Origin of the sequence: Kribbella sp. DT2 (assembly GCF_049844575.1) — a bacterium.
Lineage (GTDB): Bacteria > Actinomycetota > Actinomycetes > Propionibacteriales > Kribbellaceae > Kribbella.
The window spans coordinates 1,381,475-1,495,535 of record NZ_JBNCLH010000001.1 but is presented as its reverse complement, the minus strand read 5'-3'; the positions used below and the strand labels follow the sequence as shown (position 1 = coordinate 1,495,535).

Annotated in this window: 100 protein-coding genes (2 of these 100 cut by a window edge); 45 read left to right on the top strand and 55 right to left on the bottom strand. The window is 69.6% G+C overall.

All coding sequences use genetic code 11. From position 1 onward, the window contains the following. A protein-coding gene (locus ACLQ2O_RS07070; RefSeq protein WP_425828422.1) for a GlxA family transcriptional regulator crosses the window boundary here: on the bottom strand, positions 1-370 show its 5' portion. The gene continues 551 nt to the left of window position 1, outside the view; 370 of the gene's 921 nt are visible here — the first part of the coding sequence; it begins with the start codon at positions 368-370; its stop codon lies beyond the left edge, outside the window. A gap of 7 nt (positions 371-377) precedes the next feature. After that, positions 378-977: an isochorismatase family protein gene (locus ACLQ2O_RS07065; protein WP_425828420.1), complete on the bottom strand. Its 600-nt coding sequence runs from the start codon at positions 975-977 to the stop codon at positions 378-380. 223 nt (positions 978-1,200) lie between these two features. On the opposite strand from ACLQ2O_RS07065, the gene ACLQ2O_RS07060 reads away from it, so the two are divergent. Next, the gene (locus ACLQ2O_RS07060) at positions 1,201-2,412 is read left to right on the top strand and encodes an aldose epimerase family protein (RefSeq protein WP_425828418.1); all 1,212 of its coding nucleotides are present in this window, start codon (positions 1,201-1,203) and stop codon (positions 2,410-2,412) included. A gap of 132 nt (positions 2,413-2,544) precedes the next feature. Next, entirely contained in the window at positions 2,545-4,044 is a 1,500-nt protein-coding gene (locus tag ACLQ2O_RS07055) for an alpha/beta hydrolase (protein ID WP_425828416.1), read from the top strand. Between the two features lie 4 nt (positions 4,045-4,048). On the opposite strand, the gene ACLQ2O_RS07050 is transcribed toward ACLQ2O_RS07055, so the two are convergent. Beyond that, entirely contained in the window at positions 4,049-5,224 is a 1,176-nt protein-coding gene (locus ACLQ2O_RS07050) for an FAD-dependent monooxygenase (protein ID WP_425828414.1), read from the bottom strand. A gap of 108 nt (positions 5,225-5,332) precedes the next feature. Between ACLQ2O_RS07050 and ACLQ2O_RS07045 the strand changes: the two genes are divergently transcribed. Further along, a complete protein-coding gene (locus tag ACLQ2O_RS07045; RefSeq protein WP_425828412.1) occupies positions 5,333-6,022 on the top strand; it encodes a TetR/AcrR family transcriptional regulator in 690 nt (229 codons plus the stop codon). Between the two features lie 24 nt (positions 6,023-6,046). Here the strand turns inward: ACLQ2O_RS07045 and ACLQ2O_RS07040 are convergent, their stop codons facing one another. Continuing rightward, positions 6,047-6,829 (bottom strand): SDR family NAD(P)-dependent oxidoreductase, encoded by a 783-nt coding sequence (locus ACLQ2O_RS07040; protein ID WP_425828410.1) that lies wholly within the window; start codon positions 6,827-6,829, stop codon positions 6,047-6,049. Between the two features lie 109 nt (positions 6,830-6,938). Between ACLQ2O_RS07040 and ACLQ2O_RS07035 the strand changes: the two genes are divergently transcribed. Together ACLQ2O_RS07035 and ACLQ2O_RS07030 are read left to right on the top strand one after the other, a co-directional pair. Next, positions 6,939-7,532, top strand: a complete 594-nt coding sequence (locus ACLQ2O_RS07035) for a TetR/AcrR family transcriptional regulator (RefSeq protein WP_425828408.1) — start codon at positions 6,939-6,941, stop codon at positions 7,530-7,532. 74 nt (positions 7,533-7,606) lie between these two features. Next, a complete protein-coding gene (locus ACLQ2O_RS07030; protein ID WP_425828406.1) occupies positions 7,607-8,818 on the top strand; it encodes a cytochrome P450 in 1,212 nt (403 codons plus the stop codon). Positions 8,819-8,926: 108 nt separating this feature from the next. On the opposite strand, the gene ACLQ2O_RS07025 is transcribed toward ACLQ2O_RS07030, so the two are convergent. Continuing rightward, on the bottom strand, positions 8,927-10,321 hold the full coding sequence (locus tag ACLQ2O_RS07025) for a hypothetical protein (RefSeq protein ID WP_425828404.1): 1,395 nt from the start codon (positions 10,319-10,321) through the stop codon (positions 8,927-8,929). Between the two features lie 286 nt (positions 10,322-10,607). Here ACLQ2O_RS07025 and ACLQ2O_RS07020 point away from each other — a divergent pair, with 286 nt between their 5' ends. Continuing rightward, positions 10,608-11,516 carry a phosphotransferase enzyme family protein gene (locus ACLQ2O_RS07020; RefSeq protein WP_425828402.1) on the top strand — a complete coding sequence of 303 codons (909 nt, stop codon included), beginning with the start codon at positions 10,608-10,610 and terminating at the stop codon, positions 11,514-11,516. Here the strand turns inward: ACLQ2O_RS07020 and ACLQ2O_RS07015 are convergent. The 4 genes from ACLQ2O_RS07015 to ACLQ2O_RS07000 are packed head-to-tail and all read right to left on the bottom strand — an operon-like array spanning position 11,508 to position 15,785. Further along, entirely contained in the window at positions 11,508-12,638 is a 1,131-nt protein-coding gene (locus ACLQ2O_RS07015; RefSeq protein WP_425828400.1) for a Gfo/Idh/MocA family protein, read from the bottom strand. The two genes, ACLQ2O_RS07020 and ACLQ2O_RS07015, sit on opposite strands and share 9 nt — an antisense overlap. Before the next feature lie 20 nt (positions 12,639-12,658). Continuing rightward, on the bottom strand, positions 12,659-13,993 hold the full coding sequence (locus tag ACLQ2O_RS07010) for an ABC transporter substrate-binding protein (RefSeq protein ID WP_425828398.1): 1,335 nt from the start codon (positions 13,991-13,993) through the stop codon (positions 12,659-12,661). Positions 13,994-14,029: 36 nt separating this feature from the next. Beyond that, entirely contained in the window at positions 14,030-14,914 is an 885-nt protein-coding gene (locus tag ACLQ2O_RS07005) for a carbohydrate ABC transporter permease (protein ID WP_425828396.1), read from the bottom strand. Further along, positions 14,904-15,785 (bottom strand): carbohydrate ABC transporter permease, encoded by an 882-nt coding sequence (locus ACLQ2O_RS07000; RefSeq protein ID WP_425828394.1) that lies wholly within the window; start codon positions 15,783-15,785, stop codon positions 14,904-14,906. Before ACLQ2O_RS07000 ends, ACLQ2O_RS07005 begins: the two co-directional genes overlap by 11 nt. 205 nt (positions 15,786-15,990) lie before the next feature. Here ACLQ2O_RS07000 and ACLQ2O_RS06995 point away from each other — a divergent pair, with 205 nt between their 5' ends. The 3 genes from ACLQ2O_RS06995 to ACLQ2O_RS06985 all read left to right on the top strand — a co-directional run bounded on the left by ACLQ2O_RS06995 (position 15,991) and on the right by ACLQ2O_RS06985 (position 18,503). Continuing rightward, positions 15,991-17,751, top strand: coding sequence for a hypothetical protein (locus ACLQ2O_RS06995; RefSeq protein WP_425828392.1), 1,761 nt, complete (start codon positions 15,991-15,993; stop codon positions 17,749-17,751). 205 nt (positions 17,752-17,956) lie between these two features. Next, positions 17,957-18,316 (top strand): STAS domain-containing protein, encoded by a 360-nt coding sequence (locus ACLQ2O_RS06990; RefSeq protein ID WP_425828390.1) that lies wholly within the window; start codon positions 17,957-17,959, stop codon positions 18,314-18,316. Between the two features lie 55 nt (positions 18,317-18,371). Next, complete coding sequence (locus ACLQ2O_RS06985) at positions 18,372-18,503, top strand: hypothetical protein (RefSeq protein WP_425828388.1); 132 nt, start codon at positions 18,372-18,374, stop codon at positions 18,501-18,503. On the opposite strand, the gene ACLQ2O_RS06980 is transcribed toward ACLQ2O_RS06985, so the two are convergent. After that, positions 18,500-19,324 (bottom strand): hypothetical protein, encoded by an 825-nt coding sequence (locus ACLQ2O_RS06980; protein WP_425828386.1) that lies wholly within the window; start codon positions 19,322-19,324, stop codon positions 18,500-18,502. The genes ACLQ2O_RS06985 and ACLQ2O_RS06980 overlap by 4 nt on opposite strands. Positions 19,325-19,486: 162 nt before the next feature. Between ACLQ2O_RS06980 and ACLQ2O_RS06975 the strand changes: the two genes are divergently transcribed. Next, on the top strand, positions 19,487-20,719 hold the full coding sequence (locus tag ACLQ2O_RS06975; RefSeq protein ID WP_425828384.1) for an MFS transporter: 1,233 nt from the start codon (positions 19,487-19,489) through the stop codon (positions 20,717-20,719). Between the two features lie 46 nt (positions 20,720-20,765). Here the strand turns inward: ACLQ2O_RS06975 and ACLQ2O_RS06970 are convergent, their stop codons facing one another. Next, complete coding sequence (locus ACLQ2O_RS06970) at positions 20,766-21,734, bottom strand: aldo/keto reductase (protein WP_425828382.1); 969 nt, start codon at positions 21,732-21,734, stop codon at positions 20,766-20,768. A 140-nt stretch (positions 21,735-21,874) separates the two neighbouring features. On the opposite strand from ACLQ2O_RS06970, the gene ACLQ2O_RS06965 reads away from it, so the two are divergent. Continuing rightward, on the top strand, positions 21,875-22,735 hold the full coding sequence (locus ACLQ2O_RS06965) for a helix-turn-helix transcriptional regulator (RefSeq protein WP_425828380.1): 861 nt from the start codon (positions 21,875-21,877) through the stop codon (positions 22,733-22,735). A 104-nt stretch (positions 22,736-22,839) separates the two neighbouring features. On the opposite strand, the gene ACLQ2O_RS06960 is transcribed toward ACLQ2O_RS06965, so the two are convergent. The 3 genes from ACLQ2O_RS06960 to ACLQ2O_RS06950 all read right to left on the bottom strand — a co-directional run bounded on the left by ACLQ2O_RS06960 (position 22,840) and on the right by ACLQ2O_RS06950 (position 24,762). Then, the gene (locus ACLQ2O_RS06960; RefSeq protein ID WP_425829088.1) at positions 22,840-23,877 is read right to left on the bottom strand and encodes an IS30 family transposase; all 1,038 of its coding nucleotides are present in this window, start codon (positions 23,875-23,877) and stop codon (positions 22,840-22,842) included. A 424-nt stretch (positions 23,878-24,301) separates the two neighbouring features. Beyond that, positions 24,302-24,595: a hypothetical protein gene (locus ACLQ2O_RS06955; protein WP_425828378.1), complete on the bottom strand. Its 294-nt coding sequence runs from the start codon at positions 24,593-24,595 to the stop codon at positions 24,302-24,304. Further along, positions 24,592-24,762, bottom strand: a complete 171-nt coding sequence (locus tag ACLQ2O_RS06950) for a hypothetical protein (protein WP_425828377.1) — start codon at positions 24,760-24,762, stop codon at positions 24,592-24,594. Before ACLQ2O_RS06950 ends, ACLQ2O_RS06955 begins: the two co-directional genes overlap by 4 nt. A gap of 85 nt (positions 24,763-24,847) precedes the next feature. On the opposite strand from ACLQ2O_RS06950, the gene ACLQ2O_RS06945 reads away from it, so the two are divergent. Then, positions 24,848-25,546: a DUF2625 family protein gene (locus ACLQ2O_RS06945; protein ID WP_425828375.1), complete on the top strand. Its 699-nt coding sequence runs from the start codon at positions 24,848-24,850 to the stop codon at positions 25,544-25,546. Positions 25,547-25,577: 31 nt separating this feature from the next. On the opposite strand, the gene ACLQ2O_RS06940 is transcribed toward ACLQ2O_RS06945, so the two are convergent. Then, positions 25,578-26,372 carry a phosphotransferase family protein gene (locus ACLQ2O_RS06940; protein WP_425828373.1) on the bottom strand — a complete coding sequence of 265 codons (795 nt, stop codon included), beginning with the start codon at positions 26,370-26,372 and terminating at the stop codon, positions 25,578-25,580. Between the two features lie 665 nt (positions 26,373-27,037). On the opposite strand from ACLQ2O_RS06940, the gene ACLQ2O_RS06935 reads away from it, so the two are divergent. Beyond that, a complete protein-coding gene (locus ACLQ2O_RS06935; protein ID WP_425828371.1) occupies positions 27,038-28,117 on the top strand; it encodes a hypothetical protein in 1,080 nt (359 codons plus the stop codon). Positions 28,118-28,216: 99 nt separating this feature from the next. On the opposite strand, the gene hemB is transcribed toward ACLQ2O_RS06935, so the two are convergent. The 7 genes from hemB to ACLQ2O_RS06900 form a co-directional block, all read right to left on the bottom strand. After that, positions 28,217-29,203 carry a porphobilinogen synthase gene (gene hemB, locus ACLQ2O_RS06930; protein WP_425828369.1) on the bottom strand — a complete coding sequence of 329 codons (987 nt, stop codon included), beginning with the start codon at positions 29,201-29,203 and terminating at the stop codon, positions 28,217-28,219. Between the two features lie 4 nt (positions 29,204-29,207). Beyond that, complete coding sequence (locus tag ACLQ2O_RS06925; protein ID WP_425828367.1) at positions 29,208-30,941, bottom strand: uroporphyrinogen-III synthase; 1,734 nt, start codon at positions 30,939-30,941, stop codon at positions 29,208-29,210. Next, on the bottom strand, positions 30,938-31,822 hold the full coding sequence (hemC, locus tag ACLQ2O_RS06920) for a hydroxymethylbilane synthase (RefSeq protein ID WP_425828365.1): 885 nt from the start codon (positions 31,820-31,822) through the stop codon (positions 30,938-30,940). Before hemC ends, ACLQ2O_RS06925 begins: the two co-directional genes overlap by 4 nt. Continuing rightward, a complete protein-coding gene (locus tag ACLQ2O_RS06915) occupies positions 31,819-33,105 on the bottom strand; it encodes a glutamyl-tRNA reductase (protein ID WP_425828363.1) in 1,287 nt (428 codons plus the stop codon). Before ACLQ2O_RS06915 ends, hemC begins: the two co-directional genes overlap by 4 nt. Next, entirely contained in the window at positions 33,102-33,857 is a 756-nt protein-coding gene (locus ACLQ2O_RS06910) for a redox-sensing transcriptional repressor Rex (RefSeq protein ID WP_184799268.1), read from the bottom strand. The genes ACLQ2O_RS06915 and ACLQ2O_RS06910 overlap by 4 nt, the downstream gene beginning before the upstream one ends. Positions 33,858-33,980: 123 nt before the next feature. Next, positions 33,981-34,226 carry a glutaredoxin family protein gene (locus tag ACLQ2O_RS06905; protein WP_425828361.1) on the bottom strand — a complete coding sequence of 82 codons (246 nt, stop codon included), beginning with the start codon at positions 34,224-34,226 and terminating at the stop codon, positions 33,981-33,983. Further along, positions 34,223-35,671 (bottom strand): class I adenylate-forming enzyme family protein, encoded by a 1,449-nt coding sequence (locus ACLQ2O_RS06900; RefSeq protein ID WP_425828359.1) that lies wholly within the window; start codon positions 35,669-35,671, stop codon positions 34,223-34,225. Before ACLQ2O_RS06900 ends, ACLQ2O_RS06905 begins: the two co-directional genes overlap by 4 nt. Positions 35,672-35,708: 37 nt before the next feature. Here ACLQ2O_RS06900 and ACLQ2O_RS06895 point away from each other — a divergent pair, with 37 nt between their 5' ends. From ACLQ2O_RS06895 to ACLQ2O_RS06885, 3 genes are all read left to right on the top strand, one after another. Further along, complete coding sequence (locus ACLQ2O_RS06895) at positions 35,709-36,596, top strand: HAD family hydrolase (protein ID WP_425828357.1); 888 nt, start codon at positions 35,709-35,711, stop codon at positions 36,594-36,596. Positions 36,597-36,640: 44 nt separating this feature from the next. Next, positions 36,641-37,183: a sigma-70 family RNA polymerase sigma factor gene (locus ACLQ2O_RS06890; RefSeq protein WP_041289570.1), complete on the top strand. Its 543-nt coding sequence runs from the start codon at positions 36,641-36,643 to the stop codon at positions 37,181-37,183. Positions 37,184-37,435: 252 nt separating this feature from the next. Next, positions 37,436-38,503, top strand: coding sequence for a DUF5667 domain-containing protein (locus tag ACLQ2O_RS06885; RefSeq protein ID WP_425828354.1), 1,068 nt, complete (start codon positions 37,436-37,438; stop codon positions 38,501-38,503). Positions 38,504-38,990: 487 nt separating this feature from the next. On the opposite strand, the gene ACLQ2O_RS06880 is transcribed toward ACLQ2O_RS06885, so the two are convergent. The 4 genes from ACLQ2O_RS06880 to ACLQ2O_RS06865 form a co-directional block, all read right to left on the bottom strand. Next, positions 38,991-39,782 (bottom strand): phosphotransferase enzyme family protein, encoded by a 792-nt coding sequence (locus ACLQ2O_RS06880; protein ID WP_425828352.1) that lies wholly within the window; start codon positions 39,780-39,782, stop codon positions 38,991-38,993. A 7-nt stretch (positions 39,783-39,789) separates the two neighbouring features. After that, positions 39,790-40,893 (bottom strand): lysophospholipid acyltransferase family protein, encoded by a 1,104-nt coding sequence (locus tag ACLQ2O_RS06875; RefSeq protein WP_425828350.1) that lies wholly within the window; start codon positions 40,891-40,893, stop codon positions 39,790-39,792. Next, a complete protein-coding gene (locus ACLQ2O_RS06870; protein WP_425829087.1) occupies positions 40,886-41,878 on the bottom strand; it encodes an NAD-dependent epimerase/dehydratase family protein in 993 nt (330 codons plus the stop codon). The genes ACLQ2O_RS06875 and ACLQ2O_RS06870 overlap by 8 nt, the downstream gene beginning before the upstream one ends. 82 nt (positions 41,879-41,960) lie before the next feature. Beyond that, positions 41,961-42,062: a 30S ribosomal protein bS22 gene (locus ACLQ2O_RS06865; protein ID WP_008356322.1), complete on the bottom strand. Its 102-nt coding sequence runs from the start codon at positions 42,060-42,062 to the stop codon at positions 41,961-41,963. Positions 42,063-42,160: 98 nt separating this feature from the next. Between ACLQ2O_RS06865 and ACLQ2O_RS06860 the strand changes: the two genes are divergently transcribed. Continuing rightward, positions 42,161-42,838 (top strand): class I SAM-dependent methyltransferase, encoded by a 678-nt coding sequence (locus ACLQ2O_RS06860; RefSeq protein WP_425828345.1) that lies wholly within the window; start codon positions 42,161-42,163, stop codon positions 42,836-42,838. On the opposite strand, the gene ACLQ2O_RS06855 is transcribed toward ACLQ2O_RS06860, so the two are convergent. Continuing rightward, positions 42,816-43,334, bottom strand: coding sequence for a GNAT family N-acetyltransferase (locus tag ACLQ2O_RS06855; protein ID WP_425828343.1), 519 nt, complete (start codon positions 43,332-43,334; stop codon positions 42,816-42,818). The genes ACLQ2O_RS06860 and ACLQ2O_RS06855 overlap by 23 nt on opposite strands. A 5-nt stretch (positions 43,335-43,339) precedes the next feature. Beyond that, positions 43,340-45,313 carry an AfsR/SARP family transcriptional regulator gene (locus tag ACLQ2O_RS06850; RefSeq protein WP_425828341.1) on the bottom strand — a complete coding sequence of 658 codons (1,974 nt, stop codon included), beginning with the start codon at positions 45,311-45,313 and terminating at the stop codon, positions 43,340-43,342. Between the two features lie 964 nt (positions 45,314-46,277). Between ACLQ2O_RS06850 and ACLQ2O_RS06845 the strand changes: the two genes are divergently transcribed. Beyond that, positions 46,278-47,153 (top strand): alpha/beta fold hydrolase, encoded by an 876-nt coding sequence (locus tag ACLQ2O_RS06845; protein WP_425828339.1) that lies wholly within the window; start codon positions 46,278-46,280, stop codon positions 47,151-47,153. Here ACLQ2O_RS06845 and ACLQ2O_RS06840 read toward each other — a convergent pair. The 3 genes from ACLQ2O_RS06840 to ACLQ2O_RS06830 form a co-directional block, all read right to left on the bottom strand. Beyond that, positions 47,119-47,739 (bottom strand): DUF4291 domain-containing protein, encoded by a 621-nt coding sequence (locus ACLQ2O_RS06840; RefSeq protein ID WP_425828337.1) that lies wholly within the window; start codon positions 47,737-47,739, stop codon positions 47,119-47,121. The genes ACLQ2O_RS06845 and ACLQ2O_RS06840 overlap by 35 nt on opposite strands. 208 nt (positions 47,740-47,947) lie before the next feature. Beyond that, positions 47,948-48,163 carry a helix-turn-helix domain-containing protein gene (locus tag ACLQ2O_RS06835; protein WP_012923942.1) on the bottom strand — a complete coding sequence of 72 codons (216 nt, stop codon included), beginning with the start codon at positions 48,161-48,163 and terminating at the stop codon, positions 47,948-47,950. Positions 48,164-48,320: 157 nt separating this feature from the next. Further along, positions 48,321-49,496 (bottom strand): acetoin utilization protein AcuC, encoded by a 1,176-nt coding sequence (locus tag ACLQ2O_RS06830; protein WP_425828334.1) that lies wholly within the window; start codon positions 49,494-49,496, stop codon positions 48,321-48,323. A 230-nt stretch (positions 49,497-49,726) separates the two neighbouring features. Here ACLQ2O_RS06830 and ACLQ2O_RS06825 point away from each other — a divergent pair, with 230 nt between their 5' ends. From ACLQ2O_RS06825 to ACLQ2O_RS06810, 4 genes are all read left to right on the top strand, one after another. Further along, positions 49,727-50,383 (top strand): DUF4097 family beta strand repeat-containing protein, encoded by a 657-nt coding sequence (locus ACLQ2O_RS06825; protein ID WP_425828332.1) that lies wholly within the window; start codon positions 49,727-49,729, stop codon positions 50,381-50,383. A 27-nt stretch (positions 50,384-50,410) separates the two neighbouring features. After that, positions 50,411-52,537: a DPP IV N-terminal domain-containing protein gene (locus tag ACLQ2O_RS06820; RefSeq protein WP_425828330.1), complete on the top strand. Its 2,127-nt coding sequence runs from the start codon at positions 50,411-50,413 to the stop codon at positions 52,535-52,537. Between the two features lie 179 nt (positions 52,538-52,716). Further along, positions 52,717-53,697: a tryptophan--tRNA ligase gene (gene trpS, locus ACLQ2O_RS06815; RefSeq protein ID WP_425828328.1), complete on the top strand. Its 981-nt coding sequence runs from the start codon at positions 52,717-52,719 to the stop codon at positions 53,695-53,697. A gap of 49 nt (positions 53,698-53,746) precedes the next feature. Further along, a complete protein-coding gene (locus ACLQ2O_RS06810; protein WP_425828326.1) occupies positions 53,747-54,487 on the top strand; it encodes an endonuclease/exonuclease/phosphatase family protein in 741 nt (246 codons plus the stop codon). On the opposite strand, the gene ACLQ2O_RS06805 is transcribed toward ACLQ2O_RS06810, so the two are convergent. The 8 genes from ACLQ2O_RS06805 to ACLQ2O_RS06770 form a co-directional block, all read right to left on the bottom strand. Then, positions 54,477-55,379 carry a TIGR03560 family F420-dependent LLM class oxidoreductase gene (locus ACLQ2O_RS06805; RefSeq protein ID WP_425828324.1) on the bottom strand — a complete coding sequence of 301 codons (903 nt, stop codon included), beginning with the start codon at positions 55,377-55,379 and terminating at the stop codon, positions 54,477-54,479. The genes ACLQ2O_RS06810 and ACLQ2O_RS06805 overlap by 11 nt on opposite strands. Positions 55,380-55,388: 9 nt before the next feature. Further along, on the bottom strand, positions 55,389-57,791 hold the full coding sequence (locus ACLQ2O_RS06800) for a glycoside hydrolase family 65 protein (RefSeq protein ID WP_425828322.1): 2,403 nt from the start codon (positions 57,789-57,791) through the stop codon (positions 55,389-55,391). Then, complete coding sequence (locus tag ACLQ2O_RS06795; protein WP_425828320.1) at positions 57,788-58,516, bottom strand: HAD family hydrolase; 729 nt, start codon at positions 58,514-58,516, stop codon at positions 57,788-57,790. The genes ACLQ2O_RS06800 and ACLQ2O_RS06795 overlap by 4 nt, the downstream gene beginning before the upstream one ends. Positions 58,517-58,584: 68 nt before the next feature. Further along, entirely contained in the window at positions 58,585-59,157 is a 573-nt protein-coding gene (locus ACLQ2O_RS06790) for a hypothetical protein (RefSeq protein WP_425828318.1), read from the bottom strand. 79 nt (positions 59,158-59,236) lie between these two features. Next, the gene (gene proC / locus ACLQ2O_RS06785) at positions 59,237-60,046 is read right to left on the bottom strand and encodes a pyrroline-5-carboxylate reductase (protein WP_425828316.1); all 810 of its coding nucleotides are present in this window, start codon (positions 60,044-60,046) and stop codon (positions 59,237-59,239) included. A 502-nt stretch (positions 60,047-60,548) separates the two neighbouring features. Then, complete coding sequence (locus ACLQ2O_RS06780) at positions 60,549-60,953, bottom strand: hypothetical protein (RefSeq protein ID WP_425828314.1); 405 nt, start codon at positions 60,951-60,953, stop codon at positions 60,549-60,551. A 16-nt stretch (positions 60,954-60,969) separates the two neighbouring features. Further along, positions 60,970-70,089, bottom strand: a complete 9,120-nt coding sequence (locus ACLQ2O_RS06775; RefSeq protein ID WP_425828312.1) for a LamG-like jellyroll fold domain-containing protein — start codon at positions 70,087-70,089, stop codon at positions 60,970-60,972. A 321-nt stretch (positions 70,090-70,410) separates the two neighbouring features. Continuing rightward, a complete protein-coding gene (locus tag ACLQ2O_RS06770; protein ID WP_425828310.1) occupies positions 70,411-72,930 on the bottom strand; it encodes a tetratricopeptide repeat protein in 2,520 nt (839 codons plus the stop codon). A 144-nt stretch (positions 72,931-73,074) separates the two neighbouring features. On the opposite strand from ACLQ2O_RS06770, the gene ACLQ2O_RS06765 reads away from it, so the two are divergent. Both ACLQ2O_RS06765 and ACLQ2O_RS06760 read left to right on the top strand, forming a co-directional pair. Next, entirely contained in the window at positions 73,075-73,440 is a 366-nt protein-coding gene (locus ACLQ2O_RS06765; protein WP_425828308.1) for a hypothetical protein, read from the top strand. 37 nt (positions 73,441-73,477) lie between these two features. Further along, entirely contained in the window at positions 73,478-73,855 is a 378-nt protein-coding gene (locus ACLQ2O_RS06760; protein WP_425828306.1) for a hypothetical protein, read from the top strand. Positions 73,856-73,939: 84 nt separating this feature from the next. On the opposite strand, the gene ACLQ2O_RS06755 is transcribed toward ACLQ2O_RS06760, so the two are convergent. From ACLQ2O_RS06755 to ACLQ2O_RS06730, 6 genes are all read right to left on the bottom strand, one after another. Further along, positions 73,940-74,869: a proline dehydrogenase family protein gene (locus tag ACLQ2O_RS06755; RefSeq protein WP_425828304.1), complete on the bottom strand. Its 930-nt coding sequence runs from the start codon at positions 74,867-74,869 to the stop codon at positions 73,940-73,942. 160 nt (positions 74,870-75,029) lie between these two features. Continuing rightward, positions 75,030-76,058, bottom strand: a complete 1,029-nt coding sequence (locus ACLQ2O_RS06750) for a DUF695 domain-containing protein (RefSeq protein ID WP_425828302.1) — start codon at positions 76,056-76,058, stop codon at positions 75,030-75,032. Positions 76,059-76,099: 41 nt separating this feature from the next. After that, entirely contained in the window at positions 76,100-76,837 is a 738-nt protein-coding gene (locus ACLQ2O_RS06745; protein ID WP_425828300.1) for an ABC transporter permease, read from the bottom strand. A gap of 6 nt (positions 76,838-76,843) precedes the next feature. Continuing rightward, entirely contained in the window at positions 76,844-77,308 is a 465-nt protein-coding gene (locus ACLQ2O_RS06740; RefSeq protein ID WP_425828298.1) for an ATP-binding cassette domain-containing protein, read from the bottom strand. A 170-nt stretch (positions 77,309-77,478) separates the two neighbouring features. Further along, complete coding sequence (locus ACLQ2O_RS06735; protein WP_425828296.1) at positions 77,479-78,336, bottom strand: sugar phosphate isomerase/epimerase family protein; 858 nt, start codon at positions 78,334-78,336, stop codon at positions 77,479-77,481. Positions 78,337-78,358: 22 nt separating this feature from the next. Beyond that, positions 78,359-79,291, bottom strand: coding sequence for a Ppx/GppA family phosphatase (locus ACLQ2O_RS06730; protein WP_425828295.1), 933 nt, complete (start codon positions 79,289-79,291; stop codon positions 78,359-78,361). A 157-nt stretch (positions 79,292-79,448) separates the two neighbouring features. Here ACLQ2O_RS06730 and ACLQ2O_RS06725 point away from each other — a divergent pair, with 157 nt between their 5' ends. Then, entirely contained in the window at positions 79,449-80,189 is a 741-nt protein-coding gene (locus ACLQ2O_RS06725) for a hypothetical protein (RefSeq protein ID WP_425828293.1), read from the top strand. Here the strand turns inward: ACLQ2O_RS06725 and ACLQ2O_RS06720 are convergent. Next, positions 80,104-81,132: an NAD-dependent epimerase/dehydratase family protein gene (locus tag ACLQ2O_RS06720; RefSeq protein ID WP_425828291.1), complete on the bottom strand. Its 1,029-nt coding sequence runs from the start codon at positions 81,130-81,132 to the stop codon at positions 80,104-80,106. The two genes, ACLQ2O_RS06725 and ACLQ2O_RS06720, sit on opposite strands and share 86 nt — an antisense overlap. Positions 81,133-81,236: 104 nt before the next feature. Between ACLQ2O_RS06720 and ACLQ2O_RS06715 the strand changes: the two genes are divergently transcribed. Next, entirely contained in the window at positions 81,237-81,869 is a 633-nt protein-coding gene (locus ACLQ2O_RS06715) for a VOC family protein (protein ID WP_425828289.1), read from the top strand. Between the two features lie 13 nt (positions 81,870-81,882). Here ACLQ2O_RS06715 and ACLQ2O_RS06710 read toward each other — a convergent pair whose 3' ends face one another. Beyond that, positions 81,883-83,259, bottom strand: a complete 1,377-nt coding sequence (locus ACLQ2O_RS06710; RefSeq protein ID WP_425828287.1) for a WS/DGAT/MGAT family O-acyltransferase — start codon at positions 83,257-83,259, stop codon at positions 81,883-81,885. Between the two features lie 229 nt (positions 83,260-83,488). Here ACLQ2O_RS06710 and ACLQ2O_RS06705 point away from each other — a divergent pair, with 229 nt between their 5' ends. Then, positions 83,489-84,574, top strand: coding sequence for a S1 family peptidase (locus ACLQ2O_RS06705; RefSeq protein ID WP_425828285.1), 1,086 nt, complete (start codon positions 83,489-83,491; stop codon positions 84,572-84,574). Positions 84,575-84,617: 43 nt separating this feature from the next. Here the strand turns inward: ACLQ2O_RS06705 and ACLQ2O_RS06700 are convergent, their stop codons facing one another. After that, positions 84,618-86,042, bottom strand: coding sequence for a beta-N-acetylhexosaminidase (locus tag ACLQ2O_RS06700; protein WP_425828283.1), 1,425 nt, complete (start codon positions 86,040-86,042; stop codon positions 84,618-84,620). 197 nt (positions 86,043-86,239) lie between these two features. Here ACLQ2O_RS06700 and ACLQ2O_RS06695 point away from each other — a divergent pair, with 197 nt between their 5' ends. Continuing rightward, positions 86,240-87,478, top strand: coding sequence for an MFS transporter (locus ACLQ2O_RS06695; RefSeq protein ID WP_425828281.1), 1,239 nt, complete (start codon positions 86,240-86,242; stop codon positions 87,476-87,478). Here the strand turns inward: ACLQ2O_RS06695 and ACLQ2O_RS06690 are convergent. Both ACLQ2O_RS06690 and ACLQ2O_RS06685 read right to left on the bottom strand, forming a co-directional pair. Beyond that, entirely contained in the window at positions 87,449-88,333 is an 885-nt protein-coding gene (locus tag ACLQ2O_RS06690; protein ID WP_425829085.1) for a GNAT family N-acetyltransferase, read from the bottom strand. The genes ACLQ2O_RS06695 and ACLQ2O_RS06690 overlap by 30 nt on opposite strands. 46 nt (positions 88,334-88,379) lie before the next feature. Continuing rightward, entirely contained in the window at positions 88,380-88,706 is a 327-nt protein-coding gene (locus ACLQ2O_RS06685) for a winged helix-turn-helix transcriptional regulator (protein WP_425828279.1), read from the bottom strand. An 83-nt stretch (positions 88,707-88,789) separates the two neighbouring features. Between ACLQ2O_RS06685 and ACLQ2O_RS06680 the strand changes: the two genes are divergently transcribed. The 11 genes from ACLQ2O_RS06680 (at position 88,790) to ACLQ2O_RS06630 (ending at position 101,354) form a co-directional block, all read left to right on the top strand. Then, positions 88,790-89,566, top strand: coding sequence for an MBL fold metallo-hydrolase (locus ACLQ2O_RS06680; protein ID WP_425828277.1), 777 nt, complete (start codon positions 88,790-88,792; stop codon positions 89,564-89,566). 9 nt (positions 89,567-89,575) lie between these two features. After that, positions 89,576-90,271, top strand: coding sequence for a class I SAM-dependent methyltransferase (locus ACLQ2O_RS06675; RefSeq protein WP_425828275.1), 696 nt, complete (start codon positions 89,576-89,578; stop codon positions 90,269-90,271). Between the two features lie 102 nt (positions 90,272-90,373). Further along, positions 90,374-90,922: a hypothetical protein gene (locus ACLQ2O_RS06670; protein ID WP_425828273.1), complete on the top strand. Its 549-nt coding sequence runs from the start codon at positions 90,374-90,376 to the stop codon at positions 90,920-90,922. Next, on the top strand, positions 90,919-92,178 hold the full coding sequence (locus ACLQ2O_RS06665) for an ABC transporter substrate-binding protein (protein WP_425828271.1): 1,260 nt from the start codon (positions 90,919-90,921) through the stop codon (positions 92,176-92,178). The genes ACLQ2O_RS06670 and ACLQ2O_RS06665 overlap by 4 nt, the downstream gene beginning before the upstream one ends. Continuing rightward, positions 92,178-93,953 carry a sugar ABC transporter permease gene (locus tag ACLQ2O_RS06660; RefSeq protein WP_425828269.1) on the top strand — a complete coding sequence of 592 codons (1,776 nt, stop codon included), beginning with the start codon at positions 92,178-92,180 and terminating at the stop codon, positions 93,951-93,953. Before ACLQ2O_RS06665 ends, ACLQ2O_RS06660 begins: the two co-directional genes overlap by 1 nt. Continuing rightward, complete coding sequence (locus ACLQ2O_RS06655; protein ID WP_425828267.1) at positions 93,950-95,248, top strand: hypothetical protein; 1,299 nt, start codon at positions 93,950-93,952, stop codon at positions 95,246-95,248. Before ACLQ2O_RS06660 ends, ACLQ2O_RS06655 begins: the two co-directional genes overlap by 4 nt. 77 nt (positions 95,249-95,325) lie before the next feature. Continuing rightward, positions 95,326-96,738, top strand: a complete 1,413-nt coding sequence (radA, locus tag ACLQ2O_RS06650) for a DNA repair protein RadA (protein ID WP_425828265.1) — start codon at positions 95,326-95,328, stop codon at positions 96,736-96,738. Positions 96,739-96,897: 159 nt separating this feature from the next. Beyond that, on the top strand, positions 96,898-97,833 hold the full coding sequence (locus tag ACLQ2O_RS06645; protein ID WP_425828263.1) for a beta-ketoacyl-ACP synthase III: 936 nt from the start codon (positions 96,898-96,900) through the stop codon (positions 97,831-97,833). 225 nt (positions 97,834-98,058) lie between these two features. Then, positions 98,059-99,153 (top strand): DNA integrity scanning diadenylate cyclase DisA, encoded by a 1,095-nt coding sequence (gene disA / locus ACLQ2O_RS06640; RefSeq protein WP_337925897.1) that lies wholly within the window; start codon positions 98,059-98,061, stop codon positions 99,151-99,153. Between the two features lie 141 nt (positions 99,154-99,294). Continuing rightward, positions 99,295-99,861 carry a PadR family transcriptional regulator gene (locus ACLQ2O_RS06635; RefSeq protein WP_425828260.1) on the top strand — a complete coding sequence of 189 codons (567 nt, stop codon included), beginning with the start codon at positions 99,295-99,297 and terminating at the stop codon, positions 99,859-99,861. Continuing rightward, a complete protein-coding gene (locus ACLQ2O_RS06630; protein ID WP_425828258.1) occupies positions 99,843-101,354 on the top strand; it encodes a DHA2 family efflux MFS transporter permease subunit in 1,512 nt (503 codons plus the stop codon). Before ACLQ2O_RS06635 ends, ACLQ2O_RS06630 begins: the two co-directional genes overlap by 19 nt. Positions 101,355-101,373: 19 nt before the next feature. Here the strand turns inward: ACLQ2O_RS06630 and ACLQ2O_RS06625 are convergent, their stop codons facing one another. After that, positions 101,374-102,093 (bottom strand): hypothetical protein, encoded by a 720-nt coding sequence (locus ACLQ2O_RS06625; RefSeq protein ID WP_425828256.1) that lies wholly within the window; start codon positions 102,091-102,093, stop codon positions 101,374-101,376. A 32-nt stretch (positions 102,094-102,125) separates the two neighbouring features. On the opposite strand from ACLQ2O_RS06625, the gene ACLQ2O_RS06620 reads away from it, so the two are divergent. Continuing rightward, entirely contained in the window at positions 102,126-103,019 is an 894-nt protein-coding gene (locus ACLQ2O_RS06620; RefSeq protein ID WP_425828254.1) for an A/G-specific adenine glycosylase, read from the top strand. Positions 103,020-103,106: 87 nt separating this feature from the next. Here ACLQ2O_RS06620 and ACLQ2O_RS06615 read toward each other — a convergent pair whose 3' ends face one another. Next, positions 103,107-104,057 carry a DivIVA domain-containing protein gene (locus tag ACLQ2O_RS06615; protein WP_425828252.1) on the bottom strand — a complete coding sequence of 317 codons (951 nt, stop codon included), beginning with the start codon at positions 104,055-104,057 and terminating at the stop codon, positions 103,107-103,109. A 72-nt stretch (positions 104,058-104,129) separates the two neighbouring features. Further along, positions 104,130-106,463 carry a kinetoplast-associated-like protein gene (locus ACLQ2O_RS06610; protein WP_425828250.1) on the bottom strand — a complete coding sequence of 778 codons (2,334 nt, stop codon included), beginning with the start codon at positions 106,461-106,463 and terminating at the stop codon, positions 104,130-104,132. A 338-nt stretch (positions 106,464-106,801) separates the two neighbouring features. Here ACLQ2O_RS06610 and ACLQ2O_RS06605 point away from each other — a divergent pair, with 338 nt between their 5' ends. The 3 genes from ACLQ2O_RS06605 (at position 106,802) to ACLQ2O_RS06595 (ending at position 110,493) form a co-directional block, all read left to right on the top strand. Beyond that, positions 106,802-108,682: a hypothetical protein gene (locus ACLQ2O_RS06605; RefSeq protein WP_425828248.1), complete on the top strand. Its 1,881-nt coding sequence runs from the start codon at positions 106,802-106,804 to the stop codon at positions 108,680-108,682. Positions 108,683-108,701: 19 nt separating this feature from the next. After that, entirely contained in the window at positions 108,702-109,223 is a 522-nt protein-coding gene (locus ACLQ2O_RS06600; protein WP_425828246.1) for a hypothetical protein, read from the top strand. A 100-nt stretch (positions 109,224-109,323) separates the two neighbouring features. Continuing rightward, positions 109,324-110,493 carry a hypothetical protein gene (locus tag ACLQ2O_RS06595; protein WP_425828244.1) on the top strand — a complete coding sequence of 390 codons (1,170 nt, stop codon included), beginning with the start codon at positions 109,324-109,326 and terminating at the stop codon, positions 110,491-110,493. On the opposite strand, the gene ACLQ2O_RS06590 is transcribed toward ACLQ2O_RS06595, so the two are convergent. Continuing rightward, complete coding sequence (locus ACLQ2O_RS06590) at positions 110,490-111,029, bottom strand: hypothetical protein (protein ID WP_425828242.1); 540 nt, start codon at positions 111,027-111,029, stop codon at positions 110,490-110,492. The genes ACLQ2O_RS06595 and ACLQ2O_RS06590 overlap by 4 nt on opposite strands. Before the next feature lie 273 nt (positions 111,030-111,302). Between ACLQ2O_RS06590 and ACLQ2O_RS06585 the strand changes: the two genes are divergently transcribed. Continuing rightward, complete coding sequence (locus tag ACLQ2O_RS06585; protein ID WP_425828240.1) at positions 111,303-111,935, top strand: hypothetical protein; 633 nt, start codon at positions 111,303-111,305, stop codon at positions 111,933-111,935. Then, a complete protein-coding gene (locus ACLQ2O_RS06580; protein WP_425828238.1) occupies positions 111,932-112,345 on the top strand; it encodes a hypothetical protein in 414 nt (137 codons plus the stop codon). Before ACLQ2O_RS06585 ends, ACLQ2O_RS06580 begins: the two co-directional genes overlap by 4 nt. Positions 112,346-112,497: 152 nt before the next feature. Here the strand turns inward: ACLQ2O_RS06580 and ACLQ2O_RS06575 are convergent, their stop codons facing one another. Then, positions 112,498-114,061 carry the 3' portion of an ATP-dependent Clp protease ATP-binding subunit gene (locus ACLQ2O_RS06575; protein WP_425828236.1) on the bottom strand. Its footprint extends 971 nt past the window's final position, so only the last 1,564 of its 2,535 coding nucleotides appear in the window; its start codon lies beyond the right edge, outside the window; it ends in the stop codon at positions 112,498-112,500.

The window sequence follows — 114,061 nt, the reverse complement described above, 5'->3', positions numbered from 1 at the left end:
TGTACCGCCGCCCGTCGAGCAGCCCAGCGGCACCCAGCGCGTCAGCACCCGAGCAAACACTCGCCACCGACCCGCCCGCAGCATGATGCGTCCGCAGCACCTGCTTGGTCCGGGCCGAGATCGGCGGCCACGGCGACAATCGCGGCGACCGCCACCCCGGTACGACGATCAGGTCGTCCCGCCCGAGCTCCGGCCACGCCAGACAGGCCTTGACCGGCACACCCTGCGCCGTCGACACCTCCTCGACCTCCGCGACGTAGTGCAACGCGTACGAGTAGCCGAGGTCGTTGGCCGTCGAGAACACCTGCGCCGGCCCGGCGAGATCGAGCAGGTGCAGCCGTGGAACGAGGAAGAACACGACCTTGCGCATGATCAGGTCAGGATCCCACAAGGGCCCCGGCCTGTTCGTCGAGCGTCCGGATCGTGGCGAACCGCCCGGCCAGCGCGTACTCGGTCCGCTCGGTCACCACCGCCGGCGACAGCGTCCGCGGATCCGCCAGCACCTCCTCGAGCGACGCGTCGACAGGCATCGTCCAGTGCGGCAGCGGCGTCGTCGCGGTCGCCTCGGTGACGAACACCACGTCGTACCCGAGATCCGACGCGACCCGCGTGGTCGTCTCGCAGCACTGCTCGGTCCGGATCCCGCTGATCACGACCTCATGGATCCCGTGCTGCGTGAACAGCTGCTGCAGATGCGTGGTGGTGAAGGCGTTGTGCGACGTCTTGCGGATCACCGGCTCGCCGTCGATCGGCTCGAGCCCCTCGATCAGCCGGACGTGCCCGTTCGCCGGGTCGAAGGCGCCGCCGGTCCCGGGCTCGGTGTGCAGCACCCAGACGACCAGGTCGCCACGGTCCCGCGCGGACGCGACCAGGCGGTTGACCCGGTCGGCGATGTCGGGGTGGTTCACGGCCTGCCAGTTGGGCCGGACGCGGAAGGACTCCTGGACGTCGATCACGATCAGCGCTGTCTGTGTCATGCCTCCAGCTTCGCCGTACGACGTACGCGGCGACAGGCACCATCCCGCCTCGCGGCGGACCGATCCGGTCAAAGCATCAGCCGAGCATCCAGTCAGCGACCAGTCATCGGACGAATCCGAACGGTTACGAACTGTTCCAAACATCCGACATCAGTGCTTACAGTGCCCGAGGCGGCATGAGAACGCTCTCGCCGTCCTCCGCCCACCCGACTGAGGGGACTCCATGACTGATCACCTGCCTCGTCGCCAGGTCCTGCGATCCGCCGGCGCGCTCGGCCTCGGCGCTGTCGCGGCCGGCGCGCTGACCAGCCCGGCCGGTGCCGCCCCGGCGGCTACTACAGTCGCGTCCATGGGTTCACACCACGGCCGCCTGTCCATCCGCAAGGACCCGTTCGGTACCACCCCGGAGGGGGTGGGCGTCGACGTGTACACCTTCAGCAACGGGCGGGTGACCGTGTCGATGCTGACCTGGGGTGCCACCATCCAGCGGGTCGAGACCCCGGACCGCCGGGGCCGCACCGAGAACATCAGCCTCGGCTTCGACAACCTGCCCGACTACGCCAAGCTCAGCCCGTACTTCGGTGCGACCATCGGCCGGTACGGCAACCGGATCGCGAAGGGCCGGTTCTCGATCGACGGGAACAGCTACCAGATCCCCGTCAACGACGGCGAGAACGCACTGCACGGTGGCACGCTCGGCTTTGACAAGAAGGTCTGGAAGGCGAAGGTCGTGCAGACCTCGTCGCAGGTCGGCGTCGCGTTCACCTACGTCAGCCCGGACGGCGAGATGGGTTTCCCCGGCACGCTGACCACCACCGTCACCTACACGCTCGACTTCGACGACGACCTGCGGATCGACTACCACGCGACCGTCGCCGGCAAGCCGACCGTGGTCAACCTGACCAACCACGTGTACTTCAACCTCGCCGGTGAGGGCAGCGGCTCGATCGAGGGCCACGTGCTGGAGCTGAACGCACCGTCGTACACGCCGGTGGACTCGGGCCTGATCCCGACCGGCGAGATCGCGCCGGTCGCCGGGACGCCGTTCGACTTCCGCCGGCCGACCGCGATCGGCAAGCGGCTGCGTGAGGACCACCCCCAACTGGTGATCGGGCGTGGCTACGACCACAACTTCGTGCTCGGCGGCAAGGCCGACCACGACGGGCTGCGCTTCGCCGGCCGGTTCACCGAGCCCGAGAGCGGCCGGACCGTGAGTGTCCGGACGGCGGAGCCGGGCGCGCAGTTCTACAGCGGCAACTTCCTCGACGGCACCTTCCAGGGCATTGGTGGCAAGACCTACCGGCAGGGTGACGCGTTCGCGTTCGAGACCCAGCACTTCCCCGACTCCCCCAACCAGCCGAACTTCCCGTCGACGGTGCTGCGCCCCGGCCAGACCTACTCGACCCGGACGATCTACTCCTTCGGCACCAAGTAGGCCGTTGTCCCCGGGGCGTCCGCGCCCCGGGGAACAACTTTCGGTGGATGGGGAAGCGTCGCCAGGGGGACGTGCCGGACGGGGTGGTTCGCGAAGAGTAGGTCGCGTCCACAGAACCGTCCGGAGGGACCCATGAAACGCACAGCCGTACCACTGATCGTCGTCGTCGCTTCGCTGGCGGTCGCTCTGGTCCCTGGAGTCTCGCCCTCGAGCTCCGCCACGACGCAGGCACCACCTGGTGGCATCCAGTGGGAGAAGTGTCCGCCTGAGATCGCGCCCGTGCCGATTCCGGAAGGGATGCAGTGCGGCACGCTGAAGGTCCCGCTGGATTACAGCAAGCCCGACGGCCGGAAGATCGACCTCGCCGTCTCGCGACTGCCCAGCACGAAACCCGACGCGCGCCGCGGGATCCTGCTGACCAACCCCGGCGGCCCCAGCGCCGGCCAGAACTACCCCGCCTTCCTCGTCGCGACCGGCCTCCCGCAAAGCGTGCGCGACAGCTACGACGTGATCGGGATGGACCCCCGTGGCATCGGCAAGAGCACCCCGGTGACCTGCGATCTCACACCGGAGCAGCAGGGGACCGGCAACATCCCGCCGTACGCGAAGAACGCCGCCGACGTGGCCAAGCACGCCGTCGTCATGCAGCAGGTCGCCAAACAGTGCGCCACTTCGAAGAGCGCGTGGATGCTGCCGCACATCAGCGCCGCCAACACCGCCCGCGACCTGGACAGCATCCGCATCGCGTTCGGCGAGTCCAAGATCTCTTACGCCGGCGCCTCCTGGGGCACCTACCTCGGCGCGGTCTACACCACGATGTTCCCCCAGCGCAGCGACCGGATCGTGCTGGACAGCAACCTCGGCCCCGGCGGCTGGGACTATCCCAGCGACAGGCTCTGGTCCCAAGGTGTCCAGGACCGCTTCCCGGACTTCGCGAAGTTCGTCGCGGCCAACCACCGCGAGTACGGCCTCGGCCGCACACCGGCGCAGGTGACCGCGAAGTTCCACGAACTCGCCGCGCGGCTGGAGAAGAACCCGGTCCAGACACCCGACGGCCCGTTCGACGCGATCGCGTTCCGGCTGCTCAACTTCGGGTTCCTCTACGGCCCCACCCAGGCCCCGCTCCTGGCCGGGATCTGGAAAGCCCTCGACGCGAACCAGCCGCCACCCCCGCTACCCGGCGACGCCACCGGCGCCGAAAGCCTCATCTCCGGGCGCTACTACATGATCTGCAACGATTCCCGCTGGCCACAATCAGTCAAGACCTACCAGCGCAATGTCGCCGTCGACCGGATCAAGTACCCGCTGTTCGGCGCAGCCGGCGCCAACATCACCCCCTGCGCCTACTGGCCCGACCCGGCCGAAAAGCCCGTCCGCATCGCCGACCACGGCCCGTCCACCGTCCTCATGGTCCAGAACCTCCGCGACCCCGCCACCCCGCTCGCCGGAGCCAAACAACTCCGCAAAGCCCTCGGCGACCGAGCCGTGATGGTCACCGCCGACCAAGGCGGCCACGGCGTCTACCCGGGCGGCAAGAACCAGTGCGCCAACCACGCGGTGACGCAGTTCCTCACCACGGGCGAGCGTCCCTCCAAGGACTACCACTGCACTGCCGACGCCGCACCCCGGTGATCCGTCAGGCGCTGACCTTGACCGGGTAGTCGCGCAGGTCGATGTCGTTGGCGGCCTTGTCGGCGTACTTGATCATCAGCTGGAACATCCGCGAGCCGACGAACCAGTTGCGCAGCTTGATGCCGGTCGCTGTCCTCGGAGCGAGGAAGCGGCCGGCGTTGCTGTTGCCGGCGATCTTGGCGTAGCGCTTCATGATCTCGTCGTACTGCGCGTAGGCCTCGACGTGGTTGCCTTGAGCAACAGCCAGCTCGCCGGCCAGCACGTAGCCGCCGACGATCGCGAGCCCGGTGCCGAATCCACCAAGGGTGTTCCCGTACGCCGAGTCGCCGACCAGTGCGACGCGACCCTTGCTGTACTTGCCGTTCAGCCGGACCTGGCTCAGCGAGTCGAGGTAGAAGTCGTCGAAGCTCTCCATCTCGTCGAGCATCCGCGGGACCTGCCACTGGACGTCGGCGTAGGCGTTGCGCAGGATGTCGCGCTGCGCCCGGGTGTCGTCGCGCCGGTAGTCGAGCTCCGGCGAGGCGAACATGTACAGCTGCTGGGCTTTCGAGCCGCCGGTCACCGCGAGCCGGCCGGGCACGTTGTGGCCGTAGGCAACCTGTCGCTCCCGCGATCCGTCTCCACTCCACGGGCTCGCGCCGGCGACGCAGTAGTAGTGGCCGAGGTGCTTCACGAAGTCCCGCTCGGGGCCGAAGGCCAGCTTGCGGACCCGCGAGTGGATGCCGTCGGCACCGATCACGAGGTCGAAGGTGCGCGCCGGGCCGTGCTCGAAGGCGACCTCGACGCCGTGCTCGGTGTCGACGAGTCCGCTGATCGAGTCGCCGAAGACGTACTCGCAGTCGGCGGCGGTGCGCTCGTACAGGATCTCCGAGAGGTCGCCGCGTTGGATCTCCAGGTCGCCGCCGGTGAACTCACCGGAGATGAGGGCCAGCTGCTTGCCGTTCTGGTCGACGTACACGGTATCGGTGGTGCCGGTCCGGCGCCGGCGGACCTCGTCGAGGATGCCCATCCGCTCGAGCACGGCGAAGTGGGTACGGCCCTTGAAGTCGACGGCCTGGCCGCCGCGGCGCAGCTCCGGAGCACGCTCGACCACGGTGACGTCGAACCCGTACCGGTTCAGCCAGTACGCGAGTGCGGGCCCGGCGATACTGGCGCCGGAGATCAGGACGGACTTGGTCATGACGGCCTCCCCTAGAACTGTGTCTGATGGAATCTGTTTCCGGTGGACACGAATTAGAGTATGGTAGACACAGTTCGACGTCAACACCGATTTCCGAGGAGGCCCGCGATGCCGGCACCGACAGCGGTCGAACTGCTCTGGGGCACTCAGCAGCGCGCCCGGCGAGGACCGAAGCCCGCGCTGTCGCTGGAGCGGATCGTCGGGGAGGCGATCGCGCTGGCCGACGCGGAGGGGCTGGCGAACCTCTCGATGCAGCGGCTGGCCGAGCGGCTCGGCTTCACCAAGATGTCGCTGTACCGGTACGTGCCCGGCAAGGCCGAGCTGACCGCGCTGATGCTCGACGCGGCGATCGGTACGCCGCCCGCGCCCACCGCCGACTGGCGCGCCGGGCTGCAGACCTGGGCCGACCTGATCTTCGCCCGCTACAGCGCCCACCCCTGGGCGATCGACCTCACCACCGGCCAGCGCCCGATCGGCCCCAACGAGCTGGGCTGGATGGAGACCGCGCTCACCGCCCTGGCCGGCACCGGGCTGACCGGGTCGGAGCGGCTGGACACCATCGTGCTGCTCAACGGGCACGTCCGCAGCCTGGTCGAGCAGCTCGCGCCGCCGAACGTGTCCGAGGACGACTACGCCACCCAGCTCGCCGAGACGATGGCCGCCGTCGGCGACGACTACCCCGCCGCGATGGCCGCTTTCGCCGAGGAAGCCGCGACCGCCCAGTCCGGCAACGCCCTCCAGTTCGGCATCGACCGCATCCTCGACGGCCTCGCCGTACTGATCGAGCGCCGTCCGTGACAGCCCGGTCCGGAAGAGCTGACGTCAGGCGCTCTTCGCGATGCCGGCGTCGATGAGGTAGTCGGCGCCGATGATGCTGGCGGCTCGGGGAGAACAGAGTTGGACGATCAGGTCGGCGACCTCGGTGGGTTCGATCAGGCGGCCGGTGAGCATGCCCTGCTGGTCGGGGAGGCCGGCGAGCAGGGCCTCGTGCGGTACGCCGAGCTGACGGGCGAGCTGGCCGCCGTAGCCCTCGGCGGACTCCCAGAGCGCGGTCCGCACCGGGCCCGGTGAGACGGTGTTGACGCGGACGCCCTGCGGCCCGAACTCGCCGGCCAGTGCCTTGCCGAAGGCGGTCAGTGCGGCCTTGGCCGTCGTGTAGGGGACGGGCCCGGCGATGGGCATCCGCGCGCCGTTCGACGAGACGTTCACGATCGCTCCGCGCCGGCGGACCAGGCTCGGCAGCGCCGCCCGGGTCGTGCGCACGGTCGCGAAGAAGTTCACCGCGAGGACCTGCTCCCACGTCGCGTCGTCGAACCCGAGGAACCCGGCCGTGATCTCGCCGTCGCCGCCGCCGACGTTGTTCACGAGCAGATCCAGCTCACCGAGCTCCCGCACCGCTTCCTCGACCAGGTGCGCCGGCCCGTCGGACTGCGCCAGGTCCACCTGTACGACGTACGCGCCGGTCTGCCGCAGCTCCGGCGTACTGGTCCGGGCCGTCGCGACCACCCGGACACCTTCCTCGACCAACTGCTCGACGACCGCCAGCCCGATCCCCCGGCTGGCTCCGGTGACGAGTGCGGTCTTGTCCTTCAACTGGAGATCCATCGCTGACACCCCTGTTAGTTGCATCTTTGCTGACACCTAAAACGTACTACTTGCAACATAGGTGTTGCAAGTAGGAAGCAAAGAGAGACTTCGGAGTACTGTTGGAACCATGAACGACGTCATCGCCCGTCCGCTGCGCGCCGATGCCGAGCGGACCGTGCGGACGATCCTGGAGGCCGCCGAGCGGACCCTCGGTCGCGACCCGGCCGCGACGATGGAGGAGATCGCCGCGGCCGCCGGGGTCGCGCGGACGACCGTGCACCGCCGCTTCGCCACCCGTGAGGCGCTGATCACCGCGCTCGCGACCTGGGCGAGCCGGCAGCTCGCGGCCGCCGTCGAGGAGGCCCGGCCGGAGACCACGCCCCCGCTGGTCGCGCTCTACCAGGCGACCGTGAACGTGCTCCGGGTGAAGATCTCCTGGGGCTTCTCGATGAACGTGAATCTTGCCCAGGGCAACGAAGCTGCCGCGATCCAGGCCGGTGTGGTGGACAGCTGCGACCGCCTCTTCGCCCGGCTGCGGGAGGCCGGCGAGCTGCGCGCCGACGTCGACCCGGTCTGGGCCCGCCGGGTCTACTACGCGCTCATCCACGAGGCCTGCCAGGACGTCAGCGCCGGCCGGCTCGACGAGGCCGACACCGACGCCATCGCCACCCGGCTGATCGAGACCCTGCTGCGCGGAGTCGGCCGGCCGGCGACCCGCTGAGCCCAGCGCACTCATCCGCGCGCGACCCGCTGAGACGTCGAGCGAAGGGTCACCTAAGTACATAGGGTCGAGCTATGACGGAGACCGTGCTGAACATCCCGTTCGACGACGCCTTCCGGTTCGACCCCTCGCCGACCTTTGCGGAGCTGCGGGAGAACCGGCCGGTGGCGCGGGTGCGGACGCTGGCGGGGGCCGAGGTCTGGCTCGTCACCCGGTACGACGACGTGAAGCTCGTGCTGGCCGATCCGCGGTTCTCGCGGGCCGCGGTGGTCAAGCAGGGCGCGCCGCGGGTCGCGCTGGCCAAGCCGATGCCGAACAGCCTCACCACGACCGACCCGCCCGAGCACAGCCGGCTGCGCAAGCTGGTGTCGACGACGTTCGCGCACCGGCGGATCGAGCGGACCCGGCCGTGGGTCGCGGAGCTGTCGGCGCAGCTCGCCGACGACGTCGCCAAGGCCGGTGACGGCGCCGACCTCCGGCAGCTGGTCGCGCTGCCGTTGCCGATCCAGGTGATCTGCCAGCTGCTCGGCGTACCGTACGAGGACCGCGAGCAGTTCCGGGAGTGGACCGAGCTCGGCTACAGCATGAAGATGGCCGAGAAGGACCTGGTCGAGAACGCGATGACCGAGCTGACGGCGTACATCGAAGCGCTGGTCGAGCGGAAGCTCGCGAACGCCGACAAGCCGGCCGAGGATCTGCTGGACGAGCTGGTGCGGGCGCGGGAGCAGGGTGATCGGCTCAGTCAGGAAGAGCTGATCGCGTTCGGAGTGAACCTGCTGGTCGCCGGGCACGAGACCTCGGCGAACCAGATCTCCAGCTGCGTGGCGACGTTGCTGCGCTGGCCGGAGAACTGGGCGCGGCTCGTCGACGACCACGCGCTGGTTCCGTCGGCGGTGGAGGAGCTACTGCGCTTCAACCGGTTCTCGGAGGTCGGTCAGCTGCGGGTGGCGGTCGAGGATCTCGAGCTGCACGGCGTACAGATCAAGGCGGGGGAAGGCGTGATGGCGGCGCTCAACTCGGCGAACCGGGATCCGCGGGCCTTCACGAACCCCGACGAGCTGCAGCTGGATCGCCAGGAGAACAAGCAACTCTCCTTCGGCTTCGGCCCGCACTTCTGCCTCGGCGCCCAACTCGCGCGCATCGAGCTGCAGGAGTCGTTGCTCGCCCTGCTCCGCCGCTTCCCGAAGATGTCGCTCGCCAAGCCCGCCGAGGATCTCGAGTGGCGCCGAGTCCTGGTCAGCGGCCTGGCCGAGCTCCCGGTCAACCTCGGGAAGATCGAGAGCTGAAGCAGCCCGGCCGCGGGCTTGCCCGCAGGCCTCGGGGCGGCGCTGCCCTCCCCCACAAACACCCGGCTCCCGCTCCGGCGCAGCCGGAGCGGGAGCCGGGGAACAGGCTCAGTTCTTCGACGACACCAGTTCGGCTTCGAACTGCTCGATGAAGCGGCCGGCCATCGGCTCGCTGCAGCCGATCGCGTCGGCCAGTTTCTTCGCGCTGCGCTCGTGGCCCTCGGGCCAGTCCGACAGCATGTTCCACGCGCGCATCCGGCGCTTCTCCAGGTCGGTCGGCTCGGGCTCGCCCTCGGTCGCGTCGGCCTTCGCCGGCTTGGCCTTGGCGGGCTCGGTGACGACGATCGGATCCGGAAGGACCGACGGTACGACGACCTCCGGCTCCGGTACGCCGGGCCGCAGCACCTGGTCCTCGGGCGCGAACGGCGACGGCTCCTGCGGCTTCTGCACCACCGGCGAAGCCTTCGCCGGCTTGCGAACGCCGTTGACGACGTGCTCGGCCTCGTCCTCGACCACCTCGGCCTCGGCGACCCCCTCGGCGTTGACCGGCGGGTCGACGATGGCCATCAGCTCACCGGTCATCGCCTCGCCCCAGGCGTCCTCGTCGCGGATGTTCACGCCGCCGTCGGCCCGTACCTGCTGCGCCTTCAGCGCCTTGCCCTCGACCACCCAGACCGCGGCGCGCAGGTCGTTGCGCTCCTCGGCCGGCGGTTCCTCCGGCGGCGGCGAGATGGCCCGGGTCAGCTTGTTGGTGACGACCTCGTAGTTGATCCGCTCCTCGAGCATCCCGGCCAGCCGGTCCGCGTCGTAGGTCGTCTCGGCGATCTTGGCCAGCCGCTCGTCCTGGTGCTCGGAGCGGATGTACTCCGCGACCGTGCCGGCGATCGCGTTCCGCCGGGCCGCGTTGCGGACGTGGTCGCGCGCCGCGCGCAGACTCTCGAACATCCCGTAGCCGTGCTCGATCGCGAGCGACCGGGCCTGCCAGGTGAGCCGCGGCTCGCGCAGCCACTGCACGACGCCGTACACCGGTCCGGTGTTGGCCATCTGGCCCGAGACCCGCAGCGCGTCCCGCCGCCGGGCCGAGCTGTGGATCAGCCAGAGCACGTAGGCGAACGCGGACAGGCCGCCGAAGCCGAAGGCCAGGAACCGCTCCTCGGGCCGCCAGTGGCCGACGACGTTGAAGACGAGCGCGACGATCGCCGCGAACAGCGACATCGCGCGGTAGGCGTAGGCCTGCTCACCCTTGCGCCGGCGCAGGTCGGCGAGCGCCGCGGTCGCCACACCGCCGAGCTCGATGACGGCGACGGCCGGCGTGACGAGGGCGATCTTCAGGAACGTCGAGAACCCCTCGTTGGGCCAGGGGATGTGGGTGACGCCGGCCCAGACCTGGCCGACGAGTGCGGCGGTCGCCGCGGTGGCGTAGAAGGCGTAGGCGACCTTGTCCGCACCTGTGAGGGGTACGTTCCTGAGTTCGCCGGTACTGGTGCTGGTGTTCTCCTGCAAGACGTGATCTCCTGACCGGTTTGGGCTCTCCGGCAGTTCGTCGGTGGTGGTCGGCGTACCGCGACCGTCTGGGCCTCCCCAGGCAAGTACTGCAGCGGCTGCACGAGGCTACCGGTTCCTGGGGCGTTCAGGGGAGGTGAATCCGTACAACGATTCCGTCCTACCCCACTTGCCTCATCTGACCCGCAGGAAAACCCGCTTCCCTCGAGGCACCCGAGTACGGAATCGTCTGCTTCAGTACTCTCCAACGCTTGCCACCCCCGCGACGTCACGCAAAGGACATCACATGGTCCGCACTCTGAGATCGTTGCCCCACCCCGACAGCCTCCGCGACCACCTGACGGAGGTCTACCAGCTGCCCTTCACCGGGTGCGTGCTGCGGCGTTCGCTGGTCAACGACGTGTACGAGCTGACCACCCCGGCCGGGGCCTACGTTCTCAAGCTGTACGCCGGCCGCCCGCTGGCCGACATCCGTTGGGAGACAGGGCTTTCCGCGCATCTGCTCGGCAAGGTGGCGACGCCGCAGGTCCAGCCGCTGGCCGACGGCGCGGCGGTCGGCGTACTGGCTCTGCCGGAGGGCGACCGGCCGTTCGTGCTGACCGCTTTCGTCGACGGCCGCAAGCCGCAGCCGCCGTTCGGCGACGAGCTCTACCTGGAGTTCGGCGAGCTGATCGCGCGGTTCCACCTCGCGACCGAGACCTTCACCCCGGTACGCCGTGCGGCGGTCCACCCGGACGAGCTCGACCGCGTGGTCGGCGAGATCGCGCCGCTCGTCTCGCCGGCCGACGCGGAGCTCGTCCAGGCGCTGGCGACGGCCGTCCGGGGCAAGGTTGCCGACGGCGTCAGTCGCGGGATCTGCCACGGGGACGTCTCGCTCGACAACGTGCTCGTCACGTCCGAGGGGCTGAACCTGCACGACTTCGACCTGGCCGGCGAAGGGTTCCTGGCGGCCGACTTCGCCGGCGTGGCCTCGACGCCGTACTGGCAGGCCTTCCTTGCCGGGTACCGGCGGCATCGCGAGATCCCGGCCGCGGATCTCGCGGCGGTCGACTGGCTCGGGGTGGCCGGGAGCATCGCGAACCTGCACTTCCACCTGGTGCGCAAGCCGTTGTGGCGCGGCACCGAGTCGCGCGCCGAGGGGTGGGCGGCCGGCGTACTGGCTGAGCTGCGCCTGGCCGCCGGCCGCCTACTGTGAAGCCCAAGGGGCGTTGAGTTCGCTGAACAGCGCGAGGTTCTCCGCGGCCTGCTCGGCCCACTTGCTGACGTCGGTGACGACGGGGTGGCGTTGCAGTCCTTCGCCCTGCCAGGTGACGTAGGCCTGGTCGATCTCGCGCGGTGGTTCGGAAAGCCGGACGGCTTCGAGCACCTTGGTGAATCCGCCGAGCTGCTCCAGCGGGGCGAGTAGTTCGATGCCCGGGTCCTCGCGGTGCTCGATCAGGTTGAGCAGCAGGTCGTCGCGCTCGGACGGCGTACTGGTGGTGGTGACGCCGTCGACGGTCAGGTCGAGACGGTCGGACGAGTACGTCAGTACGGCGCGGCCGCGCGAGCCGTGCACGATGATCCGGGGGTCACCACCGGGCGGCTCCGCAGTCAGGGTGAGCGCGGCAACGATCGTCGTCCCGCGGGTGGTTCGGATCCGGATCGTCGAGGTGTCGTCGGACTCGATCGGGTTCGCGCGGTAGAGCTCGGTCTCCACTGTGGTGACCTGGTCGGCTGCTCCTGATCCGTCGACCAGGAGGGCGGTCGCCGAGGAGTGGGCGAACGCGTTGGTCACCGCCCCGTCCACCACCGCGACACCGTCGAGCTCCCGCCGCCCGGCCCACCGCGCGCGCTGCCAGTACTCCTGGGTCCGGATCCAGGTGCCGACGGTCCCGATCCCCCGTACGTCGCCGAGCCGCCCGTCGGCCACCCACTGCTTCATCGTCCGGGCAGCCTTGGACCCGTGCACCTGGAAACCGACCTGGCAGTTCCGCCCGGTCTCTTCCACCAGTCGCTGCAGCCGCCCGAACTCCTCGAGCGAAGCAGCCGGAGGCTTCTCCAGCAGCACGTCGGCCCCCGCCCGCAGGGCGAGCTCCGCCAAGGGGACGTGGGTGTGGATCGGCGTGCTGATCATGACGACGTCAACTTCAGTGGCGGCGAGCAGAGCGCTCAGGTCACCGAAAACAGCCACTTCTGGTGCGAGTTCGTCCGGGGGCCTGGGGTCCGCGACGGCGACCAGCCGAACGCGCCCGGCTGTCTCCAGCCGGGCGACGTTCCGCACGTGCGACGCCCCGTGACCGTGGACGCCGACCAGCGCGATCCTCGGTACGTTGTTCACTCACTTGCCTCCTGCAACAGTTATTTGGCGAGCTCGCCGTTCATCTCGTCGAGGAACTTCTGCGCGGCGTCTCCGGGTGAGAGTCTGCCGAACAGGACCTCGGTGGTGTAGCGCTGGATGATCTTCTCGACCTGTCCACCGCCGACCGGCGGCGGCGGGGACGGCTTGCCGAGCTCCTTGGCGATGGCCTGGATGAAGGCCTGCGACGCCGCGTCGGCGGGCTGGAGCTTGGTGGCGACGGCGGTGCGGATCTCCGTGTTGGGCGGGACGCCGCGCTCGGCGAGCAGCAGGTTGCCGGCGGTGGTGTTGTTGGCCAGGTAGCTGACGAACTTCGCCGCCTCCGCCGGGTGCTTCGACCGCGACGAGATCGACCAGAACATCGAGCCCTTGTAGTACGAGCCGTTCTCGCTCGCCTTGCCGGTCGCGCTCGGCAGCCGCAGCAGCTTGAGCTGCTGGCCCGACGCCTTGCTCAGCGCGTTGAGCTGGTTGCTCCAGGCGTAGCTCATCGCGAGCTTGCCGGTCGCCATCCCGGACTGGTCGAGCGGCGCGGTCATGCCCTGCGACGTGAACTCCGCCGACGGCGTCGCCTTCGACGCCTGCAGCGCCAGCAGGTTCGTCCAGTACTGCGTCAGCTTGTCCTTGCTGATCCCGAGCTTGCCGTCCTCGGTGAACAGCGACTCGCCCTGCTGCCGCGCCCACATGTTCAGGCTGGCGTCGTTCGTCCCGTACGCCGCCGTGCCCCAGCCCTTGCCGTTCAGCTTCTGGCTGATCTCGGCCGAGACTGCTCCGTACTCGTCCCAGGTCCAGGTGGTGTCGTCCGGGATCGCCACCCCGGCGGCCTTGAACACGGCCGGGTTCGCGACGATCGTGAACGCGTTGATCCCGGCGTTCAGCCCGTACAGGCCGTCGTCGAACTCCCCGGCGGCGAGCGTGTCCGGCTCGAACTTGGCGGTGTCCAGCCCGTCGGCCTTCTTCAGGTCGAGCAGCGCCCCGCGGTCGGCGTACTCGCGCAGGTACTTCTCGTCCATCTGGATCACGTCGGGCGCGTCGTTGGCGGCGACGGTGGTGGCGAGCTTGTCCCAGTAGCCGGCCCACTCGCCGAACTCGCCCTTGATCTTGATGTTCGGGTTCTCCTTCTGGAAGGAGTCGATCACCTGCTGGGTGATCTTGTGCCGGGTGTCGGAGCCCCACCAGTTGAACCGGAGGGTGACCTCGCCACTCGCGGAGTCCCCACCGCCTCCGCCGGAGTCGCCCCCGCAGGCGCTGGTGGCCAGCAGGGCGGCGGCCATCGTGACGGCGGCCAGGGCCCGCACGCGCCGGCGCGGCGGTGCGGTCAGTCGGGGTAGCGGCCTCATGGGTGAACCTTTCTGATGAGCGGTGCTGCCGGGGAACTACTTGATACCCGTGGTGGCGATGCCCTTGATCAGGAACCGCTGGCCGAGCAGGAACGCGAGGAAGACCGGGACCAGCGAGACCACCGACATCGCGAACAGCGATCCCCACGACGTGCTCGCGGTGGCGTCGACGAAGGCCCGCAGGGCGACCGGGACGGTGTACATCTTCGGGTCGGTCAGGTAGATCAGCTGGCTGAAGAAGTCGTTCCAGGTCCAGATGAACGTGAAGATCGCGGTGGTCGCCAGCGCCGGCACCATCAGCGGCAGGATCACCCGCAGGAAGATGCCGCCCTTGCCGCAGCCGTCGATCCGGGCCGCCTCGTCCAGCTCGCGCGGGATGCCGCGGATGAACTGGACCATCAGGAACACGAAGAACGCGTCGGTGGCCAGCAGTTTCGGCACGACCAGCGGGAGGAACGTGTTGATCCAGCCGGCCTGGCTGAACAGGATGTACTGCGGCACGATCACCACGTGGATCGGCAGCATGATCGTGACCAGCATGATCGAGAACCAGAACTTCTTGCCGGTGAAGTTCAGCCGGGCGAACGCGTACGCCGCCATCGAGCAGGACACCAGGTTGCCGACGATCGAGCCCAGGACGACGGCCGCCGAGTTCAGCAGGTAGCGGGTGAACGGTTCGGTCAGCGCGTTCCAGCCGATCCGGTAGTTCTCGATCCGCAGGTCGCGGACCAGGATGCCGGGGTCGCGGAAGATCTCGTTGCCGGGGCGCAGTGAGCTGACCACCATCCAGATCACCGGGTAGAGCATCACCAGCGCGGTCGCCGCCAGCGCGAGGTGGGTCAGCGCGGGCCGGACCCGCCGCCAGGCGAGCGTCGTACCGGAGGTGGCCGGGACCGGGCGACGCAGGGTCTCAGTCGTCATAGAACACCCAGTACTTCGAGGCGACGAAGTTCGCCGCGGTGAAGACCCCGATGATCACGAGCAGGAACCACGCCATCGCCGAGGCGTAGCCCATGTCGAAGTTTCCGAAGCCACGGTCGTAGAGGTAGAGCGTGTAGAACATCGTCGAGTCCGACGGGCCGCCGGTGCCGCCGGAGACGACGAAGGCCTGGGTGAACGACTGGAACGCGTGGATGATCTGCAGCACCAGGTTGAAGAAGATGATCGGGGTCAGCAGCGGCAGCGTGATCGTCGCGAACCGCCGCAGCGCGCCGGCGCCGTCGACGGAGGCGGCCTCGTAGTACATCGCCGGGATCTGCCGCAGGCCGGCCAGGAAGATCACCATCGGGGCACCGAAGGTCCACACGTTCAGCACGACGAGCGTGCCGAGCGCCGTACTGGGGTCGGAGATCCAGCCCTTGCCGTCGAAGCCGAGCGGCGCGATCACCTGGTTGAGCAGGCCGTCGGTGCCGAACACCTGCTTCCACAGGATCGCGATCGCGACGCTCGAGCCGAGCAGGGACGGCAGGTAGAACACCGAACGGTAGAAGGCCATCCCGCGCACCCCACGATCCAGTACGACGGCCAGCAGCAGGGCGACCGCGAGCTGGATCGGGACCGAGACGAAGACGTAGGTGAAGGTGACCTTGAGCGAGTTGTGCAGCCGCTCGTCGGACAGCATCCGGGTGAAGTTCTCCAGGCCGATCCACTGCGGGGCCTGGATCAGGTTGTAGTCGGTGAAGGCCAGGTAGAGCGAGGCGATCATCGGTCCGACGGTGATGACGAACAGGCCGACCAGCCACGGGGACAGGAAGAGGTAGGCAGCGAAATTGTCCTTTTTCTGCCCACTCACTTTCTTTCCTCCAGACAGTATTCGACAATGCAGTGGAAAGCGTTTACCCAGAGCGGACAAACTAATAGAACGAACCGGTTCAGACAAGAGTTCACCGGGCTGCTCGGTGACCGATTCCGGACACCTGTGAAGTCTTGACAGTGCAGTGCCGCCGAAGAACAGTACTGGGCATTTGGCAATCGCTTTCCCAGTCTGTGGAGGCTTCATGCAGCGTCGTACATTTCTGGCCGGGTCGCTCGCCGGGCTGTCTGCGGGGACCGTTCTGCCGAGCCTCGCGAGCGCGTCCACCACGGCGACCACCACCGCCGCCGACGAGGAACTGCTGACCCTGCTCACCAGCGCGAACGAGGCGCAGATCCCGCTCGTGCTCGGCAACTTCCAGAGCACCGGCGACAGCGTCCGGAACGTCGCCCGGAAAGCACGCCGGCTGGTCGCCGGGTACATCTGGACGCGCTCGCGCTACCACCACGACGCCGCGCTGCTCACGCCGCTGCGTTTCCTGGTCGACAAGCTCGAGAGCACCCAGAACGACGACGGCACGTACGACGCCGGCAACCTGCACTCGCCGCCGGACAGCGCGTTCGCCGTCCAGGACTTCTGCACGGTCTACGCCCTGCTGGACGCCGATGACAGCCCGGCAACCGAACCCCACCGCGCCGTACTCGAACGCGTCATCCGCAAGGCCGGCCCCGCGCTCGCCTCCGGCGGCGTGCACACCCCGAACCACCGCTGGGAGATCTCGGCCGCGCTCGCCCGCACCCACCACCTGTTCCCCGACCGGCGGTACGCCGCGCGCATCGACGACTGGCTGGACGAGGGCATCGACGCGACGCCCGACGGCATCTACAGCGAACGGTCGGCCACCTACGCGTCGGAGGTCACCAATCCGAGCCTGCTGACGATCGCCTGGCTGCGCGACAAGCCCGCGCTGCTCGGCTTCGTACGCCGCAACCTCGAGGCGACACTGCACCTGCTGGAACCGAACGGCGAGGTCGACACGATCGCCTCCCGGCGCCAGGACCAGACGCGGGTCCGGGAGGTCTGGTGGTACCTGACCCAGTTCCGCGAGCTCGCGCTGCACGACCGCGACGGCCGGTTCGCGAGCGTTGCCAAGGACATCGAACGCCGCGGCACCGGTGAGCTCGGCGACTTCCTGGCCGAGGTGCTCGAACGGCCCGAGCTGGCCGCCGTACTGCCGTCGCCGAAGCCCGCACCAGCTGACTTCGTGGCCGAGTACCCGGCGCATGCACTGGCCCGAGTACGCCGGGGCGACCGGACCGCGACCGTCTTCGGCGGGACCGACTTCCACGACATCCCGGTGATCGCGTCGGGGCTGTCGACGAACCCGACGTTCTTCAAGCTCCGCCAGGGCGCCGCGATCCTGGAGTCGGTGCGGTTGTCGCCGCAGTTCTTCAGCACCGGGCACTTCCGCAGCGACGGCTTACGGCGTACGGGGTCTCGTACGTTCCGGTTGAGCGACGAGGTGAAGGTCCCCTACCACCTGCCGCTGCCCAAGCGGTACCGGCGCAAGGACGGCGCGTACGCGCTGACGCCGGACGGCCGGTTCTACGCGTCGATGGACTTCCCGCACCGGCCGAAGCAGTACCGGACGCTGCGGACGACGGTCACCGTCGCCGAGGCCGGCAGCGGCTTCGACCTCACCTTCGAGCTGGACGGCTCGGAGGTCCCGTTCGCGATCGAGCTGTGCTTCCGGCCGGGCGGAACGCTGTCCGGGGTCCAGACTTTGGATGCTCCAGGCAACTATCAGCTGGTCGAGGGCACCGGCTCGTACGCCGTCGGCGACGACCGCATCGAGTTCGGCCCGGGGAACGGCGCGACCCGGGTCGCGATGGATCCCGGCGAGCGCTACACGCAGCTCAACGGTTCCCTCGTACCGGACGGCCAACGGGTCTACGTCACCGGCCGCTCGCCGTCGCGGATCACGCTGCGGCTGCGGACGTCCTGAGGGTCGCTGCTCGTGGTCGGTGATCCACGCTCCGCGCACAACGCGGTCTCGGCGGGGTGTGGATGGTTGAACTGTCGGCTCGGCGGGTGATACTGCTCGCAGACCGATGGTTCAGTCCAGAGCCATCGCCCAACGCGCCCGTCGTCCGACGGGCGCAGCCGGCGTCTGGATCACCGGCCGCCGACAACCCGAGGAGCTCCGGATCGTGGCTGCCGACAGCGCGGATCTGACCGTCCAGGTCGACCATCTCGGCCCGCACCCGGTGGTGCGGCTGTCCGGTGACGTCGACCTCGAGGCGGCGCCCGCACTGACCGAGACCCTCCGGGCGGTGCTGGACACCATCGGCACCAAGCCGCTGGTGCTCGACCTGAGCGAGGTCGAGTTCATGGACTCCAGCGGCCTCGGCGTCCTGGTCGGTGCCCACCAGCAGGCCGCGGTCCAGGGCGGCGCCCTGATCCTGGCCGGCCTGCACCCGCGGGTCGCCAAGATCCTGCGCATCACCAAGCTGCACAAGGTCTTCACCGTGGTCGATTCCGTCGACGAGGCGATGGCCCCCGAGGTCTGAGCCGGGCTGCTCCGGGGGCGTGGAACGGGGGATCCACGGACGGACGGGGAGCGAAGTGAGCTTTCACGCGGCGGTGTTCATCGCGGTCAGCCTGGACGGCTTCATCGCCCGTCCGGACGGCGCGAGTGGCGGCCGACGGGCCTTCGGGACGGGCCGATCGCGGCGGGCTGTTCGTCGTACGGGCTAGAGGCCGCGTTCCTGGGTGGGGCTTGCGGGGTTGTGGGCCCGGCCGCCGGCGCGCGACGCCGAGCCGGGGGCGACCTCCTGGTCCTTCGGGGTCGGGTTGCGAGCGGCGTCGGCGGTCTTCGCCAGGTCTGCCGCCTTGGCGAGGCTCCCGTCCTCGCCGGCCTTCGCGAGCGCATCGGTCTCGTCCATCGCCGCGAGCCGGTCCGGCTCCTTCTCGGCCAGCTTGGCAGCGGCTTTGCCGAGCGTGGCCTTCAGCTCGTCAGCCCCCTGGCGCATTCCGGTCTGAGCAGCCCTGATCCTGTCCGCGGTCTCTGCCCGGTCCGCGCCCAGATCGCTCCTCAGTAGTTTGTTCACCGAATCGCGCACATCGTCGATCTGCCGGCCGGCACCGTCCAGCGCCGTGCCGGCCGCCTTCACCGCCCCGCTCAGATCGGTCAGCCGGTTCCCCAGTGTCTTGATCTCCGGCGTCTCCACCCCGAGCTCTTCGACCAACTTGGCCTGCGACTTCGCACCCTCCCGCAGATGGTTGCCCGCGAGGTCGAGATCCTGCTGGAACCTCCCGATCTCCCCACCGGCCCGCCGAAGCCGTCCACCGAACACATCGGCATCGTGCATCGCGCCGCGCAGGACTCCCACCTGTGCCCCCTCAGGACTCTTGAGAGCCTGATCCGCCTGCTGCCCGAGAGCCGTCAGCGCCGGGCCGTTCTCGTTCCCGAGCTGCTGGGTCAACGCTCTCGAGTCCTTCCCGACCCCCTCGATCAACGGCGCCGCCGCTCGCACCGCGCTCCTCAGGTCCTGCGTCAGCGTCTCCAGGTCGCTCATCCCGCTCAGCATCTCCTTCTCGTCCCCGTTCGGCCGATCCACGGTAGCCCTGGCCGGGGCCTCCCCGCCGTACGGGCTGCCCGGGCGCTCCGCCGTACGGTCTCCGCGGGATGCCCGAAACCCGCTTGCCGCACCGCTCGGTCAGGACGAGGATGGCTCCTCGTGCCCCGACGACGGTTGTTCGCCGACCTGAGTCCGTTGCGTGAGTCGGTCGACTTCCGCTGGTTGTGGGCCGGGCAGTCGCTGTCCGCGGTCGGCAACGTGATGACGATGGTCGCGGTGTCGATCCAGGCGTACGACGTGACCGGCTCCTCGATCGCCGTCGGCGGACTCGGGCTCGCCAACCTGATCCCGACCCTCCTGCTCGGCCTCTTCGGCGGTTCGATCGCGGACGCGGTCGACCGGCGGCGCCTGGTCCTGCTCACCAGCACCGGACTGATGGCCGTCGGCATCCTCTTCGCCGTCCAGGCGTTCCTGCACTGGAACGAGCTCTGGCTTCTCTACTTGCTGACAGCAACCTCCGCCGCCCTGGCCGCGGTCGACGGCTCCGCCCGCCGGACGTTCCCGCCGCGCTTCCTCCCGCCCCGGCTGCTCCCCGCCGCCGCGGCCCTCAACCAGCTCTCGTTCCAGGTCGCGATCATCGCCGCGCCCCTGCTCGCCGGAGTCCTGATCGCGACGGTCGGCATCGGAGGGGCGTACGCCGTGGACGCCGCCACCTTCCTCGCCGCGCTGGCCGGCGTCCGCCGCCTTCCACCCATGCCCCCGGTCGACGGCGGCTCGACCGTCGGCCTCCGATCCGTTGCCGAAGGCATCCAGTACGCCGCCCGCCACCCGCTGATCGGCATGATCTTCCTGCTCGACCTCAACGCCACCGCGCTGGCCATGCCCACCGCGCTGTTCCCCGCCCTCGCCGACACCCACTTCGGCGGCGGCCCGCAGACCGTCAGCTACCTGTTCGCCGCGATCGGCGTCGGCGGCATCATCGCCGCCACCCTGTCCGGCCCTGTCGGCCACCTCCGTCACCAAGGCCGAGCCATGCTCATCTCGGTCGCCGTCTGGGGCGGAGCCATCGGCGCGGTCGCCCTCACCACCCACCTCTGGCTGGCCATCGTCCTCCTGGCCACAGCCGGCGCCGCCGACATCATCACCACCGTCTTCCGCGCCACCATCCTCCAGGCCAACACCCCCAACGCCCTCCTCGGCCGCGTCAGCTCCCTCGACCTGATGGTGGGAATCGGCGGCCCCAACCTCGGCAACCTCCGAGCCGGCACCCTTGGCGGCCTCCTCGGCCCCGCCCCTGCGCTGCTACTAGGCGGCCTCACCTGCCTGGTCGGCGCCGGCATCCTCACCCTGTCCTCCAAGACCTTCCGCCGGTACGACGCGACTGAGGGGTAATGCCAGGGCCTCTCAGACCGTCGTACCGGTGTGTGCCTTTCTTGGCTCAGAAGCTCGCGGGGGCGCCTGGGGCGCAGGCCTCTTCCACAGTGCGGATCTCGTCGTCGGTGAGGGTCAGCTCCAGGGCCGCGGCGGCGTCCGGCAGATGGTGCTCCTTGGTCGGACCGACGATGGGAGCGTTGACGCTGGGATGCTTCAGCACCCAGGCGAGCGCGACCTGCGCCATCGGTACGCCGCGCGCCTCGGCGACCTTCTGTACGGCGTCCGCCACGGGCCGGTCGGCCTCGCTGAAGCGCCGGTCGGCGACCGGGTCGTTGCCTGCTCGCGTCGTCTGCGTACCCCACGGACGAGCGAGCCGGCCCTTGGCCAGCGGGCTCCACGGGATCGACCCGACGCCCTGGTCGGCGAGCAGCGGGAACATCTCGCGCTCCTCCTCGCGCTGCATCAGGCTGTACTGGTTCTGCATCGAGACGAACTTCGTCCAGCCGTGCAGCTGCGCGACGTACTGCAGCTTGGAGAACTGCCAGGCCCACATCGACGAGGCGCCGAGGTAGCGGACCTTGCCGGCCTTCACGACGTCGTGCAGCGCCTCCATCGTCTCCTCGGCCGGCGTCTCGGGGTCGAAGCGGTGGATCTGGTAGAGGTCGACGTAGTCGGTCCCGAGACGGTTGAGCGAGGCATCGATCTGCTCCGTGATCGCCTTGCGGGACAGGCCTTGGCCGCCCGGTCCGTCGTGCACCTTGAAGTGCACCTTGGTGGCGAGCACGATGTCCTCGCGACGGGTGTACTTGCGGATCGCGCGCCCGACGATCTCCTCGGAGCTGCCGAAGCCGTAGACGTTCGCGGTGTCCCAGAACGTGATGCCGAGATCGAGGGCCTGCCGGAAGATCGGCTCGGCACCGGCGTCGTCGAGCGCCCACGTGTTGAACCCGCGCGAGGTGTCGCCGAAGCTCATGCACCCGAGCGCGATCCGGCTGACCTTCAGCCCCGACGTACCGAGTCTGGTGTGTTCCATGGGTTGCTCCTGCCTGTGTGGCCTTCGGTCCGGCTCTGCGGGCTCCAGTCAACAGCTCGTCCTGCTCGCGCGGGAGTCACTGGCCTTCCGGGTAACGCCAGTACCTCCTTCGGCGCGCGGGCAGCGATTACGGTGGGGCCATGGACAACCGAGCCGAGATCCGCGAGTTCCTGGCCTCCAGGCGCGCCCGGATCACGCCCGACCAGGCCGGCCTCCCGGCGTACGGCGGCAACCGGCGGGTCAAAGGGCTGCGCCGCGAGGAGGTCGCGCTGCTCGCGGGGGTCAGCATCGACTACTACGTCCGGATGGAACGCGGAAGCCTGGGCGGCGCTTCGGACGCCGTACTGGAAGGCCTGTCTCGCGCTCTCCAGTTGGACGACGCGGAACGCGCCCATCTCTTCGACCTGGCCCGCGCCTCCTCGCCGGTCCCGGCCCGCAAACGCAAGCCCGCACCCGCCACGGTGCCTTCGAGCGTCCAACTGGTCCTGGACACCATCGGCGACGCCCCCGCGTGGGTCCGCAACACCCGCCACGACATCCTCGCCGCGAACCGGATGGCCCGCGCGCTCTACTCCCCCGTCCTCGCGGACCCCCGCCGCCCCGCCAACACGGCGCGCTTCGTGTACCTCGACCCCGCCGCGCAGGACTACTACCCCGACTGGGACCGCACCGCCAACGACATCGCCGCGATGCTCCGCTCCGAAGCCGGCCACAACCCGCACGACAAACTCCTGATCGAGCTGATCGGCGAGCTCTCCACCCGCAGCGAGGAGTTCCGCACCCGCTGGGCCGCCCACAACGTCCGCTTCCACCGCACCGGCCTCAAACGCCTCCACCACCCGGTCGTCGGCAACCTCGACCTCACCTTCGAGGCCCTGGAGTTCCCCGCCCACCCCGGCCTCACTCTGCTGGTCTACACCGCCCCCGCCGACACCCCCACCGCAGACGCCCTGAAACTCCTGTCCAGCTGGGCCGCCACCACCGAGCTCGCCGACCATTAGGTGTACTCGGTCAAGACGCTGGTGACGCCACGGCGTGGTCGGGTCGGGTGGTGCCCCAGCGGTGCGACTTTGAGCACGGCCCAGCCACTGTTCGGCCGGCGGTTTCAACTGGTTGTTGCTCGGAGTGCCTCGTTGAGGGCTTGGGCTGGAGTCTTCCATCCCAGGGTTTGTCGTGGGCGGGTGTTCAGCCGGTGGGCGACTTCGTCGGTGCGGGCGTGGGTGAGGGTGCGCAGGTCAGCGCCTTTGGGCCAGTACTGGCGCAGTAGTCCGTTGGTGTTCTCGTTGCTGCCGCGTTGCCAGGGCGAGTGGGGATCGGCGAAGTAGATGTCGATCCCGGTGGCGACAGCGATGGCGGCGTGTTCGCTCATCTCGGTGCCGCGGTCCCAGGTCAGCGAGCCGCGCAGCGCTTGGGGCAGCGAGCCGATCAGTGGTGTCAGCGCGGCTTTCAGGTCGAGCCCGGTGTGGCGCTCTGGTAGCGGGGTCAGCAGCACGAACCGGCTCTTGCGTTCGACCAGGGTGATCACCGCGCCCTTGCCGACCCCGCCCAGCAGCAGATCGCCTTCCCAGTGCCCGGGAACGGCCCGATCCGACACCTCGGCCGGCCGTTGGCTGATCGGCACGATCCCAATCAGGCCCCGCCGCACCACGCCGGTGCGGGGTTTGCGGCTCATCCGTTTGCTGCGCAGGTGATCGGTCAGTTCCCGGCGCAACTCGCCGCGGGCCTGGACGAACAACGACTGGTAGATCGTCTCGTGGCTCACCCGCATACCGTCGTCGTCGGGGAACAACCCTGGCAAGCTCGCCGCGATCTGCTGCGGCGACCAGTCCTGCAACATCAACTGCCCGACCGCCACCGCCAACGCCCCGGTCAGCTTGAACGGCTTCGGACGACGCGCTCGCCGGTTGGCATGACGCTGAGCACGATCAGTCCGATACCTGCGCGGCCGGCCCCACACACCGCCACCACGCGCCGGCCGCGCCGGCAACGACCCGAACCGGACCACGCCGTTACGCTCGATCTCCCTCGCGATCGTCGTGCGATGACGCCCCAGCACCTCCGCGATCTGCCCAACCGTCAACCCCGCCCCCAGCGACCTCTCGATCACCTGACGCTCCCGCACATCCAACCGCCTACCCGGCATCACTACCTCCCAGTCATCACACACATCATGTGCAACAACCGGTTGAGGCCAAGGCCTTCTCACCGGCTGACCGGCGCTCAAAGTCGCATCCGGCTGAGTGGGGGTGGGGGACCGACCGACAGGAGGTGTCCTGCCCAGGCGGCCGGGGCGAGCAGGTTCCAGGCGTACATCCCGTGCGAAGCGAGCCGGTGAACTGAAGACGTCCTGTCGGTCGGTACCGGCGACCCGACCACCAGCCCCCGTCACCGCACTCACCACCCCCTCGAAACCTCCACCTTGTGCACCGGTCAGCCGTCACGAAGCCCCACACACGACTGAGCCATGCACAAAGACGCGCCCTGAACACCGGCCACTCACCCCAGCACCGCACATACGGTTGCCGGCGTTCACCACCCGCGACCACCCTCATGACCGAGGACACGCCCTATCCGAGCGACTCGACCCACCGCAGCTCGGCGTACAGCCTCTCGCGGTCCCGGCGGCGCATCTCGGACTCGAGCATCATCAGCAGCGTCCACACTCCGACCGTCGGCGGACAGCACCCCCAGGTCGCACAGTCCCCGCGGGAACGATCCTTGCTATCAGCAACCATCCGGTGCCAGTCGACCACCACCTGCTCGACCGGCTCGCCCCGGGCCTCCAAGCGCAGCAAGGTCGTCCGGGTCAACACCGACAAGCCCGGCAGGTCCGACAACCGCGTGTACCGCCGTACCCTCACCACAGCTCGTCGAGCTTCTCCAACCGGGCCCGGAACCGCCGAGCATCCCGCCGCGGCAGGTTGTGCTCGACAATCGCGAACAGCTCAAGCAGCTCGTCGGCCGGCGTACAGCACTCCCAGACCCCGCACCCATCGGCCCGCACCTGCCCAGGACGCCTACGCGGCATGAACCTTTCGTGTGTTCAGCATCCGCCGATGGTCTCACCCGCCCTTGTTTTCCGGCAAGACCGATCGTCCGGCAGACTGCCTGGGGTGAACGCGACCGAGTCTGCCTGGCCCTGGGTACTGGAGCAGATCACCGAGAGCCCGGTGCGGGTCGAGCTACTGCCTCCCGACGGGCCGGCCGGATCGGCAACCCTCGCGCAACTGCAGGTGACCGAGCGATCGGCACTCGGCGCGACAGTCGTGAACTGCGGCGGCCTCCTGGTCGACGGCGGCTGGGTCAGAGCCCTCGGCGGTTCATCGATCCCAGGCCTGGGCATCGGCCGGGTCAACGAGTTCCCGGCGACGACCGACCCGAGCTGGGAACCGCTTAACGGCCTGATCATCGGGTACGACGTACTGGGCGGCGTCTTCGCCATCAGCACGTACGACGCGGCAACCACCGGCCGCCCCGGCGAGATCGGCCAGGTCGGCTACTTCGCCCCCGACACCCTCGAGTGGGAGTCCCTCGAGATCACCCACAGCCAGTGGATGGACTGGCTCCTGTCCGGCGGGACGAACAAGTTCTACGAGTCCCTCCGCTGGCCCGGCTGGCAGGACGAGAGCGACGCTCTGCTCCCCACCCATGGGATCGCGGTCTACCCGTTCCTGTGGTCGACAGAAGCACGGTCCGACCTGCCCGCTACCAGCCGCCGCCCGGTCCCGATGACCGAGCTCGTCGGCGTCGCCACAGACTTCACCGCCCAGATCGGCCTCCCGTCCCCGGGATTCCTCGGCAACTACAGCTGAGCCGACCGCGCCGGCCGGTGGGGCGTGGTGCTCAGCTGTCGAGGTTGACCATCGCCCTGTCCAGGAAGGCGTCTCGGCGGGTGGTTGCTGTTGCGTCGTACAGCTCGGTGGGGGTGTTGAGGGCGGCAATGGCATCCCAGTACGCGACGTTGCGGGCCTTGGTGGAGGTTGCGCGTTCATAGCCGTCCAGTACGTGGGCAGGTGCTTGGGGGCCGAACGAGATGGCGGCCTGCTTGCGAAGCTCGCTGAGGTCGACTCCTCGCGCTCCTACGCCGGCGGTCTTCCAATCGATGAGGGCCGCGATCTCGTCGCCTGCCCACATGAGGTTGCCAGGCCAGACGTCGCCGTGGAGGAAGACCTGTTCGCTGGGCGGTACGCCGTGCGCGGTGACCATCTCGTCGGCGGTCTGCAGCAGAGGTGTTGACGGCAAGCGCCCTTCGCGCCGGTCCGCGGCAAAGTCGTCCACCGCAATCGGCCGCGGCCGGAACGGCAGTTCCTCGTACGGCGCTAGCGAGACCGTGTGGACACGCGCGAGTACGGCGCCTGCTGCGCGCAGTCGCTCGACCGAAGGAGGCGCCGGCCAGTCACTCGTGCCCTGTACGACGGTCTCGAGCGTCGTTGGCACGCCTGTGCTCTGCAGGTCGGCCCCGAGCAGTCGTGGGGCCGGCAGCCCGAACCGCTCCGCCACTTCAAGCGCGGCGGCTCCCGTAGTCACCATGGCCGCGTCGATCCGCGGAGTAGGTGCTCGCAGCACCGCTTCCGTCAACTGCCCACGCCACTCGATACCCAGCCACCACGGCCCCTGGGCGCCGTGCAGAGCACGCACCTCGACGAGCCTCGCGCTCAGGCCGATTACAGCTGTCGCCCACTCCAGCATCCGCTCGGTCGGCGTACCGCCGCCTGCGCCCTCAGTTTTCCCGCACGCAAACAGCCTAGCGACCGTTCCCCGGCGGCAACAGTCATCTGCTAAGCGGCAGATCCGGCACACCGGTAGCGGCAGAGAAGGCACACGGGTGGCGGCAGAGAGCGCACTCGCACGCCTGTCGGCGACCAAGTTCCGCTGTCCACCGCAGCCAGGGACGCCTCAGGCGCCCACCAGGTCCGCACGGTTCATGCCCGCCTGGAGCAGGCCACCGGCGACTCACGTGCGCGCACCGGACGCACCGCAGCGCGTGCCCACCTGCACTCACTTCAGGGCGCTAAGCCCGCACCCAGGGTGGGCGGGAGCGGACTGCGTAGGTCGCGACGAAGGAGCGGGCGTAGCCGGCCGTGTGGGCGACGGCGGACGACAGCAAGCGCACCGGAACCACCCGAGCGCGCAGAACCCGCGCTCACCGCCCCCAGGGCCTGTCGCCGCGGCGCGATGGCCAGTTGCTGCAACTGGCTGTCGGAAGGTCTGGTCGCCGGGCATGATCGGCGGGTGATCGAGACAGCTTGCCACCGCCTACGGCGCTCCCGGCACTTGCTTCGACTAGCCCGTGGCAGGTGCTGGTGACCGGCCGGAGGACGCTCGCGGCGCTCGGCGTGATGATGCTGGCGCTCGGCGGATGCAGTGGGCAGGCCGGAAAGGGCGACACGTCGGCCGAGCAGACCGCGACGGCCAAGCCGGCGCCCAAGCTCGGTGAGCCGATCCCGATCGAGCACGAGGTCTGGTCGGTCGCGATCACGCCGGACAGCCGGTTCGCCTACGTCGCGAACCCGGAAAGCCTGACGATCGTGGAGCTGGCCAGCCGCAAGGTCGAGACGATTCCTTTCCTCTCCGAGGGCGGGAAGCAGGTCCGGTTCAGCCGGGACGGGAAGCAGGCCTACCTCGCCGGCAACTACACGTCGGGGGCCGTTCGCTTCATCGACACCGCGACCCGGGCCGAGACCGCGACGGTCGACGTCGACAGTGGTCCGCTGAGCGACCTCGCTGTCGCCCCGGACGGCCGGCACCTGTACGCCGTGAGCGCCTTCCCGGGCTTGGTGCGGATCGACGTCCGGAGGCAGGTCGTGGATCTGACCGTGGATCTCCCGGACGCGGAGCACGAGGGGATCGCCGTCTCACCGGACGGCCGCTGGGTCTACGTCACGAGCGCACCCGCTCATTCGGGAGGCGGTCCGCCGATCAACGCGTTGACGGTGGTGGATGCCACGAGCGGCAAGGTGGTCAAGACGCTCCAGCTGCCCGGAGACCGGCCGGACGACGTGGTGGTCACTCCGGACGGGAAGCGGATCTTCGTCTCCTACGCGACGTACGAGACGACGAAGCCCAACTTCGTCTCGGTGCTCGACGCCGGCAGCCTCGCCGTCGTGGCGAAGGTGCCGGTCACCGGCCGGTCGTACGCGATGGCGATCACCCCGGACGGACGGCAGCTGTACGTCACGGGGATGGACGAGAAGAGCGTGGCGGACGGGACACCCGGGATGGACGATCTGAAGCCCGCGATCGAGGTCATCGACACGACCACCAACGCCGTCACATCGACCGTCCCGCTGCCGTCCAACAGCAGGGATCTCGAGATCGCCCCCAACGGCCACCTGGCCGTCGTCGTGGACGGCAATACGTTGATTCCCATCACTCTCGGCTGACCTCAACAGGTCGAACCGGGTGCATTCCAGCGCGGCAGATCCGGCACACAGGCAGCGGCAGAGAAGGAGCGACCGTAGCCGGCCGCGTGGGAGAAACCTCTACCGGTGAGACAGCAGCTGTGCCGCTTCCGAGGCCCAGTACGTGAGGATCGTGTCCGCGCCGGCCCGCCGGATGCTGTTGAGCGTTTCCAGGATCGCCTTCTCGCGGTCGATCCAGCCGTTGGCGGCGGCGGCCTCGACCATCGCGTACTCGCCGGAGATGTTGTACGCCGCGACCGGGACGTTCACGTGGTCGCGGACCTGGCGGATGATGTCGAGGTAGGCCAGTGCCGGCTTGACCATCACGATGTCGGCGCCTTCGGCGATGTCGAGGTCGACCTCGCGGATCGCGTCGCGGGCGTCGTTGGTGGGGTCCTGCTGGTAGGTCTTCCGGTCGCCCTGGAGCGACGAGCCGACGGCCTCGCGGAACGGCCCGTAGAACGCCGACGCGTACTTCACGGCGTACGCCAGGATCACCGTGTCCACGAATCCGGCGGCATCGAGCGCGGAGCGGACGACGCCGACCTGGCCGTCCATCATCCCGGACGGCCCGACGACGTGGGCGCCGGCGGTGGCCTGCGCGACTCCCATCTCGGCGTAGATCGCGAGGGTCGCGTCGTTGTCGACGCGCCCGGCGGAGTCCAGTACGCCGCAGTGCCCGTGCGTGGTGAACTCGTCGAGGCACAGGTCCGACATCACCAGCAGGTCGTCGCCGGCCTCGGACACCGCGTCCCGGATCGCCACGTTCAGGATGCCTTCCGGATCCAAAGACCCGGAACCGACTTCGTCTTTCGAGGACGGTACGCCGTACAGCATCACTCCGCCGAGCCCCAGCTGCACGGCCTCGGCGACGGCCTTCCGCGCGGTGTCGCGCGTGTGCTGGTAGACGCCCGGCATCGAGCTGATCGCGATCGGCTCCCGTGCGTCTTCCCGGATGAACATCGGCAGGATCAGCTGCCGCGGCTCGATCGTGGTCTCCGACACCAGTCGCCGGACAGCCGCCGACGACCGCAGCCGCCGGGGACGAACACCAGGGAATCCAGTCACGAACCTAGCTCTTCCTGCGAGAGCCCGAGCGTCGCTCGGACGGGCGGGTGACGGGCTCCCCCGCCTCGACCATGGTGTCACGCCGGTCCGCGCCGAACCGGGCCAGTGCGTCGGCCAGTTCCTCGGCGGACGGCGCCTCGGCCATCGCGTCGACGCGCAGGCCGTGCTCCTCAGCGGTCTTCAGGGTCGCCGGGCCGATCACCGCGATCACCGTCGACGCGTGCGGCTTGCCGGCGATGCCGACCAGGTTCCGCACGGTCGAGGACGAGGTGAACACGACCGCGTCGAACTTGCCCGACTTGATCGCTTCGCGGGTCGGCGCGGGCGGCGGAGCGGCCCGGACGGTCCGGTACGCCGTGACGTCGTCGACCTCCCAGCCCAGGTCCGTCAGACCGGCCACCAGTGTCTCGGTGGCGATGTCCGCGCGCGGCAGGAAGACCCGGTTGATCGGGTCGAGCACCTCGTCGAACGGCGGCCAGTCCTCGACCAGTCCGGCGGCCGACTGCTCGCCCGAGGGCAGCAGGTCGGGGCGGATGCCCCAGGCGGCGATCGCCTCGGCGGTCTTCTCGCCGACCGCGGCGATCTTCAGCCCGGAGAACGCCCGCGCGTCCAGGCCGTACTCGTCGAACTTCTCCCGGACGGCCTTGACGGCGTTGACCGAGGTGAACGCGACCCACTCGTACCGGCCTTCGACCAGCCCGCGGATCGCCTTGTCCATCTGCTGCGGGTTGCGCGGCGGCTCGACCGAGATGGTCGGGACCTCTTCCGGCATCGCGCCGTACCGGCGCAGGCGGTCCATCAGCGGGCCGGCCTGGTCCTTGGTGCGCGGCACCAGGATCCGCCAGCCGAACAGCGGCTTGGTCTCGAACCAGCTGAGCGCCTCGCGCTGCTCGACCACGGAGCCGACCACGATCACGGCCTCGCCGACGACCTTGGCGGTCCGCAGGTCGGCGACGATCGTGCCGAGCGTGCCGACCACGCTGGTCTGGGCGGTCGTCGTACCGCCGACGGTCGCGCAGACCGGCGTACCGGCGTCGAAGCCGGCCTCGACCAGCGCGGCGGTGACGTCCTTCAGCACGTCGATGGCGTTCAGCAGGACGAGCGTCTGCTTCGGGTGCAGCCGGCTGAAGTCGAGCTTGGCCTCGGCCAGGTCGAGCACCGTGACCTCGCGCTCGCTCTTCACGGTCAACGGGATGCCCGCGTACGCCGGTACGGCGCTGACCTCACTGACCCCCGGTACGACGTTGAAGCTGATCCCCGCCTTGCGGCACGCGGCCGCCTCCTCGGCGCCGCTGGAGAAGGTGAACGGGTCACCGGTCAGCAGGCGGACGACGTTCGAGGCGGTCTTGGCGGTCTTCACCACCAGGCGCGCCCGTGCGGCGACCCGCAGCGCCCGGCTGCCCTCGGCACCGGAGCCGTCGATCACCTCGACGCCGGCCGGGCAGTAGGCCAGGAAGGCGTCGTGCTCGGGACCTTCGACCACCACGGCGTCGGCGTTCGCCAGGACGTCGCGCCCGGCGATCGTCAGCAGGGCTGGATCACCCGGACCGACCCCGACGAAGGTGACGTGCCCGAGCGGTCTGGTCTGCTTGGCTGTGCTGCTTGTCGCCGCGGCCTTCGCCGGCACCTTCTGCGGAGCCTGGGTGGCCGCTGCTGTCTTCGCGCTGCTCACGTCTGCCGTCGCCTTCGCCCTTGTCTTGCTCGTCTTTTCCGTCGTCGTGCCCCGTGCCGGTGTCATGTCTGCTCCAGCAACTCGTGCGCCAGCGCCCGCCCGACCGCCGCTGGATCGTCGACCGATCCGTTGGCGGACAGCCGCCGGACACCGCCGCCGTCCTCACCGAGTGCTCCCCGCAGCCACAGCTCCGGGCCGTCCTCACCGTCGACCACTTCGGCCAGCGCACCGACCGGCGCGGTGCACCCGGCCTCGAGCGTGGCCAGCAACTGCCGCTCGGCGGTCACCGCGACCCGGGTCCCCGGGTCCTCCAGTGGCTCCAGAGCAGCCAGTACGGCGGTGTCGTCGCTGCGGCACTCGATGCCCAGGGCACCTTGTCCGGGGCACGGCAGGACCTGGATCGGGTCCAGGGTCTCGGTGATCTCGGCCAGCCGGCCCAACCGGGCCAACCCTGCCCTCGCGAGCACCACCGCGTCCAATTTGCCATCGGCCACCATGCCGATCCGCGTGTCGACGTTGCCGCGGATCCCGGTCAGCTCGAGGCCGAGGCCGAGCGCCTCCAGCTGCGCCTGTCGGCGGGCCGAGCCGGTGCCCACCAGCGCACCGGTCTGCAGCTCGCCGAGGGTCAGCCCGTCGCGGGCGACCAGTACGTCGCGCGGGTCCTCGCGGACCGGGATCGCGCCGAGCGTCAGTCCGTCGATCGGCGCGGTCGGCAGGTCCTTCAGCGAGTGCACGGCGATGTCGATCTCGCCGGCCAGCAACGCGTCGCGCAGGGCGCTGACGAAGATGCCGGTGCCGCCGATCTGCTCGACCGGCGCCCGGTTCACGTCGCCGGTGGTGACGATCGGGACCAGCTCGACCTCGTGCCCGAGGTTCCGCAGCGCGTCGGCGACGTGGTTGGCCTGGACGGTCGCGAGAGCCGACCGGCGGGTTCCGAGCTTGATCATGCGGACTCACCTCCGGTGGTGGGCTTGGGGGCGGTGACCGCGTCGACGGTCGCCGGGTCGAGCGCGAACAGCTCGCGCAGCGCGTCGGCGTAGGTCGGGCCGCCCGGATCGGCGGCCAGTTCCTTCACGCGGACGGTGGGGGTGTGCAGAACCTTGTCGACGACGCGCCGGATGGTCCGGGCGACCTCGTGGCGCTGGTGCTCGTCGAGGCCGGGCAGCCGGCGGTCGAGGCGGGCCAGCTCGGAGTCGACCAGCTCGGTCGCCATCGTGCGCAGCGCGACCACGGTCGGCGCGACGGAGGCCGCCCGGCGGGTCGCCTCGAAGGCGCCGGTCTCCTCGCCGACGATCCGGCGGACCTCGTCGATGTCGTGCTCGCTGCCGCCCGCCGTACCGGCGAGGTCGGCCAGTGTGACGAGCGTGATGCCGGGGATCCGGGCGACGCCCGGCTCGACGTCGCGCGGCAGAGCCACGTCGAGTACGCCGTACGGGCGTCCGTCGGTGGCGTTGCGGAACATCTCCTCGGTCAGCACAGCGCCGCGGGCGCCGGTGCAGCTGACCACCAGGTCGGCCTCGGCCAGGGCGTCCGGTACGCCGGCCAGCGGGATCGCCGTACCGCCGATCCTCATCGCCAGCGCGACGGCGCGGTCGTGGTTCCGGTTCGCGATCGTGACGCTCGCGGCGCCGCCGGCGAGCAGGGTCTGAGCGGCCAGCGAGGCCATCGAACCGGCACCGACGACCAGCGCGCGACGGCCCTCGAAGCCACCGACCGCGTCCAGCCCGGCGGTGACCACCGAGCGGCCGGCCGAGTCGATCCCCGTTTCGGCGCGGGCCCGCTTGCCGGTCCGCAGCGCGTGCTGGAACAGCGCGTTCAGCCCGGTGCCGATCGTCTCCAGGTCCTGGCCGACCCGCAGCGACTCCTTCAGCTGGCCGAGGATCTGGCTCTCGCCGACGATCATCGAGTCGAGCCCGACCGCGACCTGGAACAGGTGCGCGACGGCGCCTTCCTCGAAGTGCACGTACAGGTGCTCGGCCAGGTCGAGCAGCGGGACGCCGGTGACGTCGGACAGGATCGCGGTGACCTCGTCCATGCCGGCGTGGAAGCGGTCGACGTTGGCGTAGACCTCGGTGCGGTTGCAGGTCGCCAGGACGGCCGACTCGCTGACGGCGGGACTGTGCTGGACGGAGATCGCCAGCTTGGTCGCCGCGTCCGCGTCCAGCGCGACCCGCTCCAGAACCGAGATGTCCCCGCTTCGATGCGAGATGCCGACGACCAGGTAACTCATGCGCCCACACCTCCGCCCACGCTGGGCAGATCGGGCAGACCGTTGATCGCTGGTAGTTCGGGCACCTCGGGGAGCGCCGCCTCTCCGGACTTTCGTTGTTCGTGGTACGCCAGGATCTGCAACTCGATCGAGAGGTCCACCTTGCGGATGTCGACACCGTCGGGCACGGACAGCACCACCGGCGCGAAGTTCAGGATGCTGGTCACCCCGGCCGCGACCAGCCGGTCGCAGACCTCCTGGGCCGGACCGGCGGGAGTGGTGATGACACCGATCGAGACCCGGTCGGCGGCGACGATCTCCTCGAGCTCGGCGAAGTCGCGCACGACCATGTCGCCGATCCGCTCGCCGACCAGCTCGGGCGCCGCGTCCAGCAGGGCGACGATTCGGAAGCCGCGGGTACCGAAGCCGGAGTAGTTGGCCAGCGCGTGGCCCAGGTTTCCGATCCCGACGATGACGACGGCCCAGTCCTGGGTGACGCCGATCTCGCGGGCGATCTGGTAGCGCAGGTACTCCACGTCGTACCCGACCCCGCGGGTGCCGTAGGAGCCGAGGTAGGACAGGTCCTTGCGGAGCTTGGCCGAGTTGACGCCGGCCGCGGTCGCGAGATCCTCGCTCGACGCGGTGGCGATGCCACTGTCCGACAAGGCGGTCAGGGCCCGCAGGTACACCGGCAAGCGCGCGACAGTGGCCTCGGGAATGCCGCGTTCGGTTCGCGTCGGCGCGCCGGGGCGACGGCTGCGGGCAGGCGTCACAGTTCTCCTGGAAAGGTGGTTCGCGAGTCACCGCCTCACGGCGGGCGACACCCCCACTCTAGGAGCTTGTGAACGTGAGAACAAAATCGGCAACGGGACCCATGACAGACGTCACGTCGAAACTCACGCCGTTGTCAAGGCCTTCTTCAGCCTGACCGGGTCGACCCGCCAGAAGTCGTGCTGGCGGCCGTCGACGAAGGTGACCGGGATCTGTTCGCCGTACTCGCGGAACAGCGCGGGGTCCTGCGTGACGTCGATCTCGGTCCACTCCACGCCGAGCTCGGCGCAGACCGCGGCGACGATCGCCTGGGCGTCCTCGCAGAGGTGGCAGCCGGGTTTCCCGTACAGCGTGACGCGTGGTGCGCTCACCGGTCCGCCTCCCGGAGGCGGCCCTTCGCGACCTTGCCGGTGACCGAGTGCGGCAGGTGGTCGACCACCTCGACCTCGACCGGGCACTTGAAGCGGGCCAGCCGCTGCCCGGCGTACTCGAGCACGTCGGCGACGTCGATCGAGGCACCGGTGGCCGGTACGACGAACGCCTTGACCGCCTCGCCGGTCTCCTCGGACGGGACGCCGATCACCGCGGCCTCGCGGACCCCGGGAGCGCCGACCAAGACCTCCTCGACCTCGCTCGGGAAGACGTTGAAGCCGCTGACGATGACCAGCTCGCGGAGCCGGTCGACCAGGTAGAGGTCGCCGTCGGCGTCCAGGAAGCCGACGTCGCCGGTGCGGTACCAGCCGTCGTCGTCCGGGCCGTCCGCGCCGTCGGGCCAGTACCCGGAGAACAGGTTCTTGCCGCGGATCAGGATCTCGCCCGGGTCGTCGCCCTCGACGTCCTCACCCTGGTCGTCGGCGATCCGCAGGTCCACACCGGGCAGCGGGCGGCCGACGGATCCGAGCTTCGGCTCGTCCTCGCCGAGCGTCGTGGTGACGCCCGGGGAGGCCTCGGTCAGGCCGTAGCCCTGGTGGACGAACAAGCCCGTGGCCTGCTCGAACCGGTCGGCCAGCGAGCGGTCGAGGCTGGAGGCGCCGGTCAGCACGACCTTGACCGAGGCGAGCCGCTCCCGGAGGTCGTCACGGGCGAGCAGCGCGTGCAGGGCCGGCGGCGCGAGCGGGAGCCGCGTCACGGCGTACGAGCTGATCAGGTCCAACGTGCCGGTCGAGTCGAAGCGCTGGTCGACGACCAGCGCGGCGCCGGTGGCGATCGCCCAGCCGAGCACGGCGTTCAGGCCGAACGCGTGGAACATCGGGAGCACGCCGAGCACGAGGTCCTCGGGGCCCATCCGGTCCTCGCCGAGGCCGGCCAGGTTCTCGACGTTGGCGGCCAGGGCGCGGTGGGTGAGCATCGCGGCGCGCGGGTCGCCGCTGGTGCCGGACGTGTAGAGCAGGACCGCGAGGCTCTCCGGGTCGGTCTGCGGCGACAACGGAGCGTGACCGTCGAGCTCGCCGGCCCGGACCACCCTGACGCCCTCGACCTTGTCCGCGAGGTCGCCGTCGGCGATCACCAGCCGGGCGCCCGAGTGCTTCACGACGTTGCCGATCTCGGTCCTGGTCAGCCCCGTGTTCAGCGGTACGGCGACCAGGCCGGCGCGCAGACATCCCAAGTAGGACGTGACGAACTCGATGCTGTTGGCCATCAGCAGGACGACCCGGTACCCGGGCACGAGACCCGCACCGGCGTACCCGTGGGCGGCCCGCTCGACGGCCTCGTCGAGCTCGCTCCAGGTCAGTCGCCGGTCACCGTCGACCAGCGCGAGACGCTCCCCATGACGTCGCGCTGTGTCACGAAGAACATCCGCGAAGTTGAAGTTCACCAGGCGAGTCTGTCATGTTCCCGTTAAGGTGCTCAGAGTGACCAGGGACCTACGCGCCCGGTCTGTGCTGGCCGGTGAGGCGAGTGCGGCCGCGGCTGAGCTGGAAGCGGCTCTGGCGACCCCCTCGGTGAGCCACGCCGCAGCGTTCTTCGACGTCGACAACACGCTGCTGCAGGGCGCCTCGATGTACCACGTGGCGCGTGGTCTGTACCGGCGCCGGTTCTTCACGTTCGCCGAGATCGCCGCCAAGGGCTGGCAGCAGCTCGCCTTCCGGTTGCGCGGCGAGACGCCCGACTCGGTCGCCCGGGCCCGTTCCTCGGCGCTGTCGTTCATCGCCGGGCACCGGGTCTCGGAGGTCGAGATCCTGGTCGAGGAGATCTTCGACGAACTGATGGCGGACAAGATCTGGCCCGGCACGAAGGCGCTCACGCAGCAGCACCTGGACGCCGGTGAACGGGTCTGGCTGGTCACCGCCGCGCCGGTCGAAGTGGCCCGCGTGCTGGCCCGGCGGCTCGGTCTGACCGGCGCGCTGGGAACGGTTGCAGCCCACGAGGACGGGGTCTATACAGGTGTACTTGTGGGCGATATTCTTCACGGCCCGGCCAAGGCGGAAGCCGTCCGGGCGCTGGCCGATCACGAGGAGCTGGACCTGACCGCGTGCTCGGCGTACTCGGACTCGGTGAACGACTTGCCGATGCTGGAAATGGTGGGGAATCCGTGGGCGATCAACCCTGACGGCAGGCTGCGGCAGCACGCCCGGTCAGCCGGCTGGCAGGTCCGGGACTACCGGACCGGACGCAGGGCGACGCGCCTCTTCCTGTTGACAGCGGGTGCTTCAGGCGTAACGCTCGGTGCTGTCTCAGCCGCTGTGGCCATCCGTAGATGTCTCAGTCGGGGATGTGCCAGTCGTAGACGTGCCAGTTGAAACGGGGAGAGAACTTGACGACGCCGGAGCCGAGCCCGGACGGGATGAGACGTGCAGAGCTCGTCGATCGCGCCCAGGCTGGAGACGTCGGTGCATTCGGTGAGCTGTACGACGAGTACTCGCTCACGGTCTACCGCTACATCTACGCGCGGGTGTCGTCCTCGGCCCTGGCCGAGGACCTGACCAGCGAGACGTTCGTCCGGGCGCTGCGCGCGCTGGACTCGTTCCGCTGGCAGGGCCGGGACTTCGGTGCCTGGCTGGTGACGATCGCCCGCAACCTGATCACCGACCACTACAAGTCGGGCCGGGTCCGGCTCGAGGTGGTCACCGACGAGATCGAGACGCACGACCGGCAGACCGAGGGGCCGGAGGTCGACGTACTGGCCGCCGCGACCGCCGAGGTGCTGCGGGACGCCGTCGCGGCCTTGCCGGACGAGCAGCGCGACTGCCTGACCATGCGATTCTTCGCCGGTCTGTCGATCGCCGAAACGGCCAAAGCGCTGGAGAAGTCCGAAGGCGCGGTCAAGCAACTGCAGTTGAGGGCCGTCAGGCACTTGGCGAAGGTAATCCCCAAGGACTTGAGGTGAGACGGATGACAACGAATGTCTTCCGTAACCAGTCAGCGACTTTCCTCGTTCTCCTTGGTGAGGACCCGTCGGTGACCCCGACGGACCATTGAGGAGAACGAAATCATGAGTGACTTAACCAGGGCTCGAGCGCGCGCGGATGCATTCGCGCACGCCGTCGATCACGGGCCCCGTCACTCTTCGCGACTGAGCGATGACCCTGAGTTGCTGGAAGCTGTGGAACTGGCCGGGCGGCTGAGGACCGCCGGGGCAGTGGCACCGCGACCGGAGTTCAGTGCCGAACTGAGGCACCGTCTGCTGGAGCAGGCGGCCGCCCGGGCGGCAACGACTCCGACCGTGGTGCACAGCTCGCCGGACGACGACGAGGACTTGCCGCCCCGCGAGGACGACGAGGCGTCCGTGACACCGATCCGTCATCGCCCCGGCCGGAGGATCCGGCTGGTGGCGAGCACCGCCGCGCTCGTCCTGCTCGGAGGTGGCATCGGTTCCGCTGCCGCCGCCCAGCAGGCGATGCCCGGCGACACGCTGTACGGGATGAAGCGCGGCATCGAGAACGTCTCGACCAACGTCAGCGTGGGGGACGACTCCCGCGGCCGACGTGATCTCGAGCACGCGATGACCAGGCTGTCCGAGGTGGACGCGCTGGTGTCGAACGGTGGCAGCAGCGACGTCGCCGCCGTCGACAGCACGCTCGGCCTGTTCTCGGAGCAGGCCCGCAAGGGCGTGTCCCGGCTCGTCGCGTCGTACCAGCAGGACGACGACCCCAGCTCGATCCAGGCGATCACGACGTTCATCACCAGCGCCCGCCAGGCCATGGGTGAGCTCGCACCGAAGTTGCCCCCGGACTCGCTGAAGGCCGCCGTCGAGGCGGTCACGACGATCGACGAACTGACCCGGCACACCACGCTGGCCTGCCCCAAGTGCGACCAGCCGAAGCCGGCGAAGAACGCGGTCCAGCCGACCACGGAGCAGCCCAACGGCCGCCCCAACGACCCCAACGACCCCGAGGACCCGGTCAAGTCGGGCCCGACGACGGTCCCGTCGGCCAAGCCGAGCGCGAAGCCGAGCACGGCCCCGACCGACGTACCGGACACCACCAAGGTGGAGGAGCGGAACACGACGCAGCCGACCAAGCTGCTCACCCCGCCCGGCAACCAGCCGACCGGCACCCCGACGACGACACCGTCCGGGCCGACGGTCCCGACCCTGCCCACCCCCGGAACGCCGAGCTGGCCCTGGCCGTTCCCCACCCTGAGCCTGCCACTGCCGACGATCAACCTGCCCGGCGTGATCCAGACTCTGCTGCCTCCCTGGAAGTAGCACCCGCAGTACTCCGAAGAGCCCCGGTCGACATCCTGTCGGCCGGGGCTCTTTGCATTTGCCCGCCGGGCTCTCGCGGGCCACCCGTGCGGAGGCCCTTCGTCTGCCCCCAAGCCGAGGGCCCCTCCCTCAGCGGGGACCTTGAACAGGAAACGGGGACCGCGCACAGGTCATGCCCTGTCCCAGGCCCCCGTTCGGTGTCCACAGTCCCCGGTTGGTGTTCACGGTCCCCGGTTGGTGTTCGCGGTCCCCGGTTGGTGTTCGCGGTCGCCGGTTCTGGTTCGCGGTCCCTGCTTCTTGTCCGCGGTCCCCGGAGTCGGGGCCTTGGCCTGGGGGGTGGAACGTTTGGTGGGGTGGTGGACATGTACGGGGTATGGGGCGTGCGGGCGATCGGCTGATGGTGGAGAGCAGTGGTCAGGGAGATCGGTTCGAGGTGTTGTTCCATGTGCTGACGGCGGTGCTGGCCGTCGTGCTGGTGGTGATCGGGTTACCTCTTATCCCGCGCTAGGGCGGCGAGCCAGGTCGCGTGGTGAGTCTCGATGTAGTCGGCGGCTGGGCCCCAGTGGTCGGCGTGACCTTCGGCGTGGAGGCGGGACCAGGGTTGTACGCCGGTTCGAGCGCCGCAGGTGAGCAGGTCGAACATGCCACGGGTGTGGGCGGCGATCATCGCGGGGAACTCCCGGCGGAGATCGTCGTCGAGGTCGTAACCGTCGGCGAGGGCGCGCAGCCTGGGCGCGTCGGCGGCGGGGACTCCGCCGGGGACCAGCGGGACGAAGCCGTGGGCGGCGTACCCGAGGTCCCAGAGGGGCGAACCGGGGCCGGCGCCGTCCCAGTCGATGAAGGTCCAGCGGTCGCCGTCGATCACCAGGTTCCACGGGGCCAGATCGTGGTGGCAGATGAGCTGACCGCCGGTCGGGTCGGGGATCGCCACGGTCCACTGGGCGTCGGCGGGTGGGGTGAAGGTCGCCATTACGTCGTGGAGCTCGCGGATCAGCGCGCCGAGTCGACGCAACTCCTGCGCGGTGAACGCGGGCAGGGTGTCGGCGAGCGCGCCAGGGATGCACTCGAGGACGTGCCGGCCCTGGTCGTCCCGGCCGAGCGTGCGGGGAGCTGCCGAGAAACCGACCTGGTGCAGGTGGGTGAGGACCGCTTCGACGGCGGCGGTGGCGGGGGTGATCGGCTTGCGGACCGTCGTACCGACTCGGACCACCGCGTCAGCGACGTTGCCACCGGTCAGTGGCTCCTCGTACGGCGATTCCTCCGGCTGAGCCTCGCTCATCCGGCGCTCAGAAGAAGACGCTGCGGCGTTGCATGAGCAGGCTGTAGAGGGTCTGCTGGATCGTCTCGCGGACCTGGTCGGTGACGTTGAAGACGAGCATCGGGTCGTCGGCGGCGCCCTCGGGGAAGTCGTCGGTGCGGATCGGTTCGCCGAACTCGATCAGCCACTTCGACGGCAGCGGGATCAGGCCGAGCGGGCCGAGCAGCGGGAAGAACGGCGTGACCGGGATGTACGGGACGCCGACCAGCCGGGCGAGCGACGCGATGTTGCCGACCAACGGGTAGATCTCCTCGGCGCCCACGATCGAGCAGGGAACGATCGGTACGCCGGTCCGCATGGCCGCGCTGACGAAGCCGCCGCGCCCGAACCGCTGCAGCTTGTACCGCTCGCTGAACGGCTTGCCGAGGCCCTTGAAGCCCTCCGGCCAGACGCCGACCAGGTTGCCCGCGCGGAGCAGCCGCTCGGCGTCGTCGTTGCCGGCCAGGGTCGCGCCGCCCTTGCGGGACATCTCGCCGACGAACGGCGTCCGGAAGACCAGGTCCGCGGCGAGCGTGCGCAGCGGGCGGTTGGTGTGGTCGGCGATGATCAGCTGGGTGATCAGGCCGTCCAGCGGCATCGTGCCGGAGTGGTTGGCGACGATCAGCGCGCTGCCGGTGTCCGGGATGTTCTCGATGCCACGCACCTCGACCCGGAACCACTTCTCCGCCAGCGGGCGGAGCACCGAGAGCAGCACCTGGTCGGTCAGCTCGGCGTCGTACCCGAACTCGTCGACCTCGTAGTCGCCGGTCAGCCGGCGCCGGACGAAGGCCAGCAGCTCGGCGACCTTCTCCTCCCCCGCGGTCCCGAACAGGTCCCGCACCATGCGCTCGAACGCAACGAAGTCGGGGGCTGCGGAATCGGCGTTGGCCGGGCTCGCCTGCTCGCCGACGATCCAGGGCTCGCCGAGGGCGCCGGGCGTCTCGCTCTGCTCAGGCTCCGGGGCGCGATCCTTTGCGGCCCTCGAGTTCTTCCCCGCCAGCGAGCGCGCCGCGGCCGATGGGGTCGTACGCCGGGCGCTGCCGCGGCCGGGACGGCCGCCGGAGCCGATCGGGATGACGTCGGCGTCAGCCACGCAGTGCCCCCAGTCCGGCCGTCAGCAGCTTCGAGGCCGCGGTCATCGCGCCGGTACCGATCGAGGCGCGGAAGTCGTCGAACGCCTCCGCCGTCGTGTACTGCGGCTCGAAGGCGAACTCGGTCCGCATCCGGGTCGTGTCCACCGCGCGGCCGTAGGTCAGGAAGGTGATCTGGTCCGGCGAGAAGTCGGCCAGCCGCGCACGCCGTACGACGGCCGCCGTGCTCGACGCGGTGAAAGAAGGCAGCCGGACAACCGGCCGGCCGAGCCGGCGGATCGCCTGGGACAGCACGAGAACCCCGTCGCCGGCCAGGTTGAACGTGCCCGGGAGGTCCTCGACGGTCGCGTGGTGGATCGCCTCGACGCCGTCGCTCTCGTGCAGGAACTGCAGGCGGGCGTCGTACCCGAAGACGGTCGGGACGACCGGCATCGCGAAGTAGCGGGTGATCGGGGAGTCGGTCTGCGGGCCGATCCAGTTGGCCATCCGCAGAGTGCTGACGGTCACGTCGGGACGGCGCCGGGCGAACCCGCGCACGTAGCCCTCGACCTCGACGGCGTCCTTGCTCAACCCGGTGTGGTGGGTCGCCCGCGGCGCCATCTCCTCGGTGAACATCGCCGGGTCCCGCGGACCCGCGCCGTACACCGTGGTCGACGACTTGACCACCAGCTTGCGCAGGCCGGGTGCCTTCTGGCACGCGGCGAGCAACTGCATGGTGCCGATGACGTTGATCTCTTTCATCGACGACCGGCCGCCGGCACTGCCAGGGGTCGCCACCACGCCCGTGTGGACGACAGTGTCGACGTCCTCACCGGCGATGACCTTGGCGATCACGGGGTTGCGAATATCGGCCCGGACGAACCGGACCCGGCCGAGCTCGGCCCGTGGCGGAACCACATCGATTCCGATCACGGTCCCGATGGACGGGTCCGCGGCCAGTCGCCGCGCACACCGAGCGCCGGCGTCTCGTGAGACGCCGGTAACCATCACTACCTGTGCCACGAGTGACCCCCAGCCAGACAGCAACCCCGCACAACGCCGCTCTGGTGACCAGAGCGGCTGGAACTGCTTACTTGCCGAGCTTGCGGCGCTGCACCCGCGTCTTCTTCAGCAGCTTGCGGTGCTTCTTCTTCGCCATACGCTTACGGCGCTTCTTGATTACCGAACCCACAGTTGGACCTTCCAAACTTAAAGAGAGCGTCGGCAAAGCCTACCTGCAAGTCTGCTGGTCACCTAAGTGAGGTGCCTGGGAGTGGGTAGGAAGGAGCTATGAGAGCTCGCTACAACGGAGTCGCCGACTGGTACGCCGCCCGCAGCACGAACTGGGCCGAGGACAACAGGGAGGACCTGCTCGAGTTGCTCGGGCCGGGAGAAGGACGGTTGTGCCTGGATCTGGGGTGCGGGACGGGGAACTACTTCGCGATGATCGCGGAGACCGGCCGGCGGGTGTTCGGACTGGACCGGTCGTCGGACCAGTTGCGGTTCGCGCGGACGAAGGGCGACGTCCCGCTGGTCGAGAGCGACGCGGCCCGGCTGCCGTTCGCGGCGGAGAGCTTCGACGACGTACTGGCGCTGTGGATCTCGACGGACCTGGACGACTTCGCCGGGACGCTGCGGGAGATCGCGCGGGTGCTGCGGCCGGACGGGGTCTTCTACTTCTACGGGGTTCACCCGTGCTTCAACGGGCCGCACGTCGAGTACCAGGACGACGGCGGGCGGCTGGCGCACCCGACGTACCGGCAATCGGGCTGGCACCAGCCGTCGGCGTGGTGGGCCGGCGACGGGATCCGCGGGACGGTGGGGATGCGCCACACGCCGTTGGCCGAGGTTCTCAACGCGTTCTTCGCGGCGGGGCTCGTGCTCGACCACGTCACGGAGCCGGGAGGCGGGCCGGTGCCGGGGGCGTTCGCCGTACGGGCTCGGCTCAGGCCAGGTGCTCCCAGGTGAGGAGCTGGAGGTCGCGGCCCTTCTCCATCAACCTGGTCGGCGGGAGGTCGGTGAGGGCGTAGCCGGTCCGGGCGGCGACCGACTTGCTCGCTTCGTTGTCGGGCTCGATCTCGAGGATCAGCCGGGGCAGACCGAGCTCGCCGTGGGCGTAGTCAGTCAGCAGGGTCAGGGCGCGTACGGCGAGGCCCTGGCCCCGGTAGGCCTGACCGACGACGTACCCGAGGGAGCCGGTCTTCTCGTTCACCATCACCTCACCGAGCGGCTGCTCGCCGTCGGTGGTGATCGCGAGGTGGGTCCGGCCGTTGTCGGTGTGCGCGGCGTCGTAGTACGCCTCGGCCGCTTCCACGTCGAACGGGGTGCGCAGCGGGGTCCAGTACGCGACCTCCGGGTTGTCGAACAGCTCGGACATCGCCGCCAGGTCGCCGCGCTCCCACTCCCGCAGCACCAGCCCGTCCCCCACGATCCGCACCCCAGGACCGCCGTACCTCGTCGTCATGCGGCTCAGTCTGCTGTACGACGGGTCCGCAGGCGATCGAGGATTTCCGCGACGGGACCGAGGGTGATCAGGCCGCTACCGGCTGTCTCCTCGGCTACCGCCGGCTGGAGTGCCTGCTCGGCTCTTTCGGCGGCCTGGTTGTTGCCTTGGGCAAGTGCTGCTTCGGCGAGCAGGACCCAGAGGAGCTCTTGCAGCAGGTCCTTGGGTGGGTCCGGGACAGCGTCCAGGCCTTCGCCGGTCAGGAGCGGACGCACCCATGGTTCGTAGGGGCCGTAGTCCGCGTCGGCGTCCAATGGACTCCGATCGAGCCTGACGGTCAGGACGGCAAGCTCGAGCAGACCCCCTTGCAGGCCAGGCATTCCGGCGCCGTCGAGCAGCTTCGCGGCGTCCCGGTAGGCCTCTTCGCTGGGGTCACGCAGTACGCCGTACCAGCGGGTGAAGACGCTGACCAAAGGTGTCTCGTGCTTCGCTGCGAGCTGGTTGGCTGCTGCTGCGTGGCGGTCGGCGGTGTTGTAGTCGCCGAGGGCGCTTCGGGATTGGATGCGGATGAGGTGGCCGAGGACTTCGTACGTCGTGAGTCCGTGCTTGCCGGCGAGATCGATCAGCTCCACGCCGATCGCGTCGCGCTCGGGTGCGAGGCCGGTGCGGTAGAACGTCTGCAAGAACAGGCCGTTGAGCGCGAACGCGAGGACGCCGGGATCGTCGAGCATGCGGGCGAGCTCAACTGCGGCCAGCGCTGCCCTTTGCGCCTGGGGCGAACCGCTCCCCCGCGACTCCATCGCGATCGTCGCGAACAACCGCGCCTGCAGAGGTGTCGCGGCAACCGGTTCCACACCTGGTTCCGCTTCGGCCGCGCGGTGGTCGAGCGCGGCGAGAGTGCGCCATGCTGCAGCAACGACGGCGGCGGCTTGGTCCTCGTCGTCCGAACGCGTCCAAATCGCTGGTACGTCGTACGCGCCGATCACCCGGGCTGTCAGTTCAGGATCGCCGAGTTCCTCCGCGGCGGTGATCGCCGCGAGCCGATGCTCGCGAGCCGCCACCAGGCCCTGGCCTCCCGTAATCGCCAAGCTCCGCAGCAATCCCACGGTCGACTCCAACCGCGCCCGCGCGCCCACGCCTTGCTCGTACGCCGCCACCGCGCGGTCCCAGACACTCGCCTCACCCGCAGCAGTCCCAGTCGCCGCGTCGATCCCGGGCCCGACCGCCTCGCGAGCGGGCAACTCCGCGAGGTGGTCGGCCTGGCGCAGGATGTCGGTTTCCAGTTGCCGGAGAGCCGGCCCCGGGTCGATGCCCAACTGATCGACCAGCAACGAACGAGCTCGCCGGAGTACATCAAGCGCATCCCTCTGCCGACCTGTTCGATACAAGGCCAACGCCAGCAACCGCCAGGCCTCTTCACGCCAAGGGTGCTCGGTGACATGCGCATCCAAGTCAGGCACCGCCTCCGCCGCCCGCCCAGCACTCAACCGCGCAGCCGCAACCTGCTCAACAGCCTGCAACCGCAACTCGGTCAGCCGCCCGCGCTCTGCCCGGGCCCACCCCTGCTCCGAGAAATCCGCGTACGCCGGCCCGCGCCACCACGCGAGCGCTTCCTCAACCCCAACCTCAGCCCGAACCGCCGCCTCGAACCGCCACGCATCCACCGCCTCCCCCGGAAGCCGCAGCGCATACCCCGGCCCTTCAGTCACCAGCACCCGAGGCTCAGCCCGAGCCGCCCGCTCAGGCTCCAACACTCGCCGAAGTGCCGCGACAAACGTCCGCACAGCACTCACCGCACCAGCCGGCGGGGCGATCCAGAGGTCGTCCACCAGTACGTCGACCGGCACCACCCGCCCGCGCGCGACGATCAACCGCCCCAGCACCGCCCGATGCCGAGGCCCCTTCAACGCCAGCAGTTCCCCACCCTTGCCCCAAGCAACAACCGCCCCCAGCACGCCGAACGTCGCACCCCCAGCCCCCACGCGCGGTTCATCACTCACCCCACCCACGCTAGCGCTCCCCACCCTCGAACCCGGAAGCCCCGAGCGAGCGCCAGCCCCGAGGCCGGCCGACCCCGAGCGTCCGAAGAACCTCAACACGTCCGAAGAACCCGAGGCTATAGAGCACGATCCTTCGGACCCATGAGAGTTCTTCGGACGCTAGACCACGAGGACGCGATCCGCCGAGCGTGACCACAGCGCTGAACACGAGAAGCTCGGCGAGGCGAGGGGGTGGGCCCGCGATACGAGCCGGCCCTCCGGGCGGCAGCAGGGCGGGGGCAAACGGAACAGGCGCGAGGCCGGCCACCGGACGGCGGCGGCAGGGGCCAGGGCGGGCGCGCCGTACGACGCTGATGCACGGGCGGCTGCAGGGCGGGACGCCGTACGAGGCAGGCCTCCGGGTGGCGACGGGGCGGACCGGACACGGCACGAGGCGGATCCCCGGGTGGCGGCGGTGCGAGACGGACACGGGCGAAGCATGGGCGAGAGGCGAGGCTCGGATGCTGGCCGTGGGCGCGCGCCCCGTACTAGGTGTGCCGCGCTGGCGCCCGGACATGGTGGTGGAGAGGTGACCGGGCGGCAGCGCAGGGCGGGTGCGCGCGTGCGAGCGGGCCCGCGGGCCGGGGCCGCGGGGCGGGCGCCGCGGGGCGGGCGCCGCGGGAGCGCGCGGGGTCGGCGGGAGAGAAGAGTACGAGCAGCGCTCGGTGCGCGGCGGGAACAGGGGCGGTTGGGGCGCCGACCGATCAGTGCGCAAGAGGCGGACGAGGCTCGCCGGTGGCGCGGGCCAGCGCGCAGTGGGTGCGGGAAGGAGCGCTCGGGGAGCGCAGCCCCGCAGGAGGTGGGGGGCGAGGCGGAGCGGAGGCCCGCGGGTGGCATGGGAAGGCCGGGGGTGGGCTTGCTCATCGGATGCTCATTCGTGGCGGGCAGGCTCGGCGGCGTACTGGTGTTTGGTGATGGGAGTCTGATGAGTGGGATCGCAGGGTTCGAGTATCGGCGCGTGGATGTGGCTGAGGGGGTCGCGCTGAATGTGGCGGTGGGTGGGGGCGGGAGTCCGGTGGTGTTGTTGCACGGGTTTCCTCAGACGCACTTGATGTGGCGGCATGTCGCGGTGGAGCTGGCGAGTGAGCACACCGTGATCTGCCCGGATCTGCGTGGGTACGGCGACAGTGACAAGCCGGCGGAGGATGGGGAGGACACCTACTCCAAGCGGACGATGGCGGCCGACATCGTCGCGGTGGCGCGGGAGCTCGGGTACGAGCGGTTCGCGCTGGCTGGGCACGACCGGGGTGCGCTCGTCGCGTTCCGGGCGGCGATGGATCACCCGGATGCTGTGACCCACCTGGCCAGTCTGGACGTGCTGCCGACGCTCGACATGTGGTCGGTGATGCAGGGGACGTCGGCCGCGGTCGGGTTCCACTTGTACCTGATGGCTCAGCCACCTGGTCTGGCCGAGACGATGATCGCGGCCAGCTCGGACGTGTTCTTCGGGTACTTCCTGGATCTCTGGGTGAAGGACCCCGCGGCGATTCCGGCGGACGTGCGGACGGCGTACCTGGATGCCTGCCGGGGAGCGGTGCCGTCGATCGTGGCGGACTACCGCGCGAGCGCGGGCGTCGACGTACGGCACGACGAGGCGGATCTCGCGGCCGGACACCAACTCACGATGCCGGTGTCCGTGGTGCAGCAGGACTGGGGCAGCGCGCTCGGCTTCGACGCCGCCGAGCGGTGGCGTGCCTGGGCGCCCGATCTTGCGCACAGCACGACAACCAGCGGCCACTTCATGGCCGAGGAGTCGCCGAAGGAGATCACCGAGATTCTGAGGGACCTGCTGAAGCGCTGACCGCGGCAACGGCCTCCGGCGGGAGGGGGTAGGGGCGTTCGCCAGGGACCATCGCCTGGGCGGCCTCCAGCTCACCAGCCCGTACGGCGGCGTGGATGCGCCCAGCCAGATCCGTGACGTCCGTCAGCCCGACGATCCACTCGTTCACGTAGGAGTGCACCGCCGGCCCGCTCAACCCGATCTGGATCGACCGGTGATCGAGCCGCTCGAGCCGCAGCGACCGCTCCGGGTCCCACTGCACGCGCACCGACGTCCGCCGTACGCCGGCCGCCCACTCCTCCTGGCTCGCGTGCACCTTGCGGTCGAAGTGACTCAGGTACGACGCCGCGAGCGCGCTGTCGAACCCCGAGCGGCTGAGCCGGACCGCCAGGACGCGCTCCTGGCCGGGCTTGGTCGCCCAGCCGCAGCGGTACATCATCCACAGGAACGACGGCTTGATCCAGGTCATCCGGTCGGGCTTGAACGGCGGCACGAACCGGCCGGCCGCGAGCGCCGGTTCGGCGATCGCCGGGGAGTAGGCCTGGTAGACGGTCAGGCTGGTCTCGTCGAAGTCCGCGCGAACCTGCCGCGGAGGGATCTCAGGCACCCCGGCAGCCTAAGCGGCGCCGGGGCCGTGGGCAGAGAGCCGGGGGCAGAGGGCCGGGGCCCGGGGGGCCGGGGCCCGGGGGGCCGGGGGCCCGGGGGGACAGAAGGCCGGGGCCGGGATCCGAGGCGGCGTCCGCCGTACGAGACCGCGCAGGGCAAGGCGCAGCGGCCGGTCCTCGGGAGGATTCCGGCCGCTGTGCTTCTCGTAGTTATCCGGCCTGGAAGAAGGCGCCCTTGAGGTAGTCGTGCACCGCGTCCTCCGACACCCGGAACGACCGACCCACCCGCACCGCGGGCAGTTCGCCGGAGTGCACCAACCGGTACACCGTCATCTTGGACACGCGCATGGCCGTGGCGACTTCAGCCACGGTCAGGAACTTCACCTCGGCGAGCGGCTGCTCACCGCCGGACTTCTTTGATGCCATAACGCACCGCACTTCCAGCACGGATCGTGCGCCGGCTTCCCCTCCGGCACCTCCGCCCGTGCATGAACCGAGCGTAGTGGCTGATGGTACGAATGGGAAAGAGGGTGTCTGGTGTGACTCGCTCGCCGGCTCGTTCCAACGCTCGATTCAGCGAGGATCAGTACGTCGGATCGAGCCCGAGCAGCGGGAACGACACGTCGCGGGTCGCCTTGATCGACCGGTCGAGCCAGGTGTCGGGGTTGTACCCGTTCGCCCAGGACTCGTACGAGCCGTCGTTACCGTCGGTCATCCGCGACGGCGCGACCCGCGCGTACCGGATCCGGACCTCCTCGCGCCACGACTCCGGCACCGCCGTCGTCGGCTCGACCGGCTTGCCCGCGACGATCGCCAGCAGGTGCGTCCAGGCGCGCGGGACAACCTCGATGATCGCGTAGCCGCCGCCTCCGGTCGCGATCCACTTGCCCTCGCACACCTCGTGCGCCAGGTCGTGCAGTGCCGCGTACGCCGCCCGCTGGCCGTCGACGGTCTTGGTCAGGTGGGCGAGCGGGTCCTCGACATGGGAGTCGCAGCCGTGCTGGGTCACCAGTACGTCGGGCTGGAAGGCCTTCACCACGTCCGGGACGATCGCGTGGAACGCCCGCAACCAGCCCGCGTCGCCCGTCCCCGGCGGCAGCGGGATGTTGACCGCGCTCCCCTCGGCTCCCGGCCCGCCGGTCTCCCCCGCCGTACCGGTGCCTGGGAAGAGCGTGGTCGGCGACTCGTGCAGGCTGACGGTGAGGACGCGCGGGTCGTCGTAGAAGACCGCCTGGACGCCGTCGCCGTGGTGCACGTCCACGTCGACGTAGGCAACCTTCCGGGCGCCGTGGTCGAGCAGCCACTGGATCGCGACCGCGGGGTCGTTGTAGACGCAGAAGCCGCTGGCCTGCGCGCGCATCGCGTGGTGCAGCCCGCCGGCGATGTTCGCCGCGTGCAGCACCTCGCCCTCCCAGACCGCGCGCGCGGCCTCGACGGACGCGCCGACGACGTGGGCCGAGGCGTCGTGCATGCCCGGGAAGCAGTAGGTGTCGTCGGTCCCGAGTCCGTGCCGAAGGTCCGGTACGTCGGGATTCTCGCCGGCGCGCTGCACCGCAGCGACGTACTCCGCGGTGTGCACCGTCCGCAGCAGGTCGTCGGACGCGGTCGGCGCCGGGACCACCTTCAGCTGGTCCAGCACGCCCAGGGCCCGGGCCAGCTTGACGGTCAGGTCGACCCGCACCGGGCTCATCGGATGCCCGTGCCCGAAGTCGTACGCCGTCAGCCCCTCGTCGAACACCAGCATCGCCTCACCACTCATGCCCACGACCTTAGCGGCGGCCCGCCGGACACGCCCGCCGGTGCGTTCACTTCCATCCCAACGCAACGCAACCTCGAACCCCTGTTGCGTTAGATTCCAAGCCTGCGCAACGAAATAGTGGCTTTGACCTGCATAAACACCTCACACCTCAGAAATCGACGTTGCGCAATCCATGAACGCAACGTAGCGTTTCCATCATCAGAAACACCAACCCGAACCCGGAGAACATCATGCAGAAGTTCGACACCACCGCCCCGATCACCACCGTCCTCGACATCCCGGCCGGCCGGGTCCAGTTCATCGCCGCCGACCGCGCCGACACCACCGTCGAGGTCCGCCCGGCCGACGCTTCGAAGAGCCGCGACGTCAAGGTCGCCGAGCAGACCACGGTCCAGTACGCCGGCGGCGTGCTGCGGATCGTCGCCTCGGCCAGGAACCAGATCCTCGGCAGCTCCGGCTCGATCGAGGTCACCGTCCAGCTGCCGACCGGTTCGCAGGTCGACGCGAAGGCGGCCGCCGCCGAGTTCCGCGCCGTCGGCCGGTTCGGCGCCGTGGCCTTCGACGGCGAGCAGGGCGACATCAAGGTCGACGAGGCCGCGAGCGTCCGCTTCACCACCAAGGCCGGCAACGTCTCGGTCGGTCGCCTCAACGGCTCCGGCGAGATCACCACGATGCAGGGCGACCTCACGATCGACGAGGCGGTCAGCGGCACCGTCGTCCTGACCACCCAGGCGGGCGACATCTCGGTCGGCTCCGCGGCCTCGGCGGCGCTGGACGCCGGCACCACCCTCGGCCGGGTCCAGAACTCGCTGAAGAACAGCGGCGAGACCGACCTGACCATCAAGGCGACCACCACCAAGGGCGACATCACCGCCCACACCCTCTGAAGCACTCACGCAAAGGACAACCAGGACATGACCAGCACGCAGGACTACCAAGCGGCGGAGCAGCTGCTCCGCCGCCCGGCCCGCCCGGGTGAACTCGTTGTCGGCGACAAGGTCCGGCCGCAGTGGATCGACGGCGGCACCCGCTTCTGGTACGCCGTGAACACCGGCACCGAGCACCGCATCGTCCTGGTCGACCCGGCCGCGGGAACCCGCGAGACCGTCACCGAGCCGCCCGCCACCACCGCACCGGGCAGTCCGTCCGCCAACCCGCTCGACGTACCGTCACCCGACGGCAAGTTCGCGGTCTCCCGCCGAGGCCACGACCTGTGGGCGGTCTCGGCCGACAGCGAGTGGGCCCTGACCACCGACGGCGACGCCGACTACCAGTACGGCGCCGGCCCGTCCTCCACCGCCAACCCGACGCTGCTGCGCAAGCTCGGCATCCCCTACCTGCCGCCCGCGGTCGCCTGGTCGCCCGACTCGACGAAGGTGCTCACGCACCGGACCGACGAGCGTCACGTCCGCCAGACCCATCTCCTGGAGTCCAGGCCCGCCGACGGCAGCGCGCCGACGGTCCACACCCAGCGCTTCCCGTACGCCGGTGACGAGCACCTGCCGCTGTCCGAGCTGGTCGTCCTGAATGTTGCCGACGGCAACGTGGTCCGCGCCCAGGCCGAACCGCTGCTGACGCCGGTGATGTCGCCGGTCACCGCCCAGTGGGCGTGGTGGGCCTCGGACGGCTCGGCGGTCTACTACCTCAGCCGGCCGCGCGACCTGCACACCCTCACGCTGCACCGGATGGACCCCGCAACCGGCGAGGTCACCACGGTGATCAGCGAGTCCGGCGACACCCGGGTCGAGCCCAACCAGTTCATGACCGAAGCACCGATCGTCAAGACGCTGGCCGACGAGGTGCTCTGGTACTCGCAACGCGACGGCTGGGGCCACCTCTACCGGTACGACGTGAGCACCGGCGAGCTGCTCGGCCAGATCACGTCCGGCGAGTGGGCCGTGCGGCAGATCCTGCACGTCGACGAGTCCGAGCGGGTCGTCTACTTCACCGCGTCCGGCCTGGTCGCCGAGGACCCGTACCGGCGTACGGTCTGCCGGGTCGGCCTGGACGGCTCCGGCTTCGCCAAGGTCACCGACGACGAGCTCGACCACATCGTCACGGTCTCGGCCAACCAGCAGTACTTCATCGACAACGCCTCCACCGTCGACACCGCGCCGGTGATCACCGCTCGCGGCTGGGACGGCCGGGTGCTGGTCGAGCTGGAGCGCGCGGACATCAGCAAGCTCGTCGCGACCGGCTGGACGGCGCCGGAGCGGTTCCGCGTCAAGGCCGCCGACGGCGAGACCGACATCTACGGCGTGCTGTACCGGCCGCACGGGTTCGAGTCGGACCAGCGGTACCCGATCGTCGACACCCTTTACCCCGGCCCGCAGGTCACCCGGGTCGCGCCGTGCTTCGACCCAGGCGGCATGGGTCTCGACGCGGACCCCCTTGCCGCACTGGGCTTCGTGGTGGTCGCGCTGGACGGCCGTGGCACTCCCGGACGGAGCAAGGCGTTCCACGACGCGTCGTACGGGCACCTGGGTGACGCGGGCTCCTTGGACGACCACGTCGCCGCACTGCAGCAGCTGGCCGCCACCCGGCCGTGGATGGACCTGGACCGGGTGGGCGCGTTCGGTCACTCCGGTGGCGGGTTCGCGGCGGCGCGGGCGATGCTCGACCACGCGGCGACGTACAAGGTCGGGGTCGCCCTGTCCGGCTCGCACGAACCGCACTTCTTCAACGCGGGCTTCGCCGAGGCGTACGACGGCGCCGACAACCCGGAGGCGTGGGCCCGCTCCTCGAACGTGCAGATCGCGGACCGGCTGGAGGGCAAGCTGCTCCTGGTCCACGGCGAGATGGACGACCAGGTCCACCCGGACCACACGCTGCGGCTGGCCGACCGGCTGATCGTGGCGAACAAGGACTTCGAGCTGCTCGTCGTACCGGGTGCTGAGCACGCGTTCCTCGACTGCCTGGCCTACGTCCGCGGCCGCTGCTGGGACTTCCTGGTCCGCGAGCTGAAAGGCACGCCCCCGCCCGGCTACCGCCCCGAGCCGATCGTGATCGGACCGGAGCTGTTGGCCGAGATGTTCGCCTGATCTATGCTGTGCGCGTGAACAACCTGACCTTGCAGCAGTGGTGGGCCGCCTGACGGCGGACCCCCAGCGTTCACACGCATCCAGAGGCCGCCTCGCCGAGGCGGCCTCTTCTTGTGAGAGCCCAGTGTTTGCCCTCGGACGGGGTGGCCCCTCCCCCGACAGAAGAGGACGAGCACGAGATGACTTCCGTATCCGGCATCATGCCGACCGGCCGGCTGACCCTGGGCAACCACCTGGGCGCGCTGCGCCGCTTCACGGACCCGAACGGGTTCTACTTCGTCGCGAACCTGCACGCGATGACCCTGCGGCACGTGCCGCGACGCCTCGCCGAGCTCACCCGGGAGACCGCGACGCTGATGCTCGCGGCCGGCTCTCCGGAGGGCACGGTGTTCGTGCAGTCGGAGGTCCCCGCGCACGTGCAGCTCGGGTACCTGCTCGAGTGCACCTCGTACGTCGGGGAGCTGTCCCGGATGATCCAGTACAAGGAGAAGGGCCGGGACAAACCCATGACCCGGGTGTCCCTGTTCACCTATCCCTGCCTGATGGCGGCCGACATCCTGCTCTACGGCACCGACCGGGTGCCGGTCGGTGACGACCAGGACCAGCACGTCGAGCTGGCCCGCGACGTCGCGATCCGGTTCAACCGCGAGTACGGCGAGACGTTCGTCGTCCCGGAACTGGCGAAGGCGGCGTTCGCGACCCGGATCAAGGACCTGCAGACCCCGACGGCCAAGATGAGCAAGTCCGACGTGGACGACGCGATCGGTACGGTCCGGCTGCTCGACCCGCCGGACGTGATCCGCCGGCAGGTGATGAAGGCGGTCACGGACTCCGAGAACGTCGTACGGCACGATCCCGAGGGCAAGCCGGGAGTGACGAACCTGCTGGAGATCCTTGCCGCGTGCACCGACGGGGACCCCGAAGAGCTTGCCAAGGGCTACCGAAGCTACGGGGAGCTGAAGACCGACGTCGCCGACGCGGCGCTGAGCGTGATCGAGCCGCTGCAGCGTCAGTACGCCGTACTGGCGTCGGATCCGGCAACGGTCGACGCGCTGCTGGCGGCCGGGCGGGACCGGGCGATCGAGGCCAGCGCTCCATTGTTGCTAGCAGCAACCACTGCGATGGGGCTCAACCCGGGTCAGGTATCCACGATGGCTTGAAGGTCGGGGTGGCGGCCGGGAGTCGTTCGGTGTTTGGTTGGATCGAGGGGTGAGTGTGCAGCTGCGGGTGGCGACGTTCAACATCCGGAACTCCTCGGCGCCGGACGGCGACGACTCCTGGCCGGTCCGCCGGGAGTCGACGGTCGCGGCGATCGAGGAACTGGCGGCCGATGTGGTCGGGCTCCAGGAGGTGCTGCCGGACCAGCTCGCCTACCTGCGGGAACGCTTCAGCGGCTGGGAGATCGTCGGCGTCGGACGGGACGACGGGGTGTCGGGCGGCGAGCACTCGGTGGTGATGGTCCGTCCTGGTCCCTGGGCGGTCAAGTCCTTCGAGACGCGGTGGCTCTCGCCGACACCGGAGACGCCAGGATCTGTGGGGTGGGACGCGGACCTGACGCGGATCGCGACGCTGGTCCGGCTCGAGTCCGCAGGTCTGCGCGTAGGCGTCTTGAACACCCACTACGACCACCTGGGAGAAGTCGCCCGGCTCGAGTCCTCCCGGCTGCTCGATCAGTGGGCCACTCCTGATCACCCGTGGATCCTGATGGGCGACCTCAACGCCGAGCCGGGCTCACCGCCGCTCGAGGTGCTCACCGCCGCGGGCTGGACCGATGCGCTGCCCGCCGATGCCGGCGGCACCTTCCACGACTTCACCGGCGTGGCCGGCGAACGCATCGACCACATCCTGGTCAAGCGGCTGCAGGTGGTGGAGGCGGCCGTCGCGCACCACCGACCAGGTGGTCGCCTTCCGAGCGACCACTGGCCGGTGGCGGCGACGCTCAGAGCTTGAGGAAGACCTCTTCGCGCAGGCGCTCCAACGCGTCGAAGCGCTGGTTGCCGCTGCCCAGGAACGAGTCCGGGATCAGCAGCTCGTCGATGCCCGCGTCCGGGTACTGCGCGATGGTGTCGAGCACGTAGGCAGCCGTCCCGATGATCGCCGGGCGGCCGGCGGCGACCAGACTGTCGCGACGGGCTTCCGCCTCGGTGTCGCCGGCGTCGATGACCTGGATCATCGCCTGGGTCAAACGGCGGACGGTCGACGGGTCGCGGCCGATCTTCTCGCAGTGCGCCCGGAAGACCTCGCCCTTGTGGCGCGCGACCTCGGGGACGCCCCAGTGGTTCCACTCGTCGGCGTACCGGGCGACGATCCGCAACGCGACCTTCTCGCCGGACGCGCCGATCAGCAGCGGGAGCTTCACCGGCTTCGGCTCCAACGGAGCACCGGTCAGTTGGTAGTACTTGCCGTCCAGGCTGAAGCGGTCCTCGGTGAGCAGCCCGCGGAAGACCTGGCAGGCCTCCTCGAACCGCGCCAGCAGCTCCTTCACCGGCGGCAGGTCGATGCCGTAGACCTCGTGCTCGTTGACCTGCCAGCCCGCGCCGACGCCCAGCACGAACCGTCCGCCGCTCAGCTGGTCCACGGTCGCAGCCCAGTTCGCCACGACGGCCGGGTGCCGGTACGTGTTGCCGAGCACCATCGACCCGATCCGGACCCGCTCGGTCCGCGTCGCCAGCCCGGCGAGCAGCGCCAGGGCCTCGTTCACCGGGATCGAGAGGTCGTCGCCGTTCTGCAGGAAGTGGTCGGCGATCCAGACGCCGTGCCACCCGGTCCGCTCGGCGTACTCCGCACCTTCGAGAATCTCCTGCCAGGTCCGCGACGCGGCCGGCCACAGGGAAAAGTCCATGAACCGAGCCTATGCCTCGCCCGCCAGGTGCTTCTCGCGGTTCTCCTCCGGGTGCTTGGTGACGGCTGACATCGGCTCGCGACCCACCGGCTGCGGCGGCCTCGGGAGCAACGGCTTGCGCTTCTTCAGGGGCACGGTCACCGGCTGGTCCTCGGTCACCCGGACCTCCTCGCCCGCGTGCAGGAAGGTGATCTGCGCGCCCGGACCGTCGTGCACGGCGTACGTGACCTGGTGGTGCTTCACCTCGACCCGCAGCCGGACCTCGCGCCAGCGGACCCGGAAGACGAGCTCGTCCAGTCCGTCGGGCAGCGCCGGGTCGAAGCTCAGCTGCCCCTCCCGCTCGCGCAGCCCGCCGAAGCCCGCGACGAGCGCCATCCACGCGCCGGCGAGCGACGCCATGTGCAGCCCGTCGCCGCTGTTGTGGTGCAGGTCGAGCAGGTCGATCAGCGCGGCCTCGTACGCGTAGTCGTAGGCCAGGTCGAGATGCCCGACCTCGGCCGCCGCGACCGCCTGGACGCACGCCGACAGCGACGAGTCCCGGACGGTCAGCCGCTCGTAGTAGTCGAAGTCGCGAGCCTTCTCCTCGGCCGTGAACGACTCACCGCACCAGTACGTCGCCAGGATGAGGTCGGCCTGCTTGACCACCTGCTTGCGGTACAGCTCGAAGTACGGCGCGTGCAGCAGCAGCGGGTACTTGTCCTTGGATGCCTCGAAGTCCCACTCCGCGTACCCGGTGAAGCCCTCGGACTGCGGGTGCACGCCGAGCTTCTCGTCGTACGGGACGTAGACCGCGCCGGCCGCGTCGCGCCAGGCGGCCTCCTCCTCGGCGTCGACGTCCAGCTCCCGGGCCTTGGCCGGGTACTTGACGGCGAACGTCGCCGCGGCCCGCAGGTTCCGGGCCGCCATCAGGTTGGTGAACACGTTGTCGTCGGCAACAGCGCTGTACTCGTCCGGGCCAGTCACACCGGGCAGGTGCCAGAGGCCGTCGCGGTCGTGGTGCCCGAGCGAGATCCAGAGCCGGGCGGTCTCCACCAGCAGCTCGACCCCGACGTCGGTCATGAACTGCTCGTCGAGCGTCGCGCAGTAGTACCGGGTGACCGCCTCGGCGATGTCGGCGTTCAGGTGGAACGCCGCCGTCCCGGCCGGCCAGTAGCCCGAGCACTCCTGCCCGCGGATCGTCCGCCAGGGGAACGCCGCACCCTTCAACCCCAGTACGCCGGCCCGCTCCTTCGCCGAGTCGAGGATCGAGTGCCGCCAGCGCAGCGCATCGGCGGCAGAATCCGGCATCGTGTAGGTCAGCACCGGCAGCACGAAGCCCTCGGTGTCCCAGAACGTGTGGCCGTCGTACCCCGCGCCGGTCAGTCCCTTCGACGGGATCGCCCGCCGCTCGGCCCGCGCACCGGCCTGCAGCACGTGGAACAGCGCGAACCGGATCGCCTGCTGGAGCTCCGCGTGGCCGTGCACCTCCACGTCGGCGGCGTCCCAGAAGTCGTCCAGGTACTCCTTCTGCTGCTTGACCAGCCCGTCCCAGCCGGTGAACTGCGCACCGGCCATCGCGGCCGCGACCTGGTCGGCGATCGCCGTCTCCGACCGCAGAGCGGACCAGCCGTAGGCGACGTACTTGACCACGCGCAGCGTCTCGCCGGGCTGCAGCTCGCAGATCACCGTGTTGCGGGCCCAGTCCTCGCGGACGTCCAGGTCGACCTTGTACCGGGTCTTGGTGTCGACCTCGTGGATCATCCCGGACGCCATCAGCTGCTCGCTCTGCCGCGTCCGGTGCACCAGTACGACGTCCTCGGCGTCCCCGTGCTGCGAGACCGGCTCCAGCGGGTTCTCCAGCACCGCCGCGACCCGCGGGTCGGCGGACAGCCGCGGCTGCGACTCGTTCGCGACCAGTTCGGACTGGACCACGATCCGGATCGGCTGGTCGACCGCCTCCACGACGTACTCGATGGCGGCGACCGCGCGCTGCGTCAGCGAGACCAGGCGGCGCGAGCGGACCTTGACCCGTTTGCCGGCCGGCGACGTCCAGTCGACGTCGCGCTGCAGGATCCCGGCCCGGAAGTCGAGCACGCGCTCGTGGCTGTGCAGGTCGCCGTACCGGACGTCGAACGGCGAGTCGTCGACCAGCAGCCGGATCAGCTTGCCGTTCGTGACGTCGACCAGGGTCTGGCCGGACTCGGGATAGCCGTAGCCGGCTTCGGCGTACGGGAGCGGGCGGCGCTCGTAGAACGAGTTCAGGTAGGTGCCGGGGATCGCGTACGGCTCGCCCTCGTCGAGGTTGCCACGCAGGCCGATGTGTCCGTTGGACAGCGCGAACAGCGACTCCGACTGGGCCAGCCGCTCGAGGTCCAGCCCGCTCTCCCGCAGCGCCCAGGGCTCGATCGGGTGCTCGGCGGCGCGATCGGTCACTTGTCGTCTCCGTCCAGCAGCTCGGCAAGATCCTGTACGACGACGCTCGCGCCGTGCTTGCTCAGGGCATCGGCCTGGCCGACCCGGTCGACACCGACGACGTACCCGAACCCGCCGGCCTTCCCGGCCTCGACCCCGGCCAGCGCGTCCTCGAACACGACCGCCTGGGACGGGTCGACACCGAGCTGTTCCGCCGCGGCGAGGAACGTGTCGGGGGCGGGCTTGCCGCGGAGGTTGTCGGTCTTGATCGTGACGCCGTCGACGCGCAGCTCGACGTACTGGGCGAGGCCGGTGACGTTGAGGACCTCTTCGGTGTTCGCGCTCGAGGAGACCACCGCGCGGCGCAGCCCGGCCTCCTGCGCGGCCTGGAGGTAGCGGCGGGAGCCCTCGAAGACGCGGACGCCGTCGGTGCGGATCCGGCGCTGGACGGCGTCGTTCTTGCGGTTGCCGAGACCGTTGATCGTCGTGGCTTCTGGTTTGTCGTCGGCGTCGCCCTCGGGGAGCTTGATGTCGCGGCTCGCCAGGAAGTCACGGACGCCGTCGGTCCGCGGCTTGCCGTCGACGTACTCCTCGTAGTCGTCGGACGTGAAGAGAGCATCGCCACGATCCTTCAGGAAGGCGTCGAACATCTCCTTCCACGCGGCCATGTGCACGGCGGCCGTGTCGGTCAGCACCCCGTCGAGGTCGAACAGGCAGACCGTCACACCCGTTGGCAGTCCCAGCATCGTGCACCTCTCCGTTCGCTGTCCGGTGCTGTCGAGACTAGCCCGGTGGCGGGAACGGATCGGGGACGTCAGATGATGTGCCACCGGATCAGGAAGGCGCCGACCGAGAGGACCAGGTAGAGCAGGACCAGCAGGACGCCGAGGCCAGGGCGCGGGCGGGACCGGCGTACGGGCTGGTCGGCGGCGGCGTCACGGGCGGCCTCGATGTTGTGGGCCACCTCGTCGGTGCGGCCTTCGGTGATGCCGTTGATCTCGTTCTCGTCGCGGCCGGAACCGAGCACGACCGAACCGTCGACGACCTCGACCCGGTCGACGTCCTGCCAGGCCAGGCTGCGCACGAGCAGGCTGGTCCGCGCCTTCAGCGTCGCCTCGGTGATCTCGACCTTGTAGAGCACGACACCGCCCGCGACCCGCACGACCGAGGCGCCGATCAGCGTGAACAGGGCGACCGCGAGGAAGTCGCGGGCGCCCATCCAGAGCCAGGAGTTCAGCACCGGCACCGCCACGAAGGGCAGCACGAACAGCGCCCACGCCCACCACGGGGCACGGTCGAGAGGGACCCGCCACGGCAGCGCGGGCAGACTGGGCACCCGCCCGGCGGCCGGAGCCGTGGCGGCCGGGTCCACCGAATGGTTGTTCATGGCCGGGACCATAGTCGTCTCATCCTTGAAGTGGCAGGAAACCGCGACGACAACACTAACGGTGACCCGGCGTGCAGTGTTACTCCGCGGCGAGATCTCTCGATCTGTTCCGTGCCGCTTCGATCGCCGACAGGAACGCCGCACGGACCTTGTGGTCCTCCAGCTCCCGTACGGCGGCCGCCGTCGTACCGCCCGGTGAGGTGACCCGCTCGCGCAGGACGGTCGGGTGCTCACCGGTCTCCCGCAGCAGCTTCGCCGACCCGACCACGGTCTGCACGACCAGCTCGGTCGCCGTACTGCGGGGCAGTCCCATGTGGACGCCCGCCTCGATCATCGACTCGACGACGAAGAAGATGTACGCCGGCCCGGACCCGCTGATCGCCGTCACCGCGTCCTGCTGCTTCTCCGGAACCCGGACCACCTTGCCCGTCGCCGCCAGCAGCCCCTCGGCCAGCACCAGGTGACTCTCGTCGCAGTGCGCACCCCGGGAGATCGCCGCCATCCCCTCGTCCACGAGCGCCGGGGTGTTCGGCATCACCCTGACCACCGCGACCCCCTCGGGCAGCCGCGACTCGATGAACCCGGTCGTGATCCCCGCGGCCAGCGACACGATCGTCTGCTCCGGCCTGACGACCGGCGCGATCTCCGCGAGCAGATCCGGCATGTCCTGCGGCTTCACCACCAGCACCAACGTGTCAGCCTTCGCCGCGGCCTCGACGTTGGTCACCACGTCGACCCCGTACCGCTCCCGCAACTCGTCGGCCCGCTCCTGCCGCCGCTCGGTGATCAACAACTCCTCCGGCCGCCGCCCAGCCCGCAAAAGCCCCGACAACAGGGTCTCCCCCATCACCCCCGCGCCGAGAACCGCCACCTGCCCGTTCTCCGTCATACGGCCAGGCTAGTGCTTTCCTCCCGCACGCCTCCTCTCATCCCACGCGCCGACTACGCCCCCTCCTCCGTCGCGCGCTACGCGGCGCTCCCGCCCACCCAGTTGGGCGCGCGCTGGCGCGCTCAAGTGCGCGCTGGCGCGCTGAAGTACGAGCTGGCGCGCTGAAGTACGGGCTGACGCCCGGGCGCGCTCCCGCGCGGCCCTGCGGCTACCGCCGCAACTGGCGCGACGTCCGCTCTCACCCTGGCTGATACTCACCCCGCGCGGATCGCCACGGCGAAGAAAGCCGCGGCAGGAGAAGGAGAACTCCCCCTCTCCGACGCGGAACTGACGCCCTCCAGTCCATGCTCGGCGACCTCGTGATCTGGATCAGCACATCGGGAGTCACGGTCGATTGCGGACCGCTCTTTGGAGAGATCTGGTCCACGTGCGAGCGTCCACAAGAGGATCTCCGCAACGGAGGCCGCTCGAGATCCTGGTTTGAATCCCGCACGTTTCGGCGTCAAGAATCCGTTGAAGACAGTCGGGGGAGAGCCGCTACAGCGGATGCAACCTCCCCTGCATACCTCCCTGTGCGGAGAAACAACTCACGTTCACCATGGAATTTGATTACTTGGTTGATCAATTTGAAGAACGTTAAGTACTCATTTTTCGAGAATGCGATACGCGTATCGGCATCGGCATCGGCATCGGCATCGGCATCGGCATCGGCATCGACGAGAATTATGAGTTCGACCTTCGCGGTGGCTTCTACCGGATCTAGTGATCGCAACTTCCGTGAAAAATGCCGAACGTCAGCATCCGCACCGACTTCCAGTAGAACATCATCCGGCAGTTCAGTGAACTCAGTCGCCAAGCGGGCAAGAGTCTCAAGGAACTGGGCTTCGATTTCTACAGTTCGCGTCATGGCGATCGCCTCAACTTCACCTAATTTCCTCCTTAAAGTATCGATATCCGCTCTTCGGAGTGTAGACACTACCAGCCTCCCCCTCCTCAAGCACGAGAGCCTTCTTAGCCGGATCCCAATATGCGATTCGACCACGCTCCAGATACCGAACCTCAACATTTGGAACCTTACCCTTGAGGACATCGGCAACGTATACGTTCAGACGATCCGGATGAACGCCACTCACGTAATGCGTCGCATCCTTCTTATTCAACGCCGCCTGCTCATCGGAATGCTTGACAATTCGTTCTGCTTGAGCGTCAGCCTCGGGATCATCGTCATCGTCGTCTGGTGGTTGGGCTGCTCCGGAGCCGGTTAGGGCGCGGATGTAGGGATTGTCGGACGGCTCATCGCTGAGATCCTTGATGAGGAGGACGCCGGTGCCGGCGACGACCACGACGCCGACGGCGCCTGCGAAACCGCCCATGGTTCCTGGCGGTAGCCCCATGCCAATGTTTCCGCCGCCCCCAGCGAAAGCGGGCAGGCCGGGTCCGCCGCCACACTGGCAGATCATCGGCAGGCTCATGCCAGTGGTCATCAGCGACCCAAGAGAACCGGTTTGGGTGACGTTGCCGATGGTGGTGCCGAGGGTGGTGACGGCGTTTTGGTAGGTGAGGTCGGCGGAGCCGCCGGTTTGGCCTGTGCGGTCTACGTAACCGCCGTTCTGGTCGGCTGGGCGGGTGGGATTGCTTGGGCAGAGGCTCGGGTTGGTGGCGCTGCACTGAGGGGTACCCGGCGGGATGACCGGGATCTTCTGGGCGCGGTCTTCCTGGTCCTGGAGGGCCTTCTCGGTCTTCTCGCGGTCCTCTTGCTCCTTCTTCTTGCGCTGGCACTCGGCGTCACACACCGGCGGGGGAGGCTTTATCGGACCGCAGCTCCGCTTGCATTCCCCGCCTCCGCCTCCTCCGCCTCCTCCGCCGCCGCCGCCGCCGCCACCGCCACCGCCACCGCCACCGCAATTCTTCTCGCACCCGCCCGGAGGCGGCGGGATCGGGTGGTTCTTCTGACAATTCTTCACGCACTTGGGCGGCTTGGCCTTCCAATCACACGTCGTGATCCAGCCATGTCCATCATCGACCACTCCCCAGTACGTTTTGCATGTGTACTCGGACGTGCCGCCGTCTTCTGGATCGGGAGCATTGCCGGTCGGGTCTCGCATCAGGACCGGGTTACCGGCGGCGTACGCGTACAGGTTCGGCAGAGACGAAGCTGAGCCTGCGGCGTGGCTGATGGTGTCTCGGGAGTTGAAGGTGCCGGACTCGGGGTTGTACCAGCGGGCGCCCTGATTGACGTCGCCGCTGCGGGGGTCGGTCCAGTCGCCTTGGTAGCCGATGCGGTACTTGAGGCCGTTGGCGTCGGTGGAGTTGCCGAAGGGGTCGTAGGTGCGAGAGTCCGGCAACCCAGCTGCGAGAGTGGTGTCGGTGGGGTCGAAGCCGCCGATGATGTCGCCGTGGCGGTCTGCGAGGACCAGGCGCTTGGTGGTTTCGTAGCCGACGGAGAGCAGACCATCGCTGGCGCTGCGGCCGAAGGACTGGGTGCCATCGGTGACGACCTCGTCGCTGAACCCGGCGTAGCGCATCCGCGCGGTCCCTGCCGCGACAGGGCGGTCTAGGGCGTCGTAGGTGAAGTCGCGGTCGGAGCTCTTGATCATCCGGTCGAAGGCGTCGAAGGTGAACGCTTCCGTAGTCGCGCCGGCCTTCTTCGACAACAAGCTGCCACGCGCCGAGTAGGTGTAGTCGGACGTGCCGTCGTTGAGGAGACGGTTGCGTTCGTCGTACGTCGCGAGCTTGGTTCCGGCCTTGGTCCGGTTGCTGGCCGCGTCCCAGCCGTACTCGGTGGTCTTGGTCCCGGCCGTCCAGGAGGTGAGGCGGCCGAGCTGGTCGTAGACGTAGGTGTTGTCTGCGGCACCGGCGACGCCGGTCGTCTTCTTGCTGGTGACGTTGTTGTCGGCGTCGTAGCCGTACGTCATCGAGGAGACGACGGTCTGTCCGGCCTTCAACGTGTCGGCGTTCATCCGACCGTAGGCGTCGTAGCCGACAGTCCGGAGCCTGCCGGAACCGTAGTCGATGGTGCTCAGCTGCCCGGCGGTGTTGTAGCCGAGGGTCTGGGCGGTGCGGGTGACCGGGTCGGTGACTGTCGCCGGGCGGCCGTTGAGGTAGGTGAAGTCGGCCGTGCCGGCAGCGTCGATGCGCTGGGTCAGCTGTCCATCGGCGTCATATCCCTGAGTCGAGGTACCCGACGGGCCGTCGGCGCGCAGGAGCATGCCGCGGTCGTTGTAGTTGTAGGTGTTCGCGCCGTCGATCGAGCTGCTCGAGATCAGGCGCCCAGCAAGGTCGTACCCGAGCTCACGGGTGGCGGTCGACGCCTCTGCACCGGTCCCCTCCTCCTTCAGCAGCCGTCCGACAGCGTCGTAGGTGCGAGCACGCTGGACTCCACCTGGCGAGAGCAGCAGCGAGGAGTTGCCTGCCGCGTCGTACGAGGCCGTCCAGGTACGGTCGGCCGGCGCCGGATGGGCGGTGGTCGACGGTTCGACCACCTTCTCGGGCAGGCCGAGAGAGTTGATCGTGTACGTCGTGGAGTTGCCACGCCCGTCGGTGTAGCGGGTGCGATTGCCCGCGGCGTCGTACCCATAGCCAATGGTGATCGACTGGGTCGCCGTCACCGGATCGACCTGCTGGGTCAGCCGACCTAGGGCGTCATAGATGTACGTCGTCGCGCGGTTGCCACTCGCCGGCGTCGAGCTGATGACGTTCCCGTCGGCGTCGTAGCCGAGCTGAGTGGTGCCTAGCGAGTTGTTGGAAGCGTCGAGCAGCTTGCTGGACACGAGCTGACCAGCCTTGTTGTACGACGCGATGCTGCTTCGGCCGAGCCCGTCGCTGTTGCGGACCTGACGGCCCGCGTAGTCGTAGCCCAGCTTGGTCAGCACGTTGCTCGGGTCGGCCGACTGCGTGAGCTGACCGAGTGTGTCGTAGGTGTTCGTTGCAATCGCGCCGGATGGAGTCTGCGCCTTCACGACGTTGCTCAGGTCGTCGTACGTCAACCGGGTGACGAAGTTCCCGGCGACCGGCTTCCGTTCGACCGCCGTGGTCGTGACGGGACGGTCCAGATCGTCGTAGGTGTACTTCGTCACCGCACCGAGCGGATCCGCCGCCGACTCCACCTCGCCGTTCGGCGTGTAGGTCAACTTCGTGAGCGCCCGCTCGTCGTTCGTCTTGCCCGGGGAGTCGACCTGGATCTGGCGGCTGAGGTGGTCGTAGGTGAAGCGCGTGGCGTTTCCTCGCTCGTCGACCTGCGCCAGCACGTTGCCGACCGCGTCGTACTCGACGGTCGCCTTGGGGGTCAGCGCTTGACCGCCTGGCGGTGTGTACGGCGCACCGGTAACCTCGACCGGACGACCGAGCTTGTCGAAGGCCGTCCTGCTGATGTTGCCCAGGGCATCCTTCGCCGAGGTCTGCTGCCCGAAGGCTCCGTAGCCCACGCTACCGGTCGGCTGAACCTGAGCGGCCGCACCACCGTTCTGCTCGGCTTGGACCTTCGGAGCTACCGTCCGGATCTGGCGCCCGAGCTCGTCGTACTCGAACTTGGTCGTGAAGTCCGCCTTGACCGCCCCGGTCACGTTGCCGCGCGGCTGGACCTCGGTGAGCTTCAGACCACGCTGGTCGTACGTCGACGAGGTGGTCACCAACGACCCGTCCGTGTTCTGGACCTTGGTCTCGACCGGACGTCCGGCCGTGTCGAACACGTAGCTGACGACATCGGTCACGGTCGTCGGCCCGGCCAGGTCGGCGTTCGACCAAGCACCTGTGGTTTCGCGCTTGGTGACGTTGCCCACGAGGTCGTGGGTGTCGGTCGACTTGCGCTTCAGAGTCTGCGGGTCCGCGGTGGTGGTCGCCACCCGACCCGCGACGTCGTAGGTGTAGTCGATGGTGGTCTTGCCGTTGTCGGTGACCAACCGGGTCCGGTTGCCGGCCTTGTCGTAGGTGTTGTTCTCGAGAACGAAGTCGCGGGTCGTCCCGTCGGGGTTGTGGAACCCGACCAGCGTCGCGCTCTTGAGGGTGTCGTCGCCGTTGTAGGCGTAGTTCGTGACCCGCTTCATCGCGTCGACGTCGACCGACTTCCGGCCGGCTGGGTCGTACCAGGTGGTCTGCTGGACCGTGTAGTCGACGCCCTCGGCCGGTCCGTCCTCCGGAGTGTCCTCCGGGTCGTCCGGTGTCGCGCCCGGCATGTTGAAGTCGCGGACCTCGGTCAGCAGGTTGAGGTCGTTGTAGGCATACTCGAACCGCGCGCCTCCTGCGTCCTGCGACCAGGTCTTGTTCCCGAACTGGTCATAACCCTGCTGGGTCTCCTTGCCGGTCGCGTCGACGCTACGGATCACACGTCCACGGTCGTCGTACTCGAACGTTGTCACCCGCGGCTCGTCACCGGTCAGCAGGTCCTTGGCGGTCGACTTCGCGACGTTGCCGTCGTCGTCGTACTCGATCTCGGCCTTCTGCTGGTGCTTGTCACCCGTCACCGCGTCGGTCGTGACCGGCCCGGTGACGCTGACGACGCGAGACATCTTGTCGTAGGCGTACGTCGAGGTGACCCCGGCCGGATAAGTGTCCGAAACCTGCGTCTCGGTGAGCTTGCGGCCGATCTCGTCATAGGTGTACTTCGTGACCAGCCCGGACGGAGCAGTCAACTGAACGACCTGACCGTGCTGGTTGTAGAGGTACTGCGTCTGCGCCGTCGTCGTCGCCGAGATCTTGCTGGTGGACGTGCGAAGCAGTCCAGCAGGCATCGGTTGCCCGTCAGGACCCGTGGCCACACCGTCGGTGTAGGTGTAGTTGACCTCGCCACCGTCAGGGCTGCGTTCGGTGACGAAATCGCCCGCCGCGTTCAGCGACGTACTGCGCCGGTAGGTGTCATCTGCCGCACTGCTCGACCTGCCGTCGCGGTAGATCGCCAGCTTGTCCCAGCGCGGATCCAGCGGGCTCCACGCCGAGTTCGCGTGGTACACGTTGAACTCGGTCCGGCAGTCCGTCGCGCCCGTGCGGCACGTCTTGGTCGAGGCGACGTTGCCGCGGGAGTCGTAGGTCATGCTGACCTCGGCCCCGACCTCGCTCGTCACCTTCGCCAGTACGCCGGTCTTGTCGTAGGTGAAGCTCCTGATGCCGTACCCGGATCGCGGCCAGTCCACAGCCACCTCGGGCGCCGGCGAGCTCGGATGGTCCTCCGCCCTGGTCCGCGCCGCGAGCGGACGACCGACCCGCAGCAATCTGCCCGCGAGCGCGTCGTACTCGTAGACGTACGACCGGTTGGCCGGGTCGGTGACGCGGACCGTACGCCGAAGATCGGTCTCTCCCCCGCTGACCTTGGGAGTGTCCAGTTGCCAAGAGCCACCGTTCGCGTCGACGTACTCGGTGATGCGATCGTCGGCGGGGTTGTACCGAAGCTGGGTCAGCGTGCGCCCACCGGGCGTGGTGATCGACGTCAACTGGTCAGCGGCCGTCTTCCCCAGCTCGTAGTGGCTCTGGATCTCCTTGGCCGAGATCGGATGCGAGTACAGGGAGACCTCGTCGATCAAACCCTCGAAGTACCGGGTTGCCTCCGTACCCCACCCGGGCCAGTCAGACGCGCGGGCGGTCGCCGCCGCACCGATCTGACCGATCGGGAAGGGATCGTTGTCGATCGTGCCGGTGTCGAGCCTGCCGACGAGAGCGCCGTCCAGGTAGACCGTCTGGCTGCCGTCTGACGCGTTGAGCGCGACGTGGTGCCACTGGTTGTCGTTCACCAGCGCCGAGGAGGTGATCGGTGCGGCCGCGCCTTGCCAGAACTGGCCTCGGAGCTTGCCGTCGCTGCCCACGTAGAGCAGCGGCATGCCGGCAGTCGGCGCCGTACCCAAAGCCTTGTTCTGATACCCGATCAGCGGCTGCGAGCCGGCGGCGCCGGTCTTGAACCACATCTCGACCGACGCATCACGGCTTCGATTCAGCAGACCGTTCCTGAGCCCGACCGACGACTTCGCCGCCGCACCACCGAATCCGGTCGACTTGTCCGCCGTACCGACACCCGCCAGCGCGGACTCCTGTCCAAGGGAAGTCTGACGGTGCGATCCGAAATCGGTCCGCGGCGCGATGTCGACCTCGTTCGACGCCAGCCCGACAACATCGGACAGCCGGTAGTAGGCGTCCGGCTTGCTGTCCAGCACCGCGCTGCGATAGTGCGAGCCCTGCTCGAAGTTGTACGTCGTGCACTTCTGCTCGGAGTTGCATGCCTTGGTCAGCGCGTCTCCGGTGTATTCGTAGGTCCACGTCAACGGCGTCCCGCCGACCGGCTGGCTGCTGACCGAGGCGATGTGCTTGCCGTCCTGGGTCCAGGCGAAGGTGAGCTTGCGCCCGGCGCCGTCCTGGCTCGCTACCGACTGCAGCTTGGCCGCGGCCTCGGTGCTGTCGTAAGTCAGTACGAGCGGCTTGCCCTGCACACCGGAGACTTTGCTCAGCCGTCCGCTCGTCGCGGCGAACTCGTACTTGGTTCCAGGCGCGATCTGCAGCGTCCATGGCCCCGAGACCGCACCGGTCAGAATCGCCTTGGAACCTCGTGGAGCGGCGTAGCTACCGTCGGTGTTGCGCGCGAACCGTACTTGCCGCCCGTCCGGATAGGTCACCAGCGCACCGAAGATGGTCTCTGGCTTGACCCGCATGTCGTAACGGCTCGACCAGCCCGCACCGAACAACCCGTCACGACGCGGATCAAGACTGTTGTACGTCCTCGCCACGTTGAGCTCCGGACCCGCAACCGGTACGACGGCATCCAGCGCCGCCGTCGTGTAGTTGCCGCCCTGAGGATCGAACGGCTTGTCCCCCGGCTGAGCCTCAGCGCTCGCGAGGTGCGCCGTGATCACCGGTTGCGGAACGTCGGTGAACATCGTGATCGGCTGAATGGTCTTCACGACACCGTCGTTGTCACGAATGTACGGTCGCCACTCGTACTCCTTGTTCCAGGCGAGCTTTCCGAACGGCACGACCCACGTCTTGGCCGCACCGTAGTCACCACTGGTGAAGCAGTTCACCCGGTGATCGGTGCCAACCACCTCGCACATCTCGAAGCGGTACTGAATGCTCGTCTCAGGCGCGTCAGGGTCAACTGCGTCCGCCCACACCTGCGGCCTCAACGTCGTTGCCTGAGCTCCGTTCAAAGGCCAAACCCCCGCCGGATCCACGACCGGCGGAACGTTCTGCACCACAATGTCGATCCTCAGCGGATCGATTCCCCAGTCCGTGAATGTCCTGGGGATACTGCCGTCCTGATGGACCATCGTGAACTCGATCCGGTACCGCGTGCCCGCCGCACTACCGGGCAGCTTCTGCACCGACACCGGCAGCGTCATACCTCCCAGATGGGAAACGATCGTCGGGAACTGCGTCTTGTGCGCGTTCTCCGTGTGGACCTGATTGCCGGCGCTGTCGAAGACCCGGTACGTCATGAAGTCCACGCCCGGCTGCCAGGTGTAGGCACCCAGATTCTTCACGTAGATCGGGAACTTGCCGGGCTTGTCCTGGGTGACATAGTCCGCAGGGCTCTGCGGCATCGCAGCGTACGACGCCCGGTACGGCGAGTGCGTCACCACCAGCCGCGGCGGGTTCGCGGTGTCGACACCGGCGAACTTCTTCCACGACGCCGAGTCGTTCTGGTTCCGGGCACGCACCGCCAGACCCCAGTTGTCACGCGTCCCGTCAGCCAGGCTCTGGATCCAGTCGCGGCCGGCGGCCTGGAGCTCGATCGGCTGGTAGCCGGCTTTGCACGCCGACGACGTCTGCCCCGTCGCGATGTAACCCTTCGCGAACCCCGCACCGCCGAAAGCGGCCGGCGTCACCGGCGGACCGGGGAACTTCAGCTGCGCCTGAGGGATGTTCTGCCAGGCCTGCGTCACGCCGTGAACATCGACCCAGCGCGCCGCGCACGAACCCGACTCGTAGTTCAGCAGGTCGAGCCGTGCAGTGAAGATCTTGTGGAACTTCAAAGCAGGGACAAGGCTTGGGAAGGACAGGTACGACGCGAAGACGTTCCAGCCCGTGCTCGGGCACGCGGTCTGTCCCGGCCCCGGGCGGCAACCGACCTGCAGCGACTGGCCACCGTCGATGCCGCCGTTCAAACCGGTGCTCACCGCGTAGCTCGGCTTCTGGGACTCCGTCCAGTAGAACGTCGGATCGACCTTCACCGGGTACACCCGCGCTGGATCGTCCAGCCAAGCGTCGTCGACGACCACCTTGATCGCCGGCTTGCCGTCGACCGTCGTCAGCTCGTACTCGATGGCAGTTGACGTGGCAGGGCTGCCGTTCGTCGCACTGCTGTCCTCCATCACGCCGGCAGGGATCTTCCCGCGCTGTACGCCGTTCTCGTCGGTGAGGACGATCTCCTTGCCTACCAGCGACGGCGTGAGATTGTCCGTCAGCTGCAGCGGGAACGTGTAGGTGCGGCCGGAGGTCTTCGCTCCGAGGATGATGGTTTCCTTGATCCCCGTCGGCTGCGACTCCAGCTCCAGGTCAGCCCCGGGCGCGACCCCGGGAAACAGAACCTTGTTCTCCGACATCTGTCCGGCGACATCGCCCGCGCCCAACAAGCTCCAGCCGAAGTTGTGGCCGTTCCCCAGTTCCATCTGGACCAGCGGAGTGTTGTTCGCCTTCGGCGCGATCCACGAGTAGACCTCGTTCGAGATCACCTCCCAGCCGCCTTTGCCTTCCGAAGGCGTTAGATCGGCATCGATCTTCGCCCACGAACCATCCGGCTTCTTGAAGTTCAGCGGACCCTGGGACAGCACAGTGGTCTCGGTCTTGTCGGCATTGACGAACGTCTGCGAGAACCGGTCCCGCCGCTCGGGCAGCTCCTTGCTGGTCTTCTCGCTGAAGCTGTTCGCCGGGTCCTTGGCATCTGCCGCCGGAACCACCTCCGGAGGCGTCTGCTCGACCTTGTCCGCCGGCGCCTTCACACCGCTCGGGAACATCGACCGCAGCGACGGCGGGACCGTGGTGTTCTTCCCGACCGGAAGCCCCGCCGCGGCGGGATCCGTCGTACCGGCTTGCTGTGCCGGCGCTGAAGCCTCGCCTCGCCCCGACATCACCGCCAGCGGCAACGCAGCCGCCGCTACGGTCGGGACATTGGCAGAGCTGAGACCACTCAGCGGAACCGCCAAAGCGATGGCAATCGCAACCGCCTGACCGATACGAACGCGGGCACGACGAGCACGAGCAGACGGCCGGGACTTGGCCATGGTGTTCCCCCAGGGGCGTGGATGACCTTTGACAGGCCCTGGGGTCCCCCGACCCCTCCAGCGGCAGCCGCGACCGTATCAAGCCCCTCTCACAAGCCGCCAGCAATGTGCAGGAAGCTGCAAATTCTCGAAAATCTGTAACAGCAGACTGCGGCTCGGGTCACACCATCAGGTGTTGTTCGACCGGACCGGTGTCTCCAAGTCGGTGAACAGGTTGCGTGCCTGGGTGTGACGGTCGCGCGCGGCCGCGGTGTCGCCGCGGGAGGCGAGGACATCCCCGAGGCCGCGCCAGGCGCGGGCTAGTTCGTAGCGGTCGTCCATGGTTTCCGCGTCCGCCATCGCCTGGGTGTGGGCCTCCGTCGCCTCGTCGAGGCGGGCGGTGCTGGTCAACGCCGTGCCGAGGTCGTTGCGGACCTCCACTGCGAGTGAGCGGTGGCCGATCTCCAGGACCACGTCGAGTGCCTCCGCGTGCAGGTGCACCGCGGCGTCGGCGTCGCCCTGGGCCAGCCGGATGCGGCCGAGCAGGTTGAGGCCGTCGGCCTCGTTGCTGCGGAACTCCACCTTGCGCGACAGCGTCAGCGAGCGTTCGGCGTACGCCGAAGCCTGCTCCAGATCGCCGAGGCGCTCGTGGCCCGCGCCGAGGTTCAGCAGGGCGTAGGCCTCCTCGCAGGTGTTCTCCCCGAGTCGTCGGGCCTTCGCCAGTCCTACCTCGAACTCGGTCAGCGCCTGGTTGACCAGTCCCAGCCGGAGCAGTCCCCAGCCCAGACCGCCGCGGTGCGTGCTGGCGCTCGGGGACAGGACGTCCTCGTCGTCGAGCAGCGCCAGTGCCTGCCGGTAGCAGTCGACGGAGTCCTGGTAGCGGCCCAGCCGGTAGTGGCCGAGGGCAACGTTTCCGAGGCACAGGCCGATGCCGACCCGGTTGCCGATCCGGCGGACCAGCTCCAGGGCCTGCTGGTAGCAGTCGCGCCCCTCGGCGTACCGGCCCAGGCGCCAGTGCACGCAGCCCAGCTTGTTGAGCGCCAGGCTGCGGGCCCGGTCGTCCTGCGCGGTGGTCACGGCCAGGCGATGGATCACCTCGGCCTCGGTGAAGGAGCCAGAGGTGTCCAGGTAGTAGTGCGCCGCGGTCGATACCGCCGTCACCGGTTCCGCCAGGCCGGCCTCGGCCGCCGCCCGGGTCACGGCGGCCAGGTTCGCCCGCTCGGCGTCGAACCAGGACCGGGCCTCGTCCCGCCCTGCGACCGGAGGCAGTTCCGCGTCGGTCAGCTGCCCGAAGTTCCACTGGATCACCTCGTGCGGCGCGTAGGTCCCGCCCGCCCGGAGCACGCCGGCAGCGTAGAACCCGACGAAGCGCGTCAGCGCGTCCCGGCGCGCGGCACCGCGGTCCTCGTCCCGGGAGCGGTCGTGCGCGAACAACCGGACCAGGTCGTGCAGACCGAACCGTCCCGGCTCGCTGCTCTGGATCAGGCTGGCCCGGACCAGCTGAGCCAGTTCCAGCTCGACCTCCGCACGGTCCAGCCCGGCAGCGGCCGCGGCGGCGTACCCGTCGAAGTCCCGGCCCGGGTGCAACGCGAGCACCCGGAGCAGCCACCGGCGCTCCGGCGGCAGGGCCTCGTACGACAAGGCGAGGGCCGGGCCGACGCTGTCCTCCAGCCGCAACCGGTCCCGGTGCTCGGTCAGCCTCTCGAGGTGGTCGGCCAGCGACCACCCAGGCAGGTCGTCGATGCGCCCGGCGACGACGGCCAGCGCCAGTGGCAGGTGGCCGACCAGCTCGGCGATCCGCAGCGCGGTGGCTTCGTCCGCGTCGACCGCCGCCGATCCCGCCGTACGACGGAGCAACTGCAGCGACTCGGACTCGCTGAACACTCCGATCGCCAGCCCTCGTGCGTTCGTCCCCCCGTCGAGCTGGTAGCGGCTCGTCACCAGGGTCGGACAGCCGGGCGCCAGCAACGGGTGCAGCTGATCCTCGCTGGCGGCGTTGTCGAGCAGCACCAGAACGTTGCGCTCGGCCACCAGCTGGCGGAACCGGCGGATCCGGCTCGACAGGTCCAGACCGAGCACCTGACTGCCCGGCACCCCTAGGCGACGCAGGAACCCCTCCAGCACGGCCTCCGGATCGGCAGGTGGCCGTGCCGGATCGAATCCGCGCAGGTCCACCGCGAGCTGGAGGTCGGTACCGTGCCCGGCTGCCACCAATCGGTGTCCCAGGTGGCGCGCCAACTGGGTCTTGCCGACACCGGCCATACCGCCGATCACCACAGTGGTCGCGCCGGCCCGGTAGGCGGCCAGCACCTCGGCGACCTCGGCCTCGCGCCCGACGAACCCGTCGGGATCCGCGGGAAGGCTGTCAGCGACGGTCACGATGCCGGCGTCGGCAGCCCGGCCGCCCACCACCTGGTGCGCCTGCCGCCAGGCGGCGACGTGCGACTCGTCGTCCAGCAGCGCCGCGGCGATGTCCACCACCAGCTCGACGTCCAACCGGCTCCGGCCGGGCTGCAGACAGCGGTAGACCGTGTTGTACGCCGGCAGCTCGTTGACGCCCCTTCGCCGCCGCGACGCCGTCACCCGGCGGTGGATCTCGTGGTACGAGACGCCGGCCCAGCTGCGCAGCGCGCGCAGCCGGAGCACCAGCTCGTCCGCGGTCCGTACGCCGGTCGGCTCCGGCGGTGCCGTCGTTCCCGTTCGCCCCATCGAGCCCCCGTCCTCGGCGCCACCACGGTCCGGGCCGGAGCACCGCGAACGCCGAGTGGTCGAGTTTGGTCGAGAACGGCGACACGGGCAATGCGCGGGCAGCAGGGTCGGGACCTCCACCCGCTCTCCGAAGGAGTCCCCACCATGCGCGTCAGGTCACTAGCCGTCGTCAGCGGTCTCGCTCTGGCCGGTCTCGCGGTCGCCGCACCCACGGCGACCGCCGCTCCGGAGCCGACCGGTTCGGCCGCCGCCGAGCCGGCGATCATCACGCTCACCGACGCCGAGGTGGCGACCCGGTGTGTTCGCGTCCTCGGGCAGAACTACCACTCGGCCAGCTGCTACCGCCGGGCGGAGGGCAACCAGTACCGGGCGGTGGTCGACTGCACGAACAGCGGCCTGCGTTTCGGTCCGTGGCGCAACCAGACCGCTGACCTGAGCACCGTCTCCCGGATCAACTGCCCGGCCGGTGGCCTCGCCCAGTTGTGGGCCATGCAGTTCCGCACCCAGTGACCGCACATCGACCCTTCGGCCCTCTGAGAGGAACCGCATGAACACCAGACTCCGTGCCTCGCTCGTCGTCGCCGGACTCGCCGGCGCCGCCCTGACCGTGACCGCCCCCGCCGCGTCCGCCGCACCGTCCCCCGAGCCCGCCGCAGTGTCCCTCGCGGCCGGTAGGACGCCGCTCGCCGCCGCCCCCGACTGCGTCCAACGCAACGCTGGGCCGACCTTCTTCACCGTCAGCTGCTACACGCGGGCGACCGGCAACCAGTACCGGGCCGTCGTCAGGTGCAGCAACAGCACCTGGCACTACGGGCCGTGGCGCTACCACACCCTCGAGCTGACCAACCGGTCCCGCGCGAACTGCCCGGCCGGCACCACCAGGCTCCCGCTGTACGACCACGCCGAGACCCGGATCTACACCTGAGCGAAGACGCTCACCTGAACGCCGACGGCCGGGCCGGGATCCTGCGGGGGATCCGGCCCGGCCGTCGGCCCGTTCGGTGCGCGACTACTTCTTGCTGATCAGCGACCGGGCGAAGAACTGCAGGTTCGCCGGGCGCTCGGCCAGGCGGCGGACCAGGTAGCCGTACCAGTCGGCGCCGTACGGGATGTAGACGCGCACGGTGTTGCCCTCGCGGGCCAGGCGGCGCTGCTCGTCGGGGCGGATGCCGTAGAGCATCTGGTACTCGTAGGTGCTCGCGGAGCGGTTGGCGCGGTCGGCCAGCGAGCCGGCGATCGCGATCAGGCGCGGGTCGTGCGAGGCGACCATCGGGTAGCCGTCGCCGTTCATCAGGACCTTCAGGGCCCGGACGTAGGCCTTGTCGACGGCCTGCTTGTTCTGGAACGCGACCGACTCGGGCTCCTTGTACGCGCCCTTGCACAAACGGACGCGGGACCCGGCGTGGGCCAGGTCGACGCAGTCGCCCTCGGTACGGCGCAGGTAGGCCTGCAGCACGGCGCCGGTCTCGGGGAAGTCCTGCCGCAGCTCGCGCAGGATGCCCAGCGTCGAGTCCGTGGTGGTGTGGTCCTCCATGTCGAGCGTCACCGTCGTACCGGCGTTGCGCGCGGCCAGGCAGATGGTCCGGGCGTTCTCGAGCGCGATCTTCTCGCCGTCGCCGGGCAGCGCCTGGCCGACCGCGGACAGCTTCACCGAGACCTCGGCGTTCTGGGTCAGCCCGGCCTCGCCCAGCTGCTTGAGGATCTCCAGGTACGCGTCGGCGGTGGCGGTCGCCGCGGCCAGGTCGGTGGTGTCCTCACCGAGGTGGTCGAGCGTCACGTTCAAACCGTTGCTGACCAGCTTCTCGGTGGCCAGCACGGCCTCCGGAGCGGACTCACCGGCGACGAACCGGGCGACGATGCCGCTGGAGACCGGCAACGACGAGACAGCCTTCTTGATCTGGGGACTGCGGGACACGCCCAGCAGGACTCGCCGAAGCACTCGTGTTCCTCCTCATCGCCCCCTGGCCCCGTATGCCAGGGGTGTCAGCAGGCTACGCGCCTGGACCGGACCGCCCCTAATCGTGTGGCCAGGACCACACCAGTGGTCCGAGTGGTCCGGCCCTCAGCTTGGCGGATCCACCGGGCCTGGAACAAGCGATTCAGCTGCCCAGGTGGGCGAGGTTGTGCCAGCCGGGGTCCTGGGTCGTCCTCAGCGAGACCTCGCCGTGCGGCCAGCCGGTGGTGGCGGCCTGCAGTTGGGCGGGAGCGGGCGTGCTGCCGTCGACGTAGTAGTGCAGTGTGCGGGCTCCTGCGATCGTCTCGTGGGCGAGCAGGCGGCCGGAGTCGCCGAGACGGTTGGTGAGGTGGTCCTCGAGGTCTCGCAGTTGATCGAGCATCTCGGCGTCGGGCAGGCCGTCCTCGCGGCCCGCCGGGTACTCGATCGTGACGCCGACGTGGGTGTCCAGGTGCGGCAGGCGGATCGAGCGCAGCGGCACCTCGGTGGTCGCGATCAGGCGCTGGCCGTCGATCACGCCTTCCAGCAGGCGCCAGGTCGGATCGCCGTCCTCGGTGGTGAACCCGGCGGCGAACTTGGCGACGGTCGGCAGCAACTCACTGATCGGCCGCCCCTCGGCCGGGCGGTCGATCAGCGTCTCGACGGCGCCGATCCAGGTCTCGGTCATCTCCTCGCCGAGCGACAGGTCGAGCAGCAGGAAGGTGATCCGGCGCCGGGCGTCCTCGGACAGCTGCGGAAAAACAGGATGGTGTACGCCGACGTGCACGGCCGCGGCACGCTCGTCCGGGTCGATCGCCACCAGCGCGTCGTCCGACACGACCGGCGGCATCCCCTCGAACTGGATCGTCACCTCCGGCGAGGGACGCCGGAGATCGGCGTACTCCCAGAGCTGGTCCGACGGCGGCGCGGCGCGCAACCACCGGCGAGCGACTGCGCGCGTCGCCGGGTCGCCGGCGGCGGTGACGACGAGCGTGTGCTTGGCGTGCAGACCCGGGCCGAGCTCCCAGTCGAGCCCGCCGTGGATCGCGTTGACGTGCTCGGCCAGTACGGCGGACGTCGACGACGGGTCCTTCCGCGCGATCGCGTCGGCAACCTGCCGGGCGCCGGTGTCGTTCCACCAGCCCCAGAACTCCCCGATCGGATCCACCGACCGCCGCCGCTTGAAGATGCGCATACCCCCATACTCCCTCGCCGGCGGCGCATCCCCCGAAACACTCAGGCCGTACGGCGCCGAAGCGTCGCCGCGCCGAGCGCCAGAGCGGCCAGGATGAACGCCGTCACCACCAGCGCGTCCACGCCCGCCCCAGCGCCGAACCCGTTGCCCGCGGCAACGCCGGCGACCGCGTCGACGGCGTACGACAACGGCAGGACGTCGCTCACCGCGTGCAGCACACCGGGCAGCTGGTCGCGCGGGACCAGTAGCCCGCACAGGAGGATCTGCGGGATCATCACCGCGGGCATCATCTGCACCGCCTGGAACTCGGTCGCCGCGAACGCGCTGGCGAACAGGCCCAGCGCCGTACCGAGAACCCCGTCCAGCACAGCGACCACGCCGAGCTGCCAGGCGGCACCGCGGACGTCGAGATCGAGCGCGACCAAGGAGATCGAGACGACCACGGCGGCCTGGACCACCGCGATCAAGGCGAACGCGAGCGCGTAGCCGAGCAGGAAGTCGAGCTTGCCCATCGGCATCGTGAACAACCGCGCGAGCGTGCCGGTCGAGCGTTCCCGCAGCGTCGCGACCGAGGTCACGATGAACATGACGACCGCCGGGAAGACCGCGAGCAGCGGGCCGCCGACCCGGTCGAAGGTGGACGGCGAGTCGGTGAACATCCACCACATCAGGCTGACCAGCAACGTCGGGAGCACGACGAGCATGGCGACCGTACGGTGGTCGCGGCGGAGCTGAGCCAGTACGCGCGCGGCGACGGCGAAGGTGACCCGGGGCGTCATCGGAGATCAGCGTTCCGGTCGAACGAGGTCGAACGCGACCCGGCGGGGAGCGCAGCGATCGAGCCGTCGGCGATCTTCATCGAGCACCTGCTTCCGGTCGATCAAGGTGAGGAAGGCCTGCTCGATGTCGGCGGTCCCCGCCGCGGCGAGCAGCGCGTCGGGGGTGTCGTCGGCGAGCAGGTCGACCCGCATGCCGGCGTGGGAGCCGAGGTCGACCGCGTCGATCACGCGGGCCACGTCGTCGGCGGGGACACCGAGTACGGCGGCGAAGAAGCGGAGGTTCTCGGTCACCGTCAGGTCGCCGTACACGCTGGGTTCTTGCGTGACGTAGCCGATCCGGCCGCGCAGCTTCGGGGCACCAGCGGGCAGGCCGAGGACCTGGACGTCGCCGGTGACCTTGGCCTGCAGGCCGACGATCGCGCGGATCAGGGTGGTCTTGCCGCAGCCGGACGGGCCGAGCAGGCCGGTCACCGAGCCGGTCGCGAGGTGACACCACGCATCGACGTACCGGAGAAGCCGTTACCGGCAAAGGACTCCCGGGCGGCGGCGAGAATCTCTCCCCGCGTGCCCGGTCCACCAGGTCGACGCCCCCTCCCGGCAGCGCTCGGACCCGGCCCCGTCGGAGGGAGAAACGGAACCCGTCACGGGGTGAGTTCCGAGACCTCGCCGTCCGGGGTGACGGCGAAGCCGGAGTGGCGAGGGGTGGGGGTCGGGACGAAGTGCTTGCGGGTGAAGTCCAGCGACTCGATCAGGTCGACCTCGCGCTCCGACCGCGTCGAGGCGCGGCGGGTGTTGATCTCGACGATGATGTGCCCGCGGAAGTCCTGGTTCGCCAGGCCCTGCAGGAGATCCGCCGCGCGCTGGGTGCCGCGGCCCGGTACCAGGTGCTCGTCCTTCGCGGACCCTGTGCCGTCCGTGAGGTGGACGTGCTTCAGCGTGCTGCCCATCGTCGCCGCCAGCTCGACGCAGTCCTGCTCCGCCGTCGACGAGTGCGAGAGGTCGAGCGTGGTGTGCGCGTACGTCTGCTCGGTCGGGTCCCAGCTCGGCGCGTACGCCTGCAGGCCCTTGCCCGGCGCGCGCCACGGGTACATGTTCTCGACCGCGAACACGATCCCGCTCTCCTGCTCCAGCCGCGCGATCCCCTCGACGAATCCACGCGCGTAGTCGCGCTGCCAGCGGAACGGAGGATGTACGACGACCACGTCGGCGCCGAGATCCTTCGCCGCCTCGGCCGACCGCTCGAGCTTGCCCCACGGGTCGGTCCCCCAGACCCGCTGCGTGATCAGCAGGCAGGGCGCGTGGATCGCGAGCACCGGCAGCTGGTGGTAGTCGACGAGCCGCTTGATCGCGTCGATCTGCGTGCTCAGCGGGTCGATCCCGACCATCACCTCGACACCGTCGTACCCGAGTCGCGCGGACAGCTCGAAGCAGCTGGCGGTCGACTCGGGGTAGACGGAGGCGGTGGACAGGCCGATCTTCGCGGCCGTGCGGGTGCTCATCGGTAGGTGCCTTCGGGGTAGTTCATCGGGGTTGCAGCTGGTCGAGCCGGTTCAGGATGACGCCTTCACGCAGGGCCCACGGGCAGACCTCGAGCGAGGTCACGTCGAACAGGTCCATCACCGCGTCCGCCACCAGCGCGCCCGCGACCAGCTGGGTGGACCGGCCGATCGAGACCCCGGGCAGGTCGGCACGCTCGGCCGCGGTCATCGAGATCAGCTTCGGGACCCAGTCGGTCAGGTCGTCGCGGTGCAGCGAGCGGGCGACGTACGGGCCGTCGTCGGAGGGCGCGGCACCGCAGATCCGGGCCAGCGACCTGAACGTCTTGCTGGTCGCCACCGCGCGCTGCGGCTTGCCCGCCCGCAGCACGTCGCCGGCCACGGCCGCCATCTCGACCCGGATCCGCTTGCGCAGGGACCTGATCTCGTCCTTGTCCGGCGGGTCCGCGTGCAGGCCCTCGCGGGTCAGCCGGCCGGCACCGAGCGGCACCGACACGGCGATCGTCGGCTCCTCGTCGGACCCGGCCGCGATCTCCAGCGACCCACCGCCGATGTCGAACACGGCCAGCCGTCCCGACGACCAGCCGAACCACCGGCGGACGGCGAGAAAGGTCAGCCGCGCCTCGTCCTGCCCGCTGAGCACCTGAAGGTCGACGCCGCTCTCGGCGCGGACCCGCTCCAGAACGGACAGACCGTTCGGCGCCTCGCGCAACGCGGAGGTGGCGAAGGCCAGCACGGACTCGCAGCCCTTGTCCTCGGCCAGCTCGGCCGCCTCCTTGACGAAGGAGACCAGGTGCTCGGCGCCGGCGCGGTCGATGCTGCCGTCCTTCTCCAGGTGCTCCGCCAGCCGCAGTTCGGTCTTGTGCGAGTACGCCGGCAACGGCGCGGCACCACGGTGCGCGTCCACCACGAGGAGATGGACGGTGTTGGAACCTACGTCGAGTACGCCGAGCCGCATACCCCTCACGCTACTGGACACTCGTCCAGACCACGTGCCACCCGGTGAGGTCTTCAAGAGGATCTGACCTGTCACCTACCGTCCGGCAGGCAGAACGCACGGCCCGGTTCGGCGGCAGGATGCCGGAGATCGGTGACGGTGCGCGTACGCTTTTCGGGTGCCTGAGGTTTCTCTCGATTTCCCCCGTGCCTTCGTCGAGTTCGTCGACCCCGACGACGCCGACCAGATCTTCCGCTGCGACCTGACCTGGCTGACGTCCAACTGGACCTGCATCTTCGGCGGCGGCTGCAACGGCATCTACAAGGGCCGCCCGAACGACGGCTGCTGCACGCTCGGCGCGCACTTCTCCGACGACGACGACGAGAAGCGCGTGAAGGGCTACGTCAAGCAGCTCGGTAAAGAGGACTGGCAGTTCCGCAAGGAGGGCAAGGCCAACGGCTGGGTCGAGACCGACGACGACGGCGACCGCAAGACCCGGGTCTGGGACGGCGCCTGCATCTTCCTGAACCGGCCGGGCTTCGAGGGCGGCGCCGGCTGCGCGCTGCACGGGCTGGCGCTCAAGCAGGGCGTGCACTTCGTCGAGACCAAGCCGGACGTGTGCTGGCAGCTGCCGCTCCGGCGTACGTTCCGCGAGGTCGAGCGGCCGGACGGTACGTCGTACACGGAGGTCGGGATCGGTGAGTACGACCGGCGCGGCTGGGGTGCGGGTGGGCACGACCTGGACTGGTACTGCACCGGCAACACCGAGGCCCACGTCGGCGTCGAGGCGGTCTTCGAGTCGAGCAAGGTCGAGCTGCAGACGCTGATGGGCCTCAAGGCGTACGACGTACTGGCCGATCTGTGCCGTCAGCACCTGGACGCGGCCCGGCCGCTGCTCCAGCACCCCGCGTCCAAGTGACCTTCTCGTTGGCGACCAGCCAGTCGATCGCCTCGAACGTGGTCTCCAGCGCGGAGTAGCGCGGGCGGAAACCGAGCAGCCTCGCGGCCTTCTCCATCGAGCAGTGCGGGCTGTGCGCGATGTGGTCGTACGTCGTCTGCGCGCTGCGCTCGTCGACCGTGGCCTTCCACTGCTCGAACGGCTGGTAGCTCAGATTGGCTTCCTGGCCGAAGTGGGCAGCGACGGCTTCGGCGTACCCGCGCAGCGTCAGCGCGCCCTCGGCGACCGCGTGGAAACTCTCGCCGACCGCGACCGAGCGGTTCGCGATCGCGGCCAGGAAGATCCCGGCGACGTCGGCGGCGTGCACGTGCTGCACGGTCTCCAGGCCCAGGTTGGGCAGGGTCAGTTCGGCGCCCTGGGCAAGCTTCTCGAAGACGGCGACGTCGAGGTGGCCGGCCGGGTTGACCGGCGCCCAGCCCGGGCCGCTGATGTGGCCGGGGTGGATCAGCGTGACCGGCAGGCCGTGGCGGCGGGCCTGGTCGAGCAGGTAGGTCTCGATCGCGGCCTTCTGGACTCCGTAGTCCCCGAAGGGTTTGCGGGGCGTGTCCTCGCGGGTCGGGACACTGGCGCTCGGGCCGTGGACCCAGATCGTGCCGCAGTGCAGCAGGTGCTGGATGTTTCCGGTGAGAGCCTCGGCGAGCTGCCGGGCGCTGTCCTCGGTGAAGCAGATCAGGTCGACCACGACGTCGGCGTTCAGGCCGGCGACCCGTTGCCCGAAGGTGCCCGCGGCATCTTCCGCGGCGCGGTCGACCTGGACCAGCTCGACCTGGCTCCACTCGCCGCTCGAGCTGTACGGCGTACTGGTGCCGCGGGTCAGGACGACGACCTCGTGACCGGCCCGGACCAGGCCGGGGACGAGGTAGGTGCCGATGTGGCCGGTGCCTCCGACGACGACTGTTCGCATGCCCCGAGCCTGCCCTGCCCGGTGGCGTTGCCGCAGGTAAGGGTGCCCTTTGCTGCGACACCCCGGATCCGCGCGGATTCGCGGATGGGCCCAGAATGACTGGCATGCGCTTGGATCATCTGTCGTACGCGGCCGGACCGGACGGGTACCGTGCCACCGTCGAGCGGCTGTCCACGCTGCTGGGGGCGGACTTCGTCGACGGTGGCGTGCACCCGCGGTTCGGGACGGTCAACCACATTCTCCCGCTGGAGAACGACCGCTACATCGAGGTCGTCGACGTGCTCGACCACCCGGCGTCGGACAAGGCGCCGTTCGGTCAGGCGGTCCGGGCACGCAAGCAGCTCGGCGGCGGCTGGCTCGGCTGGGTGGTCGCGGTCCGCGACATGGAACGGATGGAGAAGCGGCTCGGCCGCGACGCCGTACCGGGCAACCGGCACCGGCCCGACGGCCAGAACATCACCTGGCGGCAGATCGGCGTGAAGGGTCTGATGGCCGACCCGCAGCTGCCGTTCTTCATCCACTGGGACGACCTCGGCCAGCACCCGTCGGTCGGCGGCAAGGGCATCAAGCTCACCGCCCTCGAGATCGCCGGCGACCCCTCGCGGGTCACCGACTGGATCGGCCACCCGGCCGACCACCTGCTCGACGACCTCGACGTCGCCTGGGTGGGGCCGAACGGCCAGCCCGGCCTGAACGCCGCGGTCTTCCAGACGCCGAACGGGATCGTCAGGCTTTAGTTGCCCTAGGCGCCTAAAGGCGTTCCAGGTCCTGCAGGGAGTCCTCGAGATGACCGAGGAGTCTCTGCAGGTGCGGGACGGTACGGCGGCAGCCGGTGAGGCCGAAGTGCAGCTGGTGGTCGTAGCTGGTGACGCTGATGTTGAGGGCCTGGCCGTTCAGCACGATCGACGCCGGATACATGCCGAGCAGGCGCGAACGGTTCCAGTACAGGGGACTCTCGACCGGGCCGGGGATGTTCGAGATCACCACGTTGTACGGCGGTGGCGTGCGCCCCGCCAGCCCGGGCAGGACCGCGGCCGGCCCGGCCACGCCGAGGCCTAGGGCGCCGATCATCAGGTTCTGCAGTGGACTCAGCTGCGAGAGCATCGTCTTGCCGTAGCTGGTCGAGTCCATCACGCGGCGGATCCGGCGTTCCGGATCGCGCTCGTCGGTGGCGAGGTCGGCGATCAGCGTCGCGAGCGAGTTGCCGCCGCCGGGCCCCTGGCCTTCGAGCCCGCGCAACGAGACGGGCACCATCGCCGTCAATCCCTTGTCCGGAAGGGCGTTCTGCTCGAGCAGGTAGGTCCGCAGCGCGCCGCCGCACATGGCCAGCATCACGTCGTTCAAGGTCGCGCCGGTGATCGCGCGGACCTTCTCCAGCCGTTCCATCGGCCACGACTGCGCGGCGAATCTCCGGGCCCCCGTGATCGACTGGTTGAAGATCGTCCGCGGCGCCTGGAACGCGACCGAAGAATGCTCCATCAGCAACGCCCGGACCGCACTCTTCAAGGCCACCGGCGACAATCCGAGCAGGTCGGGCACGACCCGCACCAAAGAACCGAGCGGCGGCGTTTCCACCGCGCTTTTCGTCCGCACCGAGTACGGCGCCGGCATGTTCGTGCGGTCGGGATCGGTGGTGAGCGTTTCCTGCAGAAACCGCAGCGCACTCACGCCGTCCAGCATCGCGTGATGAATCTTGCTGTAGATCGCGAACCGGTGCCCCTCGACGCCTTCGATCAAATGCATTTCCCACAACGGCCGATGCCGGTCCAGCAACGTTCCGTGCAACCGCGAGGTCAGCTCGAACAACTCCCGGTAACGCCCCGGCCGAGCCAACGCCGACAACCGCACGTGGTACTCGAGATCGATCTCCCCGTCCGGCTCCCACGACCAGTAGCCCAGGTCGACCGCCCGGCGGCGCACCCGCCGCGTGAACACCGGATCGACCGTTCGCGCGCCGACCATCTCCTGGTACAGCCGCGACAGGAACTCACGCCCACCGTCGGGGAACACCTGATCCCGCCCAGCGTCCTCCGGCAGCTCGAACAGCATCACCCCACCGACATGCATGGCCTGCTCACGCGTCTCCCCGAGCAGGAACATCGCATCCAGCGGCCCTACCGCGGTCATCTGTCCTCCCGGCCCGGCTGTCGACGCCTCATCGTCGCCGCAAGCACCCAGCCGGTCTACCCCTGCTCACCGCCGGGAACACTTTTGGTTATCCCATCAGTATCCGAGGAGTCAAGAAACGACAGGTGAAGGACGCTGAGCAGAGACCTGCTCAGTGCCTGCTCAGGCAGGTCCACCCGGCGTACATCTCGGCTGGCGAGGGTTGGGACTCGTCTAGCGAGGAGTGCAGATGCGTAGTAGTCCTGTTCGTCATGCCGGGGCGGTTCTGGGGGTTGGCAGCTTGCTGATCGGTTGGCTGCTGGTTCAGTCGGCCGGACCGGCTGTCTCCGTTCCAGCGGCACTGACCGATCCTGTTCTGGCCTCGAAGTTGGCCACCGACCTCGGCGCCGACCGCACTGGCGGCGCTTACTACGACGACAGCGGCCGCCTGGTCGTCGCAGTCATCGATGAAGCCACAGCAGACGCCGTACTACGAGCAGGCGGGACCCCGCAGGTCGTCAAGTACAGCACTGCAGCGCTGAGCGCGGTCCAGACCGAGCTCGACCAACTGCCCGCCATCCCCAACACCTCCTGGGGCGTCGACCCGAGCACCAACCGGGTGTCGGTCGAGGTCTACGACGGCGTCTCGGCCGCCGACCGGGCCCGGATCGAGGCGATCGCCGCGAAGCGTGGCGACGCCGTACAGATCGAGAAGCTTCCGGGCACGCTCAAGGCGACCGTCGACATGCCCGGCGGCGTCGGCATCAGCTCCTCCGGGAGGGTCTGCACCGCCGCGTTCAACGTCCAGAACAGCGACGGCGACAAGTTCTTCCTCACCGCCGGGCACTGCGTGACCGGCGGCTACCGGACCTGGCGCAAGCGCACCGGCAACGCGCTGCTCGGTGTGGCCACCAGTCGTTGGCAGTTCGGGCCGAGCGACTACGCGGTCATCGACTACACCGGCCCGGGCGTGGTGGCGTACGGGACCGTCTTCTACGACAGCGCGCATCACCAGATCACCGGCTCCCGCTACGTCTCGGACGGGGAGCCGGTCAAGCGGGTGGGAACGATCAGCAAGGACCTTGTCGGAACAGTGCTGCTGCCGAGCACGACCGTCACCTACCAGGACGGGACGAGGCTCGACTACATGATCAAGACGTCCCTGTGCGCCCAGAGCGGCGACAGCGGCGGTCCCCTGTTCAGCGGTACGACCGCCCTGGGCATCACCTCCGGGAGCACCACCAACAGGGCGTGCGACAGCAGCGTGAGCGACGACCGCACCTTCTACGAGCCGGTACAGGCCGTGCTCAACCAGTACGGCCTCAAGGTCTTCTGACGCCGCTCGCCGGTGGAGCGTGCTGCTCCACCGGCGAGTCCGGTCAGTCCAGCGGGCGGTAGTTCAGGCCGAGGACCTCGAGGCGTCGCAGGTGCGGGCGGAGGCGGCCGAGGAACTCGTCGTACGACGTCTTGGGCGAGCCCCAGGCGCGCTCGGCGACGGCGGACAGGCGCGGGAGCAGCATGTAGCCGACCTGGTCGGGGCCTTCCATGTACTCGGTCCAGACGTTGGCCTGGGTGCCGATGATGCGGGCCTGCTCCTCCTCGGTCAGGCTCGGCGGGACGACCTCGAAGTCGTAGACCTTCTCCAGCGGGATGAAGCCGCCGATCGCCAGCGGCTCGGTCTCCGGGTCGCCCTGGTAGTAGTCGAGGTAGACCGACTCGCACGGCGACATCACCACGTCGTGGCCGGCCTTGGCGGCGACCTCACCGCGCTCGGCGCTGCGCCAGGCCATGATGACGGCGTCCTTCGGGCAGTCGGTCTCGACCATCTCGTCCCAGCCGACCAGCCGGCGGCCCTGCTCGATCAGGACCTCGGCGACCTGCGCGGTGAACCAGCCCTGCAGCTGGCTGGCGTCGGTGAGGCCGAGCTCGGCCTGCCGCTTCTGGGCCGCGTCCGACTCGCGCCACTGCACGTCCGGGCACTCGTCGCCACCGAGGTGGATGTACGGGCTGGGGAAGATGTCGAGCACCTCCCGCAGCACGGTCTTCACGAACTCGACGGTCGCGTCGTTGACGTTCAGCACGTCGTCGCTAATGCCCCAGACCTGCCGGACGCCGAGCTGGGTGTCGGGGTTGTTGCCGAGCTCCGGGTACGCCGCGATCGCGGCCTGCATGTGGCCGGGCAGGTCGATCTCCGGGACGATCGTGATGCCGCGCTCGGCGGCGTACGCGACGATCTCGCGCAGGTCGTCCTTGGTGTAGAAACCGCCGTGCCGCTGACCGTCGTAGCTGAACTCGGTCTGGCCGTGCGACATCTTGCCGACCATCGACTCCGGCCGCCAGCCGCCGACCTCGGTGAGCTTGGGGTAGGCCTCGATCTCGACCCGCCAGCCCTGGTCGTCGGTCAGGTGCAGGTGCAGCACGTTCATCCGGTGCAGCGCGATCACGTCGACGACCTTGAGCACGAAGTCCTTCGGCATGAAGTGCCGCGAGACGTCGAGCATCATCCCGCGCCAGCCGAACCGCGGCGCGTCGGCGATCCGGACCGCGGGGACCGCGACCTGGCCGCCGTCGGCCGGCTCGGCGGCGTCGAGCAGCTGCTGGTACGTCGACTCCGCCCAGCGCAAGGCGTCCTCGGAGCCGGCCGACAGCCGCGCGCCGTCGGCGGTGACGTCGATCCGGTACTCGGTCTCGCCGAGGTTCTCGACCACGGACCGGACCGCTTCGGCGGCCGGGTCGGCGGTGATCCAGGAGCCGTCGTCGACGACGAGCTCACGCGGTGCGGGGACGATCGCGATGTCGGGCATCCGGACTCCAGGAGGTCTCTCGAAGAATGGTTCGGCAAGAAGCTTGCAGAATTGACCCTACAAGCCTGCGGCAGGCCCGGAACAGGGCCGGTCCACGCTCTGAACTGCACGCAAATGCCATGTGTGAGCACAATCGTGCAATGCGGCGGCACGCGAAATCCCCTGCCGCGACAACCTTCCGGGTGAGAGGCTGAGGCGTGACCGCCGACGCTCGCCCCCAGGACGTGACCGCTCAGGGTCTCCAGCGCAGGACGCTCCGGGTCCTGGTGGTCAGCAACGTCGTCGGCGGCGTCGCCGTGGCCAGCGGCTTCGCGGTGGCCGGCCTGCTCGCCGAGAACATCTCCGGCTCGACTTCGATGGCCGGACTGGTCGCCACGTCCACCACGCTGGGCGCGGCGATCCTCGCCGTACCGCTGGCCGGTCTGGCCCGCACCCACGGCCGCCGCGTTTCGCTGGCCACCGGCTACCTGATCGCGACCGTCGGCGCGGCGCTGAGCATCGTCGCCGCCCAGATCGATTCGCTGCTCCTCCTGCTGCTGGCCGGCTGCCTGTTCGGCAGCGGGTCGGCCGCCAACCTCCAGTCCCGGTACGCCGCGACCGACGCGGCCGACCCCAAGTACCTCGCCCGGTCCTTGTCCGTCGTGGTCTGGGCGACCACCATCGGCGTCGTGGTCGGCCCCAACCTGACCGGCCTCGGCGGCTCACTCGGTACGTCGGTCGGCGTACTGGCGCTCGCCGGGCCCTACCTGTTCTCGGTGGTCGCGTTCGCGCTCAGCCTGTCGACGGTCTGGTTCGGCCTGCGCCGGCTGCAGCAGTCGACGCCCCGCACGAAGGTCGAGCGCCAACCGCTGGCCACGACCTTCCGCCGGGTGGTCGCGATCCCGGACGCCCGGCTCGGCCTGCTGGCGATCGCCACCGCGCACTCGGTGATGGTCGGCGTGATGTCGATGACGTCGGTCCACCTGCGCCACCACGGTGCCTCGCTGACGATCGTCGGCTTCGTCATCAGCGGTCACGTGGCCGGCATGTACGCCCTGTCGCCGGTGATGGGCTGGCTGGCCGACCGCCTCGGCCGCATCCCCACCATCGGCATCGGCCTCGCCGTACTGGCTGTTGCGATGACCGTCGCCGCGGTAGCCCCCGACGAAGCGCACGGCCTCACCGCACTCGCCCTGGTCCTCCTGGGCCTCGGCTGGTCAGCCTGCCTCGTCGCGGGCTCCACGCTGCTGTCCAACGCGGTACCTGCCGACATCCGTACGTCGGCGCAGGGCCTCTCCGACCTGACGATGGGCGCGTTCGCCTCCATCGCCGGTACGGCGGCCGGCCCGATCCTGGCCGGCCTCGGCTTCCACTGGCTGGCCGTACTCTGCGGGCTGCTGCTGATCCCCGTCGCCCTGACGGCGGCTCTAACCAAGCAGCAGGTGCAGAGTGCGTGAGCCGGGCCGGAAGCCGATGCTCTGGTAGAGCGCCCGCGCCTTCGGGTACCCGTCGTCACCTCGCGGGCACACCACCGCCCTCGTCCCACCTGCTTCACGCAACGCGTGCAGCGCGGCCAGGTTGACCGCCTGACCGAGCCCCCGTCGCCGGTACGCCGTGGCAACGCCCACCGGCTCCACCAGCCCGACCTGGTGCTGCTCGTCCAGCCAGATGAGCGCCGAGGCGACGAACTCGCCCGCCTCGTTCTCCACCACCCAGTCCAGCTCGGCCCGGTAGGGCCAGGTCGACATCACCGCGGCCATCGCTTCCTCACTCATCTTGGACGGCGCCAGGTCCGACCAGGACGCCCGGTGCACCGCAGCGCGCCTCGCCACCTCGTCCGCCCGCACGTGGCGCAAGGTGAGCCCAGCCGGCACGACCGGCTCGTCCAGTGCGTCCAGCGAGATCCAGTGGTGGGTGTAGTACGGCGCCGCGTCGTCCCGGCGGAACCCGGCCGCCACCAGCACGTCCAGCAACTGCTGCTCGGTCTCCAGGACCCCGACCGTCAACTCCGGCCCCTCGGCGGCGTCCCGGAACCAGTCCACGACCGCCTCGGCGAGCTCGGGCCGGTCCGGGGCGACCGCCATCAGCAGGTCCCCTGGCTGCGTCAGCCAGCCCCACGCGACGACCTGCCCCGCGTCGTCGCTCGTTCCCCCGTCACGCCAGACCGCTGTACGCCAGCCGGCAGCCCGCGCCAGGTTGGCACTCCGCTCCCAGGCCAGGTCGCCGATGTGGAGCCGGGACGCCGGGCTCCAGACCCGCTGGGTGAGTTCCTGCATCTCCCTGAGGCCGTCGCGGCCGGCGTACTCGGTCATCTGCACAGGTCGAAGCATCACGGGCGGCACCCGTCGACTCAAGCTCTTATTGCTGCGAGCCCCACTCCCACAGGGCGCGCAGCACCGGGACCAGGTCACGGCCTCGGTCGGTGAGTCTGTAGGAGACGCGCGGCGGATAGGCCGACGTCCGCGTGCGCTCGAGGACCCCCGCGGCGACAAGGTGCTGCAGGCGGTCGGTGAGCACCTTGTCGGACAGCCTGGGCAGACCGTCGCGCAGCTCGGAGAAGCTCCGGTCGCCGTGCCGGAACTCGCCGATGATCAACGCGGTCCAGCGCCCGCGCAGCGTGTCGAGCGCGACGTCGACCGGACAGGCCGGCGGCAGCTCACCGTCCAGCTCCTCGCAGGACGGCATGAGACCAACCGTTTGGTGAGCCACGACGTGCCCTCCTAACTTCGGAAACCGGAGCAACCCCACTTCTACCACTGGAGCGAACCGTGCGAGTCCACTCGCTGAACTGCGGGACGATGGCGTCCGCCGGCGCCGGAGAACCACCGGCCGTGTGCCACTGCCTGCTGATCGAGACCGACGCCGATGGGCTGGTGCTGGTCGACACCGGACTGGGGACGGTGAACCTGAAGGACCCGGCTGGGTCACTCGGCGAGGACTTCCTCGGCTGGGCCCGTCCGGTCCTGCGGTCCGAGGAGACGGCGGTCCACCAGGTCGAGCAGCTCGGATTCGCCGCGTCCGATGTACGGCACGTCGTCGTGACGCACCTGCACCGGGACCACTGCGGTGGGCTGCCCGACTTCCCCGACGCGTCGGTGCACCTGCACGCCGCGGAGCACGAGGCGGCGCTGCCCGGCGAGGGGATCTACCTGAACGCCGCCTACGCGCACGGCCCGAAGTGGGTGACGTACGCCGGACTGGCCGGTGACGAGTGGATGGGCTTCGCCGGTGTGCGGGCGCTCGACGGACTGCCGCCGGAGATCCTGATGGTGCCGCTGCTCGGGCACACCCCGGGCCACGTCGGGGTCGCCGTCCAGAGCGAGGACGGCTGGCTGCTGCACGCCGGCGACGCGTACTTCCACCGCAACGAGCTCCACGACGCCGGTGAGTGGCCCGAGGGCCTGGACCAGTTGCAAGCCCGCGCCGAGACCGACCGCACGCAGCGGCTCGCGAACCGGGACCGGCTGCGTGAGGCCGTGCGGCGACCCGACGGACCGGTGGTGTTCTCGGCGCACGACCCGGTCGAGTTCGCGGGGCGGCCCTAAAATCTTGCCGTGAGCATCGCTGAGGGCGGGATTCCCAGTCCGAACATCTGGCACCACCCGCAGACGTACGAGATCGAGAACCGGGCCGTCGATCCGGACGGCGTGATCGAGCCGGCCATGCGGGCGATCCGGGACTGGGCCGATGCGACCGTGCTGGACCTTGGGTGCGGGACCGGGTTCCACCTGCCGATGTTCGCGCGGACCGCTGCCCAGGTGATCGGGGTGGAGCCGCACGGGACGCTGGCCGACGCTGCGCGGCGCCGGACCCGCCAGCTGGACAACGTCGAGGTCAAGCAGGGTACGGCGCAGCAGTTGCCGATCCCGGACGCGTCCATCGACGTGATGCACGCCCGGTGGGCCTACTTCTTCGGCCCGGGCAGCGAGCCCGGTCTGCTCGAGCTGGACCGGGTGATGCGGCACGGCGGCACGGCGTTCGTGATCGACAACGACGGGAGCCGGTCGACCTTCGGCGGCTGGTTCAGTGCGGCGTACCCGATGATCAAGGCGCCCGAGGTGGAACGCTTCTGGACCTCGCGCGGCTGGCACCGCACGCCGCTGGACATGGGCTGGCGCTTCGAGAGCCGGGCCGACTTCGAGGCCGTGGTGCGGATCGAGTTCCAGCCCCAGATCGCCGAGCGCATCATCACGTCGTACGCCGGTCACGAGGTCGACTACGCGATCAACCTGTGGAGTCGCACGTACTGACAGGGGATCGCCAGACACCCCCTAGACACGCGGCCCGCTGCAGTGGACCGCGCGGCGCCCTAAGGTGAGCATTCGCCACGACCTGGGAGGCGCCTCGCCGGCATGGACGGACTGCTGCTCCATCGACTGCTTCCGGGACTCCCCGACGAGGTGAGGGTCGGCGCAGGACAGCAGCGGTCGCTGGTGCTCGGGACGCGGGCCGAGGCGCGGCTGTGCGCCGACCTGATCACCGGACTGGACGAGCCGCCGGCGAACGCCGCGGTCGAGACCAGCGGGCCGGTCCGGCTCGTACCTGCGGAGGGCGGTCTGCTGCCGCACCTGACCGTGCTCGGCAACATCCTGCACGGCCACATCGCCACCCACCGGGTGACCAGGGAGGCCGCCGACAAGCAGTGCCGGCTCACCGCGAACAACTGCGACCTGGACGACGTACTGCATCGCTACCCGCACGAGATCACCCCAGGGCGACGCCGGCTGGCCGGGCTGGCCCGTGCGGTACGAGCGGACCCGTCGGTGATCGTGCTGGAGGATGCGCCGGGCCTGCCGACCTGGGGGTCGTTGCTGCGACCGGACAACATCACTGAGCTGTGGTCCATCGCGCTGGTGCTGATCACTACCGATGCCGAGCGTGCGAAGGCCTTCGACAGATGACTCGGCGACTCGTGATCAGCCGACGGGTGGTGCTCGCCGGTGCTGCGGCGACCGCCGTGTCCGGGTGCAGTCCCGACGTCCTCGGACTGAGCCGCAGCGTGCGAGTAGCGGTGAGCTGGAGCGGTCCGGAGCTGCGGGCCTTCCACAAGGTGCTGGACGGGCTCGGCAGGCTCGGCTACCCGGTCGAGGTGATCCCGCTCGGCGACGACATCTCCACAGCCTTCGGGGCGCGCTCGGCCCGGCGGCCCGACATCGTGATGCTGCCGCAGCCCGGTCTGGTCCCGCAGCGCCGTGACGACCTGGAGAAGATGCCGTCCGACCTGGCCGACCGAGGCCGGGCCCGGCTGTGGGACGAGCTGCTGACGCATGAAGGATCGACGTACGGGCTGCCCTTCAAGACGGCGCACAAGTCGGCGGTCTGGTACCGGCCGTCGGTGTTCCGTGAGGCGCAGGTGCAGCCGCCGACGCAGTGGGACGAGTGGCTCGAGCTGAACAAGGCCCTGTCGATCGGAGGCATCAGACCGCTCGCGCTGGGCGCAGGGGACGGCTGGGTGCTCACCGACTTCCTGGAGAACGTCCTGCTCGGTACGGCGCCTAGTGCCTACCGCGCACTGGCAGTGGCATCCGACCCGCGCCCCTCCCGCGTCCCGGAGTTCGCGGCCGCGCTGGAGCAGCTGGCAACGATGTGGGCCGCGCCAGGCGCGCTGGCCGGTGGCGTGGAACGCTCGCTGACGCAGCAGTTCCCGGACGCGGTCCTGGAGGTCTTCGGGCACCGCCGGGCCGCGATGGTGGCCGCGTCGGACTTCGCCGAGCCGGTGATCCGTCAGTTCGCCGCTGACCCGGCCGACGTCGGCCTGTTCACGTTCCCGGCCTTCGGTGCGGGAGCGGCCGCACCGGTGGTGGTCGGTGGCGACGTGATGGTGCTGCCGCGCCCGGCCACCGACGACGCGTGGGACCTGCTGCACCGGCTCGCGACACCGGCGGCTCCGGCGCCCTGGATCTCGTCCGGCGGCTTCCTGGTCGACGGGCGCACTACCGGCTACTCCCCTGAGCTGACCCGGCTTGCTGACCAGCTGGTCGCGCCGGAGACCTCGCTGCAGTTCGACCTGTCCGACCGGCTGGGCGAGCTGGGTGGCATCGACGGACTGTGGCGCGTGCTGACCGATCTGCTCGTCCGGGTCGGTACGCGCGGGCCTGACGTCGTACCGGAAGCAGTGCAGCTCGCCCTGACGGAGCTGGCCGAGGTGGAGGGCTGATGGACCTGGGCAGCACCAAGCTGTCGCTCGAGATCGTCGGGCGCACGGTCTCCGGCCGCCCGGTGACCGGTCGGCCGCAGCGGCCGGCAGGCCCTTACCTGCTGGGGATTCCGGCGCTCCTGCTGACCAGTCTGCTGCTGGTGCCGATCGTGATCACCGTGGTCGCGGCGTTTCGGCTGCCGGACGGGTCGTTCGGGTTCAGCAACTTCGCGGTGATGGGCGACCCGGCCGCATTGCACGCCGTACGGAACAGTGTGGCCTGGGTGGCTGTCGCGGTCGCCCTGGTCGTCGTCGGGTTCCTGCTGGCCGTCGTGAGCTACCGACTGCCCGGCCTGTCGTCGTTTCTCCAACCAGCATTGGTGATTCCGTTCGCCGTGTCGGTCCTCGTGTCCGGTGCGACGTTCCGGCTGATCTTCGACTCGACCCCTGAGCGCGGCACCGTGACGGCAGTGTGGACCTCGCTGTTCGGCACCAGCCCGGTGTGGCTCGGACCTGGTCTGTTCTGGCTGGTCCTGGTGTCCGCGTTCGGCTGGACCTGGCTCGGGTACGTCGTGTCGCTGTTCCGCGCCGGCCTGGACGCGATCCCGGACGACGTCAGCCGGACGATCGCTGCCGAGGGCCTGACCGGCCTGCGCCGCTGGCGCGCGCTGGAGATTCCCCTGCTACGGCCGATCACCGGAGTCATCACGCTGACGCTGGTGGTCGCGGCGGTCCGCGTGTTCGACCTGGTGCTGATCGTCGTACCGGGTCCCATGCAGCACGACGCCGACGTGCTCGGCCTCAACTGGTGGCGAGCAACGACCACCGGCGACGGCTCCGGCCGTACGGCGGCCCTGGGCGTCGTCCTGTTCGCCATCGTCGCCGCGGTGGCGGTGATCGGGGTGCGCGGGCTGCGCCGGCGGCGCTGGGCGATGCCGGTGAGCGTCGTACCGGCTGACTCGACGTTGCGCAGACCCAAGCCCAGCAAACGGGTCCGGCGGATCGGGTGGACTGCTGGGTTCGCGGTCAGCCTGTTCTGGATCCTGCCGGCCGTCGTACTGGTGGCTACTGCGCTGCACTCGCCGCGGGAGGCCGGACTGCGTGGCTGGTGGTCGCTGCGCGGGCTTGGACTGTCGTCGTTCGACGCGGCGGCGAGCACTGGGCTGCTGCGATCGCTGCTGTCGACTGTGCTGATCTCCTCCATCGCCACAGTGGTGCTGCTGGTCGTTGCTGTGCCGACGGCGTACCTGGTCGCGTGGGGTGGCCTGCCGACCTGGCTGGGCCGAGTGGTGACGTCAGTGTTCGTGGTGCTGGCCGTGACGCCCGTGCAGATGTACGCCGCGCCGCTGCGGGATGCGATCGACGCGGCCGGGCTCACGGGGTCACGGATCGCGCTGGGGCTGGTGCACGCGTCGGCCGGGCTGCCGTTCGCCGTACTGCTGCTGCGGTCCGCGTTCGCGTCGGCTCCACCGATGCTGGTTGCCGAAGCCCTGCAGGGGCCGGCGCGGCAGAGCGCCGTACTGGCGACTGTGCAGCGGACCTACCGGCCCGCGGTGGTCGCTGTTGCTGTGCTGGAGTTCGTGCTGGTGTGGAACGACTTCATCGTCGGCTTCCTGATCAGCGGAGCCGGTACGACGCCGCTGTCGCTGGTGCTCTGGGGCGAAGCCCGGCAGTTCTCGGCGTCGAGCGGGACGGTCGCCGCGGCGGCCGTGGTCGCGTCCGTCGTACCGGCGGTGCTGATGCTGACGTTCTGGCGGACCGTCGTGCGCGGGCTGACCATCGGGAGCCGGCCGTGAGCACCCCCCACGAGGACAAGCCGAAGTCCGAGCGGCGGCGCAAGGACTTCCTGGGGATCAGTGCGATCGCGGCCGGTCTGCTGTCCGGGCTGGCGAGCGAGAAGCTGTCGCAGAGCCTGGACAGCGGTGGCTGGATCCGGGTGGTCGGCTTCAGCCTGACGATCGCGTTCGTCCTGATCTGGGCGATCTACAACGCGCCGGTCGGGCTGCGGAAGTACCGGCGGTGGCGGGCAGGTGCTGTCGCGGCCAGTGCGCCGTCGGAGCTCCAGGCCGCTGCTGAGGAGGCGGAGCAGTGGCTGGTGGCGCTCGGCTCCGAGGCGGCGGGACTGGCCGCGGCGGAGTGGTTCGAGCTGAACGAGCTACGACTGCGGAACCTGCTGGTGAGCGAGAAGGCCGTGCCCGCGCTGGCTGACGACCTGGCTCGGATCTGCGACGCGCTGGATGCCTGGTACATCCGGCAGGGGCAGGCGGAGGAGCTCCTGGAGCTGAGCGTCTACCTGCTGGGCGTGGCCGACGGCTGCGATCGGCCGGACCTCGAGGAGCTGGCGATAGCGCGGGAGGGTACGGCGTACCGGCTGCTGGATCAGTTGGACCTCGCGATCGCCCGGATCGGGGTCTCTGCCAACGTCGCACCGTCCCGGCGTGGACACAGCCGGACCGCGGCGGCGCTGGAGACGCGGCGACAGGTCGAGTCGGCCCTGGTGCACCTGGCGCGAGCTGAAGACGCTCCTGCGGGCAACGAGCGGGAGGAAGCTGTCGCACACGCTCGTAGCCGGCTGGACGACGCGCGGCTCAGTCGGCCCGGTCCGGACCTTGCGGCGGACGTGGCGATCTCGATCAACCTGGCGATCGTCCAGCTCTACCAGGAGGACGCCGAAGGTGCGCTGGACCACCTGAAGCCTGCAGCAGCTCGGGCAGCGGCTGCTGGTGACCGGAGTGCTCAGGCGCATGCGTTCGAGCTGATCGGGGTGGCCGCGTGGATGCTGAAGCGGCCGGACGAAGCGGCGAAGTGGTGGAGGCGCGCTGAGCACCACTACTCGGAGATCGACGAGCGGGAGGGGCAGGCGCGGTGCCTGCAGCACCTGGGATCGGCTGCGGTCGTTGCGGGCGATCGCACGGGTGGGCGAGAACTGCTGGAGCAGAGCGCGGTACTGCGGACGCACGAGAGCCCGATGCTGACGCACTACCTCGACGTCGCCACGCAGACCGGGCCGGCCGCGGTCGAGCCCGTGGTGTCGCGCAAGGGATCGATCGGCTGGTTGCGCCGCACGATCGAGCAGTGGCGGTTGCGCTGATCGGGGCCTGGCCGCGGTGAACAGCGCGCGGCGCTGGTGAGCCGCGGTTTGTCGGTGGCGTCGCCTAGGTTGTGGGCATGGTGAAGGCGTCGGGGCAGACCAAGTCGAAGGCGGCGGGCAAGTCGCCGTTCCAGTGCACGGAGTGCGGCTGGACGGCGGCCCGCTGGATCGGGCGTTGCGGCGAGTGCCAGGCCTGGGGCACGGTCGTCGAGGTCGGTGCGCCGAAGGCCGCGCGGATCACCGCGGGCGCGGTCTCCTCGCCGGCGATGCCGATCTCGCAGGTGTCCGCGGTCGAGGCCGAGTCACGGCCGACGGGGATCGGCGAGCTGGACCGCGTGCTCGGCGGCGGCGTCGTACCGGGTGCGGTGATCCTGCTCGCCGGTGAGCCGGGCGTCGGCAAGTCCACGCTGCTGCTCGAGGTCGCGGCCCAGTCCGCGCGCAACGGGCACCGCACGCTCTACGTCTCCGGCGAGGAGTCCGCGGCCCAGGTCCGGCTGCGGGCCGGACGCACCGACGCGCTGGTCGACGAGCTGTACCTGGCGGCCGAGACCGACCTGGGCGCGGTCGTCGGTCAGGTCGACGCCGTCGAGCCGTCGTTCCTGGTGATCGACTCCGTGCAGACGATGGCCCACCCAGAGGTCGACGGCGCTCCCGGCGGCGTCACACAGGTCCGCGAGGTGACCGGCGCGCTGGTCCGGCTGGCCAAGGAACGCAACATCGCGGTCGTCCTGGTCGGGCACGTCACCAAGGACGGCGCGATCGCCGGTCCGCGGATGCTGGAGCACCTGGTCGACGTCGTGCTCGCCTTCGACGGCGATCGGCACTCGGGCTTCCGGATGGTCCGTGCGACCAAGAACCGGTTCGGCCCGTCCGACGAGGTCGGCTGCTTCGACATGGTCGACACCGGCATCGTCGAGGTCAGCGACCCGACCGGCCTGTTCGTTTCCGAGCACTCCGAACCGGTCGCCGGCACGTGCGTGACGGTGATGATGGAGGGCCGCCGGCCGTTGCTGGCCGAGGTGCAGGCGCTGGTCGGCCCGTCGTCGGCGCCGCAACCGCGGCGGACGACGTCCGGGCTGGAGTCGCAGCGGGTCGCGATGGTGCTGGCCGTCCTGGGCAACCGGGCGGGCATCAAGCTGCACGATCACGAGGTGTACGTCGCGACCGTCGGCGGGGTGAAGATCACCGAGCCGGTCGCCGACCTGGCGGTCGCGATCGCGGTCGCGTCGTCGGTCACCGACAAGCCGATCCACCCCGGGCTGATCGCGATCGGCGAGGTCGGCCTGGCCGGCGAGGTGCGCCGGGTCGGCGGGCTGGAGAAGCGGCTGGCCGAGGCGGCCCGGCTCGGCTTCACCAAGGCGATCGTGCCGGCCGACGTACCGAACCGCGGCAAGGACCTGAAGCCGCTCGACATGCAGGCCAAGTACGGCCTGCGCGTCTTCGCCGCCGGCGACGTCCGTGCCGCGCTGCACGCGGCGGGCATCCTGTAACCCGGCTCTCCTCCCCCTCCCTCGTCTTTCCCGCCGCTCATCTCCTCACCGCTGTGGCTCCTCTCACAGAGGTGAGACGGGTGTCCACACCCTGATTCGTCATTACGTACTCTGGATGGCGGCCCACCCCTCCCCGCGGCCGCCCACGAAGGAGCCACCATGACCGGATCCAGAGTTGTCGCGCTCGGCCACTACCAGCCCGAGCGGGTGCTCACCAACGCCGAGCTCGCCACGATGGTGGACACCAACGACGAGTGGATCCAGAGCCGGGTCGGCATCAAGGAGCGCCGGGTCGCGGCGCCGGACGAGCAGGTCGACGAGATGGCCTGGCGGGCCGCCGAGAAGGCGATCGCGAACGCCGGCCTCGACAAGGCCGAGATCGACTACGTCGTCGTCGCCACCTGTACGGCGATCGACCGCTCCCCCAACATCGCCGCCCGCGTCGCCGCCCGCCTCGGCCTCGGCCACCCGGCCGCGATCGACATCAACACCGCCTGCTCCGGCTTCAGCCACGCCGTCGCCACCGCGGACCACGCGATCCGCGCCGGTGCGGCGTCCAAGGCACTGGTGATCGGCGTCGAGAAGCTGACCGACTTCACCGACTGGACGGACCGGACGACGTGCGTGCTGGTCGGCGACGGCGCCGGCGCGCTCGTCCTGGTCGCCGGCGACCAGCCGGAGGTCGGGCCGGTCGTGTGGGGTTCGGTGCCGGAGATGTCGGACGCCGTACGGATCGAGGGCGACGGCAAGTTCGCGCAGAACGGGCAGAGCGTCTTCCGCTGGACCACGACCCAGTTGCCGGCCATCGCCAAGGAGGTCTGCGAGAAGAGCGGGATCGCCCCCGAGGAGCTCGGCGGTGTCGTGCTGCACCAGGCCAACCTGCGGATCATCGAGCCGCTGGCCAAGAAGCTCGGCGCGATCAACGCGGTCGTCGCGCGGGACGTGGTCGAGTCCGGCAACACCTCGGCGGCCAGCATCCCAATCGCCTTGTCCAAGCTGGTCGAGCGCCGCGAGATCCCGGTCGGAGCCCCGGTCCTGTTGTTCGGCTTCGGCGGCGGCCTGTCGTACGCCGGTCAGATCATCCGCTGCCCCTGAGACTCGCCGTACGGCGGCAACGAATTTTCCGCCGACCTTGTGCGGGCCGCTGAGGGTTTCCGGCCCTGCACCGTTCCGGAAACCGGGCCCGCACGCGGGAAAATATGTTGCACGCGTCGGGTGCACATTCGGATGCACGGGCGTTTGCAAGCGCCCGGGACAGGAGCCGTCGCTCCGGGGCTATTCGCTCACACCACGCCGCCGACCCGCATAGACTCAGGGATCGTGGCCCCGAATTCCGACAAGAACAGCACCAACGCCCGGATGCGCGCGACCCTCGCCGCCGTGGCGCCTGGTACCGAACTGCGCGAAGGCCTGGAACGAATCCTGCGCGGGCGCACCGGCGCCCTGCTGGTCCTCGGACAGGACAAGGTGGTCGACTCGATCTCGACCGGTGGGTTCGAGATCGAGGTTCCGTTCACCGCCACCGGCCTGCGTGAGCTGAGCAAGATGGACGGCGCGATCATTCTCGACCGCGACATGAGCCGGATGCTGCGCGCCGCCGTGCACCTGATGCCGGACCCGTCGATCCACACCGAGGAGACCGGCACCCGGCACCGCACCGCCGACCGGGTCGCCCGGCAGACCGGCTTCCCGGTCATCTCGGTGTCGCAGTCGATGCACATCATCGCGCTGTACGTCGACGACCAGCGCTACGTGCTGGAGGACTCCGGCGCGATCCTGTCCCGCGCGAACCAGGCACTGGCCACGCTCGAGCGGTACAAGCTGCGCCTCGACGAGGTCTCCGGCACGCTGTCGGCGCTGGAGATCGAGGACCTGGTCACCGTCCGGGACGTCGCGGCCGTCGCGCAGCGCCTCGAGATGGTCCGCCGGATCGCCACCGAGATCGACGGTTACGTGGTCGAGCTCGGCACCGACGGCCGTCTGCTCACGCTGCAGCTGAACGAACTGGTCGCCGGCGTCGCAGGCGAGCGCGAACTGGTGGTTCGCGACTACCTGCCGCCCGCGACCGGCCGCCGGGCGAAGACGGCGGACGACGTACTGCTGGAGCTGGACGCGGTCAGCCCGACCGACCTGCTGGACATCGGCCAGGTCGCGCGCGCCCTGCAGCTCGGTGGGGCCGAGCAGCTGGACGCCGCCGTCACCCCACGCGGGTACCGGCTGCTCGCCAAGGTGCCGCGCCTGCCGGGTGCGGTGATCGACCGCCTGATCGAGCACTTCGGCCACCTGCAGAAGCTGCTGGCCGCGAGCATCGACGACCTGCAGACCGTCGACGGCGTCGGCGAGAACCGCGCCCGCACGGTCCGCGAGGGCCTGTCCCGGCTGGCCGAGTCGAGCATCCTCGAGCGCTACGTCTGAGCTGGTACGACGCAAAAGACCGCGGCCCCGGTGGATCCCACCGAGGCCGCGGTCTTTTGCGTCAACGGACTTGCTTCCACCGCAGCGAGCGAGTAATACTCCAGGTGGAATAGTTCGCACGGAATAGTCGGAGTGGGTGAAGTGGCGGACCTGACGCCTCTGGCCATCGCGGTGCTGGCCCTGCTGGAAGAGCGCCAGATGCACGCGTACGAGATGTACCAAGTGCTGCTGCACCGGCGGAACGACCGGCTGCTGAAGGTGAAGCCCGGCTCGCTCTACCACACGGTCGAGCGGCTGGCCGGCCAGGAACTGGTCCGCGCGACCGGCACCGAACGCTCCGGCAACCGCCCCGAGCGCACGACGTACGAGGTCACCACCGCCGGGAAGCAGGCCCTGGAAGAACGGGTCCGGACCGGGATCGAGAACTACGTCTACGAGTACCCGCTGTTCCCCGTCGTCCTGAGCGAGGCGCACAACCTCGAGCCCGACGACGCGGCCGACCGGTTCCGGCGCCGGCTGCGCACGCTCGACCTCGAGGTCAACGAGCTCGAGACGGCGATCGCCGACGTGCGCACCCGCGGGGTACCGGAGCCGTTCTGGCTGGCCGCGGACTACCAACGGGCCGTGCTGGCCGCCGAGCGCGACTGGCTGACCACTCTTCTCCAACGGATCGAGAGCAAGGACCTTTCATGGCAACACCGCAAGTGAGCCCCGACGTGCGGCCGTGGCCCGCGCTGTGGGCTCTGGTACTCGGCTTCTTCATGATCCTGGTGGACTCGACGATCGTCTCGGTCGCGACGCCGGCGATCCTGACCGACCTGGACGCGGACGTCAGCAGCGTGGTCTGGGTGACCAGCGCCTACCTGCTCGCGTACGCCGTACCGCTGCTGATCACCGGACGGCTCGGCGACCGGTTCGGCCCGAAGAAGCTCTACCTGACCGGGCTGACGCTGTTCACGCTGGCGTCGATCTGGTGCGGGCTGACCGGGTCGATCGAGATGCTGATCGTGGCCCGGATCTTCCAGGGCCTCGGCGCGTCGCTGATGACGCCGCAGACGATGGCCGTGATCACCCGGATCTTCCCGGCCGAGCAGCGTGGCCGGGCGATGAGCCTGTGGGGCGCGACGGCCGGTGTCGCGACGCTGGTCGGGCCGATCCTCGGCGGCGTACTGGTCGACGGGCTCGGCTGGCAGTGGATCTTCTTCATCAACGCGCCGGTCGGCATCGTCGGCTTCGTGCTCGCGCTGCGGCTCGTACCGGACCTGCCGACCAACGAGCACAAGTTCGACCTGCTCGGCGTCGCGCTCAGCTCGATCGGCCTGTTCTGCCTGGTGTTCGGGATCCAGGAGGGGCAGAAGTACGACTGGGGTAAGATCACCGGACCGATCTCGGTCTGGTCGCTGATCATCGCCGGACTCGTGGTGATCGGGGTCTTCCTGTTCTGGCAGGCGAAGAACAGGGGCGAGCCGCTGCTGCCGCTGTCGCTGTTCAAGGACCGCAACTTCTCGCTCGCGAACACCGCGATCACCACCGTCGGGTTCGCGATCACCGCGATGACGTTCCCGCTGATGCTGTACGCCCAGAGCGTGCGAGGACTGAGCCCGACCCGGTCGGCGTTGCTGCTGGTGCCGATGGCGGTCATCTCGGGTGCGCTGGCCCCGTTCGTCGGCCGGCTCACCGACAAGGCACCACCGCGGTTCATCGCCGGCTTCGGGCTGCTCTGCTGCTCGGTGTCGCTGTTCTGGCTGAGCCAGGTGATGGAGCCGACGGTCCCGATCTGGCAGCTGCTGCTGCCGATCGCGCTGCTGGGCGTGGCGAACGGGTTCATGTGGGCACCGCTCGGTACGACCGCGACGCGGAACCTGCCGTACCACCAGGCCGGCGCGGGTGCCGGCGTCTACAACACGACACGGCAGGTCGGCGCGGTCCTCGGGAGCGCGGGCATCGCCGTACTGATGGAGTCGCGGCTGGCCGCGAACCTGCCGGCCGCGCCGGGTGGTGGGGCGTCGCCGGAGCCGAGCTTCGCGGGGAAGCTTCCCGAGGCGATCCACCAAGGCTTCAGCGACTCGATGGCGCAGTCGCTGCTGCTGCCGGCGTCGGTGCTGATCATCGGGCTGATCGCGGCACTGTTCTTCACCCGGCCGCAGCACCTGCAGAACAAGGCGTACGCGGGTACGGCGAAGGTCTCGGACCAGGGCTAGGGCTGGGCTGAGGCTGGGGCTAGGGAGCGACGATGTAGAAGGCCTGTGCGGCGGACGCCTGTCCGTCGTACACGGCCTTGGCCACGTAGGTGCCGGGCTTGGCCTGCGGCTGGCCCGGCAGGCAGCCGGGGCCGGACCGGCGTCCGTCCCAGGCGACCGTGCTGGTGGATTGCTTGCCCTTGGCAACAAGGAAGGTGGCCCGCGGCACGGTCTGCTCGCACTGGGTGGTGGACCAGATCTGGTCCGCGCCCGAGGTGATCGTGAGCGAGAGCAGGGTCGGGTCGATCGCGGCCTTGCACTCGTCGCGGACGGCGCTGAGCTGGACGGCGAAGTTCAGCGAACCGCCGGTCTTGACCGAGCGGACGGCGGGCAGCACGGCGACCCGGACGTCGCGGCCGGTGCACTCCTTCGGCGGCTCGGGCGTCTTCGGTGTCTCCGGGGTGCTCGGCTTGCCCGTCGGCTTCGTGGTCGGCTTGTCCGTCGGCTGGGCCGTCGGCGGCGGGGTCTTGCCCGGCGTCTGCTCGTCCGTGGACGGCGTACTGGTCGGGTCGACCGGGCCCGCGGGGGTCTCGCCCTGCTGCGGGCCGTTGGCCGCGGTGTTCTCCGGCTTGTCGCCGCCTCCGCCGATCAGACGGCCGAACAGCACCAGCACGACCACCAAGGCGAGCAGCAGCAGGCCCCTGCGGAACCAGTAGACGCTGGCAGGCAGGTGCCCGACCGGACGGAGCATGCTGCTCATGTCCGCACCTTAATGTCAGGATTGAGCCCGACATGTCAGACTCGCCGCTTTCCCTCGCTTCGGCCTTGCACTCGCCCGTGCAGCGCTGGTATGCCGACCACGCCCGCACCCTGCCCTGGCGGGAGCCGGACGCGGGGGCGTGGGCGGTGATGGTCAGCGAGTTCATGCTGCAGCAGACACCGGTCGCGCGGGTGCTTCCGGCGTACGAGGTGTGGATGCGGAGGTGGCCCAAGCCGGGTGGCCTGGCCGCAGAGCCGCCTGGTGAGGCTGTGCGGGCCTGGGACCGGCTCGGCTACCCCCGGCGGGCCCTACGACTGCACGCGGCCGCCAAGGCGATCGTGGAGCTGCACGGCGGCGAGGTGCCGTCGGACCACGCTGCCCTGCTGGCGCTGCCTGGTGTGGGGACCTATACGGCGGCTGCCATCGCGTCGTTCGCCTTCGGGCAGCGGCACGCGGTGGTGGACACCAATGTGCGACGGGTCTTCGCCCGGGCCCTGACCGGGGTCGCGCAGCCGACCATCTCCCCCACGGCCGCCGACCAGCGCCTGGCTGTCGCCGCTCTGCCTTCAGACGAGTCCACGGCAGCCCGCTGGGCAGTAGCCACGATGGAGCTGGGCGCCCTGGTCTGCACCGCCCGCACTCCCCACTGCTCCGAGTGCCCCATCACCAGCCAGTGCGCCTGGCTCCTGGCCGGCTCCCCGCCGTACGACGGGCCGCCGCGCAAGGGCCAGACCTACGAAGGCACCGACCGCCAGGCCCGAGGCCGCCTCCTCGCCGTACTGCGCGCTGCTCCAGGTCCAGTCCCCAAGAAGCAGCTGGACATCTGCTGGCCCGACCAGGTCCAACGCGAAAGAGCGTTGGACGGTCTGGTAGCCGACGGCTTGGTCGAGCCACTCGCACGCAACCGCTACCAACTACCTCAGTAAATTCAGTAAAAAGGACATGCTTGAGGCCGGCTTCTCCCCCTGGGGGGAGAGCCGGCCTCTACGCGACGGAGCAGTGGTGGAGTCTGCTCAGTTCTTCTTGCTCGACGTGGCCGTCTGGTCCTCGTCGTCGGCGAGCAGGTCGAGCGGCATCGCCGGGCTGCCGGACAGCGTCGCCAGCATCTGGCGGACGTTGGTCAGCTGCGCGTTGATGCTGTCCCGGCGCTGCGTCGCGGCGGCGAGCTCACGCTCGGACTCGGCGCGGATCCGCTCGGACTTGTCCTTCGCGGCGGCGACGATCTCCTGCGCCTGACGGTTCGCGTCGGCCAGCTGCTGCTGGGCCAGGCGCTCCGCCTCGGACCGGGACCGGTCGGCCTCGCGCTGCACCTGGGCCGCACGGTCGGTGACCGCCGCCAGCTGCTGCTCGGCCAGCGCCGTCCGGGCGGCGAACTCCTGCTCGACCTTGCCCCGGCGCTCGGCCAGGGTGGTCTCGAAGGCGGCCGCGGCCTGGGCAGACTTGGCCCGCTCCTGCTCGTACAGGGCCTGCGCCTCGCTGCGGCGCGCGTTCGCGTCGCGCTCGGCCTCGTCGCGCATGTCGTCGGCCTGGGTCCGCGCCTCCTCGAGGATCCGGGCAGCTTCGGCGTCGACCTCGCTCTTCCAGTCCAGGGAGTACTGCTCGGCCTCCTTGCGGACCTTCTTCGCGTGCGCCTCGGCGTCGGCGACGATCGCCTCGGCATCGGTACGGGCCCGGGTGACCAGGTCCCGCGCCTCGTCGTCGGCCAGGGACAGGATCTTGGCGACCCGCTCACCGAACTCGGTGAACGTCGGCGCACGGTCCTTGTTGTCCTCCTGCGCCGAGATGACGGCCGACTCGGCAGCGTCGGTCCGGGACTGCAGCTCCTGTACGTGGCGCTGCAGCTGCTCGGACTGCTGCTGGAGTGCGGTCAGCGAGGTGGTCAGCTCCCGAACGTGCTGATCCACCTGGGCCGGCTCATAGCCACGCAGAACGGTGCGGAACGGGGTTGGTGCTTCACTGCTCATGTCTTCAGATGCTCACTTCGACTGGTGGGTGGATCACACATTGTCACTGACAAGGATCTGACTGTCACGTCCTCATCCTGATTCCCCCGTGGAACCCTCGCTGGAGGACATTCCACCATCAACGCGGAAGCCGGGTACAGCGAGTGCCTCGATCACACCCGAAAGCTGGGTGAGCTCCTTGGTGATCTCGTCGCGGCGCTGGTTCAGCGCGGCGACCCTCGCCTCGGCGTCGGCGAGAAGTTTTCGGGCCTGCGAGCGGAGCTCGTCGGCGTGTGCGCGGGCCTGCGCCTCGAGCTGCTGGGCGTCGGCGCGGGACTTGCGGATCAGGTCGTGCGACTGGCGCTGGGCGTCGGCCAGGTCGTTCGCGGCGCGCTCGCGCAGCACCTGGGTGCTCGCCTCGGCCTCGGCGACCCGGCGGTTGGCGCGGTCGACGATCTCCTGGGCCTCCGCCGCGGCCGTCGCCTTCAGCCGCTCGGCCTTGGCCTGCGCCTGGACGGTGACCCGCTCGGCCTGCTGACCGGCGTTCTCCATCGCGGCCTCGGCCTGCGCGGTCGCCTGCTTGAGCGCGGCATTGGCCTGGGTGGTCTGCTCGGCGTTCTGCCGGGTGATCTCTTCCTGGGTCGCCTTCAGCCGGCTGGTCGAGCGGCTGATGACGCGGCGCAGGTGGGCGCGCTTCTCGCGCATCAGGTCGACGGCCTCGGTAGCGGCCTTCTCCCGGATCGCCTGCGCCTCGGACTCGGCCGCGGAGACCAGCTCGTCGACCGTCTTCTTGGTCCACGCGGTCTGCTTCTCGGCCTCGGCCATCGCGACCTCGGCGGCCTTGTTGGCGTCCTCGACGATCCGCTGCGCCTCGGCGGACGCCGTACGGCGGTCGGCCTCGATGCTGTCGACGACGAGCTTGGCCTGCGCGCGGGCGTCGGCCATCAGCCGCTCGTTGGCGGCCTCGGCCTCGGACTTCTGCCGGCCGATGTCCTCGACGGCTTCGGCGCGGAGCTTGTCGATCTCCAGCGAGATCGCGGCCAGCTTGGCCCGTTCGGTCTCCTCCAGCTCCGCCGTACGCCGTTCCAGCTCGGCGCGGTTCTCGCCGCGCAGCCGCTCGATCTCGGCGTGCGCCTCGGTGATCTCGCTGCGCGACTTCTCCCGGGCGGCCTCGACCTCGCGCTCGACGGAGACCCGCAGGTCCTTCGCCTCGGTCTCGGCCCGCGAGATCAGATCGGCCTCGGCCCGTACGGCGGCCTGCGACACCAGCGCGGCCTGCTCACCGGCGTCGGCGACCAGCTGCTGCGCCTCACGGCCGGCCCGCTCGACGTTCTGCGCCGCGGCCTCGCGGGCTTCGCGCGCCTCGACGAGCAACTCGTCGGCGTCGGCCTTGATCTGCGCCGCCGCCGTCTCGGCCTCGGCGATCCGCTTCGCGGCTGCGGCCTCCGACTCTTCCTTGAGCTTGTCGACCGCCGCCTGGGCCTCGGCCCCGAGCTTCTCCGCGGCGGCCTCGGACTCGGTCCGCAGCCTCTCCGCCTCCGCCTCGGAACCGGCCTTCAGCTTCGCGGCGGCGGCCTCCGAGTCGGCCTGCACCTTCGCGGCCGCTGCTTCGGAGTCTGCCTTCAACTGGGCGGCCGCGGCCTCGGAGTCGGCCCGCAGCTTCCCGGCCGTCGCCTCCGACTCGGTCCGGACCTGCTCGGCCGTGGCCTCGGCCTCGCTGCGGTGGTCGTCGGCAGCGGCCTTGATCCGCGCCGCCGCCATCTCGGCGTCCGCGATCCGCCGCGCCGCCGTGGCCTGCGATTCGGCGCGCAACTCGTCGGCCGCCGTCTGGGTCTCGGTACGCAGCTTGTCCGCCGCGGCTTCGGACTCGCTCCGGCGACGGGTCACCTCGTCGTCGACCTCGACCCGCAACAGCTCGGCCGCCGACTCCGACTCGGACTTCAGGCGGTCCGCCGTACCGGTCGCGTCGGCTCGGACCTTGGCCACCTCGGTGGCGGCCTCGTCACGCAGCCGCTTGACCTCGGCCGCGGTGTCGGCGCGCAGCTTGGCGACCTCGGCGGTCGCCGTGGCGCGCAGTTGCTCAGTCTCGTCGGCGGCCTCGGAACGGACCCGCTCGGACTCGGTCTCGGCCTCGGTGCGCAGCTGCTCGGCCGCCCGCTCGGCGTCGGCGAGCAGGCGTTCGGCGGACGCGGTCGCGTCGCCGCGCAGCTTCCGGGCCTCGCTCTCGGCTTCGGCCTTGAGCTGCTCGGCCTGCGTCCTAGCCTGCTCGGCCTCGCGCAGTGCTGAGTCGTTCTCGAGCTCGGCCTGCTCGCGCAAGGTGTCGGCGATCCGCTGCGCGCGTTCCAGCACGCCGCCCGCTTGCCGCACGCCAAAGGAACCGGCGTCGACGACCGGTTCCTGGGTCAAGGGCAGACGCGGTGCGTCCATGCGACGAGATGATTCCATCTCCGGCCCCCTCTCCAACAGTCCGGGTCCACTTGGCGCAGTCATGCTCTTACAACGAGCCACAACCGGCTACGGGTAGCTTCTTTTTTATGCCGTTGCGTGATCTTCCCACTGAATCGAAGGCCGCAGCGGGCCTGCTTCAGGTGCAGCGGCTACGGCACCGCGTGACCGTACGACGGACAGGGTGGCACGGTCCAGCACTGGCCGGACTCGCTGTGGTCACAGCCGCTTCGGTGCTGCTCCCGGGCTCGGCAAGCACAGGCTGTTACCTCTGGCGCGCCACGACCCAACCAGTCAACGGACGTGGTCCGGCCCTCGTCGTGCCGCTCGCACTGGCCGTCGTCGTGCTCGCGGATCGCTTGTGGGCGGACAGAATCCCGGTACGCCGACAGGTACGTGGCTGGGCCGCCGCCGGCCTGACCGTACTCACCGCTGTGGTCTGGACTGGTCTGGTGGTCCAGGGCCGATCCGGTTGCACCACCTCACCGGCTGTGATCGGCGTGATCGCCTGCTGCGCCGCCGCGGCGGTGATCTGCGCGCACTGGGCGACCCGCGCCGTACCGGTCGAGGAACTGCTCCCGGAGCGGCCGGAAAAATCTTCCGAAGAGCCGCTGAACCAGTCCGAATTGCGGGCAACCTTTGTCCAGCTCTGCGATTTCGTCGCTCCCGGACCTCCTCGGCGGTCCTTCGCGGCCCTGCTGTCGGCGGCCGCTGCGGGGCTCCTGCTCCTGTCGACTCTGCTGCCGTGGCGCGAGTTGGTGGACCCGGTCGCGCTCGGCCCAGCGGGTGCGGAGGCCGGCCTGCTCCGCTCCCAGCTCTGGGAGCTCCCGTACGCGTTGACGTGGGCGGTGCTCGTCGCCTTACTGGCCGTCTGCACTCTCGCCTGCTCGGTCGCCGGCCTAAAGCTTGTACGACGTACTGCGGCCGCCGCCACCGGAGCGCTCACCATCGCAGGCACGCTCCACGCGCTCCTCCAGCTCCCGCCGCGCCTCCCGGACGGCGTCGGCTACAAGCCTGGCCTCGGCGCCTGGACCGCCCTCGTGCTGGGCGTACTGCTCTTGCTGCTCAGTCTGCTGCCGCTCCAACAGCTCCCACTGGTCGCGGCTGCCTCTGTGGTCGGTGTGGTCGGCGGAGTGCTCGTCCCGGACGCCATGGCCGCGCCGTACAAGCCTGAGGTCGTTGCCGGCTCACCACACCGGCTGCTGAACTTCAACGGCGGTCAGCTCGAGGACCCGCTCGGCATGCGCGTCGCCATCGGCACCTCCGACCCGCTCGACTCCGTTGCGGGCAACCTCGACGGCAGCCCCGGCGAGTGGCTGCTCGGCCGCACAGGCTCGGAAGGCTCGACAGTCTTCGCGTACGCCGACGGTGTCGCGCTCCCGCAGGTCGCGCTCAGCCACGGCGCCACTCCGCCGGCTCTGCTCGGCGTGGCCGACCACCGGATGCTGCTGCTCGCCGGTGGCGCAGGTGACCGGCACTGGGCCCTCCTGTCGGTCCCGCTCGACCTGGTCTCGGCGGACATCAGCCTGAGCCACCGGGACCCGGACGGCCGGTACTACGTGACCCCTGGCGTCGAGGTCCTGGCCAGCGGCACCGGACCGGCTCTCACGCACCGGAACGCGGACCGCTCGATCGTCATCTGGGGTGGCACACGCACCTGGCAGATCCCGGCCGCGGCTCTGCGACCCGGGATGAAGCTGGACGACTACCTGGTGAACCCCGGCCCCGGCGCTCCCGGCAACCCGGTCTCCACCGGGCCGGACGGCACGGTGGCCTGGCAGACGAGCCAGACCGGTCTCGCGCTGCACCGACCGGGCTCTGACCCTGTGCAGCTCACCGGCGTCGCCCCGGCGGGCTGTCCGTTGAGTCGCGACGTGGCCAGCTCGTCGTTGACCGTCGAGGCGTTCGCAGTCGATGTGCGTGGCAACCTGTGGCTCGGCGGGAGTGCTCCGACGGCGGTCGTCACGCCGGACGGCGTGCTGCGGCCGCTGCCGAGTTGGGTCGCAGGTGTGGACAGTATCGAGGCCCGGCCCGACGGCTCCGTCGTACTGGGGGTCTCGCCGGGTGGTGGCGACCAGCTGCTCGTCGTACCGGATGCGGCCGCGTCGGCGGCGTCGTACCCGGCTGCTGGTGAGCCGTCTGCTCGGTGCGATCGCCGGAAGCCGGGTGGCGGCAGTACGTCGAGTTGGGCCACGCCGTGATCCGTCTGGAGGCCGAGTGATGACGGAGCCGGACCTGCCGGACGAGGTGCTGCCGGAGAAGCTGGCGCAGGAGGAGAAGCGCCTGGGCGTCGTACAGCATCGTTGGTTCGCACTTGCCACGTTGCTTGCCACGCTGCCTGCTGGAATTGCTCTGCTCCTGCCGTGGGCTTTCAGCCGTCGCCTTGGTGAGTCCGTCTGGCAGCTGGGCATCGAGACCCAGCCGGCGTTGGCGCTGGCCTGGCTGGGTGGGCTGCTGGCCGCCGTACTGGCTCTGGCTCTTCGGGGCGGTCAGCTGGCTCAGCTGGCGACTGGTGTCTCCGGAGTGGTCGCCCTGATCTACGCGGCCGGCGGCTGGCAGGCCAACACCGCCAGCGCTCTCAGCGACACCTGGCCTGGGCCTGGGCCCGCGGTGGCTCTTGTGACCGGCTTGATCTGGCTGCTGTGCGCGAGTGCTCAGTTCATCGCGGATCGCCCGCACACGGCTGAACCGAACGCCGAGGAACTCGCCGACGCCGTACGCCGTCTGCGCCAGAACCGCTGAAGTTCACCCGTGCGAGGGACCCGAACCCCTCGCAGGACGGAAGCGCTCGAGGGCCTTCCGGTCGCACCGTGGAACCACCACGAGCACCGGAGGACCACCCATGAGCGTCATCAGTCCCACCCAGACCCGGACCAGCCGCCTCCCGGTGGCCGTCGCCGCGCTGTCACTGCTGTACGGCGTACTCGGCCTGAGCTGGCTGCTCGGCGGCCCGCTGGACTACCCGTTCGGCCCGAACGCCGACGGCGACCGCCTCTCGCTGCTCGCGTTCCTCCCGGCGGACGTCGGCGCGGGGATCGTCGCCGTGCTCGGGTTTCTCGGCGTACCGGCCGCGCTCGGGCACACCCAGACCACGTGGACGCCGTCGGCGTACCGGCCGCTGTTGCTCTTCACCGCACTCCAGGCCGTCGTCTTCGGCCTGCTCGCCCCGAACATGACCGTCATCGTCATCGCCGGCTACCTGCTGGTCCTGGTCGGCCTGCCCGTCGCCTTCGGCTTCCTGGTCGCCGGCGCGTGGCGGCAGCCCGTCACACGCATGTTCCTCGTCGGCGTGCTCGCGCTCGTCGCCGTCCTGCAGGTCACCACGGGCCTCTTCGACTGGCAGGCCTTCCGCGACCTCGGCTCTGCCCTGGCCGGCGTACCGGAACGCGTCGGCGCCACGCCGCTCCTCCTGTTCGGCGCCTTGCTCCTCGGCGCCGGCTGGACGACCCTGGGCCTCCGAACTCTTCGCGACCGCGATCCCGACGCTGACGGCCCCGGCGTCGGCCCGGGTTGGGCCGGACCCGACGCCGTCCGCCGCTGGGGGTTCTGGGCGACGATCATCGCCGCCCTCTGCCCGATGCCCTACGCCCTGCTCCGGATGACCTGGCTCCTCCCGACGCCCGTCGGCCTGGGCATCGACTCCGTCGACCTCGACGCGGACCCCGGCATGAAGCTCTTCGGCCTGGGCCTCGGCCTGATCGCCCTGGCCTCCGGCATCGTCACCCTCGGCCTGATCCGCCCTTGGGGCGAGATCTGGCCCCGCTGGATCCCGTTCCTGGCCGGCCGCCCAGTCCCGGCGAAGGCGGCCCTGATCCCCGCAACCTCCGCCGCCGTCTTCCTCCTGGTCAGCAGCCCGTCGCTGGTCCAGATGCTCTGGCTCCCCGAGGAGTCCCTGCTCACCAACCTCGGCCACCTGGCGCTGTTCCCGTTCCCCCTCTGGGGCACCAGCCTCGCCATCGCCACAGCCGCGTACTACTACCGCCGCCGCCCCGCCCGTACGACGTACGCCTAACTCCGCCGGGACACGGTGACCGTCGCCCCCTGCGCAACAACCCCCTGCGGAAGCTTCTCCATCCCCGGCCCACTGGAGCCCTTCCCAGCCCCGCGCAGGTAGTCGATCAACACCCGCTGCCCCTGCCCGTCCACCACCAACGGCACCAACTCGAACTCCCCGGTCGACTCCGCCGCGCCGATCGTCACGTCCGGACAGGTCACCGCCTCGCCCTCCCCCACACAAGGCCCCGACGCCGGGTAGTACGGCTCCCCCGGCCCCGCCCGCCGAATCAAAACCCACACGGCCTCACCAGCCCGAAGCCCCCGCACCCTCCCCGCCACCCGCTCCACCTGCGACACCACCCCACCACCCCGAGGCGCCAAAATCTCCACCCCACGCTCCGGCACAACCTCACTGGCAGAGGGCTCCCCACCCATCCGCCACACCACGAACGCCGCCCCCACCCCCACCAAAGCCACCAGCACCCCGCCAACCGCAGCCACCCGCCACCACCCCGCGACCAGCGCCTTGGCCCGATGCTTGCGGCGTCCCATCCGGTCTCCTCGACGATTCCTGCGCCTGCCGTCAACCCCACTGCAGGTGCCCACTCATTGTCACCGACACTCCCCCGCTCCCGCTGCGCCAGGCACGCCGACGGACTGGCAAGGTTCACCGACCGTCCTCTGACGTCAGCCCGGCCGATTACACTCTGATGCTTTGTGTGGTCATTAGATCACCATCCGCAAAATAGTACCGATATCGGCAGAATAGTGTTGACATCAGTACTATTGTCCCGACACTGTCGACCACAGGACGAGGGCCTCGAGATGGACATGTCGCTCCCCATCAGCACCGTGACCCCAAGCCTCGACGGTCTGGTGCTGACGGTGCTCGCCCGGACCACTCAGCCGCTGACAGGGCGCAGGGTCCACCAACTCGCATCCGCCGGCAGCGAGACCGGGATCCGACGAGTGCTCCATCGTCTGGCCGCCACCGGACTGGTGATCGCCAATCAGGTCGGTGGCAGCATCCAGTTCTCCCTGAACCGCGAACACCTCGCCGCCCGACCGGTCATCGAACTGACCGGACTACGGCAGCAACTGTTTGATCGGATCGGGTTAGCGATCAAGGGCTGGGCAGTGCCTCCGCTCCACGCCAGCGTCTTCGGTTCCACTGCCCGCGCGGACGGTGACCTGGACAGCGATGTCGACCTGCTGCTCATCCACCAGCTCGCCGATCTACCGTCCGAGTGGAGCGACCAGGTCGGGGAACTCGCCGAGCAGATCCACGCCTGGACCGGCAATCACTTGCAGACCTACGCCCTCAGCACCGCCGACCTGGCACGGCATTTCGCAGCGGCGGAACCGATCGTCAATGACTGGCTGTCCGACTCCATTGCTGTCTACGGACCTCAGTTCCGCCATCTTCGCAACGAGATCGTTCACGGAGGACCGCAGTGACTCCGGCAGCCAGGACCCAGGACTGCAACCGCGCCCAGGCTTCCGTTCGGCTCAGCCAGGCCCGCGCTTTCCTCGACGTCGCCGAGCTCGTCGGCGCCGAGGACGACGAGCTCGCCAACCCGAACGTGTCTGCTGCTCTGGCCGTACTCGCCGGCATCGCTGCCGCCGACGCGGCATGCTGCGCCGCACTCGGGCAACGCTCCCGCGGCCAGGACCACCGCCAGGCGATCCAGCTCGTCACCGAGGTCGGCGACGACGGCCGAGCACTCGCCCGGGCGCTCGGTCGCCTGCTCGACGTCAAGGACGGCGCGCACTACGGCATGGTGTTCGTCAGTTCCCAGCAAGCCAAGGCCGCGATCCGTCACGCCACAACTCTCGTCGACGGCGCCGCCCGCCTTCTGAGCCGCTGATCCCGCCCCGCATCGGGTGGCCGCCGACAACGCTCGGGCGCCGCGCGGTCCTGCGCAGGGCAGTCACCGCAACAGCACCCGCCGGCTGAAACCCCGCACAAACGAAAGACCCCGCGGACGTAGTCCGCGGGGTCTTTCGTTCAGCTAGGGGATCAGCTGTCCTGGATACCGGTGCCGCCGCCGGCGATTTCGGTGAGTTCCAGGTCGGGGGTGCTCTTCTGGGTTCCGGTGAACGTGAAGTACTCCGGGAGCCCGTCGGAGTCGACGGTGCCTTCGGGCGCGACGTCGACCAGGACGATCTGGCCGGGGCGCAGTTGCCCGAACAGGATCTTCTCGGCGAGCACGTCCTCGACGTCGCGCTGGAGGGCGCGGCGCAGTGGGCGGGCACCGAGGACCGGGTCGAAGCCGCGCTCGGCGACGAGCTTCTTGGCCGCGGGCGTGAGCTCGATGCCCATGTCCTTGTCCTTGAGGCGCTCTTCCACCTGGGCGACCATCAGGTCGACGATCCGGACGATGTCCTCCATGGCGTGCTGGTGGAAGACGACGATCTCGTCGACGCGGTTCAGGAACTCGGGCCGGAAGTGCTGCTTGAGCTCCTCGGTGACCTTCGCCTTCATCTTCTCGTACGAGCCGGACACGTCACCGATCTGGGAGAAGCCGAGGCTGACGGCCTTGGCGATGTCCCGGGTGCCCAGGTTCGTGGTCATGATGATGATGGTGTTCTTGAAGTCGACCACCCGGCCCTGGGCGTCGGTCAGGCGACCTTCGTCCAGGATCTGCAGCAGCGAGTTGAAGATGTCCGGGTGGGCCTTCTCGACCTCGTCGAACAGCACCACGCTGAACGGCTTGCGGCGCACCTTCTCGGTGAGCTGCCCGCCCTCTTCGTAGCCGACGTACCCGGGAGGCGAACCGAACAGCCGCGAGGCCGTGTGCTTCTCGGAGTACTCCGACATGTCGAGGCTGATCAGCGCGCTCTCGTCGCCGAACAGGAACTCGGTCAGCGCCTTCGACAGCTCGGTCTTACCGACACCGGACGGACCGGCGAAGATGAACGAGCCGCTCGGGCGACGCGGGTCCTTCAGACCGGCGCGCGTACGCCGGATCGAGCGGGACAGCGCCTTGACGGCGTCGGTCTGGCCGACGTACCGCTTGGCGAGCTCCTTCTCCATGTCGAGCAGCCGCGAGGACTCCTCCTCGGTCAGCTTGAAGACGGGGATGCCGGTCGCGGTGCTGAGCACCTCGGCGATCAGCTCCTCGTCGACCTCGGCAACGACGTCCATGTCGCCGGCCTTCCACTGCTTCTCGCGCTCGGCCTTCGCGTTGATCAGCTTCTTCTCGTCGTCGCGAAGAGAGGCTGCCCGCTCGAAGTCCTGGGCGTCGATCGCCGACTCCTTCTCCCGGCGCACGTTCGCGATCTTCTCGTCGAACTCGCGCAGGTCCGGCGGAGCGGTCATCCGGCGGATCCGCAACCGGGCCCCGGCCTCGTCGATCAGGTCGATCGCCTTGTCCGGGAGGAACCGGTCGGAGATGTACCGGTCGGCCAGCTGGGCCGCGTTCACGAGGGCCGCGTCGGTGATGGTCACCCGGTGGTGCGCCTCGTAGCGGTCGCGCAGGCCCTTGAGGATCTCGATCGTGTGCGCGATCGAGGGCTCGGCCACCTGGATCGGCTGGAACCGGCGCTCCAGCGCGGCGTCCTTCTCGACGTACTTGCGGTAC

Coding starts and splice junctions, on each gene's coding strand:
- ACLQ2O_RS07045 (WP_425828412.1), top strand. CDS start 5,333: ATGCCGGCACCGACAGCGGTCGAACTGCTCTGGGGCACTCAGCAGCGC.
- ACLQ2O_RS06615 (WP_425828252.1), bottom strand. CDS start 104,057: ATGAGCAGTGAAGCACCAACCCCGTTCCGCACCGTTCTGCGTGGCTAT.
- ACLQ2O_RS06780 (WP_425828314.1), bottom strand. CDS start 60,953: ATGACGCGAACTGTAGAAATCGAAGCCCAGTTCCTTGAGACTCTTGCC.
- ACLQ2O_RS06950 (WP_425828377.1), bottom strand. CDS start 24,762: ATGCCGCGTAGGCGTCCTGGGCAGGTGCGGGCCGATGGGTGCGGGGTC.
- ACLQ2O_RS06735 (WP_425828296.1), bottom strand. CDS start 78,336: ATGAGCACCCGCACGGCCGCGAAGATCGGCCTGTCCACCGCCTCCGTC.
- ACLQ2O_RS06595 (WP_425828244.1), top strand. CDS start 109,324: ATGAGCGTCATCAGTCCCACCCAGACCCGGACCAGCCGCCTCCCGGTG.
- ACLQ2O_RS06855 (WP_425828343.1), bottom strand. CDS start 43,334: ATGACGACGAGGTACGGCGGTCCTGGGGTGCGGATCGTGGGGGACGGG.
- ACLQ2O_RS06845 (WP_425828339.1), top strand. CDS start 46,278: ATGAGTGGGATCGCAGGGTTCGAGTATCGGCGCGTGGATGTGGCTGAG.
- ACLQ2O_RS06925 (WP_425828367.1), bottom strand. CDS start 30,941: ATGACACCGGCACGGGGCACGACGACGGAAAAGACGAGCAAGACAAGG.
- ACLQ2O_RS06970 (WP_425828382.1), bottom strand. CDS start 21,734: ATGGAACACACCAGACTCGGTACGTCGGGGCTGAAGGTCAGCCGGATC.
- ACLQ2O_RS06710 (WP_425828287.1), bottom strand. CDS start 83,259: ATGACCGCGGTAGGGCCGCTGGATGCGATGTTCCTGCTCGGGGAGACG.
- ACLQ2O_RS07010 (WP_425828398.1), bottom strand. CDS start 13,993: ATGAGGCCGCTACCCCGACTGACCGCACCGCCGCGCCGGCGCGTGCGG.
- ACLQ2O_RS06890 (WP_041289570.1), top strand. CDS start 36,641: ATGAGACGTGCAGAGCTCGTCGATCGCGCCCAGGCTGGAGACGTCGGT.
- trpS (WP_425828328.1), top strand. CDS start 52,717: ATGACTTCCGTATCCGGCATCATGCCGACCGGCCGGCTGACCCTGGGC.
- ACLQ2O_RS06880 (WP_425828352.1), bottom strand. CDS start 39,782: ATGAGCGAGGCTCAGCCGGAGGAATCGCCGTACGAGGAGCCACTGACC.
- ACLQ2O_RS06770 (WP_425828310.1), bottom strand. CDS start 72,930: ATGGGGCGAACGGGAACGACGGCACCGCCGGAGCCGACCGGCGTACGG.
- ACLQ2O_RS06760 (WP_425828306.1), top strand. CDS start 73,478: ATGAACACCAGACTCCGTGCCTCGCTCGTCGTCGCCGGACTCGCCGGC.
- ACLQ2O_RS06630 (WP_425828258.1), top strand. CDS start 99,843: ATGGCAACACCGCAAGTGAGCCCCGACGTGCGGCCGTGGCCCGCGCTG.
- ACLQ2O_RS06660 (WP_425828269.1), top strand. CDS start 92,178: ATGGACCTGGGCAGCACCAAGCTGTCGCTCGAGATCGTCGGGCGCACG.
- ACLQ2O_RS06775 (WP_425828312.1), bottom strand. CDS start 70,089: ATGTCGGGGCGAGGCGAGGCTTCAGCGCCGGCACAGCAAGCCGGTACG.
- ACLQ2O_RS06750 (WP_425828302.1), bottom strand. CDS start 76,058: ATGCGCATCTTCAAGCGGCGGCGGTCGGTGGATCCGATCGGGGAGTTC.
- ACLQ2O_RS07005 (WP_425828396.1), bottom strand. CDS start 14,914: ATGACGACTGAGACCCTGCGTCGCCCGGTCCCGGCCACCTCCGGTACG.
- ACLQ2O_RS06685 (WP_425828279.1), bottom strand. CDS start 88,706: ATGCCGTCCTGCGAGGAGCTGGACGGTGAGCTGCCGCCGGCCTGTCCG.
- ACLQ2O_RS06610 (WP_425828250.1), bottom strand. CDS start 106,463: ATGGACGCACCGCGTCTGCCCTTGACCCAGGAACCGGTCGTCGACGCC.
- ACLQ2O_RS06720 (WP_425828291.1), bottom strand. CDS start 81,132: ATGCGAACAGTCGTCGTCGGAGGCACCGGCCACATCGGCACCTACCTC.
- proC (WP_425828316.1), bottom strand. CDS start 60,046: ATGACGGAGAACGGGCAGGTGGCGGTTCTCGGCGCGGGGGTGATGGGG.
- ACLQ2O_RS06820 (WP_425828330.1), top strand. CDS start 50,411: ATGACCAGCACGCAGGACTACCAAGCGGCGGAGCAGCTGCTCCGCCGC.
- ACLQ2O_RS06960 (WP_425829088.1), bottom strand. CDS start 23,877: ATGCCGGGTAGGCGGTTGGATGTGCGGGAGCGTCAGGTGATCGAGAGG.
- ACLQ2O_RS07020 (WP_425828402.1), top strand. CDS start 10,608: ATGGTCCGCACTCTGAGATCGTTGCCCCACCCCGACAGCCTCCGCGAC.
- ACLQ2O_RS06620 (WP_425828254.1), top strand. CDS start 102,126: ATGTCAGACTCGCCGCTTTCCCTCGCTTCGGCCTTGCACTCGCCCGTG.
- ACLQ2O_RS06645 (WP_425828263.1), top strand. CDS start 96,898: ATGACCGGATCCAGAGTTGTCGCGCTCGGCCACTACCAGCCCGAGCGG.
- ACLQ2O_RS06665 (WP_425828271.1), top strand. CDS start 90,919: ATGACTCGGCGACTCGTGATCAGCCGACGGGTGGTGCTCGCCGGTGCT.
- hemC (WP_425828365.1), bottom strand. CDS start 31,822: ATGATCAAGCTCGGAACCCGCCGGTCGGCTCTCGCGACCGTCCAGGCC.
- ACLQ2O_RS06870 (WP_425829087.1), bottom strand. CDS start 41,878: ATGGTTACCGGCGTCTCACGAGACGCCGGCGCTCGGTGTGCGCGGCGA.
- ACLQ2O_RS06860 (WP_425828345.1), top strand. CDS start 42,161: ATGAGAGCTCGCTACAACGGAGTCGCCGACTGGTACGCCGCCCGCAGC.
- ACLQ2O_RS06915 (WP_425828363.1), bottom strand. CDS start 33,105: ATGAGTTACCTGGTCGTCGGCATCTCGCATCGAAGCGGGGACATCTCG.
- ACLQ2O_RS06670 (WP_425828273.1), top strand. CDS start 90,374: ATGGACGGACTGCTGCTCCATCGACTGCTTCCGGGACTCCCCGACGAG.
- ACLQ2O_RS06790 (WP_425828318.1), bottom strand. CDS start 59,157: ATGAACAACCATTCGGTGGACCCGGCCGCCACGGCTCCGGCCGCCGGG.
- ACLQ2O_RS06835 (WP_012923942.1), bottom strand. CDS start 48,163: ATGGCATCAAAGAAGTCCGGCGGTGAGCAGCCGCTCGCCGAGGTGAAG.
- ACLQ2O_RS07040 (WP_425828410.1), bottom strand. CDS start 6,829: ATGGATCTCCAGTTGAAGGACAAGACCGCACTCGTCACCGGAGCCAGC.
- ACLQ2O_RS06805 (WP_425828324.1), bottom strand. CDS start 55,379: ATGGACTTTTCCCTGTGGCCGGCCGCGTCGCGGACCTGGCAGGAGATT.
- ACLQ2O_RS06690 (WP_425829085.1), bottom strand. CDS start 88,333: ATGACCGAGTACGCCGGCCGCGACGGCCTCAGGGAGATGCAGGAACTC.
- ACLQ2O_RS07065 (WP_425828420.1), bottom strand. CDS start 977: ATGACACAGACAGCGCTGATCGTGATCGACGTCCAGGAGTCCTTCCGC.
- radA (WP_425828265.1), top strand. CDS start 95,326: ATGGTGAAGGCGTCGGGGCAGACCAAGTCGAAGGCGGCGGGCAAGTCG.
- ACLQ2O_RS06765 (WP_425828308.1), top strand. CDS start 73,075: ATGCGCGTCAGGTCACTAGCCGTCGTCAGCGGTCTCGCTCTGGCCGGT.
- ACLQ2O_RS06830 (WP_425828334.1), bottom strand. CDS start 49,496: ATGAGTGGTGAGGCGATGCTGGTGTTCGACGAGGGGCTGACGGCGTAC.
- ACLQ2O_RS06585 (WP_425828240.1), top strand. CDS start 111,303: ATGGACATGTCGCTCCCCATCAGCACCGTGACCCCAAGCCTCGACGGT.
- ACLQ2O_RS07030 (WP_425828406.1), top strand. CDS start 7,607: ATGACGGAGACCGTGCTGAACATCCCGTTCGACGACGCCTTCCGGTTC.
- ACLQ2O_RS07055 (WP_425828416.1), top strand. CDS start 2,545: ATGAAACGCACAGCCGTACCACTGATCGTCGTCGTCGCTTCGCTGGCG.
- ACLQ2O_RS06745 (WP_425828300.1), bottom strand. CDS start 76,837: ATGACGCCCCGGGTCACCTTCGCCGTCGCCGCGCGCGTACTGGCTCAG.
- ACLQ2O_RS06700 (WP_425828283.1), bottom strand. CDS start 86,042: ATGCCCGACATCGCGATCGTCCCCGCACCGCGTGAGCTCGTCGTCGAC.
- ACLQ2O_RS06590 (WP_425828242.1), bottom strand. CDS start 111,029: ATGGGACGCCGCAAGCATCGGGCCAAGGCGCTGGTCGCGGGGTGGTGG.
- ACLQ2O_RS06600 (WP_425828246.1), top strand. CDS start 108,702: ATGACGGAGCCGGACCTGCCGGACGAGGTGCTGCCGGAGAAGCTGGCG.
- ACLQ2O_RS06995 (WP_425828392.1), top strand. CDS start 15,991: ATGCAGCGTCGTACATTTCTGGCCGGGTCGCTCGCCGGGCTGTCTGCG.
- ACLQ2O_RS06705 (WP_425828285.1), top strand. CDS start 83,489: ATGCGTAGTAGTCCTGTTCGTCATGCCGGGGCGGTTCTGGGGGTTGGC.
- ACLQ2O_RS06795 (WP_425828320.1), bottom strand. CDS start 58,516: ATGCTGGGACTGCCAACGGGTGTGACGGTCTGCCTGTTCGACCTCGAC.
- ACLQ2O_RS07035 (WP_425828408.1), top strand. CDS start 6,939: ATGAACGACGTCATCGCCCGTCCGCTGCGCGCCGATGCCGAGCGGACC.
- ACLQ2O_RS06965 (WP_425828380.1), top strand. CDS start 21,875: ATGGACAACCGAGCCGAGATCCGCGAGTTCCTGGCCTCCAGGCGCGCC.
- ACLQ2O_RS06625 (WP_425828256.1), bottom strand. CDS start 102,093: ATGAGCAGCATGCTCCGTCCGGTCGGGCACCTGCCTGCCAGCGTCTAC.
- ACLQ2O_RS06825 (WP_425828332.1), top strand. CDS start 49,727: ATGCAGAAGTTCGACACCACCGCCCCGATCACCACCGTCCTCGACATC.
- ACLQ2O_RS07060 (WP_425828418.1), top strand. CDS start 1,201: ATGACTGATCACCTGCCTCGTCGCCAGGTCCTGCGATCCGCCGGCGCG.
- ACLQ2O_RS06715 (WP_425828289.1), top strand. CDS start 81,237: ATGCGCTTGGATCATCTGTCGTACGCGGCCGGACCGGACGGGTACCGT.
- ACLQ2O_RS06980 (WP_425828386.1), bottom strand. CDS start 19,324: ATGAGCGACCTGGAGACGCTGACGCAGGACCTGAGGAGCGCGGTGCGA.
- ACLQ2O_RS07050 (WP_425828414.1), bottom strand. CDS start 5,224: ATGACCAAGTCCGTCCTGATCTCCGGCGCCAGTATCGCCGGGCCCGCA.
- ACLQ2O_RS06730 (WP_425828295.1), bottom strand. CDS start 79,291: ATGCGGCTCGGCGTACTCGACGTAGGTTCCAACACCGTCCATCTCCTC.